We start from the raw sequence: 113,508 nt of genomic DNA, 5'->3' as shown, positions 1-113,508 counted from the left end.
ATCACGCTGCCGAACCCGACGAGCAGCACGATGACCGCCACGCCGAAACCGATCAGTTCGCTCACCCGGTCGTCGGCGGACGGCCGGGCGAGCTCGCCGAGCGGTCCGCCGTACTCGACCTCCGCCCCGGCCGACCGCAAGGGCTGCACGGCGGTGTCGACTCCGTCGAGGTAGTCGTCGCCGAGTGTCGAGGGCTGCACGTCGAAACGGACGGTGATGTAGGCCGTCTTCTTGTCGTCCGACAGCGGCCCCACGTTCTGTTGGCCGCTCGGCGTGCTCGGGGCGGACAGCGGGTTCTGGGCGGACAGCACGTGCGGGAGCTTCTCCAGATCGGCGACCGTGGTGGACACCTGGGAGCTCAGTGCGGTCAGAGGCTGCTGGTCGTCGTGCAGCACGATCTGGCTGCTGTAGCCACCGGCCTGGGGATCGTGCGCCTTCAGCACGTCCAGGCCCTTCTGGGCCTGCGCCTGGGGCAGGCTGAAGTCGTCGGAGTACGACCCCCCGAATTCACGGCTGACGACCTGCAGCGCCACCAGCGCCACCAGCCAGGCGACGATCACGATCACGAAGTGGCGTGCGCACCACTCGCCCAGCCGCCGAAGCACACCCCCGCGCGAGGCCTTCGTGTCCCCATCACCGGTATGGCTGTGCGGCATGGACGTCGTCTCCTGTGTCGGCCGGGAGGTGCGATGGCCCATTACATGCGCGCGTGATCACTCCGGCGTTTCAGGCACGCGGACTCCCCGGGACTCCCGTCGTCCGTTCCCCCGAAAGGCCCGACCCCGCGGGGCCCGCTTGCGCTCCGCCCGCCGCAGCGCTCCCGACCCGAGTGCCACGCCGAGCCCCACCAGCGCACTGCCCGCCGCCTGCGCGGGGCCGTAGGAGCCCGTGCCGACGAGCGGTGCGGTGCAGGCCGCCGCGACCGGGATGAGGCCCGAGAAGAGCGTGGCGCGCTCCGCGCCGATGCGCTGCATGCCCACGTACCAGCACACGAACCCGACCACGGTGACCACCACCGCCTGCCACAGCAGCGCGGCCGTCTCGACGGTGTCCGGACGTCGCAGCCAGCCGGCGCCGTCGACGAGCAGCCCGGCCGCCGCCGACTCCAGCGCGGCGACCGCGCACACCGTGGCGGACAGCAGCCGCGGCCCGAGCGGCCGCAGCACGGGCACCGCGAGCACGGCGAACCCGACCTCCCCGGCCAGGGCGCACACGGAGAAGGCGATGCCGGTGCCGTCCGTGCGCCCCCAGCCCTGCACCGTGAAGGCGCCGACGGCCACCAGTAACGACCCGTACAGCACCACCCGTTGGGGCCTGCGCCCGTCCAGGAGGGGTACGAGCACGGCGACGGCCACCGGTGCGCAGCCCACGAACACGCCGGGCACCGCGGGTTCCGCCGTGCGCTCGGCGGCGATGACGGCCAGGTTGAAACCGACCATGCCGACCGCGGCCAGCAGGGCGAGACGGGCCCACTGGCGGGATGTCAGGGCCCGTAGCCGGCCGACGGCGCCCTTCCCGGCCACCGGCACCAGAAGCAGGCAGGCCAGTGCGTAACGCAGGAACTGGCCGCCCGCGTAGGGGTAGTCGCCCAGGACGCTGTTGGCGGTGAAGGACCCTCCGACGAGGACGCAGGCGAGCGCGGCGAGCAGGGCACCGCGCGTGGTCGTGGCGTTCATGGGAGTGACGCTAGGCAGCCGGGCGGCCCGGGCCGGGGTCCACTTCCCTGCCTGCTTGGTGGACCAATTCCCGCCCGGGCCGGTCGTGTCAGCCGATGTGGTAGCTGTCGCCGTAGACCTTCCAGTCCAGCGGCGGGTTCAGGTCGAGGTTGCGCCGGCGCAGGAAGACGCGCTGAGCGGTGTCGACCCGGCTCGTGTCGCTGTGTGCCTCCTCCTGTTTCATGGCCCACACCCGTGCGTCCAGGAAGGCGTCGAGGTACGTCACCTCGTCACCGCCCTGCGCCGGTGGCTTCGCCGTGCGCAGCGCGCGCCTGCGGATGTTGCGGAAGCTCAGGGGGTCGGTGCCGTCGCCGTGCATGACGATGGCGTCGTAGTACGCGAACTGGCCGAGCACGCGCAGCCCGTCCGCCTTCCCCTGCCGGACCGCCGGGCCGAAGTACACCCGGTCGCGCTCGTCGTCCTGGGCCCGCTGGAACGCGGTGTCCCGGGCAGCGCGGCGCCAGTCGCCGGGGAAGCCGGGGTCGAGTCCGGCATGCGAGTCCGAGCCGTTGACCTCGCGCAGGGCCGGCACGTACTTCGCGAGGACGTTGCCGGGCCTGCGGTCGGTGTAGAGCTCCACGAGGTCGAGCATGTCGCCGGTGCCGGAGCAGAACCCGATGATGCCGGCGGTGTAGCCACGGCCGTCGCGGATGTCCTCGATGTACTGGTACTGCGCCTTCCAGTCGAGCGAGGAGTTCTCGGCGCTCGACACGAGCTGCATGGCGATCTCCTTCTTCGCCGGGTGGTCGAGCCCGGTCGCCCGCACGGACGCCGTGGCGGCGGCGGGTTTCAGGAAGGGGGTGGCCGCGAGGGCCGCGCCGAACAGTGTCAGGGCGGTGCGGCGCGTCGCCGGGGTGGCGGGGTGTCTCACGGGGCCTCCAAGCAGAGTGGGGGGTGGAAGAGCTGCCGTGCAGAACTGATAGGAAGGTTTCCTATCACTTCGACGCCGTAAGAGGAACCGCCGAGGTGAAAGTTCTTACGGTCGAACAAGCGAGCCGCTCGGCCAAAAGCGATCAGCTCGATCCGGCTCTTCGGCGTCTCGGTCCGCATCGGCCCCGAAGACGTGGCCGAGACCGCACTGCGCTTCGTCCTGAGCGCCCCGGCCGTCTCGACGGTCGTCCCCGGGATGCGCAGCCTCCGCAACGTCGAACGCAACACCGCCCTGAGTGACGGCCGCCCGCTCACGGACGACCGGCTGGCCACCCTCGCCCGGCACCGGTGGCGCGCGACTTCTACGGCTGAGCGACGCCACGGGAACCAGAAGCCCCTCCCGCACGTCAACCTTTTGCCCACCAAGGGACGAACGGTCGGACCGACCAGCCGGAGAGGGGATTCGCCGTGGACGAGGCGACGACGCAGCAGGGGAGCGAGGCGGAGGGCGCGGCCCGCCGGGCCCGCTTCGGGTCACTGCCGGAGCCGGTGCGCGTGGAGGACATGGTCGAGGAGCGGGCGGCGAGCGTGCCCGACCCGGCGCGCACCGCCTACAACCAGGACGAATGGCTGGTGCGCTACTGCCTGTGAGGCGCCCCGCGCGCTGCCGGGCGGAGGAGGGCGCCGACCGCGGTGGGGGTCCCAGGCCGCGCGGCCCGGACGGGCCTGGTGAAAGAGCCCCTCAGGCGCCGCTCTTCGCGCCCAGGCCGCGCAGCCATCGCACGACGTCGTCGGCGTCCTGGGTGCGGGCGACGTCCAGCGGGGTCATGCCGTCGTAGCCGCACCAGTCGGGGTCCGCGCCCCGTTCGTGGAGGTACTGCGCTGTGGGCAGGTGACCGCCGTGGCAGGCGCCCCAGAACGCGCTGGTGATCTCCTCCGGTGACAGCGCCTCGTCCGCCTCGACGCAGGCCCGGACCCGGTCGAGCAGACCGAGCGTGGCAGCGTCCTGGAGCGTGACGCGGGCGCCGTGCTCGACGAGCCGGTGCGCGGCGCGCCACTGCCCGAAGCCCCGGGCGTCGGCGAGCGGGGTGCCGCCGCCGATCACCGCCCCGGGCGCCTCGATGTCGGCCCCGGCCGCGATCAGCGCGTCCAGGACGGGCACGTCGTTGCTGCTGGCGGCCCAGTGCAGCGGCGTCTCCGCGTGCGCACCGTCGAAGCGGGCCTGCGGATCGGCCCCGGCGGCCACCAGGAGCGCGACCACCTCGGGGCCCCTGGGGAAGTGACCGGGCCAGTCGGCCGCGATGTGCAGGAGACTGCGCGTGCCCTTGCCGTCCTCAGCCTGCTCGGTGATGCGTGCGGCGGCGAGACCGGGATGGTCGGCGAGGAGCCGCCGGAGCCCGGGCAGATCCCCGGCGCGGATCGCCTCCGTGACGGCGACGGCCAGCGGGTCCTGCGATGTCAGCGTCTGCAAGCCGGCCTCCCATTGCCGTCAGGGCTCCCGATTCTGCCAGCCGGCGTCCTCCCGCACGGCCGCCCGCGGAAAACGGCCGGACCAGCGCTTCCGGCAGCACTGCGGCCCCGCTTTGATACCTGCACAACCGGCGCCAAACCGGGCATCCGTCCGCATGACATGCCCGGACGCTCCGCCAGGCGTAGCGTCCGGGTAGGAGCGGGAGGACACCATGCCCGGGAGCAACGAGCACCCCGGCGGCGCCGGATCACCGGACGACGCCCTGGGGGCGGCCCTGGCCGACACCGTGCGCGGCACGGGCGCCTCGATCGGTGGCCTTTACCTCATCGAGGAGGCCGAGCCGGTGCTGCGCCTGGTGGCCCTGTGCGGTCTGCCGGTGGCCTTCTCCGCCCCCTGGCGGCGGCTGCCCCTGACCGCGCCGGTCCCGGTCGCCGACGCGATCCACGACGACACCCTGGTCAGCGTGGCCGGCCAGGACGACATGGCCCGCCGCTACCCCCGCGCCGCCGCCGTCCTGCCCTACCCGTTCGCACTCGTCGCCGTCCCGCTGACCGGCGTACGCCGCGCCTGGGGCGGCCTCGTGCTGATGTGGCCCGCCGGCCGGCCGCGCCGGGTCACGCCACGGGAACGCGGCCACATCACCTCCAGCGCCCGGCGCATGGCCCGTCTCCTGGACGACGCTCCCCGGCCGCCGTCCCTGCCCGAGCTGCCGCGGGTCGTCCCCGTGGACGCCACCCGCCACCCCGCGCAGACCGGCCTGGCCGCCGCCGACTACCTCGAACGCCTCCCCGAGGGCGCCCTGGCCCTCGACCTGGAGGGCCGCGTCACCTTCATCACCGCCACAGCGGCCCGCCTGCTCGGCCGCGGCGCCGACCGGCTGCTGGGCACCAGACCCTGGCAGTCCCTGCCCTGGCTCGACGACCCCGTCTACGAGGACCACTACCGCACGGCGGTGGTCAGCCGCGCCCCCGTCTCCTTCACCGCGCTCCGCACACCGGACCAGCCGCTGACCTTCCAGCTCTATCCCGACACCAGCGGCATCAGCGTCCGCGTCCTGCCGAGCGGGGAGCAGGCCGAGGACCCGCCGTCCGCCGGCGCACGGCCGCCCGTCGCGGCACCGACGGGACGCCTCTACCAACTCGTGCACCTGGCCGCCGCGCTCACCGAGTCGGTGACCGTACGCGACCTCGTGGCGCTGATCGCCCACCAGATCCTGCCCGCCTTCGGCGCCCAGGGCCTGGTGCTGTCCGGCGTCGACGCCGGGCGGCTGAAGATCACCGGCCACCACGGCTACCCGGCCGAGGTCATGGAGCGGCTCGACGCCCTGTCCCTGGACACCGACCTCACCCCCGCGGGTCAGGTCCTCGCCAGCGGCACCCCCGCCTTCTTCGCACACCCCGCGGAACTGGCCACCAGCTACCCCAGAGCACCCCAGATCAGCGGCAAGCAGGCCTGGGCGTTCCTCCCCCTGATCATTTCCGGCCGGCCCGTCGGCTGCTGCATCCTGTCCTACGCCCAGCCGCACACCTTCACCGCCGACGAACGCGCCGTCCTCACCTCGCTGTCCGGCCTGATCGCACAGGCCCTCGACCGCGCCCGGCTCTACGACACCAAACACCGGCTCGTGCACGAACTGCAGCGCGCCCTGCTGCCCCGGGCCCTGCCGCGCCTGCCCGGCCTCGACGTCGCCGCCCGCTACCTGCCGGCCGGCCACGGCACCGAGGTCGGCGGCGACTTCTTCGACGTCCTGCGCGTGAACGACACGACCGCGGCAGCCGTCATCGGCGACGTGGAGGGCCACAGTGTCGCCGCGGCGGCCCTCATGGGCCAGGTCCGCACCGCCATCCACGCCCACGCCACCGCCGGCGCCTCACCCGGCCAGGTCCTGGCCCGCACCAACCGGCTCCTGGCCGACCTCGACTCCGAACTGCTCGTCTCCTGCCTCTACGTCCACCTCGACCTGGCGGGACGGCAGGCGTCCTTCGGGAGCGCGGGACACGTGCCGCCGCTGCTGCGTCACGCCCGGCACCCCGCCCGGGTCCTGGACGTCGACCCGGGTCCGCTGCTGGGGATCGACACCGGCGGCGACTACCCGGTCACCACCGTGCCCCTGTTCGCCGGCACGACCCTCGCCCTCTACACCGACGGCCTGGTCGAAGTCCCCGGCACCGACGTCACCCGCACCACGACCGACCTCGCCGGGCAGCTGGACTCCGGCGACGGGCAGGACCTGGAGCGGCTCATCGACCGGCTCGTACGCCACACGACACCCACCGGACAGCACACCGACGACATCGCGGTTCTCCTTCTGCGCGCCATACGCCTGCCGGGCGGTCAGACCTGACCGGACGCCTGGGCCCGGACCCGCCGGGCCACGTCGCGCAGCTTGAGGTTGTGGTTCTGGGAGATGCGCCGCAGCACGCCGAAGGCCTCGGCCTCGCTCAGCTGATGGCGCTCCATCAGGATGCCCATGGCCTCACCGATGGCGTGACGCGTCTCCAGGGCGTGTTCGAGCTGGTCGACGGTACGGGCGGTGGACAGGGCGACGGCGGCGTGGGAGGCGAGCAGCCAGCCCGCCGACTCGATGTCCTTGCCGAACGCCCCGGGACGGCGCGAGTAGAGATTCAGCGCGCCGAAATCCTGCTCGTCGGTGTAGAGCAGGACGCCGGTCATGCTGCCGATCCCGAGATCGCGAGCGGCCCGGCTGTAGCGCGGCCAGGACGGCTGAGGCCGGGTCATGTCCGCGATGCGGAACAGCCGCTCACCGTCCACGCGGCGCGCGGCGTCGAAGCAGGGACCCTCGCCGAGTTCGCCCTGCAGCCGGTCCGACTCCTCGACGAATTCGCCGCACACGGCCAGCGTCACGGCCCGGCCCTTCGAAACCGTCAGGATCCCCGCCGCGTCGCAGCCCTCGACCAGCTCCACCGCCGCCGCCGAGACCGCGTCCAGCGTCGCCTGCACCGAATCCTGGGCGACCAGATCCCGGGCGAGCTGCGCCATCTGTTCGGCGTACCGCCGCCACTCCACCGCCACCACCGCCTTGCTCGCCGGTCCCGCCCACGGTACTCCGCGCCGCTTCGCACGGCCGTTCGCCAATCGGCCGGGTGTCCGGACATCCGGGCATCCGGCCGGCATGCCCGGACGCCCGGCACCGTATTCACCGGTACGCCGTCAGCAGCAGCGCCACGTCGTCCGGCCGCTCCCGGGCCCGCCGGGCCGTCCCCACCAACCGGTCGGCGAGATGCTCCACCGAGTCCGCCGGGGTCTCGGACAGCCGGCGCCGGACCGCGTCGATACCCGTCTCGATGTCGCTGCCGGGCCGCTCCACCAACCCGTCGGTGTACAGGGCGAGAACGCTGCCGGGGGCCAGCGTGAGCGCGGTGACGGGGTACACGGAGTCGGGCTGCACGCCCAGCATGACGCCGCCCATGAGATCCAGGGTCTCGGCCCGCCCGTCGGGGTGGCGCAGCAGCGGCGGGGGATGACCGGCCCGCACCGCCAGGGCCCGTCCGGTGCCCGGGTCGAGCTCGATGTAGCAGCAGGTGGCGCAGACGTCCGACTCCAGGTCGGTCAGCAGCCGGTTGGTGTGCGTGATGACCTCCTGCGGCGGGCGCTCGCTCGCGGCGAAGGCGTGCACCGCGCTGCGCAGCTGCCCCATCACCGCCGCGGCACCGACACTGTGCCCCTCGACGTCCCCGATGACCAGGGCCACGCCACGGCCGGTGGTGATCACGTCGTACCAGTCCCCGCCGATCGCCATGCCCTGCGTACCGGGCAGATAGCGGCCGGTCGTGCGCAGACCCTCGACGGCGGGCAGGCGGTGCGGCAGCAGCCCCTCCTGGAGACCGCGGGCGACGGCGGACTCCGCGTCGTAGAGCCGGGCACGCTCCATCGCCTGGGCGGCCAGGCCGCTCAGCGCGGTGAGGGCGGAGCGCTCGTCCGGGGTGAAGCGGTGCGGGGCCTCCCAGCCGAGGATGCACGAGCCGACCGAGTGCCCGGAGGCGATCAGCGGCAGGAATGCCCAGGCGTTCATGCGGTCCAGGGTGATGCCGGGATAGGCGAGGGAGAGGTCCTCCGGCGACTCGAAGAACAGGGGGAGCCGGGTGGTGAGCGCGTGGACGCCGGGCAGCTGTGTGTCGAGGGTGACCCCTTCGAACGGGGTGAGGAAGCCCTCCGGATATCCCGACTCCCACAGGAGGTACATCCGGCCCTCGCGGACGGTGTACAGCGCCAGTTCCCGGGCGCCGAAGGCGGGCAGCAGCTGCTCGGACACCGCCCGGCAGACGTCCCGCACGGTGACCGCCTCGGTGAGCACGCTCGCCATCTGTACCACGTGGTAGAGAGCTCCGGCACGCGCGGCGGCGACCGGCCCGGGCGGGGGCGCTGCGGCCGCGACGCCGGGACCGGCGGCGGTAGCGGCCTCAAGACCCTGTTCGCCCCCGGTGGGCGGCCCGGTCGGGGAGACCCGGCCGGTCAGCCCGTGCACGTCCGGGTACAGCACGAAGCTCAGCCAGCTCCCCCCGGGATGCCGGACGAGGAAGGACACCTGCTCCTGCGACAGCATCGCCGCCCGGTAGCGGTCCTCGTACGCCGGGTCCCGGAGCCAGGTGATCACCTCCCACGGATAGCGGCCGAAGAGCTCCTCCCGGCCGGAGTCCAGCAGCTCCTCGCAGCGGCGGTTGGCGTAGGTCAGGCGGCCGTCCTGGTCCAGGGAGAAGATCCCGTCGGGCAGTCGCTCGGCCGCCTCGGCCGCGGTGAGTCCGCCTGCGGCGTCGACGAGGGCGCCCACCAGGATCCGCGGGCAGCCGGCTCCGCCGTGCACGAGGTGCCCCCACAGTTCGACCGGTCGGTAGCCGCTCTCCCCCGCGCCCCGTGACTCGTCCCGCACCCGGAAGTGCCGGGACCTGACCCGGCCGTCGGCCAGCGCGTCGTGCCGGCTCTCCCGCAGTTCGTGCAGGTCGTCCGGGCTGACACGGGACTCGATGTCCGCGATGGCGCCGCCGTAGTCCGCCCGGTCGATGCCCAGCAGGGCGAGGGCCTCGTCGTCCGCCGAGCACCGGTCGCTGTCCAGGTCCCAGTCGATGAGCCCGACCCGGACCGGATGGGCGCCGGAGGTGGGCAGCCGCACGCTGATCGGCTCGTCGTCGTACTCGACGCGACGGGCGGCGGCGCCCGCGCCGGGCGGGCGTGCGGCCAGGCGGTGCAGGCGATCTCCCATGGCCCGCTCGGCGGGACGCAACGCGCGGTCCACCGTCTCCGCGTCCATCGGCGTCCGGGTGGCCGAGCGCAGCACGACCAGGACGCCCACCGCCTCACCGCCGGTCCGGACGGGCTGGTAGGCGGAGCCGAAGGAGTAGGGGAGACCGGCGGTGAAGTGCGGGAAGCGCACCATCGTGGCGCGCTCGTCCGGCAGCCACAGCGTCTCGTCGCGCCGGTACGCCTCCGCCATGGGCAGAGCACCCCCCACCGGCACCCGCCACCAGCTCTTGAGCAGTGAGCGGGGCACGCCGGTGACCATCGCGAGCACCAGCGAGCGCCGGTCGCGGGAGCGCAGGTAGACCAGTCCGCCGTAGCCGTCGAGGTCTCGCACGGCCTCCACCAGCGGGTCCGTCAGGGCATCCTCGATCCGGCCCGGGCCCGTGGCGGGGGCCCGGCTCCCAGCCCCGTCCCGGCTCCGGCCGTCGGCCGACCGCGGCCCGTCCGGTACGGCGGCTGCCTCATCCATGTCGCGTCCTCCCGGTACGGACGCACCGGACACCAATCGCTCCCCACCAGGATGTGCCATGCCCGGCGGTCCGGCGCGGCAAGTGCAACCTTTCGGTCCGCCCGGCCGTCTCACCCGACATCAACCACATGCAAGCCTCGGGGGCGGCAATGGTACGAATCAGAAGAGCATGCGCGACTCTCGCACTCGTGGGCGCGACGGTGGGTGTGGCGGCGGTCCCGGCCGGCGCCGCACCGGACGCCACCTCGCGGTCCACCACGGCCACGACGTGTCCGACCGGCTGGGGAAGCCTGGCCAAGACGGACGCCGGCGCCACCGTCGCGCCCATGACGAACGTCAGGACCGGCCGTCACACCTGCTTCGACCGGATGGTCGTCGACGTGCCGGGCGCGGGCAGCGGCGTCGGCTACACCGTCCAGTACGTCACCCGGCTCCATCAGGACGGCTCGGGCCGCCACATCCCCGTGGCCGGCGGCGCCGTCCTCGCGGTCCGGGTGGTCGCGCCCGCGTACGACCCGGAGACCGGCGCGGCCACGTACCCGGGCCGGGTGGCGCGCCCGCTGCCGGGCGTGGACCTGACCGGTTACCGCACCTTCCGGGACACCCGGTTCGCCGGCAGCTTCGAGGGCGAGACCCAGATCGGCCTCGGCGTCCGCGCCCGGCTGCCCTTCCGGGTGCAGCAGCTGGACGACCGCGTCATCGTGGACGTCGCCCACAGCTGGACCGCCACGGGCTGACCCGACCGCACACCGCGCCCGGCTCCCCGGAGCCGGGCGCGCCGGTCTCAGCCACCGCGCAGCCGGCCCACCTCCTCCAGGGTCCGCGCCGCCGCAGCGGCCAGGCCGGGCCGGTTGCGGACGAAGCGGCGGGCCGCCCGGGCGGGCTCCCGTCCCAGCCAGTGCACGGCTCCCCCCGGAACCGCCCGTACCACCGCTCCTTCGTACACGCGCAGGTCACGCGTCTTGAGCGACTCCTTGTAGCGGGCCGGACCGCTTCCCAGATCAAGGGTCTCGACGCCGTCGGCCGCCGCGGCCTCCAGCATCCTCAACTGCAGCACGAGTCCGGGGGAGTACTTGGCGTATCCGCGGTCGTACGCCGGGAACCACCAGGACAGCACCGTGCGCGAGCGCAAACCGAAGTGCGCGGCCACGGGCCGGTCCGCGGCGTACAGCACGGACAGCACCCCGCGGCACTCCGGGTCCTCGCTCCTTCCGAGCAACCCCACCAGCCGGGTGATCCACTCCTGGGCGAACCGGTCCCGCCGGCCGGTCCGCCGGTACTGCGCCGACTTCCACTCCATCAGAGTCCGCAGCGCGCCCGGGTCCCGGGCGTCGTACACGAAGCGCACCTCGCCGACCTGCCGGGCCAGCTTGCGCTCCTTGGCCAGGGTCTGTCTGAGGAAACCAGGCGACTGCGCCCGCAGCCGTCGCGCGTACGCCTCGAAACCGTCGCCGACGTCGACGACCGGGGAGGCGAGCTCCTCGACCGCGTGCGGCACGAACGCCTCCTGACCGGCTTCGAGGTTGTCGAACTCGAAGGACGCCAGCCCGCAGGCCCGTAACAACCGGCGGGCGTCCAGCCGCACCCCGGGGCGCAGTACGGCCCCCTGACTGTCGGACACCCCCAGCCCGATGGCCCGGCCCCGCCCCCGCACCCCCGCCTCGTACGGGAAGAACCCCACAGGGGAGCCGTCGTCCTGCAGCACCGCCACTCTGGCACCCGGCCGGACCTGCCCCACCGCAGCGGTGAACACCGGGTCGAGAAAGGGATTCGCCGGGGCGCCCGACTCCGTCCGGATCTCCCGCCACATCTTCTTGTCGCTGGGGCCGAGTTCGTCCGGCCTCAGAACGAGAACGCGCTTTCCAGGCAACTCTGCCTCCTGTGTCATCGGCATGGGGACACACGAAGGCCTGCACATCACCGCGTACCGGCACCAGGCAGTACTCGGGCCGCACGGCGCAGACCCTGGTCGGTACTGCCGTCACTCAGCAGCGGAACGTCTGCAACCGGGCGGTACTCGGGGCGGATCCGACCGCCACCGGACACGGAGGCGCTCCCGCCGCACGGAGGTGCGCACCCCTCTCGCCCGGCACGGCCGTCCCGGGCACCACCAGGCTCATTCCGGCCGCCCCCGCGGCCCGCTGCGTCCGCGCCGCGAGCTGCCGCCCGGACGGCTCCTCCTCATCCGGACAGGGCTCCTCGGCCTCGTCGGCCTCGGCACTCGGAGCCGCGCCCGGCACCGTCGCGTCCACCGCCGCGGTGACCGGTACCGCCGAGCGCGCCTGGTCCGCGAAAGCGGGGGTGATGAGGTGCAGCAGCATCAGCAGGCAGGCCCCCAGACCCACCGCCGCTGCCCAACGTCGCCGCACCATCAGACCCCCGACTCGGCCGGCTGCGCCTTCCAGTAGGCCGAGCCCGGCTCCGCCCCGTCAAGCCCTGGTGTGACGATTCGTCCCACTCGGGCGGTTGCCGCCCGGAATCCAACGGAAAGCGCTGCCGTACCGCGGGTGTTCAGCCCGCGGCGCTCAGCACCTCGCCCGGCTTCGGCGCCCGCAGGTCCAGCGGCTCGCGAAACCGTCTGACGAGGTGGCTGGTGACCGTGCCGCCGCTCGTGGTGCGGTTGGTGATGTCGGCGGTGACGTAATTCAGTTGATCAGCAGGGCAGCTCAGGAGTTCATGGCGGCTCGGTCGGACTCACTGCGCAGGACGCAGAACTCGTTGCCCTCGGGATCGGCGAGGACCGCCCAGAGCGAACCGTCGGGGTTCCGGTGATCGGCGACGAAGGTGGCACCCGGGCCAAGCAGCCGGTCCACCTCCTGATCGCGCGAGGTCTCGGGGCGCAGGCACAGATGGATCCGGTTCTTGCCGGTCCTGGCCTCGGGGACCTGGTTGAAGTGCAGCACCGGCTCCTCCGCAGGCATCACCCGGGCCTCCCGGTGACCCGGTCTGTCCTGCGGATGCAGCGGACGGCCGGTCACCCTGCTCCAGAAGCGGGCCGGCCCGTAGGCATCCGCACAGTCGATCGCCACGTTCTGCAGGACCGAGACCGTGCGCGCGAGCCTTCCTGATCTTCACGCCGAACGTCACCGACTTGCGGTTATCGACGCCGAGGCCACGCCCCGGGCGCGCGGAACCGCGCCCACCAGGCCGCGTACGCTGTCGATGGCTCCGCCCCGATGGATCTTCGCGTCCGACGGGGCCCGCGGCGGGGGAGCCGTCCAGGACGGCAGTGGCGAAGCCGACGCGTCGGCGGGCACCATGGTCACGGCCGGGCGCGGTCTCGGGGATCCGCCCGCGCCGGCCTTCGAGCGGAGGGACGAGATGGGATCGGCGATGGACGAACGGTTTCACCGCCGGCAGAGATGGGCGGCCAGGGCCGCCCTGGCCGCGGCCGCCCTGGCCGCCCTGCTGCCGCTCGTCTCCGGCGGTCTGCGAGGGCTGCTCCTGCTCGTGGCGGGCCTCGCGGGACTCGCCCTGACCGCGGCCGCGCTCTGGTGGGTCCTGTCACGGCGGGGAGCGGTCCGCATCGCGTCGGCCGCGCTGGCCGTCGTCGCGCCCGCCGGCCTCATCACGGCCTTCGCCGCGGCGAACCTGCTGTGGGTGGTCGTCCTGTCCCTGCTCCTGTGGTGCGGGGCGGTCTGGAGCGGCCGCTACGCCCTGCGCAGCACGGGCCTGCGGTCCGTGCGGGTCAAGGAGTACCGCACGCCGCCGCCGCTGCGCCCCTTCCTGCTGCTCAACCCGCGCTCCGGGGGCGGCAAGGTCGAGAAGTTCAACCTGCGGGAGAAGGCCGAGTCGCTCGGCGCCCAGGTCGTCCTGCTCGACCCGGAACAGCACCAGGACGTCACCGCCCTGGCCAAGGCCGCCGTGGCCGACGGAGCGGACCTCCTGGGCGTCGCCGGCGGCGACGGCACCCAGGCGCTGGTCGCCGCCGTCGCCGCGGAACACGGCCTGCCGTTCCTCGTCATCGCCGCCGGCACGCGCAACCACTTCGCCATGGACCTGGGCCTGGACCGGGACGACCCCTCCACCTGCCTCGACGCCCTCACCGACGGCGTCGAACTCCGCGTCGACCTCGGGTTCGCCGACGACCGCCCGTTCGTCAACAACGCCTCGTTCGGCGTGTACGGGGCCGTCGTCCAGAGCCCCGGCTACCGCGAGGACAAGGTGGGCGCGGCCCTGGAGCGGCTGCCCGACCTGCTCACCCGGCAGAGCGGCCCGCGTCTGACGGCCACCGCCGACGGCATCATCGTCTCCGACCCGCAGGCGATCCTGGTCAGCAACAACGCCTACCGCATGGACGACCCCTTCGGATTCGGCCGGCGCGAGCGGCTCAACTCCGGGCGGCTGGGCGTGCTCGCCGTCCGCGTGGACAGTGCCGTGGAAGCGGCCGAACTCCTGCTGTCCCCGCGCCCGGAAGGGCTCACCGCGCTGACCGCCCAGCGCGTCGTCGTCGACGCCGACGAGCCGCAGCTGGAGGTCGGCCTGGACGGCGAGGCGCTCACCATGCCCGCTCCCGTCCACTGCCGCGTCGCCCGCCGCGCCCTGCGGGTGCGGGTGCCCCGCAACCGGCCCGGAGTGCCCGAGGCGCCCCCGCGGCTCGACTGGCGCCGGCTGCGCAAACTGGCGGCCGCGGTCGGCCGCACCGCCGTGCCCACGCGTTCCCGGCACACCTGAGCGCCGGTACGAACACCACGTACGGGGTCCCCCATGCGACGACCGCATGGGGGACCCCGTACGTGGTGCGGTCGGTCAGGCCTCCTTCGGCCCGGCCTGCTGCACCACCTCGAAGGACCACAGCGTCGAGCCGCTCGCCGCGGGCTTCGGCCGCTCGCCGCCCTCGCCGCCGCCCTGGTGCGCGGACTTCATGGGCCCCTCCATCCAGGCCTGGAACGACTCCTCGTCACGCCACCGGGTGTAGACGAGGTAGGTGTCGGTGCCCTCGACCGGGCGGAGCAGCTCGAACCACTCGAACCCGTCGGAGTTCTCCACGGCGTGCGCGCGGGAGGCGAACCGCTTCTCCAGCGTCTCCCGCTGCTCGGCGGGCACGGTCAGCACGTTGATCTTGACTACGCTCATGGGCCCCATCTTGCCCGATGGCGGATCTGCGCAGGTTAAGGCCCGCCTCCCTCATGTTTTGAACACGTTCAAATATGGGTTAGGGTCGTTCTCGCACATCGAGGGGGAGACCTTCATGAAGTTCGTGATGCCCGGTGGCACCGGGCAGGTCGGCACGGTCCTGAAGCGCGCGCTGAGCGCGGCCGGACATGACGTCGTGGTGCTCAGCAGGCACCCGACCGGGCCCGGCGAGGTGTACTGGGACGGCGTGACCCCGGGGCCCTGGGCGGCCGAGATCGACGGCTGTGACGTCGTGGTCAACCTCGCAGGCCGGAGCGTGAACTGCCGCTACACGCCCGCCAACCTCCGGCAGATGATGGACTCGCGGGTCCACTCCGCCCGGGTCGTGGGCGAGGCCGTCGCCGCGGCGAGCAGGCCGCCCCGGCTCTGGCTGCAGATGAGCACCGCGACCGTGTACGCGCACCGCTTCGACGTGGCCAACGACGAGGCCACCGGCGTGATCGGCGGCACCGAACCCGACGTCCCCGGCTACTGGGGGTACAGCGTCGACATCGCCAAGGCCTGGGAGCGGGAGCTGGAGGGCGCAGACACCCCGCACACCCGGAAGGTGGCCCTGCGCGCCGCCATGGTGATGAGCCCGGACCGGGGCGGCGTCTTCGACGTCCTGCTGCGGCTGGCCCGGCTGGGCCTCGGCGGACCGGTCGCCGGTGGCGCCCAGTACGTGTCCTGGATCCACGACCGGGACTTCGTCCGGGCGGTCGAGTTCCTCGTCGCCCGGGACGACATCGAGGGCCCGGTCAACCTCGCCGCGCCGGCCCCCGTGCCGCAGCGCGCCTTCATGCGTGCCCTGCGGGCCGCGTCCGGCATCCCCGTCGGCCTGCCCGCGACGCGCCGGATGGCTGAGCTCGGCGCATTCGTCCTGCGCTCGGACACCGAACTGCTGCTGAAGAGCCGACGTGTCGTCCCCGGCCGTCTGCTCGACGCGGGCTTCGCCTTCGAGCACCCCGAGTGGCCGCAGGCCGCGGACGACCTCGTACGACGTCTCCGCGGCCGTGCGGTGGGATGACCCGGTCAGCTCTGCCGCTTGCCCTGCTCCAAGGCCTTGCCCGTCATGTCGGTGACCTGCCCGGCCGGCGGCTCGTCCGCCTCCACCTCGGTGCCGAAGTCGGTGAAGTCCATGACCGTGCGCACCGTGACCTTCTCGGTCGCGGACGAGGCGTCGGCGGAGGACCGCTGCGTCGCCTCCGGGGCCTTGACGGTCATGTCCGTCTGCTGACGGCGCAGCCGCCCCTCGTCGTCCAGCCAGACGTCCATCGGCAGGGTCGGGCCGACCTGCTTGCGCAGGGTGTCGCCGCCCGGCAGCTTTGCGACGTCGACGGAGACGCGGTAGTGCGTGGTCTCCACACCGTTGACCGTGGCCGTGCCCTTCTTGGTCACGTCCTTGTCGGTGATCGCCTTGGCGTACGCCGCGGACTGCGCCGGATCGCTCATGGACTGATCGCCGGTGCCCTGCTGTGCGGCGACCTTCCCCAGGTCGATCTTGATCCAGGGCTTGCCGCCGGGCGTCCGGCCCTTGGGCAGCTTCTGGTAGAGGACCTGGTCGACCACCCGTTGCTCGATCTGCTGTCCCTGCACCGTGAGCGTCATGACGCTGTCGCCGTCGTCCAGGTCCACCGCACCCTGCCCGCTCGCGGTCTGCGACGCGCCCTGGGCGGAGGTCCGCACCCGCAGCTTCACCCGGGCGGTGTCCTCCTCGGCCGTCTTGTCGTAGGCCGACCGCACCGCCTGGGTGCCCTGCTCCCGGGCGCCGGCGCCCGAGGACGCCGAGGTGCCCTGAGCGCCGTCGCCCGAGTCACCGTCGTCGCCGCAGCCGACCAGCAGCGTTCCCGCCAGGGCTCCGGCGACGCCTAAGGCACAGACCCGCCTGCCGTTCCCCGCCCTGCCCATCGAACCAGCTCCTCTCAGGTGTGTGTGGTGCGGCTCAAGTGCCCAAGCCGTTCATGAACACACCTGTGGGTCCGAGGAGTTGGACACCGGGGAACCGGGCGCCCCGTCAGCGGCGGCCCTTGAGCCTGCCGAGCAGACGCTGGGCCTGGGCCCGCTTGCGGGGGTCGGCCGCGGCCCGCCGTGCCTGCTCCGTGGCCCGCCGTCCCTGCGGGCTCTTGGCGAACTCCTTGAGGCGATTCAGCATTCCGGCCATGACGCACCTTCCTTCCTGTGGTGATGTCGCTCGTCTGTAGTGCGCCTACCCCTCCGGCGCGGTGCTCAGGCACACTTCCGCCCGGTCGGTGCGCGACCGAATGTGTTTGCCGCCGGAGTCAGAGGCAAGTCGGTGTCCATGACTGAAGAGAACAAGCGCACGAATCAGAAGGCGGCCACCGTACGGACCGCCGAGTCCAAGGCCCGTGGCACGGCGGACAAGGCCACCGCGTCGGCGTCCCAGGCGGCGAAGGGCGCCGCGGGCAAGGCCGGTGAGGCGGCGTCAGCCGCCAAGTCGGGCGCGGAGCGCTCCACCGAGACGGCGAAGGCGGCCGCACAGACCGCGGCCAAGGGCGTCGAGGCGGGCCGCCAGGCGGTCGTCACGGCCTCGGGGCACGTCGCGACCACGGCGAAGACGGCCTGGACGGTCATCGCCCACCGCAAGCTCGTGGCCGCGGGGGTCGGAGCGGGCCTGACCGCCCTGAGCGCGGCGTCCTACGCCGTCGGCCGCCGCGCGGAACGCGGCGCGCACGGCCCCCTCACCCGGCTCACCGGCGGGCGGATCTGAGCACGGCCGGCGCGATGGACGTGCCGGCACGAGGGAAGCAGGCGGCGCGGCGCGCCACCGGGGGTCCCGGTGGTCCGTGGCGCCGCCTCCTCGTGCTCCGGACCACCCCCTCCTCCGTGGGCCGGCGCACATCCGTCGGTCACCGGGGTGCCCCTCTCGCGCGGCACCCCGGTGACGAGGAAGGATGAGACCGCAAGCGAACGATCAACCCTTACGGAGGAGCGGGCCCATGCAGCACGAGCGAGCGGGAAGTCCGGCCGGACCCGAGGATCTCGTCGATGTCGCTCGGCTGGTCACCGCGTACTACGCGCGCCGCCCCGACCTGGATGATCCGGGCCAGCGCGTCACGTTCGGGACCTCCGGACACCGCGGATCGTCTCTGGCAGCCGCGTTCAACGACGACCACATCGCCGCGACCAGCCAGGCCATCTGCGAGTACCGCGCCGGTCAGGGCATCGACGGCCCGCTCTTCCTGGGCGCGGACACCCACGCCCTGTCGGAGCCCGCGCGCGTGACCGCCCTGGAGGTGTTCGCCGCCAACGAGGTGACCGTGCTGATCGACGATGCGGACGGCTACACGCCGACCCCGGCCGTCTCGCACGCCATCCTCACCCACAACCGGGGCCGCACCACCGGTCTCGCGGACGGCGTCGTCGTCACGCCCTCCCACAACCCGCCCGCCGACGGCGGGTTCAAGTACAACCCGCCCAGCGGCGGCCCCGCCGCCTCCGACGCGACCTCCTGGATCCAGGACCGGGCCAACGAGATCATCCGGGGCGGCCTGAAGGACGTACGGCGCGTCCCCCACGCCCGGGCCCTCGCGGCCCCCACCACCGGCCGCTACGACTTCCTCGGCACCTACGTCGCCGACCTGCCCGGCGTGCTCGACCTGGACGCGATCCGCGCGGCCGGTGTCCGTATCGGGGCCGACCCGCTCGGCGGCGCGTCGGTCGCCTACTGGGGCCGCATCGCCGAACAGCACGGCCTCGATCTCACCGTGGTCAATCCGTACACCGACCCCACCTGGCGGTTCATGACGCTGGACTGGGACGGCAAGATCCGCATGGACTGCTCGTCGCCGTACGCGATGGCCTCGCTCATCGAGCAGCGCGACCGCTTCCAGATCTCCACGGGCAACGACGCCGACGCCGACCGGCACGGCATCGTCACCCCGGACGCCGGCCTGATGAACCCCAACCACTATCTGGCCGTCGCCATCTCCTACCTCTACGCCCACCGCGACCAATGGCCGGCCGCCACCGGCATCGGCAAGACCCTGGTCTCCTCCGCCATGATCGACCGGGTCGCCGCCGACCTGGGCCGCGAGCTGGTCGAGGTGCCCGTCGGCTTCAAGTGGTTCGTGGACGGACTGGCGGGCGGCACCATCGGCTTCGGCGGGGAGGAGTCGGCCGGGGCGTCCTTCCTGCGCCGGGACGGCTCCGTGTGGACCACCGACAAGGACGGCATCCTGCTCGCCCTGCTCGCCTCCGAGATCACGGCGGTCACCGGGAAGACCCCCTCCGAGCACTACGCGGCCCTCACGGCCCGCTTCGGCGAACCGGCGTACGCGCGCATCGACGCCCCCGCCTCCCGCGAGGAGAAGGCCCTGCTCGCCAAGCTCTCCCCGGCCCAGGTCAGCGCCGACACCCTGGCCGGGGACGCGGTCACGGCGGTGCTCACCGAGGCCCCGGGGAACGGCGCGGCCATCGGCGGCATCAAGGTGACCACGGACAACGCCTGGTTCGCGGCCCGCCCCTCGGGCACCGAGGACGTCTACAAGATCTACGCGGAGTCGTTCCTCGGCCCCGACCACCTCGGCCGGGTCCAGGAAGAGGCCAAGTCCGTGGTGCTGACGGCCCTCTCCGCCTGACCCCGGGCACAGCACAGCCCGGGCCACCCTCACGTGGCCCGGGCTGTCCGCGCTTCAGCTGCGCAGGCTGCGGGCGGGCAGGACGACATGTGCCGCCGAGGCCATCGCCTCTTCGTCGGAGGTGAAGGCGGCGAGCGTCCCGACGTCACCGGGCTCGGCGCCCTGCGGCCACGGCCGGGTGGTGAAGATGAGGTAGGCGTGGCCGAGTTCGCCCACCGCCTCCAGCCAGGTCTCCGGCGGGACGAACTGCGACTTCAGGTGCTGCACGGTGAGGACGGCCGACCCGGGCACGACGAGCAGGCTCACCGGCAGGCTGGGCCGCTGGGCCGCGTGGACGAGGCCCTCGCCCAGGGGCAGCCCGGCGCTCAGCAGCAGCTGCTCGATGGCCTTCGACGTGCCCTCCGGGCCGTTGGCGCCGTCTCCGAGGGAGCAGGCCAGGAGGTAGGGGACGTCTCCGTCGGGGGTCGTGCCCCGCCAGGACTGGACGACCAGGGAGCCCAGGTCGTCGGTGGGCACGGACTGCGTTTCGGGTGAGATCGAGGTCACCGCGGAACGGTATCGGCGTACCGGGAGGCACCCGCCCCGACGTCACCCGACTGGACCATCCCGTGCCGGGCTCTCCACACGAACGAGGGGTCCGGACCCCAGGCCTGCCCGCGATGCAGGACACTGGATGAAGATCCCACCGGGAAGGACCGACACGTGATCATCTTCGGCACCAAGGGCTACCTGTACCAGCTGGCGATACTGACGCTGGTGTGCGGTCAGTGCGGGAACCCCGCCGCTCACACGCTCAGGAAGCGCATCACGAAGTTCACCCTGTTCTTCGTCCCACTGTTCCCGATCTCCACGAAGTACCTGACGCAATGCACCTTCTGCGGAGCGGAACAGAAGGTGACCAAGGAGCAGGCGGAGCAGCTCCAGACCCAGAGCACGAACGGCCCGAGCGGCCAGGCGCACGGGCAGCCGCAGCAGCACGACCGGTTCTGATCCCGCGACGGATCCGCCGGCTCACTGATCACACGCGATGTGGCAACCGGAGCATCCCGGGTACTCGGCCTCCGCGAGCCCGGACCTGCGTGGGCCGAGGGACCTCCTGCAGTCGATCAGTGAATCCGGAGGCATTCAGATGAGCACCATCAAGGAAACGGTGGAAGTCGACGTCCCCGTCCACACCGCCTACAACCAGTGGACGCAGTTCGAGGAGTTCCCGAACTTCATGGAGGGCGTCGAGGAGGTCAGGCAGCTGGACGACCGCCACAGCCACTGGACGACCAAGATCGGTGGGGTACGGCGCGAATTCGACACCGAGATCGTCGACCAGCTGGCCGACGAGCGGGTCACATGGCGCACGACCAGCGGAGACACGCACCAGAGGGGCTCCGTCCGTTTCGAGCGCCTCGACGACACCCACACCAGGGTGGAGCTCGTCTTGGACGTCGAGCCCAGCGGAGCCGTGGAGAAGGCCGCGGACATGATGGGCGCGATCGACCGCCGGGTGAAGGGCGACATGAAGCGCTTCAAGCAGTACATCGAGGAGCGCGGAGTCGAATCCGGCGCCTGGCGCGGGCGCGTCCAGCCGGGCGGCCCCAGCGGCGCCGGCCCCATCCTCTGACGCCAGTCGCGCAGTCCCGGAACCCGGTCTCCATGTGAGGCCGGGTTCTTCTGTGCCCGCATGTCCCGCTCCGTGTGGAGAGTGCGTGCGGTTTCGGCCAACGTCATGACATGCACCTGTCCATCTCGGCCTCCCGGTGGCACGCTGCCTCCTGACCGTCCGCAGTGACACCCCTGCCTGACCGGGTGGAGGCTTCCCGCCGCCCGGCCCCCACAGCAGAAGGAGACCGCGTGATAGGCCGACCCCGCAGCCCCCGTCCGTCCGGTGGTGGCACCCCCGTCCGCCGCTCCGTCCTCGGCGCGCTCGCCGGCATCGCCGCACTCCTGGCGACCGGCGTCACCGCCGCACCGGCGAGCGCCGCACCGGACCCCAACGTGACGACCTTCTCGGCGCAGGAACGTGCCCTGGCCTTCTGGACCCCCCAGCGGATGCGCGAGGCCACCCCGCTCGACCTCCTCTCCGTCGACCGCTCCGACGTACGGGCACCGGCGCCGCGCCCGGGCAAGGCGACGGTCGTCGCCCCCAGCGCGCCCGCCTCCGCCGCGGGCCCCCTGGCCTTCCCGCACGGCGGCGGCCCCTGGTCCGGCGGGGGAGCGGTGGCCAAGACCGCGGGGCGGGTGTTCTTCAGCTACCAGGGCCGCACCGCGTCCTGCTCCGGCAACGCCGTCACCAGCGCCAACAAGAGCACCGTGATCACCGCGGGCCACTGCGTGAAGATGGAGGGCGCCTGGCACACCAACTGGGTCTTCGTACCCGGCTACCACGACGGGCAGCGCCCGTACGGCACCTGGGCCGCGTCCAAGACCCTGTCCACGCCGCAGTGGACGGCCAGTGAGGACATCAACTACGACATCGGCGCGGCCGTGGTCGCCCCGCTGGACGGGAAGAAGCTGACCGACGTCGTCGGCGGGCAGGGCCTGGCCTTCAACACCGGCTACAACAAGGCCATGTACTCCTTCGGCTTCCCGGCAGCAGCGCCGTACGACGGCGAGAAGTTCATCTACTGCAGCGGCACCACGACCCGCGACTTCCTGCTGTCCAACGACCACGGTCTCACCTGCAACATGACCGGCGGCTCCAGTGGAGGCCCCTGGTTCACTCAGTTCAGCGAGGCCACCGGGACCGGCCTGCAGTCCTCGGTGAACAGCTTCAAGTACAACTTCTTCCCCAACTCCATGTACGGCCCGTACTTCGGTGCGGACGCCCAGAACCTGTACCAGAGCGCCCAGTCGTCCTGATCCACCGCCCCACCGGGAGCCGGGTGCTCCGCCACCTTGTGGTGGAGCACCCGGCTCCGGGCCGTTGACCGGCAGCTGGGCCGTGACGCACTCCGGGGCTCCTCGTGACAACTCATGGAGGCGCGGGCAACCTTCGCATCCCCCGACGGTCTGTCTGTGCGGGGTGTTCATGTGAGAGGACCATCAGATCGCCTTTCTCCTGCGGGAGTCGGCGCAGCCGGATCCGGAGCGGCGTGCCGCGGCGTTGAAGGGACTGGGGAGGATCGGCCGGGCCGAGCACGCCCGCGTGCTCGCCGGAGCGGCCGACCACCCCGACCCGGCCGTGCGCGCGGCCGCCGCTCTGGGTCTCGGCCGGCTCGGCGTTCCGGAGGCCGGCGAGGAGGCGTTGCCCCTCCTGATGGGCGACGCGGATCCGGGCGTACGGCGCAGGGCCTCGGTCGCCGTCACGCGGCTCGGACTCGGCGGACCCGCCGTCACCCGGGCCTTCGCCTGCCTGCTGTCCGATCCGGACCATCTCGAACGCTGGACGGAGGCCGGTGGTTCGCTGCCCCCCCCGACGGCGAGACGGCCCGCGGCCGGCTGGAGGCTCTCATCGAGGACGCTCGCCACGCCTGCGCCAGGCCGCCGCCCGGCTCGTCGGCGCACTGGACACCGGCCCGCCGTGAGCAGATCCGCCCGGAAGACACTCGCACCGGCGATTTTCGTCCACGTGCGGTCATGCGCCGTGTGTCGCCCTCCCGCCCGGTACACACTGGACCCATGCGCGTGGTGATCATGACGGCTGGATCGCGCGGCGACGTCGCGCCGTACACCGGGCTCGGCGCGGGGCTGGCACGGAGCGGGCACGAGGTCACGCTCGCCACCCACGGCCTGTTCGAACCCCTGGCCGCCGGATCCGGGGTGCGCTTCCACCCGACTCCGGTCGACCCGCACGCCGTGTCCCACTCCGACCGCGGACGCGGCCTGCACGCCAGCACCACAGGCCTCGGCAAGCTGCTGCGCGCGGCGTCGATGGCCCGGTCCGCGGCCGAGGAGATGACCGACTCCCTCGTCCAGGCGGCCCGCGGCGCGGACGTCGTCCTGGCCGCCGGAGCCGTGGCACCGCTGGGCCGCGCCATCGCCGAGGGGCTGAACCTGCCCAGCCTGGGCCTGTTCCTCCAACCCCAGCATCCGACACGCGAGTTCGGCGCGCCCATGCTAGGCGGACGCTCGCTCGGCACGCTGGGCAACCACCTGGGCGGACAGGCCGTCCTCTCCGCCGTCGACCGGGTCTTCACGCAGGCCATGCACCGGCTCCGCACCCGGCACGGCATGGCCCTGAGCAGTCCCTCCGCGAGCCGCCGGGCCCACGAGCGGGCCCACTGGCCCGTGCTGCACGGATTCAGCGAACGGGTGGTGCCCCGCCCCGAGGACTGGCGCCCCGGGCTGGACATCGCCGGGTACTGGTGGCCGCACGACACCCGCACCCTGCCCGGCGAGCTGGAGCAGTTCCTGGCCGCCGGACCCCCGCCGGTGTTCGTCGGACTGGGCAGCGCGACGGTGCCGGACCCCGGTCACCTCAGCGCCGAGATCGTGCGCGCGCTGCGGACGGCGGGACTGCGCGGCATCGTCCAGCACGGCTGGGCGGGTCTCACCACCCACAGCGGCGACGATGACGTGATCACCGTGGGCGACGTGCCGCACGCCCTGCTGCTTCCCCGCACGGCCGCCGTCGTCCACCATGCCGGAGCCGGCACCACCGCCGCCGTCCTGCGCGCGGGCGTACCGACGATCCCGGTACCCGTGCAGTTCGACGGCGGCTTCTGGGCGGCGCGCCTGGTCGCCCTGGGGACGGCCCCGTGCGCCGTCCCCCTGCGGCGCCTCACCGCGGGCACGCTCGCCCCGGCGCTGCGCCGCGCCACGGGCGAGCCCCGGCACCGCGCCCGCGCCGGGGAGCTGGCCCGCGGCCTGGCCGGGGAGGACGGCGTGGCCCCGGTCCTGGCCGCGCTGGACCGGCTCACGTCGTGACCGCAGCGCCCTCCGGGGCCGGCTTCTCGCGGCGCGAGCGGGCGTGCAGCCCGATCGCCACGGGAGCCGCGGTGAACACCGAGGAGTACGTCCCGACGGCGAGACCGATGAGCAGCGCCAGCGCGAAGTCCGTGAGCGAGGAGCCGCCCAGCACGGCGAGCGCGGTGAGCATGAACGCCGCGCCCATGCCGGTGTTCACCGTGCGGGGCAGGGTCTGCAGGATCGCCTGGTTCACGACGCCGGAGAACGGCGACCCGGGGCCGCGCCCGTCCAGTTCCCTGACGCGGTCGAAGAGGACGACGGAGTCGTTGACGGAGTAGCCGATGACGGTGAGCAGGGCCGCCAGGAACACCCCGTCGACGGGCTTGCCCAGCCAGGCGAAGACCCCGAGCAGCAGGACCACGTCGTGGACGAGTGCGACGACCGCGGCGGAGCCCAGCACCCAGCGGAAGCGCGCCGCGAGGTAGACGAACTGCGCCCCTAGGGCGACGGCGAGCGCGATCAGCGCGCCTCGGCGAAGCTCCTTGCCGAGGCTGGGGCCGATCAGTTCGTCGCGGACCTTGTCCGCCGGGCCGGCGACCTCGCGCAGGGTGCTCGTGACCTCCCCCTCTTCGGCTGCGGTCAGGGGATCGGTACGCACCGTCAGGCCCGTGTCGCCGGACGACTGCACCACCGCGCGGGGGAACCCGGCGTCGGCGAGAGCGGTCCGGACCCGGCCGGGATCGACCGGGCTGCTGGTGGAGTACTCGATGAGGCGGCCTCCGGTGAACTCCACGCCGAGGTCGACGCCGCGCACCGCCAGACCCGAGCCGGCCAGCACCAGCACGGCCGCCGAGGTAGCCAGCCAGCGGCGCGGCCGGCGCATCAGCAGCAGGTTGCGGCGGGTGAGGCGGCCACGGACCGCGCCGGTGGTGGCGATGCCGGTCAGACGGGGGCGGCGGCGTACGCCCGGCCGGCTCGCGGCGAACTCGGCGAGCACCCGGCTGATGACCAGGGCGCTGAACATGGAGGCGAGCACACCGATGCCGAGGGTGACGCCGAAGCCGCGCACGGGCCCGGAGGCCAGGAAGAACAGCAGAGCGGCCGCGATCAGCGTGGTGATGTTGGAGTCGGCGATCGCGCTGAAGGCGTTGCGGAAACCGGCCGTGAGCGCCGAGCGGATGCTGGGCCGGCGGCGTGCCGCGTACTCCTCGCGCGCCCGCTCGAAGACCAGCACGTTGGCGTCCACGGCCATGCCGATGGCCAGGACGAAACCGGCCAGGCCCGGCAGGGTCAGGGTGGCCCCGAGGGCGGCCAGGGCGGCGTAGGAGACCAGGCCGTAGCAGGCCAGCGCGAGAACGGCCAGGGCGCCCAGCAGCCGGTAGACGACGATGATGAACAGCGAGGTCAGAGCGGTACCGATGACCGCCGCCCAGGCGCTGGCCGTGATGGCCTGCGCGCCGAGGGTGGGGCCGACGGTGCGCTGCTCGACGGTCTCGACGGGCACGGGCAGCGCCCCGCCGTTGATGAGCAGGCAGAGTTCGCGGGCCTCCTCGGGGCCGAACGATCCCGTGATCTGCGTCGCGCCGTCGCGGATGCCGGTCCCGCAGGCGATGGACGGATCGACCTGAGGGGAGGAGATGACCTTGTCGTCGAGGACGATGGCGACCCGCCGCGCCGCATCGCCCGGCGCCTGGCAGGCGGCCTCGCCGGTCAGGCGGGCCCAGCCGGCCCGGCCGGCGCCCTCGAAGCCGACGGTGACGTGCCATCCGGCGCCGCCCTGCTGGTCGAACCGGGCGGCGGCCTCCTTGACGTCCTCGCCGGTCAGGGACGCGGGGCCGAGGCGCAGCGGAGTTCCGGACTCGTCGGGCAGGACGCGCTGCCCGGGCCGCTTCGGCAGCGGCCGGGACGTGTCGTCGCCGTCATGGGTGACGCCGAGCACGGGGTGGAAGGTGAGCTGCGCGGTTCGGCCCAAGACGTCGGAGGCCTTCTTCGGGTCCTGCACACCGGGCAGTTCGACGATGATCCGGTGATCGCCGGAGCGCACCAGGGTGGGTTCGGCGACGCCGAGCGCGTCGATGCGGCCGCGCAGCACCTCCAGGGTGCGGTCGGTGGCCGCGCTGTCGGCGTCGGCTGCCGGGGTGGAGCGGGTCTCCAGCACGATCTGTGTCCCGCCGCGCAGGTCAAGTCCGAGGCGGAGGGGAACGGTGGCGGCGACGTACAGGGAAAGGGCGAGCACGGCGAGGGCGAGCAGCGCCCTCACGCGCAGGGAACGGTTCAACGGGAACCTCCGGCAGGCACACCTCGGCAGCGGCCGGCGCGGGCCGCGGCGGGGCGGGTCGGGTCGGGATGTGAAGGGGACGGGCGTCAGGTGCCGGAGGACACCGGGGGCGCACGCCCCTGCTCCTGGTCCGTGGGCGGCTGCGAGCAGGGTAGGTGCCCGCCCGGAGCCTGCGGCGGGCCCGGAACCCGGCTGGGGGTGACGTCTGCGCTCTGGCCGCAGACGCCGAGGTGTCCGCGCGGGCCCGGGTGCTCGCCGTGCTGCTCGTGGCGGCCGGCCGCCCGGACGGCACAGGCGGCATCACATCCGTCGTCGGCGCGCGTCTCGTCGTACCGGTGAGGGGCCGCCGCCGCGGGAGCCGGCGCCACCCCCGCGCCCGTTGAACCGGGCAACGGGGTGGCGATGCCGAGTACGGCGAGCACTGCAAGGAGGAGGACTGCAGGCAGCGCCGCGATCCGGGAGCGGGATCGGGTGCTGCCGACGCCGGGCGCCGTCAGCGCGCTGTAGGGCACCGTCCCCCCTCTCGTCGTGGCGTGTCGGCCGGGCCGGCCTCCGGTCAGGGCTCGATCAGTCCGGCGCGGATCGCGTAGCGGGTGAGGTCGAGACGGTCGCGCAGGCCGAGTTTCTGCAGCAGGTTGGCGCGGTGGCGCTGGACGGTCTTGATGCTGATGAACAGCAGGTCGGCGATCTCCTTGGACGAGTGGCCCTCGGCGACCAGCTTGAGGACCTCCTCCTCGCGGGGCGTGAGGATGTGGTCCGGGTCTTCCTGGCCGCGGCGGGCCCGGTCCAGGTAGTTGCGGATCAGGGCGGTGACCGCGCCGGGATACAGGAAGGGCTCGTCCCGCATGGCGGCCCGGCAGGCGGCGACCAGGTCGCGGTCGGCCACCGACTTCAGCACATACCCGCTCGCGCCGGCCTTCAAAGCCTGGAAGAAGTACTGCTCGTTGTCGTGCATGGTGAGCATCAGGATCCGCAAGTCCGGCCTCACAGCGGCCAGTTCACGAGCGGCCTGCAGACCGGTCAGGCGCGGCATGGCGATGTCGAGCACGGCCAGGTCGACATCGCGGGTGCGGGCCAGTTCGATGGCCTCGGCCCCGTCACCGGCCTCGGCGACCACTTCGAGGTCCGGTTGCTGGTCGAGGATGAGCCGCACACCGCGGCGGACCAGCGCGTGGTCGTCGGCGAGCAGGATGCGGATCGGGCCGGAATCCGTCGGAGCGGGCATGGCCGTGTCGGGCATGGTCAGAGCTGCTTCCTTGCGAGCGGCGCGGTGAGCTGGACCCGGGTGCCGGCCCGGGGTGCCGGGGTGATGTCGAGGCTCCCCCCGACGAGCAGGGCCCGCTCGCGCATTCCGCGGATGCCGGCGCCCTCGCGGAGTGCCTCGATGCCGCTGCCGTCGTCGGTCACCGTCAGCACCACGCCGTCGGCGGCGCGGCGCAGCGCGACGGTGACCCGCCCGGCGTCCGCGTGGCGGGCGACGTTGGTCAGTGACTCCTGCGCGACGCGGTAGAGGACCAGCTCCGTCTCCGGGGCCAGCGGGGGCAGGTCGGTGTCGAAGCGGCGCGAGACCAGCAGCCCGGTATGGGTGGCGAAGTCCTCGCTGAGCGAGGTCAGCGCGCTGACCAGGCCCAGATCGTCCAGCACACCGGGCCGCAGCCGGCGCACCAGGCGGCGTACCTCGTCCAGGCTCTCCCGGGTGATCTCCTGCAGTTCCTGCAACTCCCTGCGCTGCGGCTCCGGTACGTCGTCCGCGGAGCGCTTGAGCCCCAGCAGGATCGCGGTCATGCTCTGGCCGACCTCGTCGTGCAGTTCCTGGGCGATGCGCCGGCGTTCCGCCTCCTGGGCCAGCAGGGCCCGGGCGCTGCTGGCGGCCCGCTCCTGTTCCAGCCGCTCCAGCATGGCGTTGAACGTACGGATCAGCTCGGCGACCCCGCCGCCCCCGGAAGCGGGCAGGCGCTGGCCGGGGCGCAGCAGGTCCACGGTGGTCATCAGCTTCGTGAGCCGGTCCAGCGGGGCCAGGCCGAGCCGCAGCAGCGCGGCGTTCGCGACGAGCATCACGGCCAGACCGCCGACCAGGATCACCGCCTCGGTCAGCAGCACCGGCACCGAGACGGTCACCGGAGCCCACAGCAGCAAGGCCGTGGCCGCGCCCAGCACCACGGCGTTGAGCGCGAAGATCCGCCAGAACAAGGACACCGTCCCCGCGCCTCCCCTTCCACGAACTCTGTCTCACCTCCACTGTCGGGCATCGCGGAGCCCACCGCGTTCGCGGCCGGGTGCCTGAGCACCCACGGCGTTCGCGGCCCGGGTGCCTGAGCACCCACCGTGTCCGCGGCCCGGGTGTCTGAGCAAGCCTGCGGCCAGGCTGCCCCCTTCCCGCGCGCCCCGTAAATGGGACCTGACCCCCATTTCCCCAGGCACGCACCACCCATGGCGCGGCCGCATGGGTCCCTCGCACCGGTCCAAATGGGGCCCGCGCCCGATGGGTATCCGCCGCGTTCCGGGCCAGGCTGGAGCTCACACGACCACCCGACAGCGGACGGGCGGCCCGGCCACGTCGCCGGGCCGCCCGCCGTGCACGACCCACCCGCGCACCCGCCGTCCGCCGCCGAGAAAGGACCGACCATGTCGCTCGACGTCACCCGGGCCGAGCCCCACCCGCACGAGGCCCGCCGGCGCCTGGAACACGCCCGCGCCTCCCTGTTGGCACAGCTGCGTGCCCTCGACGGGACCGAGCGCGGCTCGGACGATCACCTGCTGTCCCAGAAGACCGCGATGGAGGGGGTGCTCGAAGAGATCGAGGAAGCCTTCACCCGCATCGACGACGGCACCTACGGCATCTGCGTGGGCTGCGCGAAGCCCGTCCCCGAGGAACGGCTCGACATCCTGCCCTACACCCGCCACTGCGTCGCCTGCCGGCGCCGCACGGCCTGACCCGGCCCTTACCGACCTCCTACGCCCTGCCGCAAAGGGGTGACGTGGTGAACCACCAGACCGTCGAAGAGAGCACGACGCACCTGTCGGCCGAGGACCTCGCCGCGCTGCGTGAGAACCTCCACGAGCAGCGCCTCTTCCGCCAGGAGCAACTGCGCCTGCTGGGCGGGCCGGCCACCTCCCGGGCCGAGGACCGGCTCCGGCAGCGGGCCGCCGCGCAGATCGAGGTCCGCGTCAAACTCGCCGCCTCCGCCCGCATGGTCCTCACCGACGTCGAAGCGGCCCTCACCCGCATGAACGAAGGCTCGTACGGCGCCTGCCGCCTGTGCCGACGCCCGATCGAACGCGAACGGCTCATGATCGTGCCGCAGGCCCGCTACTGCGCCCGCTGCCAGCAGGTCAAGGAAGCACAGCCGTGACCGGCGCCCAGGAGCCGTCCGGCGACGCGGCCCGTCACCGGCCGTGGCCCCTGTGCCGGCGCTGCTGCGGCATAGCCCTGGACCTGGGCAGTGCCCGCACCCGGGTATGGCTCGCCGGCGAGGGCACGGTCGTCGACGCGCCCACCGTCACCTTCCCCGGGGCCGGTGCGGTCCACCCCGTCCAGCGCGGCACCATCATCGACACCCCGGGGTGTTCCCGGATGCTCCAGCGCCTGCTCGGCAACCGGCTGCCCCGGTTCACCCGCCCCATGGTCATCGTGACCACTCCCGTCCTGGACGGCGTCGCCCACCGGGCCAGGGCCCGTGCCGCGGTGGAGGTGCTGCGGCCCCGCAGCGTCCTGACCGTTCCCAGCGCCCGGAGCATCGCCCTGGCCGCGGACGCGGACATGTCCCGGCCGCTGGTGGTGGTGGACATCGGCGCCCATCTCACCGAGGTGGTGCTGCTGTGCGACGGCGCCGTCACCGACGCGCACCGCACGGCCCTGGGGACCAGCGACCTCGACGGGGCGACCGTACCCGAGCAGATCGTCGAAGCGGTGGTCGCGATGCTGACCGCGATCCGCCGCCACGACCGCACCTCGCTCACCGCCGACGCCCTGCGGCGCGGCGTCCTCGTGGCGGGCGGGGGAGCCCTGCGCGCCGAGATCACCTACCCCCTCACCGCTCGCCTGAAGGCACCGCTGCGCATCGTCCCGGCCCCGCACACGGCGGCCGTACGCGGCGCCGCACGGTTCCTGCAAGCCGCCCACGCCCACCCCTGCGCCTCCGCGGACCTTCCGCCCAACGCTCGCACCGACGAGCCCGGGGCCCCCGATGCCGCGTCAGGCCGGGCACACCGCGATGGCCGATGGTGAAATGGACGTCGTGAGCGGGGTGCGCCCCCGGAGGCCGAACCCGTTACCGAGGGGGTCTTCTGATGCGCAGCGTGACCTATTCGATGGGCGTCTCACTGGACGGCTACATCGTCGGGCCGGACGGCGACTTCGGCTGGACGGTGCCCGGCGACGACGTCTTCCGCTTCTGGATCGACGAGATCCGGCAGGTCGACGTCCACCTGCTGGGACGACGGCTGTACGAGACGATGCTGTACTGGGAGACCGCCGACCAGGACCCCTCGCTCGATGAAGCGATGCTCGAATGGGCCGGGCTCTGGAAGCCGCTTCCGAAGGTGGTGTTCTCCACCACGCTGTCCTCGGTACAGGGCCATGCCCGCCTGGCCTCCGGCAGTGTGGCGGAGGAGATCGAGCGGTTGCGGGCCGAGCCGGGGGAGGGCGAGATCGCGATCGGCGGCGCGACGCTCGCCGCCGAGGCGGCCGCGGCGGGTCTGATCGACGCGTACCGGGCGATGGTCTACCCGGTGCTCGTCGGCGGCGGCATTCCGTTCTTTCCCCGGGACGAGCGCCGGGTGGATCTCGAACTCGTCGAAACCCGCACCTACAATTCGCGAGTCGTCTACCTCTGCCACCGCGTGACGCGTCAGCAGGCCTGAGCCGGGCCGAGGGGCGTGCTGACGCTTCATCACGTCCTGGCCGGCTCTGACCTCCCCATGACAGGCGGACGCAACTCCTCTGTGTGCGAAGTCTCCTTTGCCCGAAGATCCCCAGGTCAGCCTCGTGTGACCGACATCGGACCACCCTGAACGGCCGTGCCCGGTGGCGTACCGAAGCGCCCAAATCTAGCGTCGTACTAAAATTCCCGGCTTGTTACCGAGCTGGAGCCGGACAACCCCAGGCACACCTGCGGGCCCGCCAGCGCCCCGGAGTCATCCGGGATCGAGACGCGAGGACCGGATGGCAGCCATACAGGAGAGTGACGCTCTCGGCCTGCTCGACGAAACGCTCGGCGTGGAGATCCGGCAGGAGTTCGGGGACGCGGCCCGCTTCTCGGGGCGTCCGGCGGCGCCGCCGCGCACGCTGATCGACGTGTTCGACGCGTCCGTGCGGTCGTACCCGGACGAGCCCGCCCTCGACGACGGCACCAGCGCTCTCACCTACCGCGGCCTGGCCGTCGAGGTGGACCGGCTGCGGTGGCGGCTCGCCTCCGCCGGAGTCGGGCTCGGAGACCGCGTGGGAGTCCGCGTTCCGTCCGGCACCAACGAGCTCTACATCGTGATCCTCGCCGTGCTCGCGACGGGAGCCGCATACGTCCCCGTCGACGCCGAAGACCCCGACGAGCGGGCCGACTTGGTGTTCGGTGAGGCGGGCGTACGGGCCGTCGTCGGGGCCGGGCACCACATCACCGTGCACGGGACCGGTGCGTCCCCCGCCGCACGCCCCGGCATCGAGCACGACGCGTGGATCATCTTCACGTCCGGCTCCACCGGGAAGCCCAAGGGCGTCGCCGTCTCGCACCGCAGTGCCGCCGCGTTCGTGGACGCCGAGGCCGCCCTGTTCCTCACCGAGGAACCGATCGGACCCGGGGACCGGGTCATGGCGGGGCTGTCGGTGGCGTTCGACGCCTCCTGCGAGGAGATGTGGCTGGCGTGGCGGTACGGGGCCTGCCTGGTGCCGGTGCCGCGATCGCAGGTCAGGAGCGGCGCCGACCTCGGGCTCTGGCTGGTCGAGCAGGAGATCACCGTCGTGTCGACGGTACCCACCCTCGCCGCGCTGTGGGAGCCGGAGACCCTCAACGACGTGCGCCTGCTGATCTTCGGCGGGGAGGCCTGCCCGCCCGAGCTGGCCCAGCGGCTGGTGACCGAGGGGCGTGAGGTCTGGAACACCTACGGGCCCACCGAGGCGACCGTGGTGGCCTGCGCCTCGCTGATGACCGGTCAGGAGCCCATCCGGATCGGACTGCCCCTGGACGGCTGGGAACTGGCCGTCGTCGACGAGGCCGGCGAGCCCGTCCCCATGGGCGGCAGCGGGCAGCTGGTCATCGGCGGGGTCGGACTGGCCCGCTACCTCGACGCCGGGAAGGACGCCGAGAAGTACGCGCCCCTCAAGTCCCTGGGGTGGCAGCGGGCGTACCGCAGCGGCGACCTCGTCAAGGCGGAACCCGAAGGGCTGGTCTTCCTCGGACGGGCCGACGAGCAGGTCAAGCTCGGTGGACGGCGCATCGAGCTCGGCGAGGTCGACGCCGCACTCCAGGCCCTGCCCGGAGTCGCCGGGGCGGCGGCCGCCGTACGGACCGCCCGCAGCGGCAACCAGCTCCTCGTCGGGTACGTCGTCACCCAGGACGGATGGGACCACGCCCTAGCGGTCGCGAAGCTCCGTGCCGAACTGCCCGCAGCCCTCGTGCCGTTGCTCGCGCCCGTCGAGGAGCTGCCGACCCGCACCTCGGGCAAGGTCGACCGCAACGCGCTGCCCTGGCCGCTGAAGGACCTGGAGACCGACGGCCCGGCGGAGCAGCTCTACGGCACCGAGGCGTGGCTCGCCGAGCAGTGGACCGCCGTGCTCGGCATCCCGGTCACCACCGCCTCCGACGACTTCTTCGCGATCGGCGGCGGCAGCCTGGCCGCCGCCCAGCTCACGACCCGGCTGCGCACCCGCTACCCGAGCGCGGCCGTCCTGGACGTCTACCAGCAGCCGGTGCTGCGCAAGCTGGCCCGGCGGCTGGAGAAGTCGGCGCGCGACGACGAGGCCCGGCGCACGATCGCCCCGGTGCCGAGGCGTGCCCAGATCGTCCAAATGCTGCTCCTCGTCCCGCTGTTCACCCTCCTCGGCCTGCGCTGGACCGTGGCACTGGCCGTCCTCGGGAACCTCCTGCCCGCCTACGCGTGGCTGCCCACGGCCCCCTGGTGGCTCCTCGCGCTCGGAGCCGTCGTCCTCTTCAGCCCGCCGGGGCGGCTCGCCCTGTCCGCCGGCGGCGCGCGGCTGCTGCTCCGCGGTGTGAAGCCCGGCCGGTACGCACGCGGCGGCGGCGTACATCTGCGGCTGTGGACCGCCGAGCGGCTGGCCGAGTTCAGCGGCGCGACGTCGCTGACGGGCTCCTGGCTGCAACGGTACGCGCGAGCGCTCGGCGCCAAGGTCGGACCGGACGTCGACCTGCACTCCCTGCCACCGGTCACCGGCCTGCTCAAACTGGGGCGGGGCGCGGCCGTGGAGTCGGAGGTGGACCTGTCCGGCCACTGGCTGGACGGGGACCGGCTGGAGATCGGCACGGTCAAGGTGGGCGCACACGCCGTCGTCGGCACGCGCAGCGTGCTCTTCCCCGGTGCCCGGGTGGGCAAGCGGGCCGAGGTGGCCCCTGGTTCCGCGGTCACGGGACAGATTCCCACCGGTCAGCGGTGGGCGGGCGCGCCCGCGGTCAAACTGGGCAAGGCCAAGCGCAGCTGGCCCAAGGAACGGCCGCGGCGCGGAACGTACTGGAGCGTCCTGTACGGCCTCACCGGCCTCGCGCTGACCGCCCTTCCGGTGCTGGCGGCGATGGCCGCGCTCCTCGTGGCCCGGGTCTTCGTCACGCCGGGCCCGGTCGGCCCGGTCCTCACGGGCGCCGCCCTGGCCGTCGTCCCGGCGACGCTCACCTACGGGGCGACGTACGCGGTGCTGCTGCTGATCGCCGTACGGCTGCTGAGCCTCGGACTGCGTGAGGGGACCCACCCGACGCACAGCCGGGTCGGTTGGCAGGCCTGGACGGTCACCCAGCTGATGGACCGCTCGCGGGAGACGCTGTTCCCGCTGTACGCCGGGCTGGTGACACCGGTGTGGCTGCGGCTGCTCGGCATGCGGATCGGGCGCGGCGCCGAGGTGTCGACGGTGCTCGCACTGCCCAGCCTGACGACGGTCGGTGAGGGCGCCTTCCTGGCCGACGACACCCTGACCGCCCCGTACGAGCTCGGCGGCGGATGGATGCGGATCGGACGGGCCGAGATCGGGCGGCGCGCCTTCCTGGGGAACTCTGGGATGACGGCGCCCGGGCGGAGCGTGCCGGACGGCGGGCTGGTCGGAGTGCTGTCGGCGACGCCCAAGAAGGCCAAGAAGGGCACCTCCTACCTGGGACTCCCGCCGGTCAAGCTGCCGCGCGCCGCCGCCGACGGTGACCAGAGCCGCACCTACGAACCGCCGGCCCGGCTGCTGTGGGCGCGCGGTCTGGTGGAACTGTGCCGGATCGTGCCGGTCCTCTGCTCGGCGGGGCTGGCGGTGCTGACGATCGCCGCGCTGTGTGCCCTGGGGCCCTGGGCGCCCCTGCTGTCCGGGCTCGTGCTGCTCGCGGCGGGAGGCGGCGCGGCCCTCGTCTCGATCGTCGCCAAGTGGGCGCTCGTGGGGCGGCACCACAGCGGGGAGCACCCGCTGTGGTCGTCCTTCGTGTGGCGCAACGAGCTCGCGGACACCTTCGTCGAGGTGCTCGCCGTGCCGTGGCTGGCGGGCGCGGTGCCGGGCACGCCGGTGATGACGGCGTGGCTGCGGGGGCTGGGCGCCCGGATCGGCAAGGGCGTCTGGGTCGAGAGCTACTGGCTGCCCGAGACCGATCTGGTGACGCTGAAGGACGCCGCCACCGTGAACCGGGGCTGTGTCCTTCAGACGCACCTCTTCCACGACCGGATCTTGCGGACGGATACTGTGGTCCTCCGTGAGGGCGCGACGCTGGGCCCTGGCGGGATCGTCCTGCCCGGCAGCACGATCGGGGCCCGTACGACGCTGGGTCCCGCGTCGCTCGTCATGGCCGCGGAGTCCGTCCCCGACGACACCCGCTGGCTCGGCAACCCGATCGAGGCATGGCGCCCCTGAGCGCGGGCCACGCGGAGCCGGAGGGCGACGGACCGGCAGACAGTGGCAGCAGCGCGGCGCAGGGAGACCAGACGGCAGTGGCAGTCCAGCAGGCGGCGGGCGCGGACCCGTACTTCCCGGAGCACGGCGACCCCCGCTACCGGGTGCACCGGTACGAGCTCGCTCTGGACTACCGCCCGGCCCCGAACCGGCTGTCCGGGACGGCCCGCATCAACGCCATAGCGGGACGGGCGCCGCTCAGCGAGTTCGTGCTGAACCTGGCCGGCTACAAGATCGGGCGGGTACGGGTCGACGGACGGCAGCCCCACTACACGCACCGCGGCGGCAGACTGCGCGTCCGTCCCGCCAAGCCGGTCCGTGCCGGGGCGCCCTTCACGGTCGAGGTGCACTGGTCGGGCAACCCCGAGCCCGTCGACAGCCCCTGGGGCGGGCTCGGCTGGGAGGAGCTGGAGGACGGGGCGCTGGTGGCCAGCCAGCCGATCGGGGCGCCGTCGTGGTACCCGTGCAACGACCGGCCCGCCGACAAGGCGTCCTACCAGCTCTCGGTCACCACGCCGTCGGCGTACGCGGTCGTCGCGGGCGGACGTCTGCTGACCCGGACGACGAAGGCGAGCACCACCACCTGGGTGTACGAGCAGTCGGCGCCGACGTCCAGCTATCTGGTCGGCCTCGCGATCGGCAAATACCAGACGGTCCTGCTGGGCGACCCCGGTCCGGACGGCGTCCCGCAGCACGGGCACATCCCGGCGCGGCTGCTGGGCGACTTCTCGCGGGACTTCGCACGCCAGCCGCAGATGATGGAGGTGTTCCAGGAGCTGTTCGGGCCCTACCCCTTCGACGAGTACGCGGTCGTGGTGACCGAGGAGGAGCTCGACGTGCCCGTCGAGGCCCAGGGGCTGTCGCTGTTCGGCGCCAACCACGTGGACGGGGCCCGCGGTTCGGAGCGGCTGGTGGCGCACGAGCTGGCGCACCAGTGGTTCGGCAACAGTGTGTCCATCGCCGACTGGCGGCACATCTGGCTCAACGAGGGCTTCGCGAAGTACGCGGAGTGGCTGTGGTCGGAGCGCTCGGGCGGGCGTACGGCACAGCAACTCGCGGCTGCGGCACACCGGGTGCTGTCGGCGCTGCCGCAGGATCTGCGCCTGTCGGACCCGGGGCGCAAGTCGATGTTCGACGACCGGCTGTACGAACGCGGCGGTCTCGTGCTGCACGCGGTGCGCTGCGCGCTGGGCGACATCGCCTTCTTCCGCATGCTGCGCGGCTGGGGACAGCAGCACCGGGGCGGCACGGTCACGACCGCGGCCTTCGTCTCGCACGTGGCCCGCTTCGCGACCGAGCCGGTGGACGAACTGCTGCACGCGTGGATCCACGGGACGACGCTCCCGCCGCTGCCCGGGGCCGCGGGGCGGGCGGCGGGCTAGGGCCGCCTGCCGCGCGCCTGCTCGGGGTGCTCCACCGCCGTCAGCGGGGGATGCCCACGGCGTCCAGGTACTGGTGCATGACCTCCACCGGGAGGCCGGGGTTGCTCAGGGCCCGGGAGGAGAGCTCCGGGTCCTCGCAGCTCTCCAGGACGAGGCCGACGGGCAGGGCGGGGTGCGCGGCGGCCATGCAACGCACACGTTTCTCGGGGTCGGCGAGCAGCCGGGCCACCACGGCGGCCGGAGCTTGCGTGTCGAGTCCCACCAGCCATCTCTTCTCCGGGTCGGGGTCGTCGGCGAAGCGCCGGCCGGCCCCCGCGCGGGGGAAGTTGGGGTGGCCGAGCAGACCGCCCTTGGTGATGACCTTGCAGTCCAGGTAGGTCTGCAGCACGATCTCGCCGTCGACGGTCGGCTGGTTCTCGCACAGCAGGAGTCTCACGGGGTAGTCGTCGTCATGGGAGAGCAGTTCGACGGCGTCCGCGGGCAGGTGCGAACTGCACGCGGCGCTGCGGCGCAGCAGGATGTGGGCCGACCGGGCGCATTTGCGCAGCCGGTCCGGGTCGGCGCAGCGGAGCACCCACTCCACGGGAGACAGCCGGTCGGCCGGGCTGATGGTGATGTCGACGGCGGCCCGCTCGGTCTCCGTCAGCTCGGGCCGTACGGATACGGCCAGCCGGACGCTGTGCGCGTCGTCGTCGGCCAGCGTTCGGACGAGGTCGACGGCCACGCCGGGGTTGGCCGCCAGTTCGCGCCGGTCCCCCTCTTCTCCGCTCGCGGCGAGCCGTTCGGCGGTCGCCTTGCTCATGGCGCCGTAGCGGATCACCTTCTGTCGCCCGAAGGAACCGAGGTCCGCGTCGAGCAGCAGGTCGGTGTACCCCGCGTCGTCGCGGCAGGCCTCCAGCATGGCTGCTGTGCGCACGGTCTCGTCGGCGTCGTGGAGGAGACGGTTCCGGGTGGTGCCGGGCAGTTGGGGCCACGTGCGGCAGGCTGCCCGCCGGAGCTCCGCGTCCTGGTGGCCGGCGAGACCGGCGACGAGGTCCGCAGCCGTGTACCGGCAGGTGGCGGCGCTCCGGCGGACCCGTGCTTCCGGGTCGGCGAGGAGGCGCTTCTGGGCGGACACGGGAAGGGGGTCGACCGGGACGCGGAACCAGTCGGGTCCGTAGGCCAGCGCCTCGCGCACCCGGGGGTCGGGATCGTCGACGAGCCGGGCGCGTTGTTCCGGCGTCACCGAGGGGTTCGCGGCGAACGCCGACCGCAGCCTGTGGTCGGGGTGCGCGGCGATCGCGTCGACCACCTCGTCCGGCAGCGCGCGCCAGGCCAGCGCGTCCCAGGCCGCGATGGCTTCCTCGTGCAGCAGCCGGGTCAGTACGCCGACCGGTGCCGCCGGGTTGCGCGCGATGGCATCGATGGTCTTGCGGTCAGGACTCTCGTCGCCCATGGTCCCCCCCAGTTGGCCGGCGAACGACGCAGGCCCGCAGATTGTGCTCGTCTCGTGAACGCGAGGTCAACGCCGGTGATCACACCCGTCCGGGCAGTGGTTCCACCCTCGTCCGGCCTTCGGGCTGTCCAGGCGGCCCTCAGGGGGGTACCCGACGGTGCCGCCGGCTCGGCGGCCCTCGCACGAAGGTGCCAACGGGTGCCGGCTGCGGGCGACTTCGCGGGCGCGGGAGTGGAGGACGGATGACGGTCGACCTGGTCGGTTTCCTCGGGGTCGTGCTGGTGGCGTACGTGGTGCCGGGCCCCGACTTCCTCGTGGTGGTCAGATCGGCGGCCGAGGATCCCTCGAAAGGCAGAGCCGCGGCGCTGGGCGCCCAGGCCGGGCTGTGCGTGCACATGCTGGCTGCCGCGGCCGGCCTCTCGGCCATGGCCACCCGCTCACCCGCGGTGTACGACGGAATCAGACTGCTGGGGGCGGCCTACCTGGTGAACCTGGGTGTGCGGGCCGTACTCGCAGCCCGCCGGGCCGCACGGGAGAGGCGCACCGCGAACGAGGTCGCGCCCCCCGCCCCGCACGAGGTCGCGTCCCCCGCCCGGCCCGAGGGAGGGCCCGCCCGGGGACGCTTCCGGTCCGGCTTCTCCCAGGGGTTCCTCACCAACGTCCTCAATCCCAAGGCCGCCCTGTTCTTCCTCAGCGTCCTCCCTCAGTTCGCCGACGGCGACGGATCCCTGGCGCGGCAGATCTTCCTCCTGGGCATGCTGGACGTCGTCATCGGCGTCGTCTACTGGTTCGCCCTCGTCGGCGTCGCCGCTCGACTGCGGGCCCTGCTCGCCAGGCCGAAGATCCGCCACCGCTGGGAGCTGACCACCGGCTGGTTGTTCATCGCCATCGGCGTCTCGGTCGCGACCGCCGCCTGACGGCCCGACACCCGCCAGGGCTCGGCTTAGGCCGTTTGCCGGATTCGGTGGCGACCTTGCCGGGCATGGGGCTAAAAAATGTCATGAGCACGACTGCCCTTTCCCCACAAGGAGGTCGATCATGCACGTCCGAATACTGACCGGCGGTATCGCCGCCGCTCTGGTTGCCCTGTCCCTGACGGGTGGCCAGGCCGCGGCCGCCGCCCCCCGAGCCGCGGATGCCCCGCTCGCCGCCCGGATCCTGACCTATGACGCCGGCGGCTCCGCGGAGTTCAGGAGCGCCGTCAACCGGGGCGCGGCGATCTGGAACGAGAGCGTCGACGCCGTCGAGCTGCGGCCGGTCGCAGCAGGGCAACGAGCGAACATCCGGGTCCTCGCGGACAACGGGTGGCCGCGCGCCCTGCCCACCACCCTCGGCAACGGCACCGTGTACATCGGGCGCCAGGCCGTCGACCAGGGCTACGACACGATCCGTATCTCGTCGCACGAACTCGGGCACATCCTGGGTCTGCCGGATCGCAAGCCCGGACCGTGCTCCAGCCTGATGTCCGGCTCCAGCGCGGGCACTTCGTGCACCAACCCGTATCCGAACGCCGCGGAGAAGGCGGAGGTCGAGGGGAACTTCGGTGGCGTGCTCGCCGAGCGAGTGCCGGCAGGGCGTGCGGAGGTGATCGTGGACTGACGCGTGCGACGTCACGCGTGAGAGGGGCTCTCCCTCGCTGGACCGCTCACCGTCGATCAGTATCGGGCAGCAGCCGCGCCGGTTCCCCTGCGGAGGCGGACCCGTGGTCCGGCCGACGGTGAGCGGCGGCGCCTCACGCCTGGCGGGAGTGGAGGCCGACCGCGCGGTGGAGGGCGTCGCGGCACGCGAGGACGGCGGGGTACCGGCCGCGGCTTTGGCGTACGACCGTGAAGATGCGGCGCGTGCGCGGGCTCCGGGGGAGGGGGCGCAGCGTGGCGGTGGGAGCCTGTCCGCTCCGGACGAGGCCTGGCAGGAAGGCCGCGGCGTGGTCCAGTTCGGCGAGGCGCTGGTGGAGAAGGAGGTCGGTGCTCTCGAACCGGACGTCGGGTTCGAAGCCGACGCTGCGGCACAGGGCCATGGCCCCAGTGCCGGGCGGCCGTGCCCTCGGGTTCCATGACCCAGGGGTGATCCGCGAGGGAACGTAGGGCCGCCGTCGGGCCCTCGGCGTCCGCAACGCCGGCCGACCTCGGCAGGGCGAGGTGCAAGGGGTCGTCGAGCAGGTCCTCCTGCTGGAGCCCGGCGGGCCGCGGATGGGGGTTGCCGGGGTACCCCTCGGCGAGTGCGGGGTCGAAGTCGCGGGCCTGGAGGGCGGGCAGGGCCCGTTCCGGTTCCCTGTCCACACCGGCCTGCTGCCCGCGCTTGCCCGCCTCAACTGCCCGCTGCCCGGGCCATGGCGTTCCTCGTGCTCCTCCATGCCACGCTCACCCTCGTCCGGCTGGGCGGCTACGTGTTCCTGCTGTCCAAGGCGGGGCCCGTCCTCCACAGGCCCCGCGTCCGCCGTGTGCTCGGGCGGACCACGGGCGTGGTGCTGATCGGCTTCGGCCTCGCCGTGGCCGGTACCGCCCGCTGACGCGGCGGCCGTACGGGGCCGCTGACGCCGTGTCCGTACGAGACCGGTGACATTGCCGGTCCCCGTGCGGTGGCCGGTCCCCGACAGTGGCACGGCCAGCCCGATGGCGGTGCCCCCCCCCCCGGGCACGCGGCGGACACCCCAGGTCCCCGCGTGCCCGCGAACGGCCACCCGCCACGACAGAGAGGACGACTCGTCGTGCAACTCCACCCCCACACCGGCTCATCCACCCGCACCCGTGACACCCTCGGCCGCCGATCCGGGCACCGGGCCGGACGCCTGGCCGGTGCCGCCGCGGCCCTCGCACTCGCCGTCGGCCTGGGTCCCCTGACCGGCCCCGGCGCCCACGCCGCCGGCAACCCCTATGAGCGCGGCCCGGCCCCCACCACCGCCTCCATCGAGGCGGCCCGCGGCCCGTACGCCGTGTCGCAGACGTCGGTCTCCTCGCTGTCCGTCACCGGGTTCGGCGGCGGCACCATCTACTACCCGACGAGCACCAGCGACGGCACCTTCGGCGCCGTGGCCATCTCGCCCGGCTACACCGCCTACGAGTCGTCCGTCGCCTGGCTCGGACCGCGCCTGGCGTCCCAGGGCTTCGTGGTGTTCACCATCGACACCCTCACCACGCTCGACCAGCCCGACTCCCGCGGCCGCCAGCTGCTGGCCGCCCTGGACCACCTCACCGAACGCAGCTCGGTGCGAAGCCGCGTCGATGCCTCCCGCCTCGGCGTCATGGGCCATTCGATGGGCGGCGGCGGCAGCCTGGAGGCCGCCAAGTCGCGTCCGGCCCTCCAGGCGGCGATCCCGCTGACCCCGTGGAACCTCGACAAGACCTGGCCCGAGATCACCACACCGACCCTGATCTTCGGAGCCGACGGAGACACCATCGCCCCCGTCTCCTCCCACTCCGAGCCCTTCTACACGAGCCTGTCCTCCTCGCTGGACCGGGGCTACCTGGAGCTGAACTCGGCGACGCACTTCACGCCCAACTCGTCGAACACGACGATCGCGAAGTACAGCATTTCCTGGCTCAAGCGGTTCATCGACAACGACACCCGCTACGAGCAGTTCCTGTGCCCGCTGCCCCGGCCGAGCCTGACCATCGAGGAGTACCGGGGCAACTGCCCCCACGGTTCCTGACACAGCGAGGGGGCCCGGCGGCGGGCGTGCGCGACGCGTCCGCCGCCGGCGCCGTGCCGGGGCACACGCGAGACGGCCGGCCATTGGGCCGGGGCACAACACGTCACGCGGCCAGGACCGGTCAATGCGCAGGTGGGACCGTGGGTTTGCCCGTGGGGACGCGCGGACTTCAACCTTCCGGTCTTCCTTACGCGCGAGTAACCTCCGTGGGGTGACCGGAGACAGAAGCAGGGGGCGGGCGGCTCCCCCCGCGTGGAGCCGGTACGGCCGGGACGCCGCCCGGTCGTCCGCCGAGGACCGCGGCCATGCCGAACTGGCGCGAGGGCGACGGCAGTTGTCCGACGGCTCGGTGGACGACGCGCGCGAGACCCTGCTGCTGGCCGCGTCCCTGCTCGCCGCCGGTGCCCCGGACGCGGCCGAGGCCGCACGCCTCTGCGCGGCGGACGCCGCCTGGGCGTCGGGCGACGTCACGGCCTGTCTGACCGCCCTCGACGCCACGGACACCCCGGGGCCTGCCGACGGGCACCCCGCACCGGACACCGTCACCGTCAGAGAACTGGCCCACGATCACGCCGCTCCGACGGCCGTCGAGGGCGGCAGCGGTGCGGCGTCTGGCCTTGACGGCGACGCTGCGGTGTCCGGTCTGGGCGGCGGCGCTGCGGTGTCCGGGGTGGACGGCGGCGCTGTCGGCTCCGGCCTGGAGGGCGACGCTGCGACGACTGTCGGGCGCGGTGGCGGTCCGGCGTCTGGCCTTGACGGCGACGCTGCGGTGTCCGGTCTGGGCGGCGGCGCTGCGGTGTCCGGCGTGGGCGGCGGCGCTGCCGGGTCCGGCCTGGAGGGCGACGCTGCGACGACTGTCGGGCGCGGTGGCGGTCCGGCGTCTGGCCTTGACGGCGACGCTGCGGTGTCCGGTCTGGGCGGCGGCGCTGCGGTGTCCGGCGTGGGCGGCGGCGCTGCGGTGTCCGGCCTGGAGGGCGCCCCTGCGACGACCGTCGTGCGCGGTGGCGGTCCGGCGTCTGGCCTTGACGGCGGCGCTGCGGTGTCCGGTCCGGGCGGCGGCGCTGCGGTGTCCGGCGTGGGCGGCGGCGCTGCGGTGTCCGGCCTGGAGGGCGCCCCTGCGACGACCGTCGTGCGCGGTGGCGGTCCGGCGTCTGGCCTTGACGGCGGCGCCCCGGCGTCCGGCCCGGACGTTGGCGCCCCGGTGGGGGAGCGGGGCGGCGGCGGGGCGTCACCGCCCGACGGCACGAACCTCACCCACCCTCCCGCCGGAGGCGGGCAGCCGAAGCCGCCTGGCGTCGGGCGGGGGCGGGACCGCGACCCCTTCTTCCGGGACTACCGCGACGGCATGCGCGCCCTGCTGGCCCGGCGGCCGGAGCACGCCGCCGGTCCGCTGCGGCGCGTACTGAGCCACGTGCGCCACGACGACCCGCCGGAGCGGCTGCTGCGCGCCGCGTCGGCGGCCCTGCTGCTCGGCGACGTCCACGCCGCCCGCGTCGCGGGGGCCCGCGCCCTCGCGGTCGCCCGCACCGCGGAGTGCGTCGCCTCCGAAGCGCGGGCCCTGGAGTACCTGGCCTACGGCGAGCTGCGCGCCGGCCGCCACGCGCAGGCGCGCGCCCACGCGGAGGAGGGCGTGCGCGCGGCGCTGCTGGCCGGCCACCGCAACACCGCGGCGAGCCACCACGCGATGCTCGCCCTGGCCGCTTCGATCGAGGGGGACACCGCAGCGGTCGCCGGATACGCCTCGGCCGCCCTGGCCACCGCCCGCCGCCACGGCCTGGCCCAGGCGGCGACCCTGGCCGAGTGGGCCATCGCCCGCGCCGACCTGGCCCGTGGACGCCCCGTGGACGCCGCCGACCGGCTCGCCCCGCTCGTCGGCCCCGGGCCCCGGCGTGGTCACTTCGCCGTCTGGATGCTCGCCGTGCCCTGCTTCGTCGAGGCCGCGGTACTGGCCGGGCAGCCGGAGGACGCCCGTGGGCCCGTCGGCGACCTCGCCCGCTGGGCCGACTTCGGCGCCGATCCGCACGCCTCGGCCCAGCTCGCGCGCTGCCGGGCCCTGCTCGCCACGGACGACCGCGAGGCCGACGACCTCTACCTGCGGGCACTCGCCCTGCACGACGGGTCGGGCGGCGACTTCGAGCGGGCGCGGACCGAGCTGCTGTACGGCCGGTGGCTGCGGCGCCGCCGCCGGCTGCGGGAGGCTCGCGGCAGGCTCGGCGCCGCCCTGGTCGCCTTCGAACGCTGCGGCGCCGGCGCCTGGGCCGACCAGACGCGCGGCGAGCTGCGCGCCAACGGAGCCGCGTCCGGGAAGGAGCCGGCCGCGGGACTCGCACGGCTGACGCCGCAGCAACTGCGCATCGCACGCCATGTGGCCGAGGGCGCCACCAACAGGGAGGTGGCCCAGCGGCTCGCCGTCAGCACCCGCACCGTCGACTACCACCTGAGGAACGTCTTCGCCGCTCTCGGCGTGCGCTCCCGCATCGAGCTGGCCCGCATGGTCGACCAAGAGCACCGCTGAACCCCGGAAATCTCGGCGACCGCACGGAGAAGACGCCGCACGACCCTGGGGACCGACCGGACGGTATGCCATTCTTCGAAGCAGCACTACGCGGGTGACGACGCCGAACGGGGCAGCGCACCCGACGGACGCCGCTGCGCCCGGACGGCACCGGGGCCGCCGTGGTGCCGAAGCCGGGGGAGGACCGCCATGCATCCTGCCGCACGCACACGTACGACGTTCCGCGCCGGGCCGGCACCCGTGCCACAGCCGCGGTCCCGGCGGATCCGGTCGCTGATCGACGCCGACGCGCTGCGCGTCCTGCACCGGGCCGCCCGCGTTCTGCTCGACGACCTGCCGGATCTGACCGACCGGCTGCTGGCGGTCCTGCGTGAACAGGAACCGGCGTACCGGACGGCGCTGGAGAACGACCACGCCGCCACCTGGCAGGAGGTCTACCGCTCGCTGCGGCACAGCGTGACGTCGCTGCTCGACCCGCGCGGCACCCGCGAGGCAGCCCACCGTTGCACCTGGCGGATCGGCGTCACCCGCGCCGAGCAGGGACTGCCGCTGGACGCGCTGCTGCACGCGTTCCGGCTGGGCGGGTCCCTGGTGTGGCAGCGGCTGGTCGAGGAGACCACCCGCTCGGAGCCCGAGGACATCCGGCTGCTCGTGCACGTGGCCACCGACGTGTGGAACTTCGTCGACGAGCACTGCACCCTCGTGGCGGACGCCTACCGGCAGGCCGAGCGGCAGCTCGCCTGGCGGCGCGAGAACAGGGTGCGCCTGCTGGCAGCGGCCCTCCTGGACGGCACGAGCCGGATCTCGGACCTGCCCGAGACGGCCGAGAGACTGGGCCTGCCGGAGCGCGGCCGCTACGTCGTCGTCGCGGTCGCCGGGGGCCGGCCCGAGGACCTCCCGCCCGGCCGGAGCGCCTACTGGCACGCAGGAGTGGACGTGGACCACGGCATCGTCCTGGTCGGCGACGAGAGGGGCGGCGAGGCCGGCCTGGACCCCGTCGCGGCACTGGCCCTGTCCACCGACGGCCCCGCGGGCCGCCGGGTCGGCGTCGGCAGCGCCGTGACCGGACTCGCCGCCGTCGGCGACGCCCGGCGCCTGGCCGACCTGGCCCTGAGCATCTGCCCGCCCGACGGCGGCACGGTCCGGCTCGCCGAGCATCTGCCCGAGGCGCTGGTCGTCTCCTGCCCGGAACTAGGCGCCACCCTCACCGAGCGGGTGCTCGGCCCCCTGCTGCGCCTGGAACCTGCCGACCGGGACGTCCTGCTGGACACCCTGGTCGCCTGGTTCGCCTGCGAGGGTTCCGCCCAGCGTGCCGGTGAACGGCTCTACTGCCACCGCAACACCGTCCTGAACCGGCTGCGGCGCTGCGAACAGCTCATCGGCCGCTCCCTGGCCCGCCCGCACGACGTGGTGGAGATCAGCCTCGCCCTGACGGCCCGCCGGCTGCTGCGCGGCTGACGCACCGGGGAGACCCGCACGCTGCGCCCTCTGCCAGGGCGCGGCGCCGTCACCCGCCCGCCGACGTCCCGCGGCGGCGTGCACCCCTGCCCGGCATCCGCCGGCGCCGTGCGGCCTCCACCCCTGGGCAGCCGCACAATCCCCGCCGGACCCCGTTGGGACCACGCAGCCACCCGGCCCGAACACCTGTACCGCCAGCCCGCGCCCGTGCTGTCGTGAGCTGCCCTTCCCCCGAAGCACCCGTGCCCGACGGCACGGATCCGAGGAGCCGTGATGCCCGAAGCACCACCGGACGACGAGCCCGCCCTGCACGTCGAGGCCCTCGACGTGACCTACGGGCGCGCCCTGTCCGCCCTGCGCTCCGTGTCGCTGACCGTCCCGCACGGCACGGTCGTGGCCCTGCTCGGCGCCAACGGCGCGGGCAAGACGACCCTGCTGCGGGCGGTGTCGGGCACCCTGCGCCTGCACCGCGGCGCGGTCACGGCCGGCCGCATCCGCTACGGCACGACAGTCCTCGACGGACGCGACCCGGTCGCCGCCGTGCGCGCCGGAGTCGTCCAGGTCCCCGAGGGGCGCCGGGTCTTCGCCGGGCTCACCGTCGACGAGAACCTGCGCTCCGGCGGCCTCGGCCTCGGGCGGCGCCGCCCCGACCAGGTCGCCGAGGCCCGGGAGCGGGTCTTCACGCTCTTCCCGCGCCTCGCCGAACGCACCCGGCAGGCGGCGGGGCTGCTCTCCGGCGGCGAGCAGCAGATGCTCGCCATCGGCCGGGCCCTCATGGCCGCGCCCCGGCTGCTCCTGCTCGACGAGCCCTCCCTGGGCCTGGCCCCGCAGATGGTGTACCGGATCGCCGAGGTCGTCCGAGAGATCAACGCGCAAGGCACCGCCGTGCTGCTCGTCGAGCAGAACGCGGGCATGGCGCTGTCCCTCGCCGACACCGCCCACGTCCTGGAGGTCGGCGAGGTCCGGCTCTCCGGGCCCGCCGACGAACTCGCCCGTACGGACGCCGTGAAGCGCCTGTACCTGGGCGAGACCGACGGCGAAGGGACCGAGACCGCGCAGAGAGCCGGAACCACCGAGGGGCAGGGAGCCGCGTGACCGTCCGCACCACCGCACCGCCCGAACTCACCGTGACGGACGTGACGGTCCGCTTCGCCGGACTCACCGCCCTGGACGCGGTGTCGTTCACCGTCGCCCCGGGCTCCGTCCACGCACTGATAGGACCCAACGGAGCGGGCAAGTCCACCTGCTTCAACGTGCTGTCGGGACTGTGCCGCCCGGCCACGGGCACCGTACGGCTGGGGGACGCCGACCTGACCCGGCTGGCACCCCACCGCATCGCCGCCCTCGGCATGGCCCGCACCTTCCAGAACATCGTCACCACCCAGGGCACGGTCGCCGACAACCTGATGCTCGGCCGCCACGCCCTGTCCCGCTCCGGGTTCGCCGCCGGCGCGCTGCGTCTGCCGCACGCGCGGCGCGAGCAGCGCCAACACCTCGACCGGGCCCGAGAGATCGCCGAACTCACCGGTCTGGCACAGCACTTCGACCAGCCTGTCGCCCTGCTCTCCTACGGCGACCGCAAACGCGTGGAGTTCGCCCGCGCCCTCTGCCTGGAGCCCAGTGTGCTGCTGCTGGACGAACCGGTCGCCGGGATGAACGCGGCCGAACGCGCCCGCACGGTCGAGGTCGTGCACACCGTACGGGCCGAACTCGGCCTGTCCGTCGTCCTGGTCGAGCACGACATGGGCCTGGTGATGCGGCTCGCCGACGAGGTCACCGTCCTCGACTTCGGCCGCCGCATCGCGCACGGCACCCCGGACGAGGTCCGCAGCGACCCCGAGGTGCTGCGCGCCTACCTCGGCACCGGCGCCGAGCAGGAGGACGCGGCATGACCTCCCTCCTCGACAACGTGTTCAACGGCCTCGCCCTGGGCGCGGTCTACGCCCTCGTCGCCCTCGGCTTCGTCATCATCTTCAAGGCCTCCGGCGTCATGAACTTCGCCCACGGCTCCCTGCTCCTGCTCGGCGGCTACCTCACCGCCGTGCTTCACGACGACCTCGGCTTCGCCGGGGCCCTCGCCGTGTCGGTCCTGGTGACGGCGGCCGTGGCCGGAGCCATGGACCGCTTCCTGCTCCAGGCCGGCGGGCCGGACCCGCACACCGCCCATGTGCAGACCATCGTCACCATCGGCGTCGACATCCTCATCCTCACCGACCTGTCGCGGCGCATCGGCGGCGATCTGCTCTCGCTCGGCGACCCGTGGGGCGACTCGGTCAGCGGGCTCGGGCCGGTGACCGTCGCGGACAGCCGGATCGCCGCGATCGTGGTCTCCGCCGTGGTCATCGCCGGTGTCTTCGCCCTGTTCCGGTACACCACCTGGGGCCTGTCGCTGCGCGCCGCGGCCGAGGACGTCGAGGCGGCGTCCCTGATGGGTGTACGGCTGGTGAGGGTCCGCATGCTGGCCTGGTGCCTGGCCGGAGCGCTGGCCGCCCTGGCGGCGGTCTTCCTCGCCGCGTTCCCCGCCCCCGGCCTGGAGCGCACGACCGGGCAGATCGCCCTGAAGGCGTTCCCGGCGGCGATCCTCGGCGGCATGGCCTCGCCGCCCGGTGCCCTCGCGGGCAGTCTCCTGATCGGCATGACCGAGGCGCTCGTCGCGGGCTACCAGTCCGATCTGCACGTCCTGGGCGAGGGGTTCGGGGACGTCGCCCCCTACGCGGTGATGGTGCTGGTGCTGCTGGTGCGGCCGACCGGGCTGTTCGGCGGGAAGGCGGCGGTCCGTGTCTGAGCGTCTCCCGCGCGCCCGCGCGATCCGGCTGGGCCGGACCCTCGCGGCCGTCGCCGTCCTGTGCGCCCTGCCCTTCTACCTCGACGCGTTCTGGCTGCGCATCGGCCTGTTCTCCATGGCGGCGGCCGTCGGCGCGGTGGGCCTCGGCCTGCTCTCCGGCACAGCGGGCCAACTCTCCCTCGGCCACGCCTTCTTCCTGGCCGTGGGCGCCTACGGCTACGTATGGCTGGCCGGCGAGCCCGGACCCGGCCTGCCCACCGCCGTGGCCGCCGTCCTCGCGGTGCTGCTCGCCGGGGCGGCCGGCGGGCTCTTCAGCCCCGTCGCCGGCCGGGTGCGTGGCATCTACCTGGGCGTCGCCACCCTGGCCCTGGTCTTTCTCGGCCACCACGTCCTGCTGACCGCCGACTCCGTCACCGGCGGCTTCAACGGCCGCTCGGTACCGCCCCTGGAACTGGGCGGCTTCTCCTTCTCCACGAACTCCGAACTGACCCTGCTGGGCGTCCCGTTCGGAGCCGAGGAACGGCTCTGGTACCTGGGACTCGCGCTGTTCGCGGTCACCTGGTTCACCGCCCGCGGAATCCTCCGCGGCCGTCCGGGACGCGCCCTGGTGGCGCTGCGCGACAGCGAGACCGCGGCCGCCGTGATGGGCGTGAACGTCTCCCGCTACCGCTCGGCGGCCTTCGTGGTGTCGTCGATGTACGCGGGCCTGGCCGGAGTGCTGCTCGCCCTCTCCTTCCGCCGCGTCGTGCCCGACTACTTCGGCCTCGTGCTGTCGGTCGACTACCTCGCCATGATCGTCATCGGCGGCCTGGGATCGGTGGCCGGAGCCACCGCAGGCGCCGTCTTCGTCACCGCGCTGCCCCTGCTGATGACCCGCTACGCCGACCAACTCCCGCTGGTGGCCGCGCCCGGCACCACCGACGGCACGGTCGGCCCCACCGAGGCCGCCCGCTACCTCTACGGAGCGGCGATCGTCCTCATCCTCCTCTTCGCCCCCGACGGCCTGCACGGCCTGGCCCGCCGTCTGCGCGCACGCCTGCGCAGCCGCCGGGCCGCCCCACCACCCGCCGGTACCACCTCCGCTTCCCTGCCGCCCACGTCAGCCGCACCAGCCAAGGAGCCCACCCCGTGAAGCCCACGCACCACACCGCACCACGCACCAGAACGCTTCTGGCCACCGCCCTCGCGGCCCTGCTGCTCACGGGCACCGGATGCAGCTCCAAAGCCGGCTCCTCGGGGGGCACCGCCGACGGCGCCGACGGCATCAAGGCCGGCCCCGGAGTCACCGACAAGACCATCAGACTCGGTGCCTTGACGGACCTCACCGGTCCCTACGCCACCCTCGGCAAGAGCATCGTGCAGGCCCAGCAGATGTGGGCGGACGAGGTCAACGCCCGCGGCGGCATCTGCGACCGGCGCATCGAGATCGTCGTCAAGGACCACGGCTACGACGTCCAGAAGGCCGTCACCGCCTACGCCGACCTCTCCCAGGACGTCGTGGCACTGCCCCAGGTCATCGGTTCGCCCGTGATGGCCGCGCTGCTCGACGACATCGAGCGGGACGAGGTGCTCACCTTCCCGCAGGCCTGGGCCGCCTCCCTGCTCGACCGCGACGCGGTCCAGGTCCTGGGCACCACCTACGACATCGACATGATCGCGGCGGTCGACTTCCTGACCCGCACCAAGGGACTTGCCAAGGGCGACACGATCGGCCACGTCTACTTCGAGGGCGACTACGGCGCGAACGCGCTGGAGGGCTCGCGTTGGGCCGCGAAGAAGGCGGGCCTCAAGCTGGCCGGCCAGAAGATCAAGGCGACGGACACCGACTTGTCCGCGCAGGTCTCGGCCCTGCGCAAGGAGGGCGTCAAGGCGATCCTGATCAGCGCGGGACCGGCCCAGACGGCTTCCCTGGTCGGCGTCGCGGCCTCCCGGGGCCTGAAGGTTCCCGTCGTCAGCAGCGCCCCCGGCTACGCCCCGCAGCTGATGAAGACCCCGGCCGCCCCCGCCCTGACGGCCATGCTGAACGTGGTCAGCGCCGCACCCGCGGTCAGCTCCGACCTGGCCGGGGTGCGCAAGATGGTCGCCGCCTACAAGAAGAAGTACCCGGGCTCCCTCGTCGACTCGGGCGTGCTCTCCGGCTACAACGCCGCTCAGCTGATGGGCACGGATCTGAAGAAGGCCTGTGAGAACGGCAGCCTGGCCCGCGAGGACGTGGTCAAGGCCCACCGCTCCCAGTCCGGTGTCGACGTCGGCCTCGGCACCGCACAGGACTTCTCCGACAAGGCACAGCCCGCGAGCACCTCGACGTACGTGCACAAGCCGGACGCCAAGGCGGTGGGAGCCGCGGTGAACGTGGAAGACGCCCACACCGCGCCCGGCGTCGAGCAGTACCTCGCGTCCCGGACCTCTTGACACCGGGTCCCCGGACTCATCCGGGCGGTGGCTCTTCGACCTGCCGCGAGGCGGCGAAGAGCCCCGCCCAGGATCGGTCCGTGATCGCTGATCTGCAGTGCGTGGTGCTGGACTGCCCTGAACCGGTGGAGCTGGCCGCCTTCTACCAGTCGCTTCTCGGTGGCACCGTCAACCGGCCGGACCGGCGGTGGGCGCTGAGTGACGCCTGGGCGACGTTGCACCCGGCGTCCGGTGTCGTCCTGGCCTTCCAACGGGCAGCGGCTTACCGGCCGCCCAGGTGGCCCGACCCGGCCGGGCCGCAGCAATTCCACCTCGACTTCGCAGTCGCGGACCTGGACCGGACGGAGGAACAGGTGCTGGCCCGGGGAGCAACGGTTCTGGACGCCGGTACGGACGGGCGGAGTTGGCGGATCTACGCCGACCCGGCGGGGCATCCGTTCTGTCTGGTCCGCCACTGACGGGCGATCCCCTCGTGTGCCCGGCCGGTCGCCTCAGCCGTGTCGCAGGATGCGTGGGGCGAAGGTGCCCTCGGGGCCGTCGGCGCGGCCGACCGACCACACCGTCGCCGTGCCCGGCACCGGCGCCAGGCGCAGCGTCCTGGAGTCGCCCTCACCGGCCACCGCCGGTTCGGCGTACTCGGTGAACGACCGGCCGTTCCAGGCGAGGAAGTCCGGCCCGGGGACCCACGGGGGAGTGCTGCCCGGAGGGCCCCACTTCTGCGAGCGGGCCACCGAGACCCAGCCCAGCCCGCCGGACGGGGCGGGCGCCAGTGACGTGATTCCGCCGAAGTCGGTGGGCACGGTCACCCGGTTCCACGCCTGCCCGTCCCAGCGGACCAGCAGGGGCGGAATCGGCCGCCCCACCGGGCCGCCGACGAACCCGGCCGTGCCACCCGCCCACACCTCCGTGGGCGAGACCGCCAGCACACTGCCCACGGCCGACCGCGGGAACCCGTCCACGACCATCTGCTGCCACGCCTGCCCGTCCCAGTGCGACACGGCCGCACCCGAGGCGGTCTCGCCGGCGGCCCAGACGTCGTCGGCCGCCAGGACGTGCAGGCCGTACACGGCTCCCGGCGGTGCCGGCACGTCCTGCCAGCCATGCCCGTCCCGGCGCAGCAGCACCTGCGCGCCGTCCCGCGAACCGATCAGCCAGGTCTCACCGCCGCCGGTGACGACCTTGGACGGCACCACACCCTGCGGCGGCCGGCTCTCGGACCAGGCGGCGCCGTCGAAGCGGAGCAGATGGGCACCGCCCGCCGCATCGCGGCCGACCGCCCAGAGGGCGGCCGGTGAGGTCCCGGCGACGGACAGCAGCTCTCCCTGCCAGCGGATCCCGGGCAGGCCCTGGCGCTGCCACGCCGTTCCGTCCCAGCGCAGCACCAGCGGGAAGCCCGGCGCCTCGCGGCCGACGGCGTCGGTACCCACCGCCCAGGCCCGGTCCGGCCCGAACGCCACGGCCTCGTTCAACCCGGCCTGCGGACGTACCTGCGCAGGGACCGGTACGTGCTGCCAGGACGCGGTGTCCGCCCCGGCCGGGCTCATGCCGGCCATGATCGTCATGGCGACGGCGAGGGCCGCGACGAACAGTCTGCGTAACATGGTCAGCCTCCCAGCCGCTCACTCATCAGGTTGGGTCTGGAGCCGTAGATCTCGACGGTCCCGAAGGACAGCAGTGAGGACCCGGCTCTCGCCAGTGCCCGAGGCCGGACGTCGATCGCGTCGGTGCGCTCGGGGCCGTAGGAGAAGGTGGTACGCGGGCCGTCCACCCGCGCGTACTTCGACCGGAACGCGAGGTCGCTGCGCACCGGCAGCCACAGCGCGCCGTCCGGACCGCGCACCATGGCCTCGGTGTGGGTGTCGCCCAGCGGCGGGTACGTGGTGCGCCAGGCGTGCCCGTTCCAGGTCATGAGATGGGTGCGGGCCACGCCGTCGGTGTACTGACTGCCGCCGACGGTGACCCGGCCGGACGGTTCGGGCAGGATCGTGTGCACGTTGCTGTCCGGCGGCAGCGGCACCTTCGCGTCGCGCCACGTCGTGCCGTTCCAGCGCAGGACGGTCGTCCCGGTGCTGGTGTCTCCCCAGGCCCAGGCGTCGGTGGCGGAGCGTGCGGTGATCCCCATGATGTACCGGACACCGTCCGGTGGGGACTGCGCGGTCCAGCCGGAGCCGTCGTAGTGCAGCACCTTCAGCCCGGTGTCGTCCTCTCCCACCACCCACGCGGCACCCGGCACGGCGGCGAAGTCCTGGTAGGTCCACAGGGTCTGCGGCAACGGCACGGTGCTCCAGCCTCCCGCCGACCGGCGCAGAATCCCGCCCGAACCCGAGCGGTGGTGGAAGGCCCACATCTCTTCGCCGACGAACTGCACCTTGCCGAGCCATCCCGGTTCGCCGGCGCCGGGGAAGGTGGTGTCCCGGTTCCACACCGTGCCGTCCCACCGGTACGCCAGGGGCCGCAGCCCTTCGGCGGCGTGCTCGTACCCGGTCGCCCACGCCTCGCCCGGCCCGCGGGCGGCGAGGTCGGACACCGTCACCGGAGGGGCCGCCGCCGGCACCGGCAGCGCCGACCAGCCCGGCGTCACGGCCGAGGCGGGCGACACCACCGCGGCACACGCGATCACGAGGCAGACGACGACGGCGCGAAGCCCGTTCACGAGACCTCCCCAGAACGCGAAGGCCGCTCACCTTATGGCCGCTCACCCCTGCTGAACAGACGTCACACGGCCAATCAGGAGTTCGCGGCCGGGTGGTTGTGCCATGAGGCGGGTGCGCGAGATCGTTCGGGGCGAAGCTGCCGGTGTCGTCTGTTGGAGGACCTCCGTGACCGATGTCGTGCCCGCGTCGCTGCCCGCCCCGCCCTACTACGCCGTGGTGTTCACCGCCGTGCGGACCGCAGGCGACAACGGCTACGCGGAGGCGGACGAGCGGATGATGAAACTCGCTGCCGACCAGCCGGGATTCCTCGGTGTCGACTCCGCCCGCGGGGCGAACGGCCTGGGGGTCACGGTGTCGTACTGGAGGGACGAGGAGTCGATCGCAGCGTGGCGCAATCACGCGGAACACACCTTGGCCCGTGCGCGCGGACGCGAGCACTGGTACGCCTCGTTCGCCCTCCACGTGGCCAAGGTCGAGCGTGCCTACGGTTTCACCCGCCCCGCGGAGCTGTAGCTCCACGCCCCCGGCGCAGCGGCGTTACCGCTCTCGGGCGGCGGCGGGAGGCATGCTGGAAGCCGTGACCGGCGTACGCGCAGCGCGGGTGCCGCGACGACCGAGCGGGGACGAGGGACCCGCGTCCTGGGACAGGTGAGGGGCATCAGATGGCGGACGACCGGCGAGCGGATGTGCCGCCCGGAACGGAGGCCGCTGTACTGGCGGACCGTCTCAAGGAGCGGATCTACGCGACCATCACGATGATCGCCGTGGTGGTCGGGCTCTCCCTCGGTGATGTGGGTTCCCCCGGCGCCGTAGCCACGGTCCTGACGACCGCACTGGGGCTGTGGCTCGCGGCGTTCGTCGCCGACCAGCAGGCCCACCGCACGGTCCACCGCCACTTCGCCACCGGCCGCGAGCTGCGCCGCATGCTGTACGTCAGCAGCCCCCTGCTGTCCTGCGCCCTGGGCCCGGCCCTGCTGATCGCTCTGGCCGCGCTGGACGTCCTGTCCCTGCACGCCGCGCTGCTGACGGCGGCGGGGGTGGGCGTCCTGTCCCTCTTCCTGTGGGGCTGTCTGGGCGGGCTGCGCATGGGAGGCGGCGCTCTGGCGGCGACGGTTGCGGGCCTCGCGGACGCGGCGATCGGTGTGGCGGTCGCCCTGGTGAAGGCGGCGGCCGGGCACTGATCCGGCGCGGTTGGGCGGACGGTGACGAGCCGCATCCCGTGGGGGCGGCCCGGCAGGCTGCCCGCCGAGCCGCTGCATCCGCTCTCGGAGCAAGTCGTCCGCCTGATGCGCCGCCATGCGCCCCAGGCCGCCATCGCGTTCAGCACCGACGGCGGCGACGGCGTCGAGGCGGCACAGCGGTGGCTGCGACGTCCGCCCGTACCGTCACAGCCGGTGCTGCGAGGGCGCCGGGAATCACATCGCCCTGTGGGAGGGCACCGGCGACGGCATCCCGGAGACCCGGTGGGCCGAGCCCGTCACGGGCCCGCAGTACGACGGGCCCCGCAGCCACAGCAGCAGCCGGTAACCACCCCCCTGCTAGGCCCGGTTACGGTTCGCGACCGGGCGCTGCCACCATGCCGCCGTCGCGTCGCGCAGGGTGTTGGTGCCGCAGTGCACCTCACCCATCCCGAGGTGGTACGTGTACCAGTCGTCGATGTACGAGACCTTCAGGCCGACCCGCTGGTAGGCGGCGGTGACGGCTTCGGTGAAGATGTCCTTGCCGCCGATGACGGGTCCCCACTGGCGGGGCGCGAGGTAGCGGTCGCGCCCCAGGAGCACGCCGTTGACCGCACCGGGGACGTAGGCGCTGGTCGTCACCGTCGCCGGAGCCGCCGCCCGCTGGGCGGGGTTCTCGGCGAGCCACTTCTGCTGGCCCTGCTCCCGGAGGCTGTCCACGAGGTCGGAACCGGCGCCCATGCGCGTCAGACGCGGCACGGGAACCTCCTGTCCGTCGGCGGTCAGAGCCTCCGAGTCACGGGTGTACAGCGCGGGGACCCGCACGATCTCCTCGTCGGTGACCCCCGTCTCGCGCTTGAGGATCTCCAGGTTGGCCGCGATGCGACGCGCCGCCAACTCGTTGTCGGCCACCAGGTGACGGGAGGCGAGCGCCTGGTCGATGGTCTCCTTGGGTGCCGGAGCGCCACTGCGCCCCGGCACGGAGAACATCTTCGTCCTGCCGTGGCCGTCGCGCTTGGCGTCGCGCAGCAGGTGCAGCCCCGCCTTCGGGTCGGCGATGCCGATGCGCCAGCCGCGCGGGGTGTCGGCGGGCAGGAACTGCACGAACTCGTCGACGTGGCCCACGCCCAGCCAGGAGGTGTCCAGCAGCAGTGGGTTCTGCAATCCCTGCGACGTGAGCATCGTCCGCATCACCTTAGACGGGCGTGCCCCGCTGTCCTTGCGCTCGCCCATGATGATCCGCCCGGCCGGGAAGGAGCGTCCGCCGTGCGTGTAGGGCGGGATGGTCTCCAGGTTTCCCATGGAGTTCAGCGACCAGTCGTCGGGCTCCGCCCCGTCGGTCACCTGCACGACACCGATGTCCCGGCCGCGCATCCTCTCGAACAGCTCCCGGCCCGCATCCCGGTTCGGCTGGGCGGAACGCAGCATCACGCGCATCACCTGCCGCCGGCCGCCCGGCCCGGTCATGCTGACGTAGGCCGGTTCGACGAAGTCCTGGGCCCAGCGGTCGGCGTACATCGTGAAGGTGACCAGGGGGGTCGTGACGCCGGCCTTCTTGACTTCCTTCTCGAGTGCGGCGACGAACTCCCGCTGAAGTCGACTGTCCGGGCCGCTGCCCTGGACCTTGGACACCATCACCTGCTGGGTGTCCTGGAGGTGATGCTGCGTCAGCAGCGGTGCGACGCGCAGGGTCACGGCGTCGGAGGTGACCTTCTGTCCGGCCGTCACCGTCAGCCGGACCACCGCACGGCCGTCCCACTTCGCGGTGTCCCGGACGACGTCGGTGGCCTCGACACCGAACTCCACACCGGAACGCAACTCGGCGGCCGTCAGCCGGGTCGCGGACGTCACCGGGATCCACTTGCCGGCACGCTTGAGGAAGAGGTGCGCGTGCTTGCCGCCCGTGACGATCTTCAGACTGCCCGTGGCGTTCGCGGGAAGGCCGGGCAGCGACACGGAACGGACCCGGGCGAGGTCGGCCGCGTCCTCGGTGCCGTTGACCTTCGTGTCGGAGCCGTCGTTGCAGGCGGCCAGCTTGGCGTCGGACAGTGGCTCGCCATCGGGCGCGGTCACCGGGCACCGCTTGGAGTCGTCATCGATGTTGGGCAGGAGCACGGCTCCGCGGTCGACGGACCAGGTGTCCTCACCCGTATTGTCGCTGCCACCGGTGACATCGACGCGCCCGTCGCGGTTCACGTCCGCCCGCAGATCGGCGCGTACGCCCGTCCCGGCGGCGAAGGCGGAGCCGGCAGGCCCCGCCAGCACGGATCCGGCGGCAGCCATGGCCAGGACCACCGACCCGGCCGGGTACAGGCGCGAACGTATAGGTCTGGGTGAACGCACGGCACGTTCCTCTCAGTTGGGGGGCTTCGCCCTGCAAGAGGTGGAACAGTGCCTGTGCGTTCACTGTGCTTCGAGAGTTACCCCGTCAGCGGTTCAGGCGATGGACGCCGCGATGACGGCAGACACGGCGAGGTTGCACGAGGCCGTCACCCAGACCGCGGGATGAGGCTCCGTCTCGACCAGCGTCGCACCCAGGCGGCCCGGCGTGACCAGGTCCACCAGCAGGAACGCCAGCGCCATCATCACCAGCCCCAGCAGCCCGAACGCGGCGGTCGAAACCAGCCCCTTGCCGAAGTCCTCGTACGTCGTCCATATCGACGTGAACACGATGCCGCCGATGCCGAGCAACGCGGAGCTGAGGACCGTGGCCGCGTTGCGGTTGCGCTGTTCCCAGATCTGCCGCCCGAGCTTGCCAGGCGTCAACACGTCGACCAGGACGATGCCGAGGAGCAACAGGACCAGTCCCAGACCGCCGTATGCGGCGGCCCGCCCGAGTCCGTTGACGATGTCGCTCATGGGATTGCCAACTCCGAAGCGTAGAGATCAAGGAGAGGCAAAATGTAGCGCACACGTGCAGCTCGCTGACCGGCGCCCGGTCGTCCGCGACGCCGACCTGTTTCCCGCATGTCGGACGACGCGGGAAGGGCATACGCGATCATGACCCGATGGAGACTCGGTTCCTTGGCATCCCGGAGCTCGCCGAAGCCCCGTCCGTGGCCGTCGTGGTCGACGTCATGCGTGCCTTCACGGTGGCTGCCTGGGCCTTCGCCCGAGGGGCGGAGAAGATCGTCCTTGCGGAGTCGCCGGAGGACGCCCTGGCGCTCAAGGCCCGTCACCCCGGCTGGGTGGCGCTCAAGGACGGTCCGCCCGCGCCCGGGTTCGACGCCGTCAACTCACCGGGGCTGCTGCGCTCTGCCGACCTCGCCGGGCGGACCGTCGTACAGAAGACGACGGCAGGGACGGTCGGCGCCCTTGCGGTCAGGGAGGCGTCGCTGGTGCTGTGCGCCGGCTTCGTGGTGGCGGAGGCGACGGCCCGGGTCCTGCGGACGCGCGAGTGCGACCGGGTCACGTTCGTGGTCACCGGCGAGGGCGGGCAGGCCGACGAAGACCTGGCGTGCGCCCAGTACATCGCCCTCAGGGCCACCGAGACCGGGACGGAGGCAACCGACTTCCTCCGGCGCGCCGGTGAGTCGCGTGCCGCCGCCGAGCTGGCGGAAGGCGTGCGGCAGGGCGTCCACCCCGACGACGTAGCGCTCTGCCTTGAGCTCGACCGGTTTCCCTTCGCCATGGTGGCGACCTCGGAAGGCTCCCTCATGGTCCTCCGCCCCTCGATGCAGAGCGCCGGGCCGGGCCGGTGACGCGACGGCTCGCGGGCCGGGAGTGGGGGCCCCTGCCACACCCGGTCTTCGGGGCACCGTAGGGTCCGCGGTGGCGAGGTGATCCGGAGCCGGCGGGGGCGGACGAAGGGGCCTCCACGTGATGGGAGACGAAAGGGCCTCCACATGATGGGAAGGGAATCGGCAGTCATGCGCGTCATCGTGGCCCTGGACCTGCGGGAGGAGTTCCGGTGAGCGGAGCCGAGGAATCCGAATCCGTCCTCTTCCACACCAGCGGGCGGGCCGCCCACATCACACTCAACCGGCCTCGGGCCCTGAACGCCCTGACGCACACCATGGTCCGCCGCATCGACGAGGCCCTCACCGAGTGGGAACGGGACCCCGCCGTGGCGACCGTCGTCATCACCGGCGCGGGGGAGCGGGGCCTCTGCGCCGGCGGCGACATCCGCGCCATCCACGACGACGCCCGCGACGGCGACGGGACGGCTTCCGCCGCGTTCTGGCGCGACGAATACCGCCTCAACGCCCGCATCGCCCGCTACCCCAAGCCGTACGTCGCGGTGATGGACGGCATCGTGATGGGGGGCGGCGTCGGTGTCTCGGCGCACGGCAGCGTCCGTGTCGTCACCGAGCGGTCCCGGGTCGCCATGCCCGAGACCGGCATCGGCTTCGTGCCGGACGTGGGCGGCACCCATCTGCTCGCCCGGGCTCCCGGGGAGTCGGGCACGCATCTGGCCCTGACGGGCGCTCAGATCGGCGCTGCCGATGCGCTGTGGTGCGGGCTGGCGGACCACTGCGTACCGGCGGCCTCCCTGCCGGAGTTCCTCGACGCCCTCGCCGGGCTGCCCGTGGAGGAGGCCCTGGACGGCCATGTGCGGACACCACCGCAGGGCGTCCTGGCCGCCCAGCGCGACTGGATCGACGACTGCTACGCCGCCGACACCGTCGAGGAGATCGTGCGTCGGCTGCTCGTGCACGGCGGCCCCGCCGCCAAAGAGGCCGCGGAGACCCTGCTCGCCAGGTCGCCGACCGCCCTCAAGGTCACCCTCGCCTCCCTTCGCCGCGCCCGGAAGCTCGGGCTGCTGGAGCCGGTTCTGAACCAGGAGTACCGCGTCTCCTGCGCCGCCCTGGACGTGCCCGACCTGGTGGAGGGAATCCGCGCCCAGGTCGTCGACAAGGACCGCCGGCCGCGCTGGTCGCCGAAGACCCTGGACGAGGTCACCGACACCGATGTCGAGCGATTCTTCACTCCGCTCGGAGAGCGTGAACTCGGTCTCTAGATGGGGTGCCGGGGGCGGCTAGCCCTCCGGCACCCCACCGTCTTCAGGACGTGTCAGAGCATGAGCAGCAGTCGCGTGTTGGGCACGAGCTTCCGGTTGACGCTGGTGCTCTGCACGAAGATGGTGAAGTGGTCATTGTGGTCCGGCTTGACGCGGGCTTCCGCGTCGGGCAGTCCGAGCAGGCTTCGCGCCTCGGGCCCCGTGTACACGCGGTCCGTCTTCTTCTCCAGCACCGCGATCTGCTTCTGCGCCTGGATCTTCTCCGACTTGCTCAGCTGGTAGTACGCAGCACCGGTCCGGTAGGTGTGCCCGCACTCGATCACCCACTCCCTGATGGCCGCGTCGCGGGCCACCGGTATCAGCTGGTACTTCGACGGATCGACCGGCGTGAGGCCGGCCGCCTTGATGGTGTCCTGGTTGACCGCTTCCGCGCCGGTGGAGAACACCGCGCGCGATCCCCGGATGCCCTGGGTGCGGCCCATCATGAAATTCTCGGTGGCCTGCCGGATGACCTGCCCGGCCTCCTCCAGGCCCTGCGTGCTCGTGGCGTCCCAGATGGCGATGTTGTCCTTGGGGAAGCCGCACTGCATGGCCTCGCGCTTGCCCATCTGGTCGGGCACCAGGACGGCCAGCGTCCAGTTGTCCTGCTGCGTCTCGATCATCCGGGCCACGGCCTGGACCAGTTCACGGGGATCCCTGGCCGGGGAATCCGGACAGCGGTGACTGGCGTTCTCCTGCCCGTCGGTCAGCACGAACGTCAGGAAGCTGTGATCGCCGTAGAGCTGGGCCGTCTGAGCCAGCTCGTGCTGTGACTTCAGCGCGGCCGCCAGGAGGGCCGTCATGCCGCCCGTCCGGTACAGCTGCTTCAGCGACGGCATGCGCAGCACGTCCTTGTCGTAGATGACGCACTGCACCTTGTCGGCGAAGACGTACACCGTGACGCGGGTCTCCTGGTCCAGTTCCTTCGACCGGCGGGCCAGATACGCGATCTGCTGATCGGCGACTTCGACGACCTTGTGGCTCAGGTGCGACATGGACGAGCTGGCATCGAGCACTAGAGCAACGTGATTGATGTAGTTCTGGCTTCCGGACATCACAACTCCCCCTGGTTTTGGTGTTCCGGTTGGATGCTTCTACTTTCTCACCCACCACTGACAATGGATCTTGGTTCCGGGCGCCGGGCAGCCAGGCGTGGGATCCGCGTCCCGGGGTATCCGCTTGCCGCTGGACGGGAAAGGGCTGCGGCACCTGGGGAGGTCGAAGCAGCCCTTTCCCTGCGCCGATGCGGTGGGAACGCCAGGGCGGGGAGCGCCGGCGTCACGACAGCAGCATGCGTGTCCATGCGACGGCCAGGAGGACGCAGGCGAGGGTGAACAGGCCCTGCACGACGGCGGTGACGGGCATCCTCAGGCGGGCGTGGACGTAGGCGCCGGCTGCCGCCACGGCTGGAGCGCCCCAGATGATGAGCCAGGTCACAACCGGTGTGTCGCGGGTGTGCGCGGTCGGGGAGGAGCGTGGTGACGGCGCGGTTCCCATGCCCACCGCGAAGAGCAGCACCCCGGCGACGACGACGATGACGGCGTCCGCGACCAGGAGCAGCAGGGCGACGGCGATGTCGGTGAGCCGGGAGGGGCGTTCGCGCCGGGACGGCGTCGAGGAGTCCTGGTCATCCGTGGACGGTGAGGCCATGACCCGACTGCACCACGGAATGGCGCGTTCAGGGCCGTCCCGGACCGTGGAGGAACCCGAATGTGACCATCGGTCACCCCGAACCGACCGGGACCGCCCCGCACCACGAGCCGCCCAGCGGGTGGGCCGCGTACCCAACTACAAGCGGATCACGATCAGGGCGATGTCGTCCGGCGCACCTTCGGTGACGTCGAGGCGGGCCAGCAGACCGTCGGCCAGCCGGCCGGGCAGCAGAGCACGGTCCGCGCGAAGAGCCGCCGTCAGCCGTGCCAGGCCGGCGTCGATGTCCTCGTCGCGGCGCTCGATGAGCCCGTCGGTGTAGAGCACGAGGGTGTCGCCCGGCGTGTAGGTGAGGACGGCCTGGGGGCGCGGGACATGGTGCTCGCGTGCGCCGAGGGGCGGGTCGGTGGCCTGGTCGAGCAGCTCGCAGGTTCCGTCCCGGTGCAGCAGAACGGGTGGTGGGTGCCCGGCGTTGCTGTAGATGATCAGTCTGCTGCGGGTGTCGATGAGCACCTTGACCGCCGTCGCCGCCATCGCGCCGTCCACGGACCTGGCGTACAGGCCGAGGACCTCCAGCGCTTGCGCGGGGCTGGGAATGGCGCGGATGACGGCGCTCAGCGCGCTGCGCAGCATGCCCATGACCGCCGCTGCGTGCAGCCCGTGGCCGACGACGTCCCCGACGGCCACGGCATAGCGGTCGGGCGGCAGGTCGACGACGTCGTACCAGTCGCCGCAGACGTTCAACGAGGTGGTCGCCGGCAGGTACCGCATGGCGATGTTGTCATGGCGTTTCAGATCGGGTGCGGAGAGCATGGCCTCCTGCAGCGTGACCGCTACCTGCCGTTCCCGGGCATGGGCCTGGAGCAGCTCCCGGTTCAGCCGGTGCAGTTCGTCGGTGCGCGCATAAAGCTCGGCGGCCAGGCCTTTCTCCCACGGGGTGAACTCCTCCCCGAGCTCTCCGGCCCGGCCCGAGTGGAAGAAGGCGGTGACGTCCTCGGCCCGCTGGACGATCCACTTCACCGTGCCGTCCGGCCCGGGAAGCGGAGTGTGGATCGTCGACCACCATCGCTCCTCGAACCCGTCCAGCCGGCCGGGTACGGGGACGTCGTAGCGCTGGAGCACCAGGACGTCCGGTCTCCCGCTGTCCAGGGCCCGGCTCAGTGACGCCTTGACGTTCTGTTGCGGGTCGTCGGGGGAGCCGGGGCGCGGCGGCAGGGCGTCGAAGTAGTGCTTTCCGATCAAGTCGCCGCTGGTCCGGCCGGTCGTCTGCAGGTACGTCGGGTTGACGTAGCGGATCACCAGGTCCGTGTCCAGAACCAGGTACGGGCTCGGCGTGGTGTCGAGGAAGGCCGTGAAGTCGATGTCCACCGTCATCTCCCGCTCGCGGGCGCGGCTTCCCGTGGCAGTCTACGGGTGATCCCGTTCACCGCCTTCCGTCGCCGGGTCCTCGCCCCGGTGGCGGACCACTGCGACCGGGCACTGCGCATGGTGCAGGACGGCCTGGCTGACCGAGCCCAGCAGCAGGCCTCTGAAGCCGCCCCGCCCCCGTGCTCCGACGACGAGCAGCTGCGCGTCCGCGCTCGCCTCGATGAGAGTGTGCCGCACCCGGCCGGCCACCGGCCTTCGCGCCACCGTGACGTCCGGGTGCGTCTCCCGCGGGCCGGCGAGCGCCGCGTCGAGGACGCGCTCGGCGTGCTCCCGCAGGCGCGTCTCGTCATAGGTGACGAAGGGAGGATCGGCCGGACCGTCGTAGACATCCGGACTTCCTGTCCGGCACACGTGCAGCCCCGTGAGGTCAGCGCCGCGCAGGGACGCCTCGGTGAAGGCGAAACGTACGGCTTCCTCGGAGGCGGGTGAGGCGTCGACCGCCAGCAGGACGGGGCCCGCCGGGTCCGGCCGCCCCCGCACCACCAGCACGGGGCAGCATGCGTGTGCGGCGAGGTGCCCGGACACGGAGCCCAGCAGCAGACTGCTGAAAGCGCCCAGGCCACGGCTGCCGACCACCACGAGCGAGGCCGTGCGCGAGGCGATCTCCAGTACCACCAGGGGCTCGCCCACGGTGACGTCACGGGTGATGCCCATCTCGGGTGCCACGGCTCGGGCCCGCCGCTCGGCTGCCGCCAGTGTGCCGTCGAGCAGTTCCCGCACTCCTGCCCCGGACGGATTCCACGGCGGTCCGCCGGCCGGGAGGTGCGAGGACGACCGTCCGAAGGCATGCACCAGCCGCAGCTCCGCACCACGGATCGCGGCCTCATGGCTCGCCGCCCCGACCGCGTCCAGACTCGATGGTGAACCGTCGACTCCCACCACCACCGGCTTCGTCATGGCGGCACTCCTTCCTTGTGGGGAGAACCCGGGCCGCTCCCGCGCAGGCGACCGGCGGACACGCCGCGTGGCGGAGCGCGCCCCGTGTCACGACGGTCCCGGTGCCGTCATCCAGCGCCACTGGGTGAACTGCTCCAGGCTGGCCGTGCCGCCGATGCGGGAGCCGTTGCCGGAGACGCCCATGCCTCCGAAGGGGGCGTTCGCCGCGTCCTTGGCACAGACGTCGTTGATGTGGACCATGCCGGTGCGCAGCTGCTCGGCGACAGCGGTCGCCCTCGGCACGGAGCCGGAGTGCACGGCGGCCGCCAGACCGTACGCGGTGTCGTTGGCGATCTCGACGGCCTCCGCCTCGCTGCGGAAGGGCAGGACCGGGGCGACGGGACCGAAGATCTCCTCCGCGTACGCGGGCATGGCCCGGTCGACGCGGTCCAGGACGGTGGGCGGGTAGAACAATCCCTCGCGTCGGCCGCCCGTGAGCACCCGTGCCCCGGCGGCCACGCTCTCGTCGACGATGCGCTCGATCCTGCCGGCCTGCTCCACGCTGATGACCGGCCCGATGCCGACACCCTCCTCGCGGGGGTCGCCCACACGCATGGCCAGTGCGTGCCGGACCAGCGCGTCGGTGTACGCCTCGACCAGGTCGGTGTGGACCAGATGGCGGCCGGCGGCTACGCACGCCTGCCCCTGGTATCCGAAGGAGCTCACCGCTCCGGCGAAGGCGGCCGCCTCCACGTCCGCGTCCTCGAGCACCACGAGCGAGTTCTTGCCGCCGAGCTCGAGCAGGACCCGTTTCAGCCCCTCGCCCGCCACGCGGGCCACGGCGCGTCCGGCCTCGGTGGAGCCGGTGAACGCGATCATGGCGACGTGGGGGTCCGCCGCGACCGCCTGCCCGGTCTCGGCGCCGCCCGGCAGGACGTGCAGCACCCCGTCGGGCAGGCCGGCGTCCTCGAAGAGCCGGGCGACGAGGACGCCCCCGGACACCGGCGTGAGCGGATCGGGTTTGAGCAGCACGGTGTTGCCCAGTGCGAGGGCGGGCGCCAGCGCGCGCAGGGCGAAGAGGAGGGGAGCGTTCCAGGGATTGACGACACCGACGACGCCGAGCGGCACCCGCCACGCCAGGCTCGTGCCACCGGGGGCCTGCGGCTCCAGAACCTCGCCCCGAGGCAGCGAGGCGAGTCCGACGGCGTGGGTCAGCTGGGCGAGGGCGGCGGCGATCTCGTAGTCGCCCTTCGCGGGGACGCCGGCCGACTCCCGGACGATCCACTCGCGGACGGTGTCGCTGCGCTCCCGCAAGGCGCCGGACGCCCTCAGCAGCACCTCGACACGATCAGCAGGCGTGGTTGCTGCCCATTCCCCGGCGGCCGCGGCGGCCCGTGCGCCGGCCCGCGCGACGTCCGCGGGCGATGCGATGCCGACGTCGGCCAGCGTGTCCCCGGTGGCCGGTTCGATCACCTGACGGGTGCCGCCCTCGGACTCGCGCCAGCCCGAGCTGAAGATCTTTCCGGCCCACTCGGCCCGGTCCGGCCACCTCTCGCCGATGACAGCCATGGGTGCCACCCTCCGTCCGGGGCCGGTGCCGCCGCCCTGCCGTGAGGGCGGTCGGCCTGCCACGAGGCCCGTCATCCTGTCATGAGGAGCTGTTCGCGTACATCTGTCACGCTTGATGTCTAGTGTCGTAAAAAGTGAAGGTGCGGCGCACCTCGGGTTCAGGGCGCTCCCCGGCAGACGGCCCCAGACGGGAGTGAGGCGGGATGAGGTCATGATCGGATCCGCGTCCGCGCGGGACGGGGGCCCGTCGGGCGACGGGCCGCGGGAACGGGTCGACGAGGCGGCCACGGCCAGGGCCGTCGTCGATGGTCACGGTGTCGTGACCGCGTGGAACGAAGGGGCCCGGAGACTGCTCGGATACCGGGCCCCGGAAGTGATCGGCAAGAGCGGGGCACGGCTGCTCGCGGACGCCGCTCACCCTCACGTACCGGACGCGCTGACCGGCCAGCGAAGGTGGAGCGGGACGGCCACACTGCTGCACCGGGACGGCCACCGGCTCACGGTCGGACTGCTGGCCCACCGCCGGGAGAGCGCCGGAGACGACGACTGGCTCCTGGTCTCCCCGGCGACCCCGCCGGAAGCGACGCCGCAGGACGACGCGTTCCTGCGACGCAGCTTCGCGCAGGCTCCCTACAGCATGGCCCTGTACGACACCGGACTGCGGTTGCGCTGGGCGAACGGGGACATGGAACGTGTGATGGGTTTGTCCGAGGCGGAGATGCGCGGTCTCCGGGTGACGGAGATCGTCCTCGACCCGGAGAGCGAGCGGACCGAGGAGGGCATGCGCACCGTGCTGCGGACCGGTCGTCCTCAGGAGCTCGGAGCCGCGCTGCACCTCGCCGGACATGAGCGGGAGAGCGTGTGGTCGGTCTCCCTGGTACCCGTGCGCGACTCCGGCGGGCGACTTGAAGGCGTCCTGCTGTCGGCGCACGACGTGACGGAGCAGTACCTCGCACGGCAGCGGCTGGTCCTGGTCGACGACGCAAGCCTGCGGATCGGCAGCACTCTGGACCTGCCCCGTACCGCTCAGGAACTCGCCGACGTGGCCGTCCCCCGGTTCGCGGACTTCGTCACGGTCGATCTCCTGCCGTCGATCGAGGGGGGCGAGGACCCGCCGCAGGGCCCTCCGCACGGTCCGGTGATGATGCGCCGGGTCGCCTCCCAGTCGGTACTGGAGGGCTGCCCCGAAGCCGTGGTGCCGCACGGGACGGTGGCGAACTACCCGGAGCGTTCCACAGCGGCACGCTGTCTGGCGGAAGGGCGGCCGGTCATCGAGCACATCACCCCCGCCGCACTGGCGGATCTGGACCGGACAGCCCCGCAACGGGCCGCCCGCATGCGGCAGTTCGGATTCCACTCGGTCCTGGCGGTACCCATGCGCGCACGTGGTCTCACCCTGGGAGTGGCCACCTTCTCCCGCCATCGGCGGCCCCAGCGCTTCGAGCAGGACGACCTGCTGCTGGGCCAGGAGATCACCGCCCGCGCCGCCGTCTGCATCGACAACGCCCGGCGCTACACCCGCGAGCGTGACACCTCCCTCACCCTGCAGAACAGCCTGCTGCCACGACAACTCCCCGAGCAGGCGGCCCTGGACGTCGCCTCCCGCTATCTGCCCGCCAGCGCCCGGGCCGGTGTGGGCGGTGACTGGTTCGACGTCGTACCGCTCTCCGGCGCCCGGGTCGCCCTGGTCGTCGGCGACGTCGTGGGCCACGGCATCCAGGCCTCGGCGACCATGGGGCGGCTGCGCACCGCCGTTCGCACACTGGCGGATGTCGACCTGCCTCCCGACGAGTTGCTGACCCACCTCGACGACCAGGTCAACCGCCTGGCCGGCGGGGGAGACACCACGGCGCCGCTCGACGGCGACATCGGCGCCACCTGTCTGTACGCCGTCTACGACCCCGTCTCCCGGCACTGCACCGTCGCGCGGGCCGGCCACCCCGTGCCCGCTCTGGTGAGGCCCGACGGCACCGTCGAGTTCCTCGACGTCCCGGCAGGGCCACCTCTCGGCCTGGGCGGCCTGCCCTTCGAATCGACCGAGCTGGAGCTCGCCGAGGGCAGCCTTCTCGTCCTGTACACGGACGGGCTCGTGGAGAACCGCGGTCGTGACATCGACGAGGGAATCGCCGCCATGCGCGAGGTGCTGGGGCGGCCGGCACAGGATCTGGAGGCCACGTGTGACGACCTGCTGAGCACCCTCCTCGCGGACCGCCCCTCCGACGACGTGGCGCTCCTCGTGGCGAGGACGCGAGCCCTCGACGCGTCCCACGTGACGACCTGGCCGGTGTCGCCGGACCCCGCCGCGGTCGCCGAGATGCGCAAAGCCGCCTGCCGGCAACTGTCCGAGTGGGGCCTGGACGAGGCCGCGTTCGTCACCGAGCTGGTCGTCAGCGAACTGGTGACCAACGCCATCCGGTACGGCCGCCCTCCCGTCGAGCTCAGGCTGATCTACGACCGCACCCTCATCTGCGAAGTCTCCGACGGCAGCACGACAGCACCCCACCTGCGCCGGGCCCGGACCTTCGACGAAGGCGGACGCGGGCTGCTGCTCGTTGCCCAGCTCACGCAGGGCTGGGGCACCCGTCAGATACCCAACGGCAAGATCATCTGGGCGGAGCAGACACTTCCCGCCGACTGAGGCACCACCGCTGCGTCCGTGCTCCGCACGTCGTCCCTTCGGGGCCTCTGGGGCAGGATCTGACCTACAGCCCCCGTAGCTTCGGAAGGAACTCGCCGGAGCGGCACACACTCGGGAGGAAAGCGGATGACCGTACAACCGATCCCGGACGGCTACCACACCGTCACGCCCTGGATCATCTCGCGCGACACGGCCGGGCTGATCGACTATCTGAAGGAGGCGTTCGGCGCGGAGGAGATCGCGCGGGTCGTCGGGGAGGACGGCCGGATCGGACACGCGGAGGTGCGGATCGGCGACTCGGTCGTCATGCCCTTCGACGCACCGCCGGACTGGCCGCCGACGCCCGCCTTCCTGCGCCTCTACGTCGAGGACGCCGACGCCGCGCACCGCAGGGCCGTCGCGGCCGGCGGCGCCTCGGTGACCGAAGTGACGCATCTCTTCTTCGGCGACCGAATCGGGCGGGTACGCGACCCGCTGGGCAACCTGTGGTGGCTCCAGACGCGAGTGGAGGACGTCAGCCCGGCGGAGATGGAACGCCGCCTCGGCGACCCGAAGTGGACCGAGGCGATGGCGTACGTCCAGGGCGCCGACTTCTTCCCGGGGGCTCACGGGTGACGCACACCGGCCGTTCCGGGAGGATCAGCAACCGGGGACCGGCCTACGCCTGCGGCCGTAACCGCCGCTCGTCGCCGACCTGTTCGAGGAACTCCCGGAACACCTGATGCAGGACCTCGGGGCGCTCCAGGTGTACGTCGTGCCCAGCCTCGGGGACGCTCAAGGCCACTGTCTCCGGGCGCCGTTGAAGCATGGCCTCCGACTCGTGCACGGGGACGATGCCGGACTGGCCCAGGACCACCAGCGTCGGGCAGGTGATGCCCGCCCACTCGTCCCAGAAGGAACGCCGGGCGTTCTCGGCCAGCGCTTCGACCATCACGTCACGGTCGAAGCGCGGCCACCAGCCCCCGTCGCGCTCCTCCAGTCCGCCCGCCCAGCCTTCGCCGACCGCACCGCCCCCGAAGAACTCCACGGCGGCGCGGCGCGAGGGGAACGGCGTCGGCCACGCGTCGAGCATCGCGCCGATCTCGGCCGGGACGTTCGGCTCGGCGCGGCCCGGGCCCGCCTCGACGAGGACGAGCCCGCGCAGCAGGCCGGGGTGCGCCGATGCGGTGAGCAGGGCGGTGTGCCCGCCCAGTGACTGACCTGCCAGCACCGGCCGGTGCATGCCGAGTTGTCCGATGACGGCGACGGCGTCGGCGACGTACGCGGCGCGCGAGACATCGCGCGGCCGGCGTTCGCTCGCGCCGTGCCCGCGCTGGTCGACGGCGACGATCCGGTAGCGGGGGCTGAGGTCCCTGGCGAGGGTGTCCCATTCGCCCGCGTGGCCGGCCAGCCCGTGCAGCAGCACGACCGGGGGCCCCGACCCGCTCCAGTCGCGGCAGGAGATGCGGACCCCCTCGCGTACCACGGTGCGCTCGGTCCAGGTCATGCCGGGTTCTCCAGACGGTGGGCGTGGTGGGTGAGGTGGCGGCGCTCGAAGGCGCTGGTGGTGCGGGCGGCGGCCTCGCGACAGGCATGCGCGGCGGCTTGGTGCCGGCCGAGTCCGGTGGTCAGGCCGCCCACCGCACGCAGGGTCAGCGCGATCCGGCTCGGAGCGGACAGCGAGGGGTGGCAGCACAGAAACAGCAGAGCCAGGGAGTCGTCCCCGTCCGAGGCGGGCACGGCGTCGGCGGAGTGCGCCGGCGGAGCGGACTGCGCAGTGGCCAGCGCCAGGGCGTCCTCACGGCGGCGACGCGCCGCCTCGCTGCGCACCTGGTCGACCATCTTGCGGGAGGCGACGGTCACCAGCCGGCTTCGCGGGCTCTCCGGTACTCCGGCGTCGGGCCACCGCAGGGCGGCGGCCGGCAGCTCCTCCCGGACGGCGTCCTCACACGCGTCGAAGGCGCCGTACCGGCGGACGAGCACGCCGAGGACCTGCGGCGCCAACTCGCGCGGCAGGTCCTCGGGGGTTTCGTGGTGCGAGGTGCTCACATGTCCGCCGCGGACTCGTGCAGCACCGGCCACAGCGACACCGGATCGAGGAACATCTCCTGCTCGGCGATCGCCTCCGGCCACGCCTCGGCCGGGAAGGAGTCCCACTCAGCCTGGTTGCCGTAGATCATCGCGACGCACTTCATCTCGGGTGTCCTCCCCGTCCCGCACGCCCCGTCGGCGCGCTGTCACCCATCAGCCGGAGCGGAGAACAGGTCCTCGGCATCCGACGACACCGTTCTTCGGCTCTTCTCGGTCAATCTATGTGGGCCTTGGGCAGGTTGGGGCCCGAATGAGCTGCCGTGAGCCGGGACCCCTCCGGGACGCTCCTCCTTGACCTGAAGTCCGGTCGAGCTTCTAGCGTGTCCCGAAGTTGATCTCTGACGGCGGGAGAACGCGCTCATGATCCTCGTGACCGGAGCCACCGGACATGTCGGCAGTGCGCTGCTGAGGGAGTTGCTCGCATGCGGTGCGGGGCCGGTGAGAGCGTTCACGCGTGACGCTTCACGGGCGGCGTTCCCCGAGGAAGTCGAGGCGGTGGAGGGGGACTTCGCGGTGGCGGAGACGTTGAAGCCCGCTCTGGGCGGGGTGCGCTCGCTGTTCCTCCTGTCGCGTACGGGCCCGGACGCGGACATCCTCGCGGCGGCCCGGCGGGCGGGTGTGGAGCACGTGGTGCTGGTGTCGTCCATCACCGTCCAGACCCATCTCCACCTGCGCCCCGCCGGTGAGAACCTGGCGGTCGAGCGGATGCTCGAGGACAGCGGCATGAACTGGACGGTCCTGCGGCCGACGCAGTTCGCCTCGAACGCCTTGATGTGGGCCGGGCCGATCCGCGACCGAGTGGCGGTCCGTGCGCCGTACGCGGACACCGGACTGCCCACGATCCACCCCGCGGATATCGCGTCGGTGGCGCGGGCCGCGCTGACCGAACCGGGCCACCGGGGGCGGACGTACGCCCTGACGGGTCCGGAGCCGGTGACCGCCCGGCAGCAGGTCGAGGCCATCGCGGCAGTGCTCGGGCGGGAAGTCCCGTTCATCGAGATCAGCCGGCAGGAGGCTCGTGGCCGAATGGCCGCGGTCTTCGGGGAGGAGGCCGCGGACGCGGTGCTCGATGTCACGGGCGGAGACGTCAACGACGAACTGCTGGCAGTGCGCGACACGGTCTCGCGGGTCACCGGTTCCCCCGCCAGGCCGTTCCGGCAGTGGGCTGCGGAGAACGCCCACAGGTTCCGCTGAGCCGGCCGACTGGTGACAGTCCCCGTGCTATTCAGGGGCCATGACGCTGATCAACACCTCCGACAGGCCGTTCGACGCGGTGCTGTGCGACCTCGACAACGTGATCCGGTTCTACGACCTGACGCGACTGGCGAGACTGGAACAGCTGGCCGGACTGGCCGAGGGGACCACCACGAGGGTCGCCTATGCGCCGGAGACGGACCTGCCGCTGCTCCTCGGGAAGATCGGCAAGGAGGAGTGGGTCGAGACCATCGTGCGCGGTCTCGTCGGTGAGGTTTCGGAGCCTCAGGCCCGTGAGCTGGGAACAGCGCTGGCCGAGGCGCCTTTCTGGGCTGACGACGAGGTGGTCACGATGCTTCGCCGGATACGGGAACACCTGCCGCTCGTCCTGGTGACCAACGCGACCCTGGAGTTGGAGAGCGACCTCGAATCCCTGGGACTGTCCGGCCTCGCACACCATGTCGTCAGCAGCGCCCGGGTCGGAGTGGCCAAGCCCGACCGCGAGATCTACGAAATCGCCGCCGAGCGAGCGGAGACCCCCATCGAGCGATGCCTCTTCGTCGACGACCGGCTGGAGAACATCGAGGCCGCCGTCGCGCTGGGCATGACGGGTCTGCACTACCGCGAGCCAAAGGACCTGCGGAAGGGGCTGGCTCTCGCGCTCGGTGACTGAGGCCGCGAGGCCGCCCGGGGGTACTTGGGATGTGCGGTGGGCTGCGAACGGACCATCGGATTCCTGCACAGGAGCCTCGTGCGCAGGAGCTCCGCACCACGGCATCAGCCCTTGGCGTGCGCCTGTTCCGGCGTCCGGGCCTGCGGAAGATCACGCATGCGGCGCATCGGGCTCATGGCGAGGATGAGCCAGCAGGGCGCGACGACACCGGTCATGATCCACATGGCCGGCCGGTACCCGACGGCATCGCCGAGCACGCCGCCCAGCAGGGAACCGAGTGGGATGGTGCTGTGGTTGATCACCATGGCGGTCGCCACGACCCGGCCGAGCAGGTGCGGTGGGCAATAGATCTGCCGGAAGGTGCCGACCACGATGTTGGCCACGGAGATGCCGACCCCCACGAGGAAGGATCCCGTAGCGAACAGCAGCAGCCCCGGCCCCGCCGTCGTCATCGGCAGCAGTAGCACGAACGGCGAGGTGGTGAGCTGCAGGAGAAGCAGCCCCCGCCCCGTGCCGAACCGCCGGCTGAGCCGGGTGGCCACCAGCGCACCGACGACGCCGCCGGCGCTGCCGCTGGTGAGCAGCAGCCCGACCGTGCCCGGGTTCAGCCCGACGGTGCGGACCAGGAACACGACCTGGACCGCCTGATAGCCCATCAGCGCCATGTTGATCGCAGCGCCCCACGTGACCATCGGCCGCAGGTACGGGTCCCGGCCCACGAAGCGGAGCCCTGCCATGATCTGCCGCCGCAGCGAGGCGCGTTCCGCGCAGGGGGCACGATCCGGCTCGACGGCGCCGATCCGCTGCAGGCAGACAGCGGAGACCAGGAACGTCACGGCGTCGGCCACGAGCGCGGTGACCGCGCCGAGTGCCTGGGCGAGGAGTCCTGCCACCCCGGGTCCGGCGATCTGGGTGGCGGCCGCGCTGCCCTGCAACTTGGCGTTGCCCTCCAGGAGGTCGCGGCCGTCGAGCGCGATGCGGATGTACGAGTGGTAGGCGGTGTTGAAACACACCGCCGCCGTGCCGCAGACCAACGCGACGACGACCAGGTGCCGAAAGGTCAGCGCGTCGAGCCACGCCGCCGCCGGGACGCTCAGCAGGGCCGCGGCGGCTGCCAGGTCGCACGCGATCATCAGTGGTCGTTTGCGGCTCCGGTCCACCCATGCCCCCACCGGGAGACCCACGAGCAGCCACGGCAGCCACACCGCCGCCGTGAGCAAGCCGACGGCGGTGGAGCCGGCTCCCAGCCCGACGACCGCGATCAACGGCAAGGCCACCACGGTGACGCTGTTGCCCAGGCCACTCACGGTTTCGCCCACCCAGAGCAGGCGGAAATCCGGTCGGCTGAAGACTCCCCAGCGCGGTCGGGGCCGGGCAGAGGTGTCATTTCTCGGGTTCACCGGAGGCATCATGCCGTGATGGGATGCCGCCATGCGCCCTGAGCACTGTGCCACCAGGAACCACATCGAGGTGTGGCATGCGCGAGTGCTCCCGTGCAGTGCGGAACGGATTCACCTCTGGGTGGTGTTGCGTGGTTCGCTCCTTCCGGTCCTGGTCTGGTCCGGCATCGCGTGCTTCGTGTACTTCCTCTACGACCCCGTCGTGGCGATCGTGCTCGGTGGGCTCTTCGCGGTCGCGTTCATCGTGGGGTTCGGCCTCCGGCGGAGGGCACGGCACTCCGTCCGGTGCAGCGTCTACGGTGCGCTGGGCGGAGTGCTCGCCAAGTCCATGGCCGGTTTCTGAGACGAGGAGCGCCTCAAGCCGTCTGCGGAACGGGGCCATGGGCGCCTCGGCATGTACGGCGCGGTCACCGGCCCACGGGATCGCCCTCGGCGCCGTCGGTCCGGCTGCGCAGGGCCATGTGGCCGCCGTGATGCAGCGGTGTGCTCAACCGCGGACGGGCCGCCTCGTGGCCCGTCCGCGCGTCGACGATGTGGACTTCGCCGTGACCGCCGCGGGTGACGGCGACCCAGTCGGAGCCGGGTGAGGCGGCCACGGCCCGGCGCTGGACGCCTTCCCAGGGGGTGCCGCCGCGACGCGGAGCGCCGTCCATCGCCGGCAGGGAGGAGCGGCGGACGATGCCGTCGTCGCCGAGGAGGAGCAGTTCGTCGCCGTCGGGGTGGATGCGGGTGAACGCGGTCCGGCTCCGGGTGAGAGCCAGCCGGAAGACCAGTCCGGGACCGAGCTCCGTGAGGGACGTGCGACCCGTCTCCAGGTCGTGCCGCCATGCCTGGTTGGTCCACTGCGGCCACCGCAGCGGGTCGGAGGCACCGCCGCGCAGTGTGCTCCACAGCGCCGCCCGCCGGGTGTCGAGGCGCAGGTACCAGCCCCGGGCGGGTGCTCCCCACGGGATCACGGCCTCGGCCAGGAGCGTGTCGTCCTTCCTGCGGGCCCGGTGCACACCCTCGCCGGTGGCCACGAACAGGTGTCCCGAGCCGGGGGCTTGGGCGTCGCCGTGGCCGTCGCCGGGCAGCGGCAGGAGTTCGTGGGGTGTGACCACGGGGCAGCCGGGCGGGGCCGCGAGAAGATCCGCGAACCGGTGTGCGGCCAGCGCCCCGGGTTCCCGGTGCCGCAGCACGACCAGCGGGTCACCGCCGCCCAGCACCGTCACGCCCGGCTCGCCGACCCGGGTGCGTACGCGCGCGGTCTCGTCGGTGGCCAGGTCGACAACCGTCAGCAGGTCCGACCACGGCTCGGCGTTCTTGCCGAGGCCTGTGGTCACGGCCAGCCGGCGCCCGGCCGGGTCGCAGGCGAGGTGCTCGGCCGGGACGGCGACCGGTACGGCACGTTCCACGAGCTCCCCGCCGTAGGGGTCGAGGATCAGAAGTTCCCCCCGGCGGTCGTCGACACAGGCCACCCGCCCACCCGGCAGGGCCAGGAACCCGGCGTGCTCGGAGAGGTGGCGGCCGGTGAGGCGTCCCGTGACGGTGCCGTCCGGCACGGTCAGCACATGGACGGATCCGGCCACGTGGTCGGAGACGAGCAGGACGGGTGCGGCAGTGGTCATGGGTCCTCCGAAAGAGTGTCTCCTGAAAACGATTATCATGTATGTTCGGTGAGTTCCCGGCACCTGAGAAGAAGCGAGGGCATCGATGCTGCGCTCACCGTCGAGATTCGTCCGCAGTTGGATCACCGCAGCGTTGGTGGGTTCCGTGCTGGCCGGTTGTGGCTCGTCGCCCGACGAGCCCGCGAGTGACGAGGCCAAGCCCGCGGCGAGGACCGAGGTCACCGTCGAACCCATCAAAGCGTCGACGGAGCTGACCGACACGAACGGCGTCAAGGTCTCCGTGCAGAAGGAACCCGAGCGCATCGTCTGCCTGTTCGCGCTGTGCGACGACATCCTGACCGAACTGGGCATCGTCCCGACGGCCACCAACAGCGCGCTGCTCTCCCACCCCGGCTTCCTGGGGGAGGAGAAGGCCAAGGAGGTCGATGTCATCCCCGGGGGATTCATCGCCCCGGAGGTGGAGGCGATCCTCTCCCACAAGCCCGACCTGGTCATCGGGCTGGGGGACACCCACGGCAAGCTCGCCCCGGCCCTGAAGGGTGCCACCACCTTCTGGCCCATGCAGCCCGAGACCTGGGAGGACAGCGTCGGCTACCTGCGCGACGTCGCCGCCCTGACCGGCCGCACCGCCGAAGGCGAGAAGGCCGAGAAGGCCTTCCGCACCAAGCTCGCCGCGGCCGAGAAGACGCCGAGCGACAAGACCGCGCTCATCATCTACGGCAGTGACGAGAACTTCGGCGTCGCCACCCCCGAGGCCGACGTCGCCGCGAGCCTGTTCCCGAAGATCTCCCGGTATCCGTGGAAGTCCCGTGGTGTCGAGGGCAGTTACAGCCTGGAAGAGATCCTCGCCCGGAACGTCGACGTGCTGTTCGTCGAGACGATGAGCTTCGGTGACGCGGACGGCAAGCTCTCGGAGAAGCTGGCCGAGAACCCCCTCTGGAGCAAGATCCCGGCAGTGAAGAACGGCGACGTCCACGAGGTGAACTCAGAGGTGTGGGCCAAGGGACGCGGCACCCGTTCGCTGGGCATCGTCCTCGACGAGGCCACGGCCGCGCTGCGGTGAGGGCGCCCCTGCCGGTGCCCGCCCCGGCGCCCGCCGCGGTGGATCGCCCCGCAGCAGGCGGACGGCGGCCCTCGCGCGGTGCACGAGCGTGGCAGCCCGTCCTGGTGGTCGTGCTGCTGGCGGCCTCCTCGGTCTGCGCCCTGAGCCTCGGCACCCCGTACGTCCCACCGCACCGGCTGGCCGGTGCGGTACTGGACGGGGACAGCACCCTCGCCGGGATCGTCGTCACCGAACTCCGCGTGCCCCGCCTGGTGCTGGCGCTCGTCGCCGGTGCCTGTCTCGGGGCGGCCGGACTGGTGCTGCAGGAGGCACTGCGCAACCCCCTGGCGGTGCCGGAGATGCTGGGAGTGTCGTCCGGGGCCGCGCTGGGGGTGGCCGCGCCTCTCGTGCTGACGCTGTCCCTGCCTGCCGCCGTCCAGCCCCTGCTGGCCATCGGCGGGGCCGCGCTCGGCGGCGGGCTGACGCTGCTCGCCGCCGGGCTGGGCCGCAGCCCGTCCGCCGTCCTGCTGACCGGAGCCGCGGTCGCCGCCGCGTTGCAGGCGGCGCTGCTCGTGCTGATGGTCATGGCCGACCAGCTGGACCTCCAACTCATCTACCGCTACCTGCTCGGCTCCCTCTCCGCCCGGACCTGGGACGACATCGCGGGGCTGTGGCCGTGGCTGCTCGTCGCGGTTCCCGCCCTCGTGCTGTGCGCGCCGGTGCTGTCCGTGATGCGGCTGGGGGATGAGGATGCCGAGGCGCTGGGCGTGCGCGCCCAGCGGGCCCGGCTCGCCGCGCTGGCCATCGCCGTGGTGCTGATCGCCCCGGTGACGGCGGTGTGCGGGCCCGTCGCGTGGGTGGGCTTCCTCGCCCCGCATCTGGCCCGGTGGTTCAACCCCGCGGCGGGAGCGGTGCGCTGGCTTCCGTGGTCCGCCGCCTGGGGTGCCGCCGTCGTGACGGTCGCTGATGTCCCGGCCCGGCTGGCGCTGGCGCCCGTGGAGACGCCGGCCGGTGCCTGGACGGCTCTGCTGGGGGTGCCGGCCGGGGTCGCCCTGATGCGGTCGGGCGGCCGCGGCCGGGCGGCCCGGTCCGCGTCTGCCGTGGGCAAGGCGCTGCGCGGCCCACGGACGGCTGTATCCGGCGCGGCGGACGAAGTCCCTCGTGCCGGCGCCTTGGACGAGGCTCGCCGAGAGGAAGCCGGGGCCGGCGGGACCCGCCCGTCTCCTTCCCGGCCGACCGGAAGGGAGGACGCGCGGTGACCCGGCGTTTCGCGGCGCTTGCGGCCCTGGCCGTCATGTGCGCCGGTGTGGAACTGGTGGCCGGGCGCGGCATGTCCCCGGGCGTGGTCTGGGACGTCGTGAACGGCGGCGGTGACGCGACGGCACGCCACATCTTCTTCCAACTGCGCCTGCCCAGGCTGCTGGTGTCCCTCGGGGCCGGCGCGTGCCTGGCCGTGGCGGGGCTGGTCCTCCAGTCGGCGTTGCGCAACCCGCTCGCCGGGCCGGAGGTGACGGGCGTGACGCCGGGCGCGGTCCTCGGGGCCGTCACCGCGACTGCTCTGGGGCTCGCCGGATGGGACTCGCCGCTGGCCGTCGTCCTCGCGGCTTGTACGGGCGGGTGTGCCGGAGCGGCGCTGCTGTGGCTGCTCGCCGGCCGCGGCCGTGGCGACCCGGCACAGACCGCCGTGCACGGGGTGCTGGTGTCTGCGGTGCTCGGCGGCCTCACCGCCATGGTGCTCCTGGTGGAGCCGGGTGAACTCGGCAGCGTCGTCCAGTGGTTGGTGGGCACCACCGAGGGCCGGGTGTGGCAGCACTGGCACCTGCTGTGGCCCTGGGCGCTCGTCTGGGGCGCTGGGGCCTGGCTGCTGGCCGGACCGCTGACCCTGCTGCGCTGCGGGGACGACATCGCCCTCACGGCCGGCCTGTCCGTCCGTCCGGCGCGGACCCTGGCCCTGCTGTGCGCGGTGGCGCTGACGGCGGGCGCGGTGGCCGCCGTCGGGGCGCTGGGCTTCGTGGGGCTGCTCGTTCCGCATCTGGCCGTGGCCGTCTTCGGCGCGGACCTGCGGGTGAGCCTTCCCGGCGCTGCCCTGGTGGGCGCGGTCGTGGTGTGCGGGGCGGATGCCGCCGCGCAGTTGTCCTCACGTCTGCCGGCGCCGCCCGGGCTGGACTCCGGCCGGTTCACGCTGCCGGTCGGGGCGCTCACCGCCTGCCTCGGCGCCGCGCTGTTGCTGGTCGTCGTGCGCCGCACGCCGAGCCGTACGTTCTGAAGCCGACCGAAGGATGAGCATGACCGAGTCCGTGGGGATCCACGTCGAGGGGGTCCACTTCGGCTATCCCGGGCGACCCGTACTGAGGGGCGTCGACATGACCGTCCGGCCGGGCGAACTGACCGCCCTCATCGGCCTGAACGGTTGCGGCAAGTCGACCCTGCTGCGGCTGGCCGCAGGGCTGCTGCGGCCGGACGCGGGGCGTGTACTGCTCGGTGCCGACGATCTCGCCCGGCTTTCGAGGCGCGCCACGGCACGCAGGGTGGCGCTGCTGCACCAGTCCGCCCCGGCCGTACCGGGTATGACGGTGCGACACCTCGTACGTCAGGGGCGGTACGCGGCACGCGGACCGCTCGGCATGCTGCGTGAGGGCGACGACCCCGTCGTGGAGCGGGCTCTGCGCGATGTCGGGGTGGAGCAGTGGGCCGATCGTGACGTCGACGCGCTGTCGGGGGGTGAGCGGCAGCGGGTGCGGCTCGCGATGGCCCTCGCCCAGGACACCCGGGTCCTGCTGCTCGACGAGCCGACCACCTATCTGGACCTGCACCACCAACTCGACGTGCTGCAGACCGTGGTGCGCCTGCGTGAGGAGCGCGGGCTCACCGTGGTGATGGTGCTGCACGACCTGGCCCACGCGGCCCGGTTCGCCGAGCGGATCGTCGCCCTGCGGGAGGGCCGTGTGGTGGCCGACGGGACGCCGAAGCAGGTCGTCACACCGGGGTTGCTGGCGGAGGTCCTCAAGGTGGCCGGCCGGGTCGGTGAGGATCCGGAAGGGGGTTGGCCGGTGTGTTACCCAGATCACCCCATCGCAGCTCTTGAATATGAAAATCAGATTCATTAGCGTGTGATCACGGCGCTCATCCGAACGCCGTATCTCCCTGAGATGAAGGAGAGTTCATGGACAACGAGCAGGTCTTCGCGCCGATCGCCGACCCGGGTCAGCTGGCTCACGACTCGGCTTCCCACTCCAACGCGCTCGTCGAGAACCCCTTCGAGGACACCGAGGAGTAAGCGAGGGCTCAGCTCCCTCGACCGTGGGCCCGCCCGTTGCCTTCCGGGCGGGCCCACGCCCGTCCCCAGCCCGTCGCCAGGAGGAACGCCGTGTCCAACAGCCGACTCGTACCCGGTGCCGAGGTCGTCGCCGTACCCGGGCGAGGCCTCGCCGTCCGTACCCCAGAAGGGGACTTCCTCACCGTCAGGACCGGCGACGCGGACGAGCGGCTCCTGCTCTCCCGGCTCACCGGCGACGAGACCACGACCCGGGCGGACACCGAACTCGACCGCGTCATCCGCGGGTTCGAACAGGCCGGATTCCTGGCGGACGGCACCCCGCACGCCGAGTGGCCGGCCGACCGCCGGCACATCCGGCTCATCGGCGATCCGGTACTGACCGGACCCCTCGCCGAGCACCTGACGGCCCTGGGCGCCGACCCGCGCACCGCTCCGGCCGGCACCACGTCACCGGCCGGCGTCGACGACCTGCTCGCCACGGCCCCCGCCGCCGTCGTGTGGTGCCTCGACGGACCTGTGCCCGACGGGCTGTGGGACGCCGCCGACCGGCTGCCCGAGCACGGCGTCGCCTGGCTGCGCTGCCACCGCGAGGGCTGGCAGGCGTACGTCGAGCCGGTCGCCGCCGATCCCGGAGACGTCACCTCGGCCCACATCCGCTCCCGCCGGCTCGCCGCCACCCCCGCTTACCGCGAACTGGCCGCGTACTGGACCGGGCCCCGCACCCTCGGCGCACCGGTCCGGCTCGCCGTCCCCGCCGCCACACTGCTCGCGGCGCTGCTCGCCGACGATCTCACCCGGTGGGCCACCGGAGCCCCCGGCACGGCCGGCCTCCCGGCACGACGCCGGCTGCGCCGGGTCGACCTGCGCACCCTGACCGTCACAGAACACCCCGTCCTGCCGGTGCCCGACGTCGCAGCGATGCCGAAGCAGGACGGATGACGGCGTTCAGCACGGCCGTCGACGGGCTCGCCACCGACGTGCAACTCCCCGCAGGCGACGGCCCCTTCCCGGCCGTCCTGATCCGCACCCCCTACGACCGTGCCCGGCACCGGGCCGAAGCCTGCGGCTGGGCCCGCCGTGGATTCGCCGCCGTCGTCCAGGACGTACGGGGCCGCTTCGCCTCGTCGGGGGAGTGGCACCCCTACACGAACGAGGCCGCCGACGGAGCGGCGACCGTCCGCTGGATCCGGAAGCAGACCTGGGGAGACGGCCGGCTGGTGGCCGTCGGCGCCTCCTACGCCGCCCACTGCGCCCTCGTCCTCGCCCTCGACGCACCCCGGGACGCGCGGCCGGACGCCGTCATCGCGGCCGTGCCCGCCCTCGGCCTCGCGGAGACGGCGCGCGAGGCATCCGGCGTGGAACGGCTGCGCCCGCGCGCCGGATGGTGGGCCGCCCACGGCGACCGGCGGGACTCCGACGAGAGCGCCTTGGACGAGGCCCTCGCCATGGACCCCGGCCTGTTCACCCACCTGCCCCTGACCGCTCTCCCCGAGCGGCTGGGCCGGAGCCTGCCCTCCTGGGCGGATCTGTGGCGCCACCACGATCGCGGGCGCCTCGTGACACGGGCCGCACACGCCGGGCTGCCCCTGCTCGCGGTGGGCGGCCATCACGACCACTTCACCGACGACACCGTCGCCCTGTGGCGCACCTGGGGCGGCCCCTCGGCGCGTCTGCTCCTCGGCCCCTGGGGGCACGCCCTCCGCTCCGCGCCGGGCCCGGACGCGGGACCCGCCCACCGGCTGAACCTCGGCGAGCTGTACGTGCGCTGGGCCTGCCGCGCCCTGTCCGGTGAACTCGCCCCCGGCCGCCACGGCGCACTGGCACTGGGCGGAGCCGACCTGTGGCTGCCCGCCGGTGCCGACGGTGAACCGCGTACACAACGGCCGCGGCTGCTGCACGGCCCGGCGTTCACCGCGGACCCCGACCGGCCCGTCCGCTCCGACGACCTGACCGTCCCGACCGACGGACCGCCCGACCGCTGTGTGCTGGTCACCCCGCCGCTGCCCCGTCCGCTCGACGTGGCCGGACCCGTCGGCGCGCGACTGCGGGCCACCGCCTACACGCCGTCCGCGGACTGGGCCGCCCGGCTCGTCGCGCTCACACCGGGCGGGGACGCCGAACGGCTCGCCGTCGGCGTCGTCCGGCGAGCCGGACCGGTCGGCCGTGCAGCCGAGTTCACCATCGGCCTCGGCCGGCTCACGCGCCGGCTGCGAGCCGGCACCCGGCTGCGCCTGGAGATCGCCGGCCACCACTTCCCGGCCCACGCCCGCAACCCTCACACCGGCGGCGACCCGGTGACGGCCCACCGGCTGCTCGCCTCCCGGCGCGAGGTCGATCCGGCCGCTGTGGCCCTCACTCTGCACGTGCTCCCGTCCCGTCCCACCCCCACCGACCCCGCCGAGGAGATCCTGCGATGACGGCGCTGCCGCTGGAAGCACTCGTCGACCCCGTCTGCGGCATCGTCCGCAAGGTCAAACCCGTCGAGCACCCCCCGGGCACCCCACCCCGCTACACCGCACTCACGGCCGAGATATCCGACGCCCGCAGACTCGGACTGTGGCCGGCCGACCGGGTCTCCCTCGGCACCACCTTCGGCGACCCCGAGCAAGCCCGCACCGCCGCTATAGCCGAGGGCATCGAGCGGTACTGCGGCAACCGCGTGCCACCGCCCGGCCACCCCGACGCCCCGCTGCGCGCCACCGCCGCCGAACTGGCCGACAAGGGCCTGCGCCTGTACGGCCCCGGGGACCTGCCCGCCTACGCGCCCTGGCAGTACACCCGGGCGAAGTTCCCCTACCGCCCCCTCACCGCCGACACCCCGGCCCTGTGGACGCGCGGAACGGAACCGCTCGCAGACGGGACCACCGCCGAGGTCTGGGCACCCGTCTCGCTCACCCACCTCAACTGGCGCCAGGGCGACCTGCGCGAGCTGCCCCGCACCCACCACCTCAACTACGCCGGGATCGCCACCGGCCAGGGCCTCGACGACGCCGTGGAACGCGGCCTGCTGGAGATCGTCGAACGGGACGCCCTGGAACTGTGGTGGCACCTGGACGGCCCGGCCCGGGGCATCGACCCGGCCAGCGTGCCCGGCCTCGCCGACGACCTCGCCGGCTGCGCGCTCGACGTCCACATCGTCGAGATGCACTCGGAGTTCGCCCCCTGCATGGCCGCACTCGTGCACGACCCGCGCCTCGGCCTGTACGCCGCCGGCTTCGCCTGCAAGTACGATCCGGCCGAAGCCGCCCGCAAGGCCGTCCTCGAAGCCGTCCACACCTGGGTCTTCACCCAGGGCCTGACCGATCCCGACGGCTGGGTGTTCCAGGCCGTCGAGGCCGGGCTGCTCGCTCGCGGGCTCTACCTGGAGCACCGGGCCGACGGCCGCTATCTCGACGCGTGCGGTGAGCAGTTCGAGCACGTCCGGGACCTGGGCGCACACGTGCAGGTGTGGCTGGACGAGCGGATGGCCGCCGAGGCCGGGCGGTTCACCGAACCGGCCCGCGGGACCGTGTCCGTCGACGCGGTCGAACCCGGCAGCCGGGAGCGGCTGGAGCACGCGCTGCGCGAGGGCGGCCACCGGGTCATGACCTTCGACCTCACCACCGAGGACGTCGCCGAGACCACCCTGCGCGTCGCCAGGGTCCTCGTCTCGGGGCTCCTTCCCAACGCCCCGGCGGCCTTCGGCTACTTCGGCTGCCCGCGGCTGTCCGAGGCCGCCGTCGCGCGCGGATGGCGCACCGACCCGCCGAGCGCGCCGCAGGACTTCACCCTGGCGCCTCCGCCGCACATGTGAGGGCCGCCCCCGTGGAACCCGCCCGCGAGGACCGCCCGCCGGACCTCGTCGCCGCCCTCGCCCGAGCCCGCTCCCCGGAGCGCCCCGGCCCCGACACACCCGCCGGAGGAGCCGTCCGCGCCTGGCCGGGCCCGCCGACCGCCTTCCCGAAGGCCGGGCCGGAGGATGTCGACGTGCAGGTCCTGCTGCGCCTCTCCCTGGCGGCCTCGGACGGCTCCGGCCGACTGCGGCCCGCCCCTTCCGCCGGTGCCCTGCACCCGGTCGACACCGAACTGGCCGTCGGCGCCGGCTGCTCTCTGCCGCCCGGACGCTACGGCTACGACCCGCTGCGCCACCGCGTGCACCGCCTCGGCGGGCAACCCGACGGCACGCCGCCGGGCGTGACGGCCCGACTCTCGGTCACCGCACGGCGCACGGTCTCCCACTACGGCCACCGGGCCCGGCCCCTGCTGCTCCTCGACACCGGGCACGCCGCCGCCGCGCTGTACCTCGCGGCCCGCGCACTCGGAGTGAGCGAGCCCGACGTACGGCTGGACGGACTCGCCGAAAGCCCACTGGCCGTTGTGCACATCCCCCCGCCCGACCGGCGCGGCCCGGTGCACCCGGCCGGCAGCGCTCGCGTTCCGGCGCCGTCGGAGGGCCGGCCGGCGCCCGCGGAGCTGCTGGCGCGTCGCAGCGCCCCACCGCCCCTGCCCGGCGCTCCCTCCCCGGCCGCACTGTCGGCGGTCCTCACCACCGCCGCGCGGGCAGGCGCCGGCGACCTGCGCTGGTGCGCCGCCGTAGGCCCGCCACAGCCCGGGCTGGTGAAGCCGGCCGCCGGCGGCGCGACCCTGCGGCGGTACGCGGCGGGAGAGGCGCGCCCTACGCTCGCCGCCTGGGCCGCGGGCCAGGCCTGGATCGCGGACGCGGGCGCCGTCGTGCTCGCCGTCGGCTGTCCCGACCACGCCGACGCACCGCACATCCGCCGCGCCCACCTGCGGGCCGGCTTCGCCGTCCACCTGGCCCATGTCACCGCCCGGCGCCACGGACTGGCCGCCCGGCCCGTCGGGTCCTGGCAGCAGGCGGACCTCGGCGCCGCGCTCGGCGCCGCCCCGGGCCGGGACTGGGTCGTCCACGCACTGGCCCTCGGCACCCGCCACGCCGACGAGGAGAACATCACGTGATCGTCCATCCCGAGCTGCGCCGCGCCGCCCGTCCCGCACGGCGCCCCCTGCTCGCGGCCACCCTCCTGCAGGGCGCCGTCACCCTCACCCACCTGGCGCAGGCCGCCCTGCTGGCCCTCGCTCTAGCCGGCCTGGCACACCGCGACACCGGCCGGCTCCCGTGGCTGCTGGCCGCCGTGCTCGCCGTCGTGGGCGCCCGTGCCGGGCTCACGGTGTGGCAGCGGCGTACCGCCACCCGTGCCGGGGCCCGGGTCCGGGTAGCCCTGCGGGACGAACTCCTCGCACACCTGGGCCGGTTGGGGCCCGCACACCTGACCACCGCACGGGCCGGAGCCGTCCGCACCACCCTTGTCGACGGGGTCGAGGGCGTCGACACCTACGTCTCCCGGTACCTGCCACAGCTCCTTATCACCCTCACGGTGCCGCCCCTGGTCCTCGCCGCCCTGGCCGCCACCGAACCCCGGGCCCTCCTCGGCCTCGTCCCCGCCCTGCTCCTGGCCCTGGCCGGGCCACGCGCCTGGGACCGGCTCCTCGCCGCCCGCGGCAAAGAGCACTGGGACACGTACGAAGGACTGGGCGCCGACTACCTGGAGGCCCTCCAGGGCATGCCCGCCCTGCGCGCCGCAGGCGCCGTCGGACGCACCCGCGCACGCCTGGAGGAGCGGTCCGCGGCGCTGCACCGCGCAACCGTCGCCAAACTACGGGTGTCCCTGGTCGACACCGGCATCACCGACCTCGCCATCCAGGGCGGCACCGCCGCCGCGGCCCTCCTGGCGTGCTGGTCGGCCGTCACCGGATCCACCACCGCGACCGGCACGTATCTGGTGCTGCTGCTGGCCTCGGAGTGCTTCCGCCCCGTGCGCGACCTCGCCCGCGAATGGCACGCCGGATACCTGGGGGCGTCGGCCGCCGACGGCCTCGCGGCCCTGCGCACGGCCGAGCCGGCGGTCGAGGACACCGGCACGGCCTCCGCGCACCGGCAAGCTCCACCCGAACTGCGCTTCCACAACGTCCGGTTCACCTACGGCGACGCGCCGGCCCCGGCCCTGGACGGCGTCTCGTTCACCGCGCAGGCGGGCCGGACGACCGCGATCGTCGGCCCCTCCGGCGCGGGCAAATCCACACTCCTCGCCCTGCTCCTGCGCCACCACGACCCACAGGAAGGCCGGATCACCCTCGACGGACGCGCCACGACCGAGTACACGCTCGCCTCGCTGAGGCAGGGCATCGCCGTCGTCTCGCAGGACACCTACCTGTTCCACGCCACCATCGCCGACAACCTGCGCCTGGCCCGGCCCGGCGCCACGGACGACGACCTGACCAGGGTGGCGCGCGCCGCCGGGATCCACGACGAGATCACCGCCCTTCCCGACGGCTACGCCACCCTCCTCGGCGAACGGGGAGCCACCCTCTCCGGCGGCCAGCGGCAGCGCCTCGCGCTCGCGCGGGCCCTGCTGGCCGACGCCCCGGTGCTCGTCCTCGACGAGGCCACCAGCTCGGTCGACGAGCGCCGCGAGGCCGACATCGTCCGGGCGTTGCCGACCGCCGCGAGCGGCCGGACGGTCCTGGTGATCGCCCACCGGCTCGCGGCCGTCCGCCACGCCGACCGCATCGTCGTCCTCGACTCGGGACGGGTGGACGCCGTCGGCGAACACGCCGGTCTCGTCGAGGCCGGCGGCGTCTACACCCGGCTCGTCGAGGCCGGCCGCGCCCACCGAGGAGAACTCGCCGCATGAGCACCGTCGCCGCCGACGCGGACGCACCCGCCCGAGGCGCGCTGCGCGCCCTGCTGCCCGCCCTGGCGGAGCACCGGGCCATGACAGCCCGCACCTGCGCCGCCGCCCTCCTCGAACAGGGCTCCCTCGTCGCGCTGCTGACCCTGGCCGCCCACACCGTGGGAGCCGCCGTCATCGACGAGCGGGCACCCGCGGCCGGCACCGTCACCGCGCTCGTCGTCCTCGTCGCCCTGCGCGCCCTGATGACCTGGCGGGAGATGGACCTCTCGCACGACCTCGCCTACCGGGTGCTGGCCGCACTGCGGGTACGCGTCTTCGACGGACTGGCCCGCAGCGCGCCCGCCCGGGTGGCGGGACGGCGCAGCGGCGACCTCGCCGCCACCGCCATGGCCGACGTGGAGGCCCTGGAGTTCTTCTACGCACACACCACCGCCCAACTTCTGGCGGCCGGCACGGTCTTCACCGGCGGCTCCGCCGTTCTCGCCCTGGTGGAGCCGTGGCTGCTGGCGGCCGTGATGCCGGTCGCGGTCCTGCTCGCGGCGGCGCCCTTCGCCGACGCGCGGGCACGCGCGGTGCGCGGCGGCCGCACCCGGACGGCCACGGCGAAACTGTCGGCCGACACGGTGGAGACCGTCGACGGGCTGCGCGAACTGCTCGCCTTCGGCGCCCTGGCGCAACGCCGTCGCAAGCTGGCGGAGCGGGGCCGGCAGGTGGGTGCGGCCCAGCGCTCCGAGGCCACCTGGGAGGCCGTCACCGCCGCGGTCCGCGACCTCCTCATCGTGGCCGCCGTACTCGGCGTGGTGGCCGCGGCGGCGCACTCCGTGACCTCCGGACGACTGCACGGCGCCTGGGCTCCGGCGGCGATGGCGCTGGCCCTGTCCGTCCTCGGTCCCGTCGCGGAATCGGCCCGCGCCCTGAGCCAGGCCGTGGCACTGCGCGCCGCCGCCGCGCGCGTCGACGCGGCCGTCAAGGCCCCCGCCCTGGCCCCGCCGCCCACCGCACCGCGCCCCCTGCCGCCCGGGCCGCTGGGCGTCCGGCTGCGCGGGGTGAGCTTCGACTACGGCGGCACACCCGTGCTGGACGGCGTGGAACTGACCGTCCCGCCCGGGCAGACACTCGCGCTGGTCGGCACCTCGGGTGCCGGCAAGTCGACCTGCGCCCACCTGCTGGCCCGCTTCTGGGACCCGGCAGCCGGCGCGGTCCAGCTGCTGCCCGCCGGCTGCGATCCCGTGGACATGCGGGAGGTGAGCGATGCGGAACTGCGGCGTGCGGTGACGCTGGTGGGACAGGACACGCCCCTCTTCCACGGCACACTCGCCGAGAACCTGCGGCTGGCCGCTCCCGAGGCGGACGACAGGGCGCTGGCCGAGGCGGCACGGCGCTGCGGTGTCGACCGGATCGCCCCGATGGACACGCTCGTCGGCGAGCGCGGCGCCACGCTCTCCGGCGGCCAGCGGGCCCGTATCGCGCTCGCCCGCGCGCTGCTGGTCCGGCCGCGCGTCCTCGTACTCGACGAGTCCACCGCTCACCTGGACAACGCGGGCGACGCCCAACTCGCCACCGCTCTGGAGGAGGAGAGCCGTACGACGATCGTCATCGCCCACCGCCCGGCCACCATCCGCCGCGCCGGCCGCATCGCCGTCCTGGAGGAGGGCCGCATCGTGGAGGAGGGCACCTGGGAGGAACTCACCGGCCACCCCGACAGCGCGCTCAACCGCGTTCTGACCACCACGTCATGAGCACGGGCCCGGCTGTGACATCCGGGGTCTGCTACGTGTCGGGAGCCGGCCGGCGGTCCGGCCCGGACAGGCAGCCGCCGCACACGCCCGTGAGCTCGACCGTGTGGGTCACCGCGTGGAAGCCGATGTCACGCGCGGTCCTGGTCACCCACCGCTCGACCTCCTCGGCGTCGACGGCGAGGCTGAGCCCGCACTCCCGGCAGACCAGGTAGTGGCGGTGACCCTCGTCGGGTCTGGGCCGGTAGAGCCGCTCACCGTCGCTGTCGCGCACCACGTCTACGTGCCCGGCCGTCTCCAGTAATCGCAGCGTGCGGTAGACGGTCGTCAGCCCCACCGCCACGCCGTCCGCGACCAGGGCGGCGTGCAGGGTCTGCGCCGAGATGAAACCGTCGCAGGCCCGAAGTGCCGTGAGGACCGCGGTGCGCTGCGGGGTGGTACGCCACTCGCCGGGGGTCGTTTCGTCCATACGTGTGCCTCCCATCGCGTCAGGAAGGCCGTCCGGGCGTCGACGCGGTGCGCCCGGACGTCCCGGTGTTCCGGCTAGACGGCTGCCGCCGGACCCGTGTGCTCGTGGTACTCGTGCTCCAGGTCGCAGACGTCCCCGGTGTTCCACAGGGGAAAGGGATCATCGGCGGGAAGGTGCTCGCCGTCGGCCATCAGGCATCCGGCCAGGGCGGCGCGCAGACTCGGCTCCCGCAGGCCGACGCCGATGAACACCAGCTCCTGGGCATGGGGCGCGTCGGTGTCCCGGACCCCGGACGGCTCGAAGCGGGCCACGGAACCGGCCTGGGACCACAGGCCCGTCACGCCCTCACGCCCGGCCAGGGTGAAGAAGCCTTTGGAGCGCAGTACTCGGCCGTGTGCTCCGCTGTCCAGGTCTCCGGTGACGAAGTCCCACAGCCGCCCGGGGTGGAACGGCACGGAGGACCGGAAGACCAGGGAGGAGATGCCGTACTCCTCGGTCTCGGGAACGTGGTCGCCGTTGAGTTCCCGCACCCAGCCCGGCGCCTGCTGCGCGCGCTCCAGGTCGAACCGCCCGGTCTCCAGGACGTCGCGCACGCCGATCCGGCCGTGCACGGCGGGGATCAGACGGGCCGTCGGGTTCAGCCGTGCCAGCACCCCGCGCACCCGGTCCGCGTCGGTCTCACCGACCAGGTCCAGCTTGTTGAGGACGAGCACGTCGGCGAACTCGACCTGATCGATCAGCAGGTCGCTCACGGTGCGCTCGTCGTCCTCGTAAGGAGCCAGGCCCCGCTCGGCCAGGTCGTCGCCGGTGCCCAGCTCGGCCAGGAAGTTGGCGGCGTCGACGACGGTGACCATGGTGTCCAGCCGGGCGACGTCCTCCAGGGTGGCGCCGTCGTCGCGGGCGAAGGCGAAGGTGGCGGCGACCGGCATCGGCTCGGAGATGCCGCTGGACTCGATGAGGAGGTAGTCGAAGCGGCCCTCCACGGCGAGCCGTTCGACCTCCTCCAGCAGGTCGTCGCGCAGGGTGCAGCAGATGCAGCCGTTGGTCATCTCCACCAGCCGCTCCTCGGTGCGGGAGAGGGCCGCTTCGCCCCCGCGCACGAGGGCGGCGTCGATGTTGATCTCGCTCATGTCGTTGACGATCACCGCCACCCGCAGGCCCTCGCGGTTGGTGAGGACGTGGTTGAGGAGGGTCGTCTTTCCGGCGCCGAGAAACCCCGACAGCACGGTGACGGGGAGACGTTGCGAGGGCATGGGCGTCAGCGGCTTGGGCTCGGCCACGGGGGGTCCTCTCGGTCAGGAGGGTCGTACGGCGCGGACGCATCTCAGCATACGACAACGATTTTCATGTGCGGTACCTGAGTGTCCGGCCGCAGACATCACCGGATGTACGGCACAACCTCGCAGGCGAGTTGCGAGTCTTCTGATCGATCACGTTGTGATCGGAGCCACGAGGAGATCATCATCAACCCCATACGCAAGACCCTGATCGCCACCGCCGTCGTCGGTGCCGTCCTCGCGGGCGCGACCGCCTGCGGAACGGTGGAGCAGCTCTCCGCCGGCCAGAAGCTCGACCGGGCCTTCGACAAGCTCGGCAAGAAGAACACACTCTCCTTCGAGCTCGACCTGGACACGGACGTCGCGTCCTTGAAGGCGCTGGACGACAAGTCCGACCCCGCGCCGGGTGAGGAGATCCCGGAGCAGGCCGCCGAGTTGCTCAGCGGTGCGAAGATCGCTGTGACCGTGCAGTCGAAGCGGCCGCTCGACGAGTCCGGTGAGAAGGACCTCGTCGGCACGGCCCTGAAGGTCAGCACCCCGGACGGCGACCTCGCCGAGTACCGGGTGATCGGTGACTTCACCTACGTCCGCGCCGACATGGCCGCGATGGGCGAGATGGCGGGCAGCCCCGTTCCGGACGCTGACGATCTGCCCCCGGAGGCCGGGGCGATGAAGGACGTCATCGAGGGCAAGTGGGTGAAGATCAACACGAAGGAGATGGAGAAGGCCACCGGCGAGAGCCGGAGGGCCAACGGCGGGCCCGCGCCCGCGCCGTCCCTTGACGCCAAGACGCAGAAGAAGCTCATGAAGGCCCTCCGGGAGGTCATCGCCCGCGAGGTGAAGTTCAAGACGGCCGACGGCGAGAACGGCACCGAGCACGTCAAGGCGACGGCCCCCTTCCGCACGCTGGTCACCGAGCTGTTCGGCGAGATCCGCCCGCTGCTGAAGGACCTGCCGCCGGGTGTTCAGTTGCCGACGGACAAGGACCTGAAGGAGGTTCCTGACGCCAAGGTGACGGCGGACTTCACGCTGAAGAACGGCGCGCTGTCCCAGGTGGACGTGGACCTCGCCAAGCTGGCCGGGACCGCCGAGGTCAAGAAGCTGGGCCTGACCCTGCGGATGCGCGAGGGCGTCAAGCCCACCGCTCCGGCCGGTGCCACGAAGCTCGACCTGGACAAGCTCATGAGCGGCTTCTTCGGCGGCCCGGCGATGGGCGACGCCGCATTGTCGTAACCGGGGACGGCGTGGGGGCCGGTCATGCTGTTCGGACGTGCGGCCCCACACGTCGGCGAGGCCGGGGACACTCACCGTCCGGTGCCGGCCGGCCGCTGCGCTCAGTCGGGTCCCGTCCAGTCGAAGGGGAAGTACTTGCTCGACTTTCCCGAGCGTTCCCAGGAGAAGCCGAACGCGTCGGCCCGGTCGGCGGTGGCCCGCCCCCAGGTGGCGACCTGGCCCGGCCCGACCTCGGCGCCCGGGGCGTTGTGGACCTGGACGCGGGCGCCTTCCGGCGTCGTCGGGCCGGTGAGTGCCTCGGCGGTGGCCGTGACCCGGCCGGGGATCTCGGCTGTCCAGGTGGCCAGGTCCTCGTCGATCTCCACGCGGATCGGCGCGAAGTCCATGCCGCGCATCTCGGGCCGGAGCATCTGGCCGAACTGGGCCGGCCAGCCTCCTGCCTCGCCGCCGAAGACGGTCCCGAGCGCGGCGCGCTGCCGGTCGTCGGCGCGTTCGTCGAGGAAGACCGCCGCATACGCGTCGGTGTGCTCGCCGGCCCACACGTTGCCCACGAAGGCGCCCAGCATCAGGACGTTGAGACCGTCGAGGCGTACGTCGCCGTAGGTGCCCTCACGGATGTGCCAGACCAGTACGCCCTCGCAGTCGCCGTAGGTCGGGGGCTGCGCGAACGTGCAGGGGCAGGGTATGGCGCATTTGCACACGTCGAACCAGTCGCCGGCCAGATGCCAGCGGGTCCCGGTGCCGTCCTGTTCCGTCATCTCGCTTCCCTCCCGTCGAGCCCGAGGGAGCTTCTCCGCCATGGCGAGACCGCCCCTCCCGAACCCGCACGCGGATCGCGAGGCGGCCTCTGTTCCAGCTTGCCCCGGACACTCACATGTCGTCCATGGGAGGCGCCGATTCCTGCAGCCCCGGCAGCAGCCAGTCCTGGAACGGCGCCAGCACCGCGAGGACGAGGAAGACAACACCCACCACTCCCGCGAGCAGCGGCCCCCGGGACCACAGCTTCTCCACGAAGATCACGATCGCCAGCCCGGCCATCGCCGCGACGTTCATCACTCCGAGCGGTATGAGGACGACCATCAGCCCCGCGCAGCAGCCGACGCAGTAGGCGCCGTGGTGGAGGCCCACCCGTAGATCGCGGGCCGGCTGCCGGAAGGCCGAGTAGCGCACCAGCTGGGCCATGGGGTCGCGGCAGTGCCGCAGGCAGACGTTCTTGAGGGGGCCCAGCTGGTAGAGGCCCGCCATCAGGAAAGCGACCGAGCCGATCCAGCGTCCCGCCGCCGGGTGATCGCCCACCAAGTCGCCGGTGAGGTTCAGAGCCGCGTAGGCGAGCAGCCCGAAGGCCGTCCACACCAGCAGGTACCCGCCCAGGAACTCCACGGTGCGCCCCGCCCGGCTCCACCCGGACGTCCGACGCCCGATCCCCCGCACCCAGGTGAGGGCGACCGGTGCCATGGAAGGCAGCATCATGGCCGCCGTCATCGTGACCCAGAGCAGCAGGAACAGCGGCAGCGCCATGCCCATCGTGCCGGGTTCGACCCCCATGTCCCGGGCCTGCGCGACGGTCAGCACCCAGGCGGGCACGGCGATCAGGACGACCAGGGACCAGGCGACCGCGAGCTCCCGTGCCGGCAGCAACCCCCCGCCCGCTCCGGTGGGCGCGGGCCACCGGGCGGAGACGAGGACGGAACTCCGGAGATGCCGCATCTGTGCACACCCTGCCTACTACTCCAGGACAGCACGCCCCCGGTGGCACCGCGACTGCGTGGTCTCCTGCGGTGGCGTCGAGGACGAAGGTGGCTCACCTGGGGGCATGCCCGCGTACCGTGCCGCGGAAGGCGATCGGGCGTCCCGTGCGCTGGTGGAAGTACTTGCTGAAGTGAGTGGCGTTTCGACGCAGGGGGCAGGATCGTCGAGGACTGGGACGTCCTCCAGGTCGTCCCGCCCACGTCCAAGAACGACAACACCATGTTCTGACCGTCCTCGCCGCCTTTCGCATGCAGATGGCAGTCCTAGGCTCGTGGGATGGGTGTTGCGACAGAGGTGCTGATCGTGGACTGGCCGCGCGTAGAGGCGACCGCACCCGGCGACCGGGAGGAACTGCTCATCGATGCGGCCTTCGGCGAGGTGTACAGCGACGACCTCTCCGAGCATGGCTGGTCGTGGCCCTCGCAGCCGGGTGAGGACTGGTACGGCAGGTATGCCTTCCGGAACTCGCTCGGCTCCTACAAGCCGCACTTCTGGGCCGGCCACCGCTGGGATCACGTGCGGGACTTCGTCGAGCCGAAGGTGCGCGAGGCACTGGACCGGTTCAACGACGCACTGTTCTGGCACGGTCTGGAGGACACCACCGGTGCCGGTTCGGGACTCCCGGAGCGGCCGTGCCCCTGGGACGCGGACCTGTTGCTCTGGTGTCCTCCCGACCACGTGCCGGTGATCGCCGAGTGGTGGCGGCAGGCGGCGCCCCGCCTGGAGAGTGTGCGTGAGCCGTTCACCCGGCACGCTGCGGAACCCCGCGGATGGATCCCGGACTTCGCATCGTTCGCCGACCTCCTCACCGACTGGGGAGAGGTGGTCGTGGAGGCGGAGCGCCGCGGCTGGGGAGTCGTGGCCCTGCGCTGCTGACCGCTACCGCGGTGGCCGTTCACATGCGAGGTGAAACTGACCCCCGGCGCCCCGTCCGGCGTCGTCGTCACCCTCGGCGTCACCAAGGTCGCATCCGGCGCGCAACCGACCCGGCCAGGCTCGCGCTGACGAACCTGCCCGATCCGGCCTGACCATTCCCGCGGGTTCGATCGGGCAAGGAAGTCTCCGCACGGTCGTGATCCTGGACTGCTGTTACGCGGACCTGGCCGACTACGGGCAGGTGGGCGGTGACAGCGACTCCGAATTCGCCAGGCAGACGGAGATCCAGGGCGCCGGTCTGCTCACGGCCTGCCGCGAAGACGCGCAAGGCACTCGCCCCGGAGGGGGAAAGCAACACCGCCTTCCCGAGTGAACTCCTCGCGGTCCTCCGGGGGGGGGAGAGAGATCCGCTGGGACCGGCGTTCCTGGACCTCGACAGCATCTTCTACGCAGTGTCGCGACGCCCGGACGAACGCCGCAGGTGACAGCCCCGGGTGCCCGAGCCGCAGCTCAGGACCCAGACATCTCGGTGCTCGTATCGTCCTGGCGCGCAACGCCTCTTATCGAGGAGAACCGCAGCCCGGAGCGGCGAGGCCTGTCGCTCGTCCCCCTGCCCGGTCCGGGGAGACGACCGGCATGGCCGGTCTTGTCCGCGCCTACTTGCGTCGTCAACCGGAGGTGCCCGATCTGTGCGTGGTCCAGGACGCGTCCTGGAAGAGAAAGGTGCAGCGAGCGGCCGGGGCCCACCGGCTCGACGAGGGCGAGGAACTCGTCGCGGTCCGGGTGTGGTCGTGCTGGCCGTTCGGGCCGGCCGACAGCTCCGCCCTCACCAGCAGCAGCCTGCGCATGAGTGACAACGGCACCAACTTGTACATCCCCTGTACGGATTTCGAAGGGTGCACATCCGACTCCGACGACAAGTGGGACTCATCCGCTTTCGGCCATGATGACCCGAGGTGGTGGCTCATGATCAGGGGCTCGTACTCGTGACCTCGAAACCACTGGGGAACAGCGCGCCCCAGAAGATGGCCTGACGTCTCCGGCACATTCGGACCACGGTGGCCGACGCGGAGGTCAAGGGGCCGTAGGGCTTCAGATGTCTTCGAGGACAGCGAAGCGAACGGGTTCGGAAACGCCGGCCTGCTTCAGGTCCTCGACCGTGGATTCCATAGCGCTGAGGTGCGATCGGAGCGCCTCGGCCTCGGTGTTGCCCGGCTGCGCGCGCAGAGCCAGCCGCATCACGGGGTGACGGTGGTGATGGCCTGCCGGGCCGCTCCACGGTGGGTCGAAGCTCCACGGTACCGGCCCGGTCAGTTCGTTGGCAGCCATCCAGTCGTCGATCCGTGCGTCCACCCAGCCGTGGAGCTTCCAGAAGATCGGGTTCACATGGGCGGAGTAGGTGTCGGCGAGCCAGTTGTAACTGGAATCGTCCCACTGAGGGTCGACGGCGAAGTCGGCCTGGCCTGGCCGGTAGGAGGGAATCTCGGCCGACCAGCGCAGATGCATCTGGTTGTGGATGCCGTACTCGATGCCGGCGCCCAGCCGGCGGAGTGTCAGCCGGCGCAGTTCCGCGGGGTTGGTGAACTGTGACTCCCAGGCGCGGATCCGGTCGAATGCAGTCGCGGTCTTGGCGTTCCCGATGGCGTTGGTGGTTCCGCTGTCACCCGGTATGACGAAGGGAGGCGGGACGGGGTATTCGGTGTCCTCCGGAGACGGGATCGTCGGCCACCCCTCCACGCGGGGGTGCTGCGGGTCGTCCAGCTCGGCGAGAATCTCGTCGACCGAGCCGATCATTTCCCGATGCATGAACAGGAAGTCCTCGCCCGAGCCGTTGTCGAATTCGATGGACCGTCTTCCGGTGACGGGATCCGGAGCCGACAGGGACTGGCGTGGTGGCTCCCAGCCGTGGTCGCGGTAGACCTCTCGCTCTTCCGGTGTCAGGATCGCCCAGGAGTCACGTGCGGAGTGCCACAGCATGTGGTGCAGACGCATGGCTCGATCGGCCATGGCGTCGATCACCGGCTTCGGGAAGGCGTTCATTCTCCCGCCACCTCTCTGGAGTCGCCGGGGAGGGCGCGCCCAGGGCCTGCCATGGCAGGTCTGCGAAGCAATACGCAGCCATGGACGCCACTTTCCACTGTGAGGCAGAACAGCGCCTGATGCATCTGGGTGTTCGAGCAGCGGAAGGCAGCGCCGGGACTTTCAGGAGCACCGTGCTGATCGCCGGAGTCGACATCCACCTGAACCGCCCGGGCCGGACGCCGGAGCCATCGGCGTCACCATCACCCGCCCTGGCAAGAGATCGGCGCGGACGCCACCTCAGCGTATACGGGCCGCTCGGCGAAGAGAGCCCCCGCGGACCGCTACGGGTCGACCGCCGGCGGGGCAGTGCCCCGATCGCCCGGTGAGCGACGAGCCTGTTCCCCGCCGGCGACCGGCCCTCCCCGGTCAGGAGTTACGACGCGGCCCCGGGCGGTCGCAGTCGCGTCAGGGGATGTAGACGGGCTCCTCACTGCACGCGTTCGTCCAGTGGTGGCTGGAGATGTTGTTGTTCATGACCTCACCGCCACCGGCACCGTTGCTCGGGAACCGGAAGTGCTGGAGGTCGAACCAGGAGCCGTTGTTGATACAGGCCCGGGCTCCCCGGTAGCCGGTGTCCCAGTAGACGAGGACGTCCTCGTAGGCGCCCGCGTAGCCGCTGTTCTCCACACTCGTGGCCCTGTTGCGCAGGTTCCCCGCGGGGGCGCAGGACGACCAGTCCGTGTCGTCGCCGTACCACGCGCAGTGGGCGCCGTCGCTGTCTTCGCCGTCCCAGGCGTGGAAGTTGCCGTCCGGCGGCCAGACCGAGGCCCCGGCCTCGGCCGCGCCGGCGCTGGTCGCGGGAGTGAGGAACGTCAGCGCGGTGATGGCCACGGCTGACGCCCACGCGGCGTACTTCTTTCTGATCAGCATGCTTCTCCTCAGGGTCGGATGTGCTGTCGGATGGTGCGCGGGGTGGTCGTCGGATCAGCGCGAGGAGGAGAGGCCGTGAACACGCAGCAGCGCCGCCTGTTCAATTCGCAGCCTCTCGTTCACCTGCTCGCGATACTCTGCGCGCAGGCGCTCGCCGTGCCGGCGGTGCAGTCGCTCGGCCACCTCGGACAGGCCGCTGCCGCGGGCGCACTCCGCCTCCGCCACAGCGGTGTTCACCTCCGCCGACCGGGCCCTGTCCGCTGCTGCGTCCGTCTTGCCCGCCGCAGGAGCGGTGAAGGCGCGCCTGGCCTGGCCGGGGTCGTCGTAGGGATGGCCTTTGCCCCGCATGCACGAGGACCAGTCCTTCACCGCCTTCCGGAAGGCGGGCTCCGCGCTCACGCGTGCCATGCGCAGGCCGGTCAGGTTGTCGGTGAACGTCTTGGTCCGGAACCAGCGGGCGAAGTCGCCGTAGAGCCGGGTCTGCGCCTGCGCCGTGCAGCCGTCGCCGCTGCGTCGTGCCACCCCGCCGCCGGGCAGGGTGACCGACGGGCCGCCCCTGCGGTCCCTGCCGTGCAGTGCTGCCTTGGCCGCGGCCCTCCGCTCGACGGGCAGGCCCTCGAAGTACCGCCGGTTGGGATCCTCCGTCCGCAGCCTGTCGGCGCGCTGCTGGATGTCGCTGCCGTAGCCGTGCTCGCGGGCCCACTTCACGTCGTCGACGACATAGGGGAACTCGCGCTGCTCCGGCACCGGCTTGAGCGGCACCTTCCACAGCCGGAATCCCTGCTGCCGCATGCACTGCCGCAGCAAGGCCTGCTCCGTGTCGTGCAGCAGCTCCCGTTCCCTGTCGCCGAGCGGTCGCGGGGCGGCCGGCTCCGAACCGGGCGCGCGCAGCTTCTCGTCCGCGCAGGCGGTCGCGGTCAGCAGACAGGCCAGTGCGGCTGCGGCCACGGCCGTGCGGCGTGCGCGTCGGGCTCCTCCTCCGGCCATGTCAGCACTGCCGGATGATCTGCTGCCAGCTGCCCGGGCCGCCGGTCGAGAGATACCAGTCGTTGACGTACCCGAACGCGATGCCGTTGTCGATGCGCATCCAGTAGCGGTAGCCGGAGTTGTCGGCCGCGCCGTCACCCGTGGTCCAGCAGGCCAGTCCCACCCGGTCCCCGTTGTTCAGACGGGGCCAGCCCCACTGGTTGGGATAGCCGTATCCGGGACCCTGGCGCACCTGGAGGTAGGAGCCGGGATCGATGCCGGTGACCGTCGTGCAGTTGATGACGTGTCCGCTCACGTTGCACGGGAACACGGATGCCTGCGCCGATCCCGTGGAAAGAAGTCCCGCGCCCAGGACGGCCGCGGCCACACACGCCGCCCGCGCCCTCCAGCGCCGACTCACAGAACTCACCATTGCTGCTCCCCTTCAGCCCGGTAGGCGACTCAGCCGCCCCAGAGGACCACGGTGGCGCGACGGCCCGCTCCTGACAGCTGTCAGGAGCGCTCTGCGTGTATGACCGGGGCCCTCATCACGGGAAGGGCGCTGACGCGCACGAGCCCGTTGTGCCCGCGCTCCGCATCGGCGCCGGCCGCTCCAACCGGTGGTCCGAACGGGCACGAGACCACTCCCGCGTTCAACCTCGTCGCATACGTCATTCATCGCACTCCCGACCCGGCAGCCGATCCGGGCTCGGCACCTACAGAACACAACAGTCCTGCCGCGGGCGGCATACCCGGGTCTCTCGTCTTTGCTCTTCACGCCGGCCAAGAGAACGGGCGGTGTGATCTCGACAGCTCATACGGATCATGCGTCCAACAGCGGGGATATTCCGACCCCGTCCACAAGGAGCCGATCATTCCGTCTGCGAGAGTGCTTTGCGCTCCGGTCGTTGTTCAATCAACGATCGGGAAATGATCGACTTGCCCAACGGTTCGCATGCAGAGGCCTTGCGTCAACTCCGTCCTCCTGACAGGGTTCGGGAGTCGGTTCTCGGCATTGCGTCACGGGGGAGACTCGATGTTGTACAACTTTCCGATGGCTCATGAAAGCTCTTTCTGTCCACGGCCCGTGGCCGGCCGCGCTGTTTGACGTCATCCGCATCAGGATGAGTCGCACGACAGTCGGAAGGTCCGCTGGGGAGGAAGAGTGATGGACCATATCTCTGCATCCGTACGGAAGCCGATACAGCAGCACTTCCTTCACCCGGATCCGCACCTCGGCGGACTCTTGTCGGAGATCACCCAGGTACCGATCAGCCGCATCACGGTAGTGGGCTCACTCCGCACTGTCGGGGAGGATCCACGGCACATCAATGCGCTCGCCGAGGTGTGCTCCGACCTGCCGCCGATTGTGATTCACCGGAAGACGATGACCGTCATCGACGGTGTGCACCGGCTCAGAGCGGTGGAGAACAGCGGTGCCACTCACATCAGTGCCGTGCTCTTCAACGGCGACGAGCGAGAAGCCTTCGTGCTCGCGGTCAAGCTGAACAGCAACCACGGACTGCCGCTCTCCCTGGCCGACCGCAAGGCCGCCGCCCTCCACATGCTCGCCGATTTCCCGGAGTGGTCCAACCGGCGGCTGGCGGGGGTCGTCGGCCTGTCGGACAAGACGATCGCAGCGCTCCGGCGGCGGTCGGGTGCGGAACTTCCGCACCCGACCGCCGTACGACTCGGGCGCGACGGGGTGGCCTACCCGCTCGCGGCGGGCGAAGGCCGTAACCGCGCCCTGAGGTACCTCGCCGCGCATCCCGACGCGTCCGCGCAGGAGGTGGCGCGCGCCGCGCACATCTCGCTCACCACGGCGAAGGACGCTCGGAGGCGGGCGCGCGCGGTTCGGGAAGAGCCGCGGACGACGGCGCAGCCGGACGACGGGCCGGTCCCGGAGCGTGAGGCCGGCCGCCCCGCGATCGTGAAACGTCCCAGAGCGCACCCGGTGAGCGCGGACCCCTCGCTGGCGGTCCGGCGGTTGCGCGCCGATCCCTCGCTCCGCTTCACCGAGGTGGGCCGGAAGCTGCTGCGGACACTGGACTCCTCGGCCCCGCAGCCGCAGGACTGGGCGGCGATGGCGAACAGCCTCCCGATCCACTGCGCGCCCCTGATCGCCGAGCTGGCACGGCATCACGCCGAGAGCTGGCAGCTCCTGGCGGAATCGTTGACGGAACGGATGAATTCCCGGGACGCTGACGCGTAGTGTCCGGCCGGTTCGGAAGGCGTCGTTTCCGACGCCTTCTTTTCGATGCCGCCAGTTGATTCCGTCGACGTCGCCTCCTTGCTTCTTGCGCGCTTTCCTTTTTCCGGAACCTGATCAACCGGGAGGGCGTGCCGCCCGATGAAAGCTGCAATTGTTGAAATTTAGACTGAGGTTCAAACGGTTGCGCGACGCTCCGTCACTTCATACGATGACTCACACAATTCGAAGCGGGGGAGCGGGGGGAACGTGACTTCGTACAGCCCAAGCCATGTTGGGCATGAGCAATCGCCCGTGCCTCCACCCGGTATTCGTGGTGATGCGTCATTACCGGGAATGCTGGGAATGCCGACCCATTGGTACAACTTCCTGGGAGATCTGCCCGGCCCCATGCCCGAGGTCAGGGACTCCGGAAGCCCTACCGCCGCGGAAATATCCGCGCAGGTCCGGCCGCGCGTTCTCATCGAGCAAAACGCTCCGGACGAGCAGTGGATAGCGATACCCGAACCGGTCGTGCAGTGGCTGCGGCAATGTGGCCGGCCGACACCGCTGCACCGGGCGCACCGGCTCGAAAAGCATCTCGGCACGGGCGCGAGGATCTACCTCAAGCGTGAAGACGTCCTTCCCAGTGGCAGCTTCAAGCTGAACACCGCGATAGCCCAGGCGTACTACGCGGCCGAGGAGGGGCGGACCACTCTCGTCACCGAGACCGGAGCAGGCCAGTGGGGCATGAGTGTCGCGCTGGCGGCGAAGATGTTCGGCCTGCGGGCCGAGATCTTCATGGTGAGGTGCTCGCTCGAACAGAAGCCCTACCGGCGTCACTACATGGAGCTGCTGGGAGCCGAAGTCCGGCCGTCGCCTTCGACGCACACGGCGATCGGGCGGAAGATCCTCGGGGAAGTCCCGGACCACCCCGGCAGTCTCGGCACCGCCATCAGCGACGCGATCGAGCATGCCCTGGGCCATCCTTCCGCCGCCTACCTCGCCGGCAGCGGAATGCCGCACGTCTACCTCCATCAGACGCTGCTCGGGCTGGAGATCGCGCAGCAACTCAAGGAAACCCATGGTGAGGACCTGGGCGTCGACGGGCGCGGCGACCACCTCATCGCGTGCTCGGGTGGCGGAAGCAACCTCTGCGGTCTCATCGGCCCCCACCTGCGGGCCAAGGCCGACGGAGCGGACCTGCGCTTCCTGGCCGCGGAATCCACGGCGGCGCCCCGGCTCACCCAGGGCGTCTACGCGTACGGCCGCACCGACCTGGGCGGATTCACGCCCGAGGTGCTGGGCTACACGATGGGGGAGAGCTTCATCCCACCGCCCAACCACGTCGGTGGCCTGCGCAACCACCACAGCTCCGCCCTGGTCAGCCTGCTGCGACGGGAGGGCGTCCTGGACGCCGTCGCCTTCGATCAGCGGACAGCGCTGGAGGCAGGCCGGCTACTGCTGCAGACCGAGGGCCTGTTGCTCGCCCCCGAGGCCGGCCACGCGGTCGCCGCGGCCCTGGACGTCGCGGCCAAGGCCGACGCGCAGAACCTCGAACCGGTCATCGTGATCCTGGCCAGTGGCGCCGGCTTCCTCGACCTGCAGGGTTACGACGAAGTCCTGCTCGACGCATAGCCGCACCATCGTTCACGGCATCTTGCACCTTGCGATTGGGAAGCCACATGCGCTTGGCGACATTTCAGCCCCAGCTCGGCGATCACTGCGAGACGACCACCCTTCGGAACATGATCCACCACGCGGGCGTCGGCATATCCGAACCCATGCTGTTCGGCCTCGGCCAGGGGATCGACTTCCAGTACTGGGATGCTCCGGACCCCGGACGCGGTGTGCCGATGCTCACCGGCCGGATCGAGCCCGCCCTGGTGTCCCGCAACGCCTGCTCGGCCCTGGGGGTGGAACTGCGCGAAGCGCAGGCACCCGACCCGGAATCGGCATTTGCCGCGGCGATGGAACTCCTCGACGCGGGCCATGTCGTGGGAGTGTCCGTCGACATCTTCCACCTCGACTACTTCTCCTCCCGGAGCCACTTCGCGTCGCACTACATCGCGCTGTACGGGCTCGACGACTCCCTCGCCCACGTGGTCGACACCGATCAGCAGGGCGGCGCCCGGACACTGCCGACCGAGTCGCTGCGCCGTGCCCGCGCCTCCAGCGAAGGGTTCATGCCGTCGCCCCATCTGCACCTGTACGTCGAGCAGTTGCCGGCGCGGCTGACCACCGACACCGATGCGGTGCTGCGCGAGCAGATCTGGAACGCCATACGGCTGACTGCGGAACGGATGACCGGCGAACGCGGACCGCGATCCGGCATCGGCGCCCTGCGACGGGCGGCTTCCGAGATCGCCGGATGGAGCGACACACTCGCCCCCGCGGACGAGGTGGTGCAAGGAGTCGGCCGCTTCTGGCGCTTCGCGGGAACCGGCGGAGCGAACTTCCGGAAGCTCTACCGCGCGTTCCTGATCGAGGCACGACAACTGTACGGCGACCGCGAACTCGACCCGTTCGTCGAGGACTTCGGCCACGTCCAGCAGCAGTGGGACCAGACGATCGACATGCTGATGGCCTACCGCGGCGCGGACGACGGGCGAAAGCAGCTCGAAGCCGTCGCGGCCCGGCTGGACGCCATCGCCGACGCCGAACAGGCCGTCTTCGAAGGGCTGCTCGTACCGGCCGCCAAGCGGGCGGGTGAGCAGGCTTGACCGTCACCCGGCTGAAGACCATCTGCCGTATGTGCCACGGCGGATGCGGCGCCGTCGTCGAGCTCGTGGACGGCGTCCCCACCGACATCCACGGAGACCCGGACAACCCGACGAGCGAGGGCTACTTCTGCATCAAGGGCAAGGCCTCGCTCGACCTGCTGCGCAGCCCGGACCGGCTGACGACGCCGCTGGTACGGACCGGTCCGCGCGGCTCGGGGACGTTCGAACCGGTCGGCTGGGAAGCCGCCCTCGACCGGATCGCCGGCGAACTCGCCACGACCGTCGCCCGGCACGGGCCCGAGTCCGTAGCCCTCGGCCAGGGGACCGACCGCAACTACCAGGAGTGGGTGTTCCGGCTCGCCAACGCGATCGGGACGCCGAACGTCGTCGGTCCGGCCCACGTGTGCTTCTATCCGCGGGTCATGGCCTCGATCATGACGTACGGCGCCTTCACGTTCTGCGACTACGACGGTGATCCCGAGGTCGTCCTGCTCTGGGGCAGCAACAAGCCCAGCACGCACTCGGACGGCGTGATCGGCGTCAAGCTGCTGCGGGCCATGGAACGGGGCAGCCGCGTCATCACCGTCGACCCGCGGCGGACGCAGACCGCGGCCCGCTCCGCTCTGCACCTGGCGGTCCAGCCCGGAACCGACTGCGCACTGGCACTCGGCATGATCAAGATCGTCATCGACGAGGGCTGGTACGACCACGACTTCGTCGCCGCCCACACCTGTGGGTTCGCCGAACTCACCGAGCACGTGCGGGCGTACGACATCGAGCGGGTCGCCCGGATCACCGGACTCACACCCGGGCTCATCCACGAGGCGACCCGCACCTACGCCCTCGCCTCACGGGCGTGCATCGAGGCCGGAACCGGTCTGTCGCAGAACGAGAACTCCTTCGACACCCACCGCGCGATCGCCCTCCTCGCCGCGATCTGCGGCAACATCGACGCTCCCGGCGGCGACGTGATCTGGGAACCGATGCCGATCGAGGGCCGGCGTGCCTTCCCCCGCCCGGATCTGCTGCCCGAGGAGCAGGCGAAGAAGCGGATCGGCGGCGGCAGGCACAAGATCCTCTCGATGTCCGGCTGGGTCGCGCCGGGAGACCTGCACGAGGCCATCGTGACCGGGGTGCCGTACCCGGTCACCTCGCTGGTGGTCTTCGGCAGCAACATCCTGGCCTCGCACGAGAACACCGAGCTGGTCCGCGAAGCGATGGGCAAGCTGGACCTGCTCGTCGTGTGCGACCTGTTCATGACGCCGACAGCCCGGTACGCCGACGTGATCCTGCCGACCTCCAGCTGGCTGGAGCGTGACCAGATCGTCGAGTTCAACTCCTACATCGCCGCCCGGCGGAAGATCGCCACGGTCGACGGCTGCCGCTCCGACGAGGAGATCATCCTCGAACTCGCCGCCCGGCTCGGCCTGGAACGGCACTTCTTCCCCTCACTGGAAGCCGCTCTCGACGCCAAGCTGGCCGGCATCGAGCTCACCTGGGAACAGTTCACGAAGATCGGCTACATCCGGAACGAGAAGCGGTACCGCAAGTACCTCGACGGCGGATTCAGCACCCGGTCCGGACGCGTGAACCTGGTGAACAACGGGCTGCGGGCCATGGGCTACGAGCCGTTCCCCGTCTTCAGGTGCCCACCGGAGGCCGACCCGGCCCTGCCGTACGTGATGACCAGCGCCCATCCGCGCCAGTTCTACAACACCGAGTTCCACCAACTGCCCACCACCGCGCGCAGCCAGACGACGGCGCGGGTGACCGTCCATCCGGACACCGCGCAGCGGGAGGGGCTGACAGAAGGCGAAGAGGTGGACCTCTTCTCACGGGCCGGTGCGCGCGGGGTGCGCATGACGGTCAAGATCTCCGACTCCGTCGCACCGAACGTCGTGATGGCGGACGCCGGCTGGTGGTATCCGGGCGAGTCCTCGACCGACGAGTCGCTCAGATCCTCGGTCAATCTCCTGACGACCAACGACCGTTCCGACGTGCACATGGGGAGCGCGACGATGAGAGGTGTAGCAGTGGGAATACGGCGCCTGGAGCCGGACCGTGGCTAGCGCGCGCGGCACCGTCGCCGCCCGGGTGCCGGAGACCGACGAGGGCCTGCAGGGCGACGAACTGGCCCTCAAGTACGACGAGATGCAACGTCACATCCGGGACAACGGCTGGCTCCAGGAGAAGATCGACGACATCCTGGCGGCGGACATCCGCTCCGGGGAGGTCCTGGAGCTGGGATGCGGCCCCGGCTACCTGGGACTGGAATGGATCACCCAGGCCGAAGACTCCGCCCGGCTCGTCGGCCTCGACATCTCACCGGCGATGCTCCGGCGGGCGAGCGCCAACGCCGCCGGATACGGCGTCGCCGAGCGCTGCGCCTACGAATGCGGCACCGTGCTGGCCCTGCCGTTCGAGGACCACCGCTTCGATCACGTCATCAGCGCGTCCTCGCTGCACGAATGGGCGGATCCGGCGACCGCCCTCGCGGAGATGCATCGCGTGCTCAGGCCCGGCGGCCGCTACTGCGTCTCCGACCTGCGCCGGGACGTCGACCGGACGACGTTCCAGTTCATGAAGGCGAACATCGCGGCCGACATGCGCCCCGGCTTTCGCACCTCGATCCGCTCCTCGTACGTCAAGAGCGAGATCTATGAGCTGCTGCGAGGCACCGCGCTCGACACGGCCGTCGTGACGGAAGTGCAGATGGGGATCGTCATCACGGGCAGGAAGGAAACGCCATGAACGCACTCGCGGGAAGTTCACCGGCCATCACCGCCACGCGTGACGGGCGCTTCCCCGACCGCCCCGGCTTCGACCGCTCCTGGGAAGAACTCCTCCAGACGTCCAGCACATGGCGGGACCTGGACTGCGGGCAGTACCTGTCGGCCTGGTGCGGATACGCGCCCGACCACGTCGTCGAGAAGTTCGCCGGGGTCAACCACGTCGGCGTCTACATGGGCGACTACGACAGCGACGACCAGGTGTTCGGCTGGAACGCCTACCTGAACGACCTCCGGGCGTCCGGCCGGATCACCACCGTCGAGATGGGGCCCTCCTACATCTCACCCCGGCAGTACGGCACGCCGGGATGGTGGAACTCGATCGCTCTCGCCGACGGACGCGTCATCGAGATGTTCGCGTGCCGCCGGTTCGGCCCCTGGGCGGACCGCTCCGCCGACGAGCGGGGACGCCTCATGTCGCACGTCGCCATCGACGTGCACACCGACGCCGACGTCCGCTACCTCCTGGACGTCCTCGACCGGGACGTCGACCACCTGGAGAACATCGCGTTCACCGAGGCGGACGAACTCGGCCACACCTACGGGCACCTGCGCAACAACGACAGCGGCTCCGTGCTGGAGATCGTCCACGAGGCCCTGCGCGGCGGAACGGGGCACGGCGATGGCGGTCATTGACATCTCGCCGTACTCCGGTGACCACTGCGAATCCACCGCGCTGCTCAACATGCTCCGCAACCACGACATCGAGCTGAGCGAGCCGCTGATCTTCGGGCTGGGGCAGGGACTGTCGTTCCTGTACTGGCACTCGAAGCAGATGCCGAACCCGTTCCTCGCCGGCCGGGTCAAGCCGGACCACCTGATGCGCAACGTGGCGGACGCGCTCTCCCTCCAGTTGGGGGTGCAGGAGACGTCCTCACCGGCAAAGGCCGAGGCCACGCTGATCAAGGCCCTCGACGAAGGCGAGGTCGTGGGGCTCAAGCTCGACCGCTACCACCTCGACTACGCGCGGGAGAACCACCACTTCGCCGCGCACTACGTCGCCTGCATCGGATACGAGGACGACAGGTTCGTCGTGGTCGAGACCCGGTCGCTCGGTGTCCAGTCGGCATCGCGGGAGAGCATGGCCCGGGCCCGGGCCGCCAAGGGGCCCATGTCCTCGCGCAACCTGTCGGTCCGGGTGAACCCGGGCGGGTACGACGAGTCGATCCTCGCGAAGGCCTGCCAGACCTCGATCCTGGCCACCGCACAGGAGTTCCTGAGCCCGCCGATCACCAACATGGGGTTCAAGGGCATCGCGAAGGCCGGCTCGCTCATGCGCGGATGGCACGACCGGCTCGACCGCCCCGTCGAGGCGATGAGCATCGTCGGCACCAGCATGGAGGAAGGCGGAACGGGCGGCGGGCTCTTCCGGACGCTGTGGGCGCAGTTCCTGGAAGAGGCGCACGAGCTGACCGGCATCGAGGCCTACGACGCACTGGCCGTCGAGTACCGGCGCATCGCCAAGCGCTGGACGGACGTGGCGAACCTGCTGCGCGAGGCCGACGAGACGGGCGCCCGGCGATCACTCGACGAGGCCGCGTCGATCGTCGGCGCCCTCGCGGACGAGGAGCGCACGGCGATGACCCGGCTGGAGGAGGCGTCCCGATGACCACGCTCGCCCGGCCTGCCGGGCACGATCCGCGCAGCAGGCTGCGCGACACCCTCGTCTCCCGCCTCGACATCGCGCGCAAGGTCGCCGCGGTCACGTCACTGGACCGCACAGCGCTCGACGCATGGGCCGGGGATGCGCTCGCCGCGACCGTGGAGCACGCCTGCCGCAACTCGCCGTTCTACACTGGCTTCGTCCCGGCCGAGGCCGCCCGAGCGGTCGCGCAGGGCCGTCCGCACGCCTTCGAGGCCATCCCCTTCACCACACGAGAGCATCTCTCTGCCGCCTACCCGCTCGGCATGCTCGCCGTGCCGCGGCGGGAGGTGATCCGGTTCGACGAAAGCTCCGGAACCGGCAACGGGCGCCCGATCGCCGCGTTCTTCACGATGGCGGACTGGCTGGAGAACAACCTCACCGTCGCCGGGCTGCTGGCCACCGTGCTGGACCGGCGGGACGTCGCGGCCATCGCCGTCCCCTACGAACTGGCCGGGGTGGGCCAGGACCTCGACCGTGCCATCGAGATCCTCGGATGCACCATCGTGCCGCTCGGCGCGGCCTCACCGTCCTGCACCCCGGACCGGATGGTCGACGCCCTGCTGCGTTCGGGCGCGACCACCCTGGTGTGCTCCGGCACGCGCGCCCTGTTCCTCGGGGAGATCGCCCGCCGCCGCGGCATCGACCCGCGGAGCGACCTCAACGTCTCGAAGATCCTCATGGCGGGGGAGGGCGCGTCGCCGGCCAAGAAGCGGCGCCTGGCCGATCAGTGGGGCGCCGTCGCGTACTCGATGTTCGGCATGACCGAGACCAACACGCTGGCCATGTTCTGCCGGGAGCGGGAACTGCACCTGGTCGAGTCACGGACGTTCTTCGAGGTGGTGGATCCGCAATCCGGGGAGCGGCTGCCGGACGGCTCCGTCGGTGAGCTGGCCGTGACGACGCTCGCGAGCCGGGCCATGCCGCTCCTGCGGTACCGGACCGGGGACGTGTGCCAGATCGAGGCGGCGCCGTGCGCATGCGGCTCCCCGTTGCGCCGGCTGCGCCACCGTGGCCGGTTCGGCGACCGGATCCCGGTCGGTGACCGAGGGACCTCCCAGCTGGAGATCGAGGACATCGTCCTGGGCGCCATGACCACCGCGCCGTACTACTTCGCCTTCGACATCGACGGGGACGTCCTGGAGATCGCCCTGCCGCAGTCGAGCACCGACGAGGCGACCCGGGCCTCGATCGCGGCCGGTGTCCGTGACCGTCTCGGAGTGTCCACCCGATTCGGCCCGCTGGACACCGACCGGTTCGAGACGGCGCTGCGAACCTCGGCCAAACCGACGATGCGCAACTTCAGTGCCTACGGGGGAGGAGGGGCTGCCGGTGAGGGTTGAACTGCCGCTTCCCACGCGCATTCCGATCGACGGACGCTTCGAGATCGACGACACGTGCATCGACTGCAAGCTCTGCAACGACCTGGCGCCCGACAACTTCGACGCCGACCTCGACAACGACGTCCACTACGTGTGCAAACAGCCCGGGACACCCGACGAACTCGAACGGGTCCTCGACGCATTCGAATCCTGCCCCACCGAATCCATCCGGTACTCAGCGGCACCCAGCGGGGAGTGATGGCGCAATGTCAAGTCTGGACGATCCAGTAAAAGCCGACATGTGCGCCGGCCGGCGGCAGATGACCGACCTGGGACCGGTCGCCGAGAGCTACGACCAGCTGCACCGCATCGACCTGCTCGGCGAGGCGCGGGCCGCACGGGGGGTGCCCGAGGGCACCTACGACTCGACGGTGTGCGCCGTCCTCCAGGCGTCGGAGGTGTGCCTGCTCAACCTGGCCCGGCTCGCCCGCAGGACCCAAACCTGCCTGCTGGCCGACGACATCCCGGCCGCCTCCCGCTACGTCCAGTGGGCCGTCGGATTCCACCGGCTGCTGCGCAGGCTCGGCACCGTGACGTTCGGCGCCCGCAGCGTCTTCGGGGCCGGCGTGTCCGACGGGGCCACGGCCGTGAGCATCTCGGAATCCGCGGGCTACGCGGCCTACGTCGAGGCGCTCCGGGGGCTGGAGGACGTCGCCAAGGGGTCGCTGCTGACCGGTGCGCCCGAGCTGACCCGCGCCACCATCGCCACCAAGAGCATCGACGACTCGCTGTACCGCGTGCTGCACGGCATCCGGACCGGCTGCCACGACGCGACCAAGTGGGAGAGCGACCTCACGGCCGTACCCATCGGGGTGAGCCGGAGCACCGACGAGCTGATCTCCGCCGAGACGCTGGCGCGAGCGGTCGCCGCGACCGAGCTGAACGCGGACACGCTGCACGGCGAATTCGTCGCCCTGCACCAGGTCCCGGAGATTCTCTGCGCCGAGGCGAACGACCACCTGGAGGTCGCGATCCGGGCGATCCGGGCATCGGCTCTGAGCCGCGCGGCGCAGCACCTGACGGCCTGCCGGGAACTGCTCGACCCGGTGGTCGAGGCGCAGCGGGTGATGGCCGAACACCTGGCGACCGGGGAGTACCACGGATTCCGCACCAACCTGGGGCCCGCGAGCGGCACGCACTCGCTGTCGATCAAACAGCACATGTTCCGGGACCTGTTCAAGCACATGTGGAACGACCTGGAAGCCTGGCTGCATTCGCTCGCCGAGTCCTCGCTGGAGGAGACCCTCCGGGACATCGACGCACGCCGCCACGACGACCCGGAGGCATGGCTGCGGCACACCGTGGTCGACCAGGCCTTCAAACTGCACTCCGCCCACCAGCAGTGGCGGCACGAGCATCTGCACATGCCCCGCAACTGCCTGGGCAGCGGCGGCACCAAATCCATGATCGGCATTCCGGACGGGCCCCAGGCGGTCTACAAGATGCGGGACGCGGCCAACGCCCAGCACTCCCTGGCCGCGATCCACCGGGCACGCCGGACGACCCTGGCGAACGCCGTGCCCGACTCGCCGCTGGCCAAGCTCATCACCGATCCCAGCTCCCTCGACTCCGAGCTGATGCGGGTCGTGGGCGAGGCGACACGTGAGTACTTCCCCCAGGTGCAGGAGCAGGGCTACCAGCCGTTCCGGTCCGGTGCGGCCGAGCGGAACCCGTAGGAGCGCGGACGGTGACCACCACAGGATCCACAGCCTCTGACAGCGTCATGCCCACCGACGAAATCACCCTGCTGCCGGGCTCCTCCGGCGGAGCCTGGCGAGGGAACGAGTACATCGCCAGCCTCAAGGACGAGCGAGAGGTCTGGTGCGACGGACGCCGGGTCGACGTGACCGGCGACCCGGGCTTCCGGCCCATGCTGTCCACGCTGGCCGGCCTCCACGACGCCCAGCACCTGCCCGGCCGCGCGGACGAGATGCTCCACCGGTCGGACACCTCCGGCAACCTCGTCAGCCTGTCGTACCTGGCGCCGGCCGACCGGGACGGCCTCAGCCGCAAGTGGGCCAACTCCCACCGGTGGGCGGAGGCCTCCTACGGCCAGCTCTCCCGGATACCCGACTTCATGTCGAACGTCGTGGTCGGGCTGTACGACTACCGGCACGAACTGGCCGAGGTGAACCCCGAGTTCGGGTCCAACGCGGAGAACTACTACCACTACTGCCGCGAGAGGGACCTCACACTGACCCACGGCCTGGGCGACCCGCAGATCGACCGCTCCTCGACCCCCGCCGACCGACCGGAACTGGGGCTGAGAGTGGTGCGGCGCGGCGCCGACGGCATCGTCGTGCGGGGAGCCAAGCAGATCGCGACCCTGGCGCCGTACGCCCACGAGGTGCTCATCTACCTCTCGCCCGCGAACTACCTGCGCGAAGACCCCAGCTACGTCTGCTGGTTCGCCGCTCCGCTGGCGACGCCGGGCCTGCGCGTCCTGTGCCGCAGGTCGTACGCCGACGGCTCCGGCGGCCTCTCGGCGCGCTACGACGAGCAGGACGCCATGCTGGTGTTCGACGACGTGTTCATCCCGATGAACCGGGTCTTCCTGCTCGACGACTCCCAGGCGGCCGTCCGCGGGTTCGGCGAGCTGAACAAGTGGTCGCTCTACACCGGCCAAGTGCGCTACTACCACCGGCTGCGCACCATGCTCGGGGTCGCGTCACTGCTGGCCCAGGCGATCGGCGTCGACAAGTTCCGGCAGGTCACGGACCTCCTCGGCGAGCTCACCTCGTACGTCGAGATCGTCCGGCTCGGCCTGGCCGCGATCGACGCCGAGTGCCGGCCCACTCCCTCGGGGCTGCTCGCCCCCGGCTCGACGGGCGCGCTCGACGCGGTCGCCGGCCGCTTCTCGACGCGGGGCTCGGAGATCATCCGGCAGATCGGTGCGTCCGGTCTGATCATGCAGCCCTCGGACGCCGACCTGGGCACGTCCGAGCTGCGCGCCGTGCTGGACACCTACATGTGCGGGCGCGAGATGGGCGCCGAGGAGAAGTCCCGGATCTTCCGCCTCGCCGCCGATCTGGCCGTCGACCGTTTCGGGATGCGCCAGGAGCTCTACGAGACGTGGAACCGCGGTGATCCCGCCCGGGTCCGCTCGATGCTCCACGCCCGCTACCCCGACCTGCAGCGCTGCGAAACCCAGGCCCGCAACCTGGCCGAAGGGCGGAACGACACCACATGAGTCTCGACAGCATCCGGCTAGAGGGAGTCACGACCCACAACCTCAAGTCGGTCGACGTGTCCTTTCCGAAGGGAAAGCTGGTCGTCGCCGCCGGCGTCTCCGGGTCGGGCAAGTCGTCCCTCGTCATCGACACCCTCTTCGAACACTCGAAGACGCTCTACCTGGGGGCCCTGTCCAGCAAGTCCCTCGACATGGGCGACGGGGACTACCAGTTCGACCGGATCGCGGGGACGCAGCCCCCGGTGGCCCTGCGTCAGCGTGACGGCGGCTACTCCAACCCCCGCTCGACCGTGGGGACACTCACCGGCCTCGACGGGCTGTACCGCCTGCTGTTCGGCGCAGGGTCGCGGCCGGTCTGCCCGGCCTGTCTCGGCCCGACCGGCCCGGACCTGTTCTGCGACGACTGCGGCTGCTTCGCCGAGCCGCACTCCGCGAAGCACTTCAGCCCGAACCGCAAGGAAGGCAAGTGCCTCCAGTGCGACGGCATCGGCGAACTCGTCGGCTTCGCCCTGGAGAAGATCATCCCGGACCGGTCGAAGACACTCACCGAGATCTGGGACGGGGCCGACCCCGGCACGTTCGCCGTTCCCAACGTGCGCAAGGCCTTCGAGGCGATGGCCGCGGACATCGGCCTGGACCTCGGCCTGCCGTTCGAGAAGCTGAGCCCGGAGCAGACCGAGCGGGTGCTGCACGGCTCGGACACGATCTACACGCTCAAGATCCGCAAGGTCACCAACGACTTCCGCTTCGAGGGCATCCTGGGCTTCCTGGAACGCGCCTACCGCAACGCGTCGTCGGCCGCCCGCAAGAACGCCTTCACCAACTACCTCGGGCGGGAAGTCTGCCCCGCCTGCAACGGAGGGCGGCTGCGCCCAGAGTCGCTCAAGGCGACGGTGGCCGGGCACACCTTCCACGACTTCCAGGGCGACGAGCTGTCGCGTTCGATCACGCGGCTGGGCGACGGGCTCGCGTCCGGCGACGTGCCGGCACAGGTCCGCGAACTCGCCTCCGCGATCGTCAAACAGAGCGCGAACATCGAGGACGTCGGCCTCGGACACCTCCAGTTGCAGCGGCCGGTCACCACCCTCTCCGGTGGCGAGTTGCAGCGGCTGCTGCTGGCGCAGCACCTGGCCAGTGACCTGACCGGGGTCATGTACGTCCTCGACGAACCGACCGCCGGTCTGCACGAGGCCGACACCGGGAAGATCCTCACCTCCCTGCGACGGCTGCGCGACCTCGGCAACACGGTCATCGTCATCGAGCACGACGAGTCGGTGATCCGCGCCGCCGACTGGATCGTCGAGCTGGGGCCCGGGGCCGGATCCCGCGGCGGCGAGGTCGTCTTCGAGGGCCGGTTCGCCGACCTGCTGACCTCCGGCGACTCGCCCACGGCGATCGCGATGGCCTCGGACGGGCCGTCGCGTACCAGGACCGGCCTGGCCGACGCACCCTGGGTCGAGGTGCGCGGCATCACGCGCAACAACGTGGTCGACCAGGCAGCGAAGTTCCCGCTCGGCGCACTGACCTGCGTCTCCGGCGTGTCCGGCGCGGGCAAGAGCTCCCTGGTGGCCGGCATCCACGCGGCGGTCTCCCGGGTCGTCGCCCAGCGGTCGACGGGCGTGACGGCCGAGAACACCGGGATTCGGGGAGCCGAGGCCCTGGACGACGTCATCTACGTCGAGCAGCGCCCGATCGGCCGCTCCAGCCGCAGCACGCTCGTCACCTACATCGGCATCAGCGACCACATCCGCGACGCCTTCGCCGCCGGCGCCGACGCGGTCGAGCGCGGCCTGGGCCGCGGCGAGTTCAGCCCGAACGTCGCCGGCGGCCGCTGCGAGTCCTGCAAGGGGCTCGGGCTGGCCGAGATCGAGATGACCCTCTTCAAGAGCGAGTTCATCGTCTGCCCCGAGTGCGAGGGCCGCCGGTTCCAGGAGCACGTCCTCGAAGTGCGGCTGGGCGACAAGAACATCCACGACGTGCTGTCGATGACCGTCGAGGACGCCCTCGAATGGTTCGACGCCACGAGCAGTCCCAAGGTCGTCCAGGCACTCGGCGTGCTC

Annotated in this window: 104 protein-coding genes and 3 pseudogenes (2 of these 107 cut by a window edge); 67 read left to right on the top strand and 40 right to left on the bottom strand. The window is 72.2% G+C overall.

From position 1 onward, the window contains the following. The 3 genes from A4E84_RS01690 to A4E84_RS01680 all read right to left on the bottom strand — a co-directional run. Nucleotides 1-656 carry the beginning of an MMPL family transporter gene (locus A4E84_RS01690; protein ID WP_062924829.1) on the bottom strand. It extends 1,597 nt beyond the left edge of the window, so 656 of the gene's 2,253 nt are visible here — the first part of the coding sequence; the start codon lies at nt 654-656; the stop codon falls past the left edge of the window. A gap of 57 nt (nt 657-713) precedes the next feature. Beyond that, nucleotides 714-1,676: a DMT family transporter gene (locus tag A4E84_RS01685; protein WP_062924828.1), complete on the bottom strand. Its 963-nt coding sequence runs from the start codon at nt 1,674-1,676 to the stop codon at nt 714-716. Nucleotides 1,677-1,764: 88 nt separating this feature from the next. Further along, nucleotides 1,765-2,586 carry a chitosanase gene (locus A4E84_RS01680; protein ID WP_062924827.1) on the bottom strand — a complete coding sequence of 274 codons (822 nt, stop codon included), beginning with the start codon at nt 2,584-2,586 and terminating at the stop codon, nt 1,765-1,767. A 192-nt stretch (nt 2,587-2,778) separates the two neighbouring features. Here A4E84_RS01680 and A4E84_RS45615 point away from each other — a divergent pair. Continuing rightward, a pseudogene (locus tag A4E84_RS45615) lies at nt 2,779-2,868 on the top strand (hypothetical protein); the annotation flags it as partial. A 185-nt stretch (nt 2,869-3,053) separates the two neighbouring features. Next, nucleotides 3,054-3,236, top strand: a complete 183-nt coding sequence (locus A4E84_RS01670) for a hypothetical protein (protein ID WP_062924825.1) — start codon at nt 3,054-3,056, stop codon at nt 3,234-3,236. A gap of 91 nt (nt 3,237-3,327) precedes the next feature. On the opposite strand, the gene A4E84_RS01665 is transcribed toward A4E84_RS01670, so the two are convergent. Next, the gene (locus A4E84_RS01665; protein WP_062924824.1) at nt 3,328-4,056 is read right to left on the bottom strand and encodes an ankyrin repeat domain-containing protein; all 729 of its coding nucleotides are present in this window, start codon (nt 4,054-4,056) and stop codon (nt 3,328-3,330) included. Nucleotides 4,057-4,267: 211 nt separating this feature from the next. Between A4E84_RS01665 and A4E84_RS01660 the strand changes: the two genes are divergently transcribed. Then, nucleotides 4,268-6,400 carry a SpoIIE family protein phosphatase gene (locus tag A4E84_RS01660; protein ID WP_062924823.1) on the top strand — a complete coding sequence of 711 codons (2,133 nt, stop codon included), beginning with the start codon at nt 4,268-4,270 and terminating at the stop codon, nt 6,398-6,400. Here A4E84_RS01660 and A4E84_RS01655 read toward each other — a convergent pair. Beyond that, a complete protein-coding gene (locus A4E84_RS01655; protein WP_418082252.1) occupies nt 6,391-7,056 on the bottom strand; it encodes a GAF and ANTAR domain-containing protein in 666 nt (221 codons plus the stop codon). The two genes, A4E84_RS01660 and A4E84_RS01655, sit on opposite strands and share 10 nt — an antisense overlap. A 157-nt stretch (nt 7,057-7,213) precedes the next feature. Beyond that, nucleotides 7,214-9,781: a SpoIIE family protein phosphatase gene (locus A4E84_RS01650; protein WP_079128820.1), complete on the bottom strand. Its 2,568-nt coding sequence runs from the start codon at nt 9,779-9,781 to the stop codon at nt 7,214-7,216. Nucleotides 9,782-9,930: 149 nt separating this feature from the next. Here A4E84_RS01650 and A4E84_RS01645 point away from each other — a divergent pair, with 149 nt between their 5' ends. Beyond that, nucleotides 9,931-10,518, top strand: a complete 588-nt coding sequence (locus A4E84_RS01645; protein ID WP_062924821.1) for an AMIN-like domain-containing (lipo)protein — start codon at nt 9,931-9,933, stop codon at nt 10,516-10,518. Nucleotides 10,519-10,565: 47 nt separating this feature from the next. Here the strand turns inward: A4E84_RS01645 and A4E84_RS01640 are convergent, their stop codons facing one another. From A4E84_RS01640 to A4E84_RS01630, 3 genes are all read right to left on the bottom strand, one after another. Further along, nucleotides 10,566-11,669 carry a GNAT family N-acetyltransferase gene (locus A4E84_RS01640; protein WP_062931227.1) on the bottom strand — a complete coding sequence of 368 codons (1,104 nt, stop codon included), beginning with the start codon at nt 11,667-11,669 and terminating at the stop codon, nt 10,566-10,568. 97 nt (nt 11,670-11,766) lie between these two features. After that, a complete protein-coding gene (locus A4E84_RS41930) occupies nt 11,767-12,153 on the bottom strand; it encodes a hypothetical protein (protein ID WP_237304771.1) in 387 nt (128 codons plus the stop codon). Nucleotides 12,154-12,447: 294 nt separating this feature from the next. Further along, nucleotides 12,448-12,819: a VOC family protein gene (locus A4E84_RS01630; protein ID WP_062924819.1), complete on the bottom strand. Its 372-nt coding sequence runs from the start codon at nt 12,817-12,819 to the stop codon at nt 12,448-12,450. Nucleotides 12,820-13,102: 283 nt separating this feature from the next. Between A4E84_RS01630 and A4E84_RS01625 the strand changes: the two genes are divergently transcribed. Continuing rightward, on the top strand, nt 13,103-14,455 hold the full coding sequence (locus A4E84_RS01625) for a diacylglycerol/lipid kinase family protein (RefSeq protein ID WP_062931226.1): 1,353 nt from the start codon (nt 13,103-13,105) through the stop codon (nt 14,453-14,455). A gap of 75 nt (nt 14,456-14,530) precedes the next feature. On the opposite strand, the gene A4E84_RS01620 is transcribed toward A4E84_RS01625, so the two are convergent. Further along, nucleotides 14,531-14,857, bottom strand: a complete 327-nt coding sequence (locus tag A4E84_RS01620; protein ID WP_031113632.1) for an antibiotic biosynthesis monooxygenase family protein — start codon at nt 14,855-14,857, stop codon at nt 14,531-14,533. A gap of 115 nt (nt 14,858-14,972) precedes the next feature. Here A4E84_RS01620 and A4E84_RS01615 point away from each other — a divergent pair, with 115 nt between their 5' ends. Beyond that, nucleotides 14,973-15,923: a DUF1731 domain-containing protein gene (locus A4E84_RS01615; RefSeq protein WP_062924818.1), complete on the top strand. Its 951-nt coding sequence runs from the start codon at nt 14,973-14,975 to the stop codon at nt 15,921-15,923. Between the two features lie 5 nt (nt 15,924-15,928). Here A4E84_RS01615 and A4E84_RS01610 read toward each other — a convergent pair whose 3' ends face one another. Continuing rightward, complete coding sequence (locus tag A4E84_RS01610) at nt 15,929-16,804, bottom strand: SCO4651 family lipoprotein (RefSeq protein ID WP_062924817.1); 876 nt, start codon at nt 16,802-16,804, stop codon at nt 15,929-15,931. 106 nt (nt 16,805-16,910) lie between these two features. Next, the gene (locus tag A4E84_RS43305; protein WP_167455398.1) at nt 16,911-17,057 is read right to left on the bottom strand and encodes a hypothetical protein; all 147 of its coding nucleotides are present in this window, start codon (nt 17,055-17,057) and stop codon (nt 16,911-16,913) included. A 138-nt stretch (nt 17,058-17,195) separates the two neighbouring features. Between A4E84_RS43305 and A4E84_RS01605 the strand changes: the two genes are divergently transcribed. Next, nucleotides 17,196-17,624, top strand: coding sequence for a hypothetical protein (locus A4E84_RS01605; RefSeq protein ID WP_174569398.1), 429 nt, complete (start codon nt 17,196-17,198; stop codon nt 17,622-17,624). A 229-nt stretch (nt 17,625-17,853) separates the two neighbouring features. Next, nucleotides 17,854-19,494 carry a phosphoglucomutase (alpha-D-glucose-1,6-bisphosphate-dependent) gene (gene pgm, locus A4E84_RS01600; protein WP_062924815.1) on the top strand — a complete coding sequence of 547 codons (1,641 nt, stop codon included), beginning with the start codon at nt 17,854-17,856 and terminating at the stop codon, nt 19,492-19,494. Nucleotides 19,495-19,548: 54 nt separating this feature from the next. Here pgm and A4E84_RS01595 read toward each other — a convergent pair whose 3' ends face one another. Continuing rightward, the gene (locus tag A4E84_RS01595; RefSeq protein ID WP_062924814.1) at nt 19,549-20,040 is read right to left on the bottom strand and encodes a DUF5949 family protein; all 492 of its coding nucleotides are present in this window, start codon (nt 20,038-20,040) and stop codon (nt 19,549-19,551) included. Nucleotides 20,041-20,196: 156 nt separating this feature from the next. Here A4E84_RS01595 and A4E84_RS01590 point away from each other — a divergent pair, with 156 nt between their 5' ends. The 5 genes from A4E84_RS01590 (at nt 20,197) to A4E84_RS01570 (ending at nt 24,354) form a co-directional block, all read left to right on the top strand. Then, entirely contained in the window at nt 20,197-20,484 is a 288-nt protein-coding gene (locus tag A4E84_RS01590) for a zinc-ribbon domain-containing protein (RefSeq protein ID WP_062924813.1), read from the top strand. A gap of 139 nt (nt 20,485-20,623) precedes the next feature. Continuing rightward, nucleotides 20,624-21,109: an SRPBCC family protein gene (locus A4E84_RS01585; protein ID WP_062924812.1), complete on the top strand. Its 486-nt coding sequence runs from the start codon at nt 20,624-20,626 to the stop codon at nt 21,107-21,109. 230 nt (nt 21,110-21,339) lie between these two features. After that, complete coding sequence (locus A4E84_RS01580) at nt 21,340-22,347, top strand: trypsin-like serine peptidase (RefSeq protein ID WP_062924811.1); 1,008 nt, start codon at nt 21,340-21,342, stop codon at nt 22,345-22,347. A 187-nt stretch (nt 22,348-22,534) separates the two neighbouring features. Next, entirely contained in the window at nt 22,535-23,119 is a 585-nt protein-coding gene (locus A4E84_RS40230; RefSeq protein WP_079128819.1) for a HEAT repeat domain-containing protein, read from the top strand. Beyond that, on the top strand, nt 23,107-24,354 hold the full coding sequence (locus A4E84_RS01570; RefSeq protein ID WP_062924809.1) for a glycosyltransferase: 1,248 nt from the start codon (nt 23,107-23,109) through the stop codon (nt 24,352-24,354). Before A4E84_RS40230 ends, A4E84_RS01570 begins: the two co-directional genes overlap by 13 nt. On the opposite strand, the gene secD is transcribed toward A4E84_RS01570, so the two are convergent. After that, a complete protein-coding gene (secD, locus tag A4E84_RS01565; RefSeq protein WP_062924808.1) occupies nt 24,344-26,614 on the bottom strand; it encodes a protein translocase subunit SecD in 2,271 nt (756 codons plus the stop codon). The genes A4E84_RS01570 and secD overlap by 11 nt on opposite strands. Nucleotides 26,615-26,769: 155 nt before the next feature. On the opposite strand from secD, the gene A4E84_RS01560 reads away from it, so the two are divergent. After that, nucleotides 26,770-26,997, top strand: a complete 228-nt coding sequence (locus A4E84_RS01560; RefSeq protein ID WP_062924807.1) for a hypothetical protein — start codon at nt 26,770-26,772, stop codon at nt 26,995-26,997. A gap of 173 nt (nt 26,998-27,170) precedes the next feature. Here the strand turns inward: A4E84_RS01560 and A4E84_RS01555 are convergent, their stop codons facing one another. Further along, nucleotides 27,171-27,854 (bottom strand): response regulator, encoded by a 684-nt coding sequence (locus A4E84_RS01555; RefSeq protein WP_062924806.1) that lies wholly within the window; start codon nt 27,852-27,854, stop codon nt 27,171-27,173. A gap of 2 nt (nt 27,855-27,856) precedes the next feature. Further along, nucleotides 27,857-28,810, bottom strand: a complete 954-nt coding sequence (locus tag A4E84_RS01550) for a HAMP domain-containing sensor histidine kinase (RefSeq protein WP_062924805.1) — start codon at nt 28,808-28,810, stop codon at nt 27,857-27,859. Between the two features lie 429 nt (nt 28,811-29,239). On the opposite strand from A4E84_RS01550, the gene A4E84_RS01545 reads away from it, so the two are divergent. The 6 genes from A4E84_RS01545 (at nt 29,240) to A4E84_RS01520 (ending at nt 37,075) form a co-directional block, all read left to right on the top strand. Continuing rightward, on the top strand, nt 29,240-29,548 hold the full coding sequence (locus A4E84_RS01545; RefSeq protein ID WP_062924804.1) for a TraR/DksA family transcriptional regulator: 309 nt from the start codon (nt 29,240-29,242) through the stop codon (nt 29,546-29,548). Between the two features lie 44 nt (nt 29,549-29,592). Beyond that, nucleotides 29,593-29,967 carry a TraR/DksA family transcriptional regulator gene (locus A4E84_RS01540; protein WP_062924803.1) on the top strand — a complete coding sequence of 125 codons (375 nt, stop codon included), beginning with the start codon at nt 29,593-29,595 and terminating at the stop codon, nt 29,965-29,967. After that, nucleotides 29,964-30,842, top strand: a complete 879-nt coding sequence (locus A4E84_RS01535; RefSeq protein WP_062924802.1) for a rod shape-determining protein — start codon at nt 29,964-29,966, stop codon at nt 30,840-30,842. Before A4E84_RS01540 ends, A4E84_RS01535 begins: the two co-directional genes overlap by 4 nt. A 62-nt stretch (nt 30,843-30,904) precedes the next feature. Continuing rightward, a complete protein-coding gene (locus tag A4E84_RS01530) occupies nt 30,905-31,477 on the top strand; it encodes a dihydrofolate reductase family protein (RefSeq protein WP_062924801.1) in 573 nt (190 codons plus the stop codon). 301 nt (nt 31,478-31,778) lie between these two features. Next, complete coding sequence (locus A4E84_RS01525) at nt 31,779-35,654, top strand: Pls/PosA family non-ribosomal peptide synthetase (RefSeq protein ID WP_062924800.1); 3,876 nt, start codon at nt 31,779-31,781, stop codon at nt 35,652-35,654. A 77-nt stretch (nt 35,655-35,731) separates the two neighbouring features. Then, on the top strand, nt 35,732-37,075 hold the full coding sequence (locus A4E84_RS01520) for a M1 family metallopeptidase (RefSeq protein WP_062931225.1): 1,344 nt from the start codon (nt 35,732-35,734) through the stop codon (nt 37,073-37,075). A 40-nt stretch (nt 37,076-37,115) separates the two neighbouring features. Here A4E84_RS01520 and A4E84_RS01515 read toward each other — a convergent pair whose 3' ends face one another. Beyond that, on the bottom strand, nt 37,116-38,510 hold the full coding sequence (locus tag A4E84_RS01515; protein ID WP_063827487.1) for a hypothetical protein: 1,395 nt from the start codon (nt 38,508-38,510) through the stop codon (nt 37,116-37,118). Between the two features lie 242 nt (nt 38,511-38,752). Here A4E84_RS01515 and A4E84_RS01510 point away from each other — a divergent pair, with 242 nt between their 5' ends. Continuing rightward, nucleotides 38,753-39,427: a LysE family translocator gene (locus A4E84_RS01510; RefSeq protein ID WP_062924799.1), complete on the top strand. Its 675-nt coding sequence runs from the start codon at nt 38,753-38,755 to the stop codon at nt 39,425-39,427. 121 nt (nt 39,428-39,548) lie between these two features. Continuing rightward, nucleotides 39,549-40,109 carry a snapalysin family zinc-dependent metalloprotease gene (locus A4E84_RS01505; protein ID WP_062924798.1) on the top strand — a complete coding sequence of 187 codons (561 nt, stop codon included), beginning with the start codon at nt 39,549-39,551 and terminating at the stop codon, nt 40,107-40,109. 133 nt (nt 40,110-40,242) lie between these two features. Here A4E84_RS01505 and A4E84_RS45610 read toward each other — a convergent pair. Next, nucleotides 40,243-40,780 (bottom strand): annotated as a pseudogene (locus A4E84_RS45610) (LysR substrate-binding domain-containing protein); the annotation flags it as partial. A 59-nt stretch (nt 40,781-40,839) separates the two neighbouring features. Here A4E84_RS45610 and A4E84_RS01495 point away from each other — a divergent pair. The 10 genes from A4E84_RS01495 to A4E84_RS01450 all read left to right on the top strand — a co-directional run bounded on the left by A4E84_RS01495 (nt 40,840) and on the right by A4E84_RS01450 (nt 51,787). Further along, nucleotides 40,840-41,019 (top strand): hypothetical protein, encoded by a 180-nt coding sequence (locus tag A4E84_RS01495; protein ID WP_062924797.1) that lies wholly within the window; start codon nt 40,840-40,842, stop codon nt 41,017-41,019. A 198-nt stretch (nt 41,020-41,217) separates the two neighbouring features. After that, a complete protein-coding gene (gene bdeA / locus A4E84_RS01490) occupies nt 41,218-42,159 on the top strand; it encodes a bis(hydroxyethyl) terephthalate hydrolase (protein ID WP_062924796.1) in 942 nt (313 codons plus the stop codon). 211 nt (nt 42,160-42,370) lie between these two features. Continuing rightward, entirely contained in the window at nt 42,371-44,674 is a 2,304-nt protein-coding gene (locus tag A4E84_RS44185) for a helix-turn-helix domain-containing protein (RefSeq protein ID WP_237304765.1), read from the top strand. Between the two features lie 189 nt (nt 44,675-44,863). After that, nucleotides 44,864-46,132, top strand: a complete 1,269-nt coding sequence (locus tag A4E84_RS01480; protein WP_062924795.1) for a PucR family transcriptional regulator — start codon at nt 44,864-44,866, stop codon at nt 46,130-46,132. 273 nt (nt 46,133-46,405) lie between these two features. Next, on the top strand, nt 46,406-47,227 hold the full coding sequence (locus A4E84_RS01475; RefSeq protein WP_062924794.1) for an ABC transporter ATP-binding protein: 822 nt from the start codon (nt 46,406-46,408) through the stop codon (nt 47,225-47,227). Next, nucleotides 47,224-48,024 carry an ABC transporter ATP-binding protein gene (locus A4E84_RS01470; RefSeq protein WP_062924793.1) on the top strand — a complete coding sequence of 267 codons (801 nt, stop codon included), beginning with the start codon at nt 47,224-47,226 and terminating at the stop codon, nt 48,022-48,024. Before A4E84_RS01475 ends, A4E84_RS01470 begins: the two co-directional genes overlap by 4 nt. Continuing rightward, complete coding sequence (locus A4E84_RS01465) at nt 48,021-48,917, top strand: branched-chain amino acid ABC transporter permease (protein ID WP_062924792.1); 897 nt, start codon at nt 48,021-48,023, stop codon at nt 48,915-48,917. The genes A4E84_RS01470 and A4E84_RS01465 overlap by 4 nt, the downstream gene beginning before the upstream one ends. Next, nucleotides 48,910-50,049, top strand: a complete 1,140-nt coding sequence (locus A4E84_RS01460) for a branched-chain amino acid ABC transporter permease (protein WP_062924791.1) — start codon at nt 48,910-48,912, stop codon at nt 50,047-50,049. The genes A4E84_RS01465 and A4E84_RS01460 overlap by 8 nt, the downstream gene beginning before the upstream one ends. Continuing rightward, the gene (locus A4E84_RS01455) at nt 50,046-51,329 is read left to right on the top strand and encodes an ABC transporter substrate-binding protein (RefSeq protein ID WP_062924790.1); all 1,284 of its coding nucleotides are present in this window, start codon (nt 50,046-50,048) and stop codon (nt 51,327-51,329) included. The genes A4E84_RS01460 and A4E84_RS01455 overlap by 4 nt, the downstream gene beginning before the upstream one ends. A gap of 80 nt (nt 51,330-51,409) precedes the next feature. After that, complete coding sequence (locus A4E84_RS01450; protein WP_062924789.1) at nt 51,410-51,787, top strand: VOC family protein; 378 nt, start codon at nt 51,410-51,412, stop codon at nt 51,785-51,787. A 33-nt stretch (nt 51,788-51,820) separates the two neighbouring features. Here A4E84_RS01450 and A4E84_RS01445 read toward each other — a convergent pair whose 3' ends face one another. After that, entirely contained in the window at nt 51,821-52,930 is a 1,110-nt protein-coding gene (locus A4E84_RS01445) for a hypothetical protein (RefSeq protein ID WP_062924788.1), read from the bottom strand. Nucleotides 52,931-52,932: 2 nt separating this feature from the next. After that, nucleotides 52,933-53,982, bottom strand: a complete 1,050-nt coding sequence (locus A4E84_RS01440; RefSeq protein ID WP_062924787.1) for a beta propeller repeat protein — start codon at nt 53,980-53,982, stop codon at nt 52,933-52,935. A 166-nt stretch (nt 53,983-54,148) separates the two neighbouring features. Between A4E84_RS01440 and A4E84_RS01435 the strand changes: the two genes are divergently transcribed. Further along, complete coding sequence (locus A4E84_RS01435) at nt 54,149-54,496, top strand: antibiotic biosynthesis monooxygenase family protein (RefSeq protein ID WP_237304763.1); 348 nt, start codon at nt 54,149-54,151, stop codon at nt 54,494-54,496. A gap of 149 nt (nt 54,497-54,645) precedes the next feature. Then, a complete protein-coding gene (locus tag A4E84_RS01430; RefSeq protein ID WP_062924786.1) occupies nt 54,646-55,164 on the top strand; it encodes a hypothetical protein in 519 nt (172 codons plus the stop codon). A 357-nt stretch (nt 55,165-55,521) separates the two neighbouring features. On the opposite strand, the gene A4E84_RS01425 is transcribed toward A4E84_RS01430, so the two are convergent. Both A4E84_RS01425 and A4E84_RS01420 read right to left on the bottom strand, forming a co-directional pair. After that, a complete protein-coding gene (locus A4E84_RS01425) occupies nt 55,522-57,444 on the bottom strand; it encodes a protein-arginine deiminase domain-containing protein (RefSeq protein WP_107308247.1) in 1,923 nt (640 codons plus the stop codon). A gap of 153 nt (nt 57,445-57,597) precedes the next feature. Continuing rightward, complete coding sequence (locus tag A4E84_RS01420) at nt 57,598-58,020, bottom strand: DUF350 domain-containing protein (RefSeq protein ID WP_062924785.1); 423 nt, start codon at nt 58,018-58,020, stop codon at nt 57,598-57,600. Nucleotides 58,021-58,169: 149 nt separating this feature from the next. Between A4E84_RS01420 and A4E84_RS01415 the strand changes: the two genes are divergently transcribed. Next, a complete protein-coding gene (locus A4E84_RS01415; protein WP_062924784.1) occupies nt 58,170-58,862 on the top strand; it encodes a 2-phosphosulfolactate phosphatase in 693 nt (230 codons plus the stop codon). 209 nt (nt 58,863-59,071) lie between these two features. Further along, nucleotides 59,072-60,121: an enoyl-CoA hydratase/isomerase family protein gene (locus A4E84_RS01410; protein ID WP_062924783.1), complete on the top strand. Its 1,050-nt coding sequence runs from the start codon at nt 59,072-59,074 to the stop codon at nt 60,119-60,121. Between the two features lie 53 nt (nt 60,122-60,174). Here the strand turns inward: A4E84_RS01410 and A4E84_RS01405 are convergent, their stop codons facing one another. From A4E84_RS01405 to A4E84_RS01385, 5 genes are all read right to left on the bottom strand, one after another. Beyond that, a complete protein-coding gene (locus A4E84_RS01405) occupies nt 60,175-61,215 on the bottom strand; it encodes a vWA domain-containing protein (protein ID WP_062924782.1) in 1,041 nt (346 codons plus the stop codon). A 223-nt stretch (nt 61,216-61,438) separates the two neighbouring features. After that, nucleotides 61,439-61,810 carry a hypothetical protein gene (locus tag A4E84_RS01400; RefSeq protein ID WP_062924781.1) on the bottom strand — a complete coding sequence of 124 codons (372 nt, stop codon included), beginning with the start codon at nt 61,808-61,810 and terminating at the stop codon, nt 61,439-61,441. 138 nt (nt 61,811-61,948) lie between these two features. Beyond that, nucleotides 61,949-63,184: a SpoIIE family protein phosphatase gene (locus tag A4E84_RS01395; RefSeq protein WP_062924780.1), complete on the bottom strand. Its 1,236-nt coding sequence runs from the start codon at nt 63,182-63,184 to the stop codon at nt 61,949-61,951. Between the two features lie 33 nt (nt 63,185-63,217). Next, a complete protein-coding gene (locus tag A4E84_RS01390; protein WP_062924779.1) occupies nt 63,218-64,135 on the bottom strand; it encodes a universal stress protein in 918 nt (305 codons plus the stop codon). 87 nt (nt 64,136-64,222) lie between these two features. Further along, nucleotides 64,223-65,683, bottom strand: coding sequence for an aldehyde dehydrogenase family protein (locus tag A4E84_RS01385; protein ID WP_062924778.1), 1,461 nt, complete (start codon nt 65,681-65,683; stop codon nt 64,223-64,225). 211 nt (nt 65,684-65,894) lie between these two features. On the opposite strand from A4E84_RS01385, the gene A4E84_RS01380 reads away from it, so the two are divergent. Together A4E84_RS01380 and A4E84_RS01375 are read left to right on the top strand one after the other, a co-directional pair. Beyond that, a complete protein-coding gene (locus tag A4E84_RS01380) occupies nt 65,895-68,321 on the top strand; it encodes a SpoIIE family protein phosphatase (protein WP_062924777.1) in 2,427 nt (808 codons plus the stop codon). 126 nt (nt 68,322-68,447) lie between these two features. Next, on the top strand, nt 68,448-68,936 hold the full coding sequence (locus tag A4E84_RS01375; protein WP_062924776.1) for a VOC family protein: 489 nt from the start codon (nt 68,448-68,450) through the stop codon (nt 68,934-68,936). Nucleotides 68,937-68,979: 43 nt separating this feature from the next. On the opposite strand, the gene A4E84_RS01370 is transcribed toward A4E84_RS01375, so the two are convergent. The 3 genes and pseudogenes from A4E84_RS01370 to A4E84_RS43300 form a co-directional block, all read right to left on the bottom strand. Beyond that, entirely contained in the window at nt 68,980-69,807 is an 828-nt protein-coding gene (locus tag A4E84_RS01370) for an alpha/beta fold hydrolase (protein ID WP_062924775.1), read from the bottom strand. Between the two features lie 116 nt (nt 69,808-69,923). Then, a pseudogene (locus tag A4E84_RS01365) lies at nt 69,924-70,349 on the bottom strand (RNA polymerase sigma factor); the annotation flags it as partial. Further along, complete coding sequence (locus tag A4E84_RS43300) at nt 70,346-70,495, bottom strand: hypothetical protein (RefSeq protein WP_167455397.1); 150 nt, start codon at nt 70,493-70,495, stop codon at nt 70,346-70,348. The pseudogene A4E84_RS01365 and the gene A4E84_RS43300, both read right to left, overlap by 4 nt. A 256-nt stretch (nt 70,496-70,751) precedes the next feature. Between A4E84_RS43300 and A4E84_RS01360 the strand changes: the two genes are divergently transcribed. Together A4E84_RS01360 and A4E84_RS01355 are read left to right on the top strand one after the other, a co-directional pair. Continuing rightward, nucleotides 70,752-71,585, top strand: a complete 834-nt coding sequence (locus A4E84_RS01360; protein WP_062924774.1) for an NAD(P)H-binding protein — start codon at nt 70,752-70,754, stop codon at nt 71,583-71,585. Nucleotides 71,586-71,625: 40 nt separating this feature from the next. Next, on the top strand, nt 71,626-72,258 hold the full coding sequence (locus A4E84_RS01355) for an HAD family hydrolase (RefSeq protein WP_062924773.1): 633 nt from the start codon (nt 71,626-71,628) through the stop codon (nt 72,256-72,258). A 104-nt stretch (nt 72,259-72,362) separates the two neighbouring features. Here A4E84_RS01355 and A4E84_RS01350 read toward each other — a convergent pair whose 3' ends face one another. Continuing rightward, nucleotides 72,363-73,658 carry an MFS transporter gene (locus A4E84_RS01350; RefSeq protein WP_062924772.1) on the bottom strand — a complete coding sequence of 432 codons (1,296 nt, stop codon included), beginning with the start codon at nt 73,656-73,658 and terminating at the stop codon, nt 72,363-72,365. 121 nt (nt 73,659-73,779) lie between these two features. Between A4E84_RS01350 and A4E84_RS01345 the strand changes: the two genes are divergently transcribed. Next, nucleotides 73,780-74,001 carry a hypothetical protein gene (locus A4E84_RS01345; RefSeq protein WP_237304761.1) on the top strand — a complete coding sequence of 74 codons (222 nt, stop codon included), beginning with the start codon at nt 73,780-73,782 and terminating at the stop codon, nt 73,999-74,001. 64 nt (nt 74,002-74,065) lie between these two features. On the opposite strand, the gene A4E84_RS01340 is transcribed toward A4E84_RS01345, so the two are convergent. After that, on the bottom strand, nt 74,066-75,265 hold the full coding sequence (locus tag A4E84_RS01340; protein ID WP_062924770.1) for a YncE family protein: 1,200 nt from the start codon (nt 75,263-75,265) through the stop codon (nt 74,066-74,068). Nucleotides 75,266-75,350: 85 nt separating this feature from the next. Here A4E84_RS01340 and A4E84_RS01335 point away from each other — a divergent pair, with 85 nt between their 5' ends. The 11 genes from A4E84_RS01335 (at nt 75,351) to A4E84_RS01290 (ending at nt 88,015) form a co-directional block, all read left to right on the top strand. Then, complete coding sequence (locus tag A4E84_RS01335; protein ID WP_062924769.1) at nt 75,351-76,328, top strand: ABC transporter substrate-binding protein; 978 nt, start codon at nt 75,351-75,353, stop codon at nt 76,326-76,328. 116 nt (nt 76,329-76,444) lie between these two features. Further along, nucleotides 76,445-77,566, top strand: coding sequence for a FecCD family ABC transporter permease (locus A4E84_RS01330; RefSeq protein ID WP_062931221.1), 1,122 nt, complete (start codon nt 76,445-76,447; stop codon nt 77,564-77,566). 35 nt (nt 77,567-77,601) lie between these two features. Then, nucleotides 77,602-78,573 carry a FecCD family ABC transporter permease gene (locus A4E84_RS01325; RefSeq protein WP_237305107.1) on the top strand — a complete coding sequence of 324 codons (972 nt, stop codon included), beginning with the start codon at nt 77,602-77,604 and terminating at the stop codon, nt 78,571-78,573. 19 nt (nt 78,574-78,592) lie between these two features. Next, complete coding sequence (locus A4E84_RS01320; RefSeq protein ID WP_062924767.1) at nt 78,593-79,414, top strand: ABC transporter ATP-binding protein; 822 nt, start codon at nt 78,593-78,595, stop codon at nt 79,412-79,414. 56 nt (nt 79,415-79,470) lie between these two features. Then, nucleotides 79,471-79,584, top strand: a complete 114-nt coding sequence (amiA, locus tag A4E84_RS45130; RefSeq protein ID WP_241270818.1) for a streptamidine family RiPP — start codon at nt 79,471-79,473, stop codon at nt 79,582-79,584. A gap of 90 nt (nt 79,585-79,674) precedes the next feature. Then, a complete protein-coding gene (locus A4E84_RS01315; protein WP_062924766.1) occupies nt 79,675-80,523 on the top strand; it encodes a hypothetical protein in 849 nt (282 codons plus the stop codon). Continuing rightward, on the top strand, nt 80,520-82,001 hold the full coding sequence (locus A4E84_RS01310; RefSeq protein ID WP_062924765.1) for a CocE/NonD family hydrolase: 1,482 nt from the start codon (nt 80,520-80,522) through the stop codon (nt 81,999-82,001). Before A4E84_RS01315 ends, A4E84_RS01310 begins: the two co-directional genes overlap by 4 nt. After that, entirely contained in the window at nt 81,998-83,377 is a 1,380-nt protein-coding gene (locus A4E84_RS01305) for a YcaO-like family protein (RefSeq protein ID WP_062924764.1), read from the top strand. Before A4E84_RS01310 ends, A4E84_RS01305 begins: the two co-directional genes overlap by 4 nt. Nucleotides 83,378-83,388: 11 nt before the next feature. Further along, nucleotides 83,389-84,540, top strand: coding sequence for a nitroreductase family protein (locus A4E84_RS01300; RefSeq protein ID WP_062931220.1), 1,152 nt, complete (start codon nt 83,389-83,391; stop codon nt 84,538-84,540). After that, the gene (locus A4E84_RS01295) at nt 84,537-86,276 is read left to right on the top strand and encodes an ABC transporter ATP-binding protein/permease (RefSeq protein ID WP_062924763.1); all 1,740 of its coding nucleotides are present in this window, start codon (nt 84,537-84,539) and stop codon (nt 86,274-86,276) included. Before A4E84_RS01300 ends, A4E84_RS01295 begins: the two co-directional genes overlap by 4 nt. Then, entirely contained in the window at nt 86,273-88,015 is a 1,743-nt protein-coding gene (locus tag A4E84_RS01290) for an ABC transporter ATP-binding protein (RefSeq protein ID WP_062924762.1), read from the top strand. The genes A4E84_RS01295 and A4E84_RS01290 overlap by 4 nt, the downstream gene beginning before the upstream one ends. 31 nt (nt 88,016-88,046) lie before the next feature. Here the strand turns inward: A4E84_RS01290 and A4E84_RS01285 are convergent, their stop codons facing one another. Further along, nucleotides 88,047-88,481 (bottom strand): Fur family transcriptional regulator, encoded by a 435-nt coding sequence (locus tag A4E84_RS01285; RefSeq protein ID WP_062924761.1) that lies wholly within the window; start codon nt 88,479-88,481, stop codon nt 88,047-88,049. Between the two features lie 74 nt (nt 88,482-88,555). Then, on the bottom strand, nt 88,556-89,734 hold the full coding sequence (locus A4E84_RS01280) for a GTP-binding protein (protein ID WP_062931219.1): 1,179 nt from the start codon (nt 89,732-89,734) through the stop codon (nt 88,556-88,558). Nucleotides 89,735-89,866: 132 nt separating this feature from the next. Between A4E84_RS01280 and A4E84_RS01275 the strand changes: the two genes are divergently transcribed. After that, nucleotides 89,867-90,991: a hypothetical protein gene (locus A4E84_RS01275; RefSeq protein ID WP_335340815.1), complete on the top strand. Its 1,125-nt coding sequence runs from the start codon at nt 89,867-89,869 to the stop codon at nt 90,989-90,991. Nucleotides 90,992-91,092: 101 nt separating this feature from the next. On the opposite strand, the gene A4E84_RS01270 is transcribed toward A4E84_RS01275, so the two are convergent. Both A4E84_RS01270 and A4E84_RS01265 read right to left on the bottom strand, forming a co-directional pair. Continuing rightward, the gene (locus A4E84_RS01270) at nt 91,093-91,749 is read right to left on the bottom strand and encodes a DUF1326 domain-containing protein (RefSeq protein WP_062924760.1); all 657 of its coding nucleotides are present in this window, start codon (nt 91,747-91,749) and stop codon (nt 91,093-91,095) included. A 112-nt stretch (nt 91,750-91,861) separates the two neighbouring features. Then, on the bottom strand, nt 91,862-92,698 hold the full coding sequence (locus A4E84_RS01265; protein ID WP_079128813.1) for a DUF2182 domain-containing protein: 837 nt from the start codon (nt 92,696-92,698) through the stop codon (nt 91,862-91,864). Between the two features lie 318 nt (nt 92,699-93,016). Between A4E84_RS01265 and A4E84_RS01260 the strand changes: the two genes are divergently transcribed. Then, complete coding sequence (locus tag A4E84_RS01260; protein ID WP_063827486.1) at nt 93,017-93,616, top strand: hypothetical protein; 600 nt, start codon at nt 93,017-93,019, stop codon at nt 93,614-93,616. A gap of 636 nt (nt 93,617-94,252) precedes the next feature. Beyond that, the gene (locus tag A4E84_RS01255; protein ID WP_062924758.1) at nt 94,253-94,606 is read left to right on the top strand and encodes a hypothetical protein; all 354 of its coding nucleotides are present in this window, start codon (nt 94,253-94,255) and stop codon (nt 94,604-94,606) included. Between the two features lie 102 nt (nt 94,607-94,708). Here A4E84_RS01255 and A4E84_RS01250 read toward each other — a convergent pair whose 3' ends face one another. The 4 genes from A4E84_RS01250 to A4E84_RS01235 all read right to left on the bottom strand — a co-directional run bounded on the left by A4E84_RS01250 (nt 94,709) and on the right by A4E84_RS01235 (nt 97,850). Continuing rightward, the gene (locus tag A4E84_RS01250; protein ID WP_062924757.1) at nt 94,709-95,656 is read right to left on the bottom strand and encodes a hypothetical protein; all 948 of its coding nucleotides are present in this window, start codon (nt 95,654-95,656) and stop codon (nt 94,709-94,711) included. 447 nt (nt 95,657-96,103) lie between these two features. Beyond that, the gene (locus tag A4E84_RS01245) at nt 96,104-96,568 is read right to left on the bottom strand and encodes a peptidase inhibitor family I36 protein (protein WP_062924756.1); all 465 of its coding nucleotides are present in this window, start codon (nt 96,566-96,568) and stop codon (nt 96,104-96,106) included. A 54-nt stretch (nt 96,569-96,622) separates the two neighbouring features. Beyond that, on the bottom strand, nt 96,623-97,555 hold the full coding sequence (locus A4E84_RS01240; RefSeq protein ID WP_159029543.1) for a hypothetical protein: 933 nt from the start codon (nt 97,553-97,555) through the stop codon (nt 96,623-96,625). Between the two features lies 1 nt (nt 97,556). Next, nucleotides 97,557-97,850, bottom strand: a complete 294-nt coding sequence (locus A4E84_RS01235) for a hypothetical protein (protein ID WP_159029542.1) — start codon at nt 97,848-97,850, stop codon at nt 97,557-97,559. A 1,071-nt stretch (nt 97,851-98,921) separates the two neighbouring features. On the opposite strand from A4E84_RS01235, the gene A4E84_RS01230 reads away from it, so the two are divergent. The 12 genes from A4E84_RS01230 to A4E84_RS01175 form a co-directional block, all read left to right on the top strand. Continuing rightward, complete coding sequence (locus A4E84_RS01230) at nt 98,922-99,746, top strand: ParB/RepB/Spo0J family partition protein (RefSeq protein WP_335340814.1); 825 nt, start codon at nt 98,922-98,924, stop codon at nt 99,744-99,746. 342 nt (nt 99,747-100,088) lie between these two features. Then, complete coding sequence (locus A4E84_RS01225) at nt 100,089-101,360, top strand: TrpB-like pyridoxal phosphate-dependent enzyme (RefSeq protein ID WP_062924752.1); 1,272 nt, start codon at nt 100,089-100,091, stop codon at nt 101,358-101,360. Nucleotides 101,361-101,407: 47 nt separating this feature from the next. Then, on the top strand, nt 101,408-102,445 hold the full coding sequence (locus A4E84_RS01220) for a BtrH N-terminal domain-containing protein (protein WP_079128812.1): 1,038 nt from the start codon (nt 101,408-101,410) through the stop codon (nt 102,443-102,445). Next, complete coding sequence (locus tag A4E84_RS01215) at nt 102,442-104,514, top strand: molybdopterin-containing oxidoreductase family protein (RefSeq protein ID WP_237304757.1); 2,073 nt, start codon at nt 102,442-102,444, stop codon at nt 104,512-104,514. Before A4E84_RS01220 ends, A4E84_RS01215 begins: the two co-directional genes overlap by 4 nt. Beyond that, nucleotides 104,507-105,196 (top strand): class I SAM-dependent methyltransferase, encoded by a 690-nt coding sequence (locus A4E84_RS01210; protein ID WP_062924750.1) that lies wholly within the window; start codon nt 104,507-104,509, stop codon nt 105,194-105,196. Before A4E84_RS01215 ends, A4E84_RS01210 begins: the two co-directional genes overlap by 8 nt. Beyond that, entirely contained in the window at nt 105,193-105,870 is a 678-nt protein-coding gene (locus A4E84_RS01205; protein ID WP_062924749.1) for a hypothetical protein, read from the top strand. The genes A4E84_RS01210 and A4E84_RS01205 overlap by 4 nt, the downstream gene beginning before the upstream one ends. Further along, complete coding sequence (locus A4E84_RS01200) at nt 105,857-106,843, top strand: BtrH N-terminal domain-containing protein (protein ID WP_062924748.1); 987 nt, start codon at nt 105,857-105,859, stop codon at nt 106,841-106,843. Before A4E84_RS01205 ends, A4E84_RS01200 begins: the two co-directional genes overlap by 14 nt. Continuing rightward, a complete protein-coding gene (locus A4E84_RS01195; RefSeq protein ID WP_062924747.1) occupies nt 106,840-108,219 on the top strand; it encodes a phenylacetate--CoA ligase family protein in 1,380 nt (459 codons plus the stop codon). Before A4E84_RS01200 ends, A4E84_RS01195 begins: the two co-directional genes overlap by 4 nt. Further along, complete coding sequence (locus A4E84_RS01190; RefSeq protein WP_062924746.1) at nt 108,209-108,457, top strand: ferredoxin; 249 nt, start codon at nt 108,209-108,211, stop codon at nt 108,455-108,457. Before A4E84_RS01195 ends, A4E84_RS01190 begins: the two co-directional genes overlap by 11 nt. 7 nt (nt 108,458-108,464) lie before the next feature. Next, the gene (locus tag A4E84_RS01185) at nt 108,465-109,934 is read left to right on the top strand and encodes a hypothetical protein (RefSeq protein ID WP_062924745.1); all 1,470 of its coding nucleotides are present in this window, start codon (nt 108,465-108,467) and stop codon (nt 109,932-109,934) included. Between the two features lie 47 nt (nt 109,935-109,981). Further along, the gene (locus tag A4E84_RS01180; RefSeq protein WP_062924744.1) at nt 109,982-111,448 is read left to right on the top strand and encodes a 4-hydroxyphenylacetate 3-hydroxylase N-terminal domain-containing protein; all 1,467 of its coding nucleotides are present in this window, start codon (nt 109,982-109,984) and stop codon (nt 111,446-111,448) included. Next, on the top strand, nt 111,445-113,508 hold the 5' portion of the coding sequence (locus A4E84_RS01175) for a flavin reductase (RefSeq protein ID WP_062924743.1). 969 nt of this gene lie beyond the right edge of the window; only the first 2,064 of its 3,033 coding nucleotides appear in the window; it begins with the start codon at nt 111,445-111,447; the stop codon falls past the right edge of the window. Before A4E84_RS01180 ends, A4E84_RS01175 begins: the two co-directional genes overlap by 4 nt.

This window comes from Streptomyces qaidamensis (genome assembly GCF_001611795.1).
GTDB classification, from domain to species: Bacteria; Actinomycetota; Actinomycetes; order Streptomycetales; family Streptomycetaceae; genus Streptomyces; species Streptomyces qaidamensis.
The sequence above is the reverse complement of the archived record's forward strand: the minus strand, read 5'-3'. Positions and strand labels throughout refer to the sequence as shown.

What these genes read in the sequence shown, in the direction of transcription:
- A4E84_RS01415 (WP_062924784.1), top strand. Translation starts at nt 58,170, where the DNA reads ATGGAGACTCGGTTCCTTGGCATCCCGGAGCTCGCCGAAGCCCCGTCC.
- A4E84_RS01545 (WP_062924804.1), top strand. Translation starts at nt 29,240, where the DNA reads ATGTCGCTCGACGTCACCCGGGCCGAGCCCCACCCGCACGAGGCCCGC.
- A4E84_RS01505 (WP_062924798.1), top strand. Translation starts at nt 39,549, where the DNA reads ATGCACGTCCGAATACTGACCGGCGGTATCGCCGCCGCTCTGGTTGCC.
- A4E84_RS01370 (WP_062924775.1), bottom strand. Translation starts at nt 69,807, where the DNA reads ATGACCTGGACCGAGCGCACCGTGGTACGCGAGGGGGTCCGCATCTCC.
- A4E84_RS01320 (WP_062924767.1), top strand. Translation starts at nt 78,593, where the DNA reads ATGACCGAGTCCGTGGGGATCCACGTCGAGGGGGTCCACTTCGGCTAT.
- A4E84_RS01310 (WP_062924765.1), top strand. Translation starts at nt 80,520, where the DNA reads ATGACGGCGTTCAGCACGGCCGTCGACGGGCTCGCCACCGACGTGCAA.
- A4E84_RS01400 (WP_062924781.1), bottom strand. Translation starts at nt 61,810, where the DNA reads ATGGCCTCACCGTCCACGGATGACCAGGACTCCTCGACGCCGTCCCGG.
- A4E84_RS01585 (WP_062924812.1), top strand. Translation starts at nt 20,624, where the DNA reads ATGAGCACCATCAAGGAAACGGTGGAAGTCGACGTCCCCGTCCACACC.
- A4E84_RS01375 (WP_062924776.1), top strand. Translation starts at nt 68,448, where the DNA reads ATGACCGTACAACCGATCCCGGACGGCTACCACACCGTCACGCCCTGG.
- A4E84_RS01570 (WP_062924809.1), top strand. Translation starts at nt 23,107, where the DNA reads ATGCGCGTGGTGATCATGACGGCTGGATCGCGCGGCGACGTCGCGCCG.
- A4E84_RS01525 (WP_062924800.1), top strand. Translation starts at nt 31,779, where the DNA reads ATGGCAGCCATACAGGAGAGTGACGCTCTCGGCCTGCTCGACGAAACG.
- A4E84_RS01225 (WP_062924752.1), top strand. Translation starts at nt 100,089, where the DNA reads ATGCCGACCCATTGGTACAACTTCCTGGGAGATCTGCCCGGCCCCATG.
- A4E84_RS01280 (WP_062931219.1), bottom strand. Translation starts at nt 89,734, where the DNA reads ATGCCCTCGCAACGTCTCCCCGTCACCGTGCTGTCGGGGTTTCTCGGC.
- A4E84_RS01390 (WP_062924779.1), bottom strand. Translation starts at nt 64,135, where the DNA reads ATGACGAAGCCGGTGGTGGTGGGAGTCGACGGTTCACCATCGAGTCTG.
- A4E84_RS01255 (WP_062924758.1), top strand. Translation starts at nt 94,253, where the DNA reads ATGGCCGGTCTTGTCCGCGCCTACTTGCGTCGTCAACCGGAGGTGCCC.
- A4E84_RS01685 (WP_062924828.1), bottom strand. Translation starts at nt 1,676, where the DNA reads ATGAACGCCACGACCACGCGCGGTGCCCTGCTCGCCGCGCTCGCCTGC.
- A4E84_RS01650 (WP_079128820.1), bottom strand. Translation starts at nt 9,781, where the DNA reads ATGGATGAGGCAGCCGCCGTACCGGACGGGCCGCGGTCGGCCGACGGC.
- A4E84_RS01275 (WP_335340815.1), top strand. Translation starts at nt 89,867, where the DNA reads ATGTACGGCACAACCTCGCAGGCGAGTTGCGAGTCTTCTGATCGATCA.
- A4E84_RS01420 (WP_062924785.1), bottom strand. Translation starts at nt 58,020, where the DNA reads ATGAGCGACATCGTCAACGGACTCGGGCGGGCCGCCGCATACGGCGGT.
- amiA (WP_241270818.1), top strand. Translation starts at nt 79,471, where the DNA reads ATGGACAACGAGCAGGTCTTCGCGCCGATCGCCGACCCGGGTCAGCTG.
- A4E84_RS01530 (WP_062924801.1), top strand. Translation starts at nt 30,905, where the DNA reads ATGCGCAGCGTGACCTATTCGATGGGCGTCTCACTGGACGGCTACATC.
- A4E84_RS01285 (WP_062924761.1), bottom strand. Translation starts at nt 88,481, where the DNA reads ATGGACGAAACGACCCCCGGCGAGTGGCGTACCACCCCGCAGCGCACC.
- A4E84_RS01270 (WP_062924760.1), bottom strand. Translation starts at nt 91,749, where the DNA reads ATGACGGAACAGGACGGCACCGGGACCCGCTGGCATCTGGCCGGCGAC.
- A4E84_RS01335 (WP_062924769.1), top strand. Translation starts at nt 75,351, where the DNA reads ATGCTGCGCTCACCGTCGAGATTCGTCCGCAGTTGGATCACCGCAGCG.
- A4E84_RS01620 (WP_031113632.1), bottom strand. Translation starts at nt 14,857, where the DNA reads ATGAGCGTAGTCAAGATCAACGTGCTGACCGTGCCCGCCGAGCAGCGG.
- A4E84_RS01405 (WP_062924782.1), bottom strand. Translation starts at nt 61,215, where the DNA reads ATGTCCGGAAGCCAGAACTACATCAATCACGTTGCTCTAGTGCTCGAT.
- A4E84_RS01645 (WP_062924821.1), top strand. Translation starts at nt 9,931, where the DNA reads ATGGTACGAATCAGAAGAGCATGCGCGACTCTCGCACTCGTGGGCGCG.
- A4E84_RS01305 (WP_062924764.1), top strand. Translation starts at nt 81,998, where the DNA reads ATGACGGCGCTGCCGCTGGAAGCACTCGTCGACCCCGTCTGCGGCATC.
- A4E84_RS01200 (WP_062924748.1), top strand. Translation starts at nt 105,857, where the DNA reads ATGGCGGTCATTGACATCTCGCCGTACTCCGGTGACCACTGCGAATCC.
- A4E84_RS01185 (WP_062924745.1), top strand. Translation starts at nt 108,465, where the DNA reads ATGTCAAGTCTGGACGATCCAGTAAAAGCCGACATGTGCGCCGGCCGG.
- A4E84_RS01660 (WP_062924823.1), top strand. Translation starts at nt 4,268, where the DNA reads ATGCCCGGGAGCAACGAGCACCCCGGCGGCGCCGGATCACCGGACGAC.
- pgm (WP_062924815.1), top strand. Translation starts at nt 17,854, where the DNA reads ATGCAGCACGAGCGAGCGGGAAGTCCGGCCGGACCCGAGGATCTCGTC.
- A4E84_RS01260 (WP_063827486.1), top strand. Translation starts at nt 93,017, where the DNA reads ATGGGTGTTGCGACAGAGGTGCTGATCGTGGACTGGCCGCGCGTAGAG.
- A4E84_RS01340 (WP_062924770.1), bottom strand. Translation starts at nt 75,265, where the DNA reads ATGACCACTGCCGCACCCGTCCTGCTCGTCTCCGACCACGTGGCCGGA.
- A4E84_RS01205 (WP_062924749.1), top strand. Translation starts at nt 105,193, where the DNA reads ATGAACGCACTCGCGGGAAGTTCACCGGCCATCACCGCCACGCGTGAC.
- A4E84_RS01480 (WP_062924795.1), top strand. Translation starts at nt 44,864, where the DNA reads ATGCATCCTGCCGCACGCACACGTACGACGTTCCGCGCCGGGCCGGCA.
- A4E84_RS01555 (WP_062924806.1), bottom strand. Translation starts at nt 27,854, where the DNA reads ATGCCCGACACGGCCATGCCCGCTCCGACGGATTCCGGCCCGATCCGC.
- A4E84_RS01605 (WP_174569398.1), top strand. Translation starts at nt 17,196, where the DNA reads ATGACTGAAGAGAACAAGCGCACGAATCAGAAGGCGGCCACCGTACGG.
- A4E84_RS43300 (WP_167455397.1), bottom strand. Translation starts at nt 70,495, where the DNA reads ATGAAGTGCGTCGCGATGATCTACGGCAACCAGGCTGAGTGGGACTCC.
- A4E84_RS01380 (WP_062924777.1), top strand. Translation starts at nt 65,895, where the DNA reads ATGATCGGATCCGCGTCCGCGCGGGACGGGGGCCCGTCGGGCGACGGG.
- A4E84_RS01265 (WP_079128813.1), bottom strand. Translation starts at nt 92,698, where the DNA reads ATGCGGCATCTCCGGAGTTCCGTCCTCGTCTCCGCCCGGTGGCCCGCG.
- A4E84_RS01495 (WP_062924797.1), top strand. Translation starts at nt 40,840, where the DNA reads ATGGCGTTCCTCGTGCTCCTCCATGCCACGCTCACCCTCGTCCGGCTG.
- A4E84_RS01250 (WP_062924757.1), bottom strand. Translation starts at nt 95,656, where the DNA reads ATGAACGCCTTCCCGAAGCCGGTGATCGACGCCATGGCCGATCGAGCC.
- A4E84_RS01475 (WP_062924794.1), top strand. Translation starts at nt 46,406, where the DNA reads ATGCCCGAAGCACCACCGGACGACGAGCCCGCCCTGCACGTCGAGGCC.
- A4E84_RS43305 (WP_167455398.1), bottom strand. Translation starts at nt 17,057, where the DNA reads ATGGCCGGAATGCTGAATCGCCTCAAGGAGTTCGCCAAGAGCCCGCAG.
- A4E84_RS01625 (WP_062931226.1), top strand. Translation starts at nt 13,103, where the DNA reads ATGGGATCGGCGATGGACGAACGGTTTCACCGCCGGCAGAGATGGGCG.
- A4E84_RS01245 (WP_062924756.1), bottom strand. Translation starts at nt 96,568, where the DNA reads ATGCTGATCAGAAAGAAGTACGCCGCGTGGGCGTCAGCCGTGGCCATC.
- A4E84_RS01655 (WP_418082252.1), bottom strand. Translation starts at nt 7,056, where the DNA reads ATGGCGCAGCTCGCCCGGGATCTGGTCGCCCAGGATTCGGTGCAGGCG.
- A4E84_RS01510 (WP_062924799.1), top strand. Translation starts at nt 38,753, where the DNA reads ATGACGGTCGACCTGGTCGGTTTCCTCGGGGTCGTGCTGGTGGCGTAC.
- A4E84_RS01360 (WP_062924774.1), top strand. Translation starts at nt 70,752, where the DNA reads ATGATCCTCGTGACCGGAGCCACCGGACATGTCGGCAGTGCGCTGCTG.
- A4E84_RS01425 (WP_107308247.1), bottom strand. Translation starts at nt 57,444, where the DNA reads ATGGCTGCCGCCGGATCCGTGCTGGCGGGGCCTGCCGGCTCCGCCTTC.
- A4E84_RS01385 (WP_062924778.1), bottom strand. Translation starts at nt 65,683, where the DNA reads ATGGCTGTCATCGGCGAGAGGTGGCCGGACCGGGCCGAGTGGGCCGGA.
- A4E84_RS01195 (WP_062924747.1), top strand. Translation starts at nt 106,840, where the DNA reads ATGACCACGCTCGCCCGGCCTGCCGGGCACGATCCGCGCAGCAGGCTG.
- A4E84_RS01325 (WP_237305107.1), top strand. Translation starts at nt 77,602, where the DNA reads ATGTGCGCCGGTGTGGAACTGGTGGCCGGGCGCGGCATGTCCCCGGGC.
- A4E84_RS01515 (WP_063827487.1), bottom strand. Translation starts at nt 38,510, where the DNA reads ATGGGCGACGAGAGTCCTGACCGCAAGACCATCGATGCCATCGCGCGC.
- A4E84_RS01610 (WP_062924817.1), bottom strand. Translation starts at nt 16,804, where the DNA reads ATGGGCAGGGCGGGGAACGGCAGGCGGGTCTGTGCCTTAGGCGTCGCC.
- A4E84_RS01445 (WP_062924788.1), bottom strand. Translation starts at nt 52,930, where the DNA reads ATGTTACGCAGACTGTTCGTCGCGGCCCTCGCCGTCGCCATGACGATC.
- A4E84_RS01430 (WP_062924786.1), top strand. Translation starts at nt 54,646, where the DNA reads ATGGCGGACGACCGGCGAGCGGATGTGCCGCCCGGAACGGAGGCCGCT.
- A4E84_RS01615 (WP_062924818.1), top strand. Translation starts at nt 14,973, where the DNA reads ATGAAGTTCGTGATGCCCGGTGGCACCGGGCAGGTCGGCACGGTCCTG.
- A4E84_RS01395 (WP_062924780.1), bottom strand. Translation starts at nt 63,184, where the DNA reads ATGACGGTGGACATCGACTTCACGGCCTTCCTCGACACCACGCCGAGC.
- A4E84_RS01240 (WP_159029543.1), bottom strand. Translation starts at nt 97,555, where the DNA reads ATGGCCGGAGGAGGAGCCCGACGCGCACGCCGCACGGCCGTGGCCGCA.
- A4E84_RS01290 (WP_062924762.1), top strand. Translation starts at nt 86,273, where the DNA reads ATGAGCACCGTCGCCGCCGACGCGGACGCACCCGCCCGAGGCGCGCTG.
- A4E84_RS01220 (WP_079128812.1), top strand. Translation starts at nt 101,408, where the DNA reads ATGCGCTTGGCGACATTTCAGCCCCAGCTCGGCGATCACTGCGAGACG.
- A4E84_RS41930 (WP_237304771.1), bottom strand. Translation starts at nt 12,153, where the DNA reads ATGGTGCGGCGACGTTGGGCAGCGGCGGTGGGTCTGGGGGCCTGCCTG.
- A4E84_RS01230 (WP_335340814.1), top strand. Translation starts at nt 98,922, where the DNA reads ATGACCGTCATCGACGGTGTGCACCGGCTCAGAGCGGTGGAGAACAGC.
- A4E84_RS01180 (WP_062924744.1), top strand. Translation starts at nt 109,982, where the DNA reads ATGCCCACCGACGAAATCACCCTGCTGCCGGGCTCCTCCGGCGGAGCC.
- A4E84_RS01355 (WP_062924773.1), top strand. Translation starts at nt 71,626, where the DNA reads ATGACGCTGATCAACACCTCCGACAGGCCGTTCGACGCGGTGCTGTGC.
- A4E84_RS01465 (WP_062924792.1), top strand. Translation starts at nt 48,021, where the DNA reads ATGACCTCCCTCCTCGACAACGTGTTCAACGGCCTCGCCCTGGGCGCG.
- A4E84_RS01640 (WP_062931227.1), bottom strand. Translation starts at nt 11,669, where the DNA reads ATGACACAGGAGGCAGAGTTGCCTGGAAAGCGCGTTCTCGTTCTGAGG.